The organism is Leclercia sp. UBA2479, assembly GCF_002341985.1.
GTDB classification, from domain to species: domain Bacteria; phylum Pseudomonadota; class Gammaproteobacteria; order Enterobacterales; family Enterobacteriaceae; genus Enterobacter; species Enterobacter pneumoniae.
The window spans coordinates 233,234-348,576 of the sequence record NZ_DDPB01000004.1; the positions used below are offsets into that span (position 1 = coordinate 233,234).

General features: G+C 54.9%; 100 protein-coding genes, 1 tRNA gene, 1 other RNA gene, 3 pseudogenes and 1 other annotated feature (1 of these 106 cut by a window edge). Of the genes and pseudogenes, 47 read left to right on the forward strand and 58 right to left on the reverse strand.

The genetic code is table 11. The features are described 5' to 3' along the window. The first annotated feature begins 163 nt into the window (after positions 1 to 163). From B3B59_RS04285 to B3B59_RS04315, 7 genes are all read left to right on the forward strand, one after another. Positions 164 to 240, forward strand: a tRNA-Arg gene (locus tag B3B59_RS04285). A 305-nt stretch (positions 241 to 545) separates the two neighbouring features. Beyond that, positions 546 to 1,112, forward strand: a complete 567-nt coding sequence (gene yqaB / locus B3B59_RS04290) for a fructose-1-phosphate/6-phosphogluconate phosphatase (protein ID WP_046886123.1) — start codon at positions 546 to 548, stop codon at positions 1,110 to 1,112. Then, positions 1,109 to 1,537: a YqaA family protein gene (locus B3B59_RS04295; protein ID WP_046886122.1), complete on the forward strand. Its 429-nt coding sequence runs from the start codon at positions 1,109 to 1,111 to the stop codon at positions 1,535 to 1,537. The genes yqaB and B3B59_RS04295 overlap by 4 nt, the downstream gene beginning before the upstream one ends. Before the next feature lie 71 nt (positions 1,538 to 1,608). Next, complete coding sequence (gshA, locus tag B3B59_RS04300; protein WP_207292282.1) at positions 1,609 to 3,153, forward strand: glutamate--cysteine ligase; 1,545 nt, start codon at positions 1,609 to 1,611, stop codon at positions 3,151 to 3,153. 151 nt (positions 3,154 to 3,304) lie between these two features. Then, positions 3,305 to 3,820, forward strand: a complete 516-nt coding sequence (gene luxS / locus B3B59_RS04305; RefSeq protein WP_040074294.1) for an S-ribosylhomocysteine lyase — start codon at positions 3,305 to 3,307, stop codon at positions 3,818 to 3,820. A 235-nt stretch (positions 3,821 to 4,055) separates the two neighbouring features. Next, entirely contained in the window at positions 4,056 to 4,421 is a 366-nt protein-coding gene (locus B3B59_RS04310) for a hypothetical protein (protein ID WP_040074296.1), read from the forward strand. Between the two features lie 221 nt (positions 4,422 to 4,642). Continuing rightward, complete coding sequence (locus B3B59_RS04315) at positions 4,643 to 7,945, forward strand: FKBP-type peptidyl-prolyl cis-trans isomerase N-terminal domain-containing protein (protein ID WP_286808165.1); 3,303 nt, start codon at positions 4,643 to 4,645, stop codon at positions 7,943 to 7,945. 51 nt (positions 7,946 to 7,996) lie between these two features. Here B3B59_RS04315 and emrB read toward each other — a convergent pair whose 3' ends face one another. The 12 genes from emrB to B3B59_RS04375 form a co-directional block, all read right to left on the reverse strand. Beyond that, positions 7,997 to 9,544, reverse strand: coding sequence for a multidrug efflux MFS transporter permease subunit EmrB (gene emrB, locus B3B59_RS04320; RefSeq protein WP_040074298.1), 1,548 nt, complete (start codon positions 9,542 to 9,544; stop codon positions 7,997 to 7,999). 16 nt (positions 9,545 to 9,560) lie between these two features. Then, a complete protein-coding gene (emrA, locus tag B3B59_RS04325) occupies positions 9,561 to 10,733 on the reverse strand; it encodes a multidrug efflux MFS transporter periplasmic adaptor subunit EmrA (protein ID WP_207292279.1) in 1,173 nt (390 codons plus the stop codon). 126 nt (positions 10,734 to 10,859) lie between these two features. Continuing rightward, positions 10,860 to 11,390, reverse strand: a complete 531-nt coding sequence (gene mprA, locus B3B59_RS04330; RefSeq protein WP_040074301.1) for a transcriptional repressor MprA — start codon at positions 11,388 to 11,390, stop codon at positions 10,860 to 10,862. A gap of 344 nt (positions 11,391 to 11,734) precedes the next feature. Then, positions 11,735 to 12,919, reverse strand: coding sequence for an MFS transporter (locus tag B3B59_RS04335; protein ID WP_040074303.1), 1,185 nt, complete (start codon positions 12,917 to 12,919; stop codon positions 11,735 to 11,737). A gap of 172 nt (positions 12,920 to 13,091) precedes the next feature. After that, positions 13,092 to 14,087: a glycine betaine/L-proline ABC transporter substrate-binding protein ProX gene (gene proX / locus B3B59_RS04340; RefSeq protein WP_046886117.1), complete on the reverse strand. Its 996-nt coding sequence runs from the start codon at positions 14,085 to 14,087 to the stop codon at positions 13,092 to 13,094. A 68-nt stretch (positions 14,088 to 14,155) separates the two neighbouring features. After that, positions 14,156 to 15,217, reverse strand: coding sequence for a glycine betaine/L-proline ABC transporter permease ProW (gene proW, locus B3B59_RS04345; protein ID WP_040074305.1), 1,062 nt, complete (start codon positions 15,215 to 15,217; stop codon positions 14,156 to 14,158). Then, positions 15,210 to 16,412: a glycine betaine/L-proline ABC transporter ATP-binding protein ProV gene (gene proV, locus B3B59_RS04350; RefSeq protein ID WP_046886116.1), complete on the reverse strand. Its 1,203-nt coding sequence runs from the start codon at positions 16,410 to 16,412 to the stop codon at positions 15,210 to 15,212. Before proV ends, proW begins: the two co-directional genes overlap by 8 nt. 332 nt (positions 16,413 to 16,744) lie before the next feature. Further along, positions 16,745 to 17,704 (reverse strand): class 1b ribonucleoside-diphosphate reductase subunit beta, encoded by a 960-nt coding sequence (nrdF, locus tag B3B59_RS04355; protein WP_046886115.1) that lies wholly within the window; start codon positions 17,702 to 17,704, stop codon positions 16,745 to 16,747. 9 nt (positions 17,705 to 17,713) lie between these two features. After that, positions 17,714 to 19,858 carry a class 1b ribonucleoside-diphosphate reductase subunit alpha gene (gene nrdE, locus B3B59_RS04360; protein WP_286808167.1) on the reverse strand — a complete coding sequence of 715 codons (2,145 nt, stop codon included), beginning with the start codon at positions 19,856 to 19,858 and terminating at the stop codon, positions 17,714 to 17,716. Continuing rightward, entirely contained in the window at positions 19,831 to 20,241 is a 411-nt protein-coding gene (gene nrdI / locus B3B59_RS04365) for a class Ib ribonucleoside-diphosphate reductase assembly flavoprotein NrdI (RefSeq protein ID WP_040074309.1), read from the reverse strand. The genes nrdE and nrdI overlap by 28 nt, the downstream gene beginning before the upstream one ends. Further along, complete coding sequence (gene nrdH, locus B3B59_RS04370) at positions 20,238 to 20,492, reverse strand: glutaredoxin-like protein NrdH (RefSeq protein WP_072039482.1); 255 nt, start codon at positions 20,490 to 20,492, stop codon at positions 20,238 to 20,240. The genes nrdI and nrdH overlap by 4 nt, the downstream gene beginning before the upstream one ends. 235 nt (positions 20,493 to 20,727) lie before the next feature. Then, positions 20,728 to 21,054 carry a DUF883 domain-containing protein gene (locus tag B3B59_RS04375; RefSeq protein ID WP_040074311.1) on the reverse strand — a complete coding sequence of 109 codons (327 nt, stop codon included), beginning with the start codon at positions 21,052 to 21,054 and terminating at the stop codon, positions 20,728 to 20,730. A gap of 161 nt (positions 21,055 to 21,215) precedes the next feature. Here B3B59_RS04375 and B3B59_RS04380 point away from each other — a divergent pair, with 161 nt between their 5' ends. Continuing rightward, positions 21,216 to 21,560, forward strand: a complete 345-nt coding sequence (locus tag B3B59_RS04380) for a DUF2002 family protein (protein WP_040074312.1) — start codon at positions 21,216 to 21,218, stop codon at positions 21,558 to 21,560. A 14-nt stretch (positions 21,561 to 21,574) separates the two neighbouring features. Here B3B59_RS04380 and alaE read toward each other — a convergent pair whose 3' ends face one another. Beyond that, positions 21,575 to 22,042 (reverse strand): L-alanine exporter AlaE, encoded by a 468-nt coding sequence (gene alaE, locus B3B59_RS04385; RefSeq protein ID WP_046886110.1) that lies wholly within the window; start codon positions 22,040 to 22,042, stop codon positions 21,575 to 21,577. Positions 22,043 to 22,672: 630 nt separating this feature from the next. Between alaE and stpA the strand changes: the two genes are divergently transcribed. Then, on the forward strand, positions 22,673 to 23,077 hold the full coding sequence (gene stpA, locus B3B59_RS04390; protein WP_046886109.1) for a DNA-binding protein StpA: 405 nt from the start codon (positions 22,673 to 22,675) through the stop codon (positions 23,075 to 23,077). Between the two features lie 42 nt (positions 23,078 to 23,119). Here stpA and B3B59_RS04395 read toward each other — a convergent pair whose 3' ends face one another. Continuing rightward, positions 23,120 to 23,299 carry a hypothetical protein gene (locus B3B59_RS04395; protein WP_040074315.1) on the reverse strand — a complete coding sequence of 60 codons (180 nt, stop codon included), beginning with the start codon at positions 23,297 to 23,299 and terminating at the stop codon, positions 23,120 to 23,122. A 221-nt stretch (positions 23,300 to 23,520) separates the two neighbouring features. On the opposite strand from B3B59_RS04395, the gene B3B59_RS04400 reads away from it, so the two are divergent. Then, complete coding sequence (locus B3B59_RS04400; RefSeq protein WP_040074316.1) at positions 23,521 to 23,679, forward strand: YqaE/Pmp3 family membrane protein; 159 nt, start codon at positions 23,521 to 23,523, stop codon at positions 23,677 to 23,679. Here the strand turns inward: B3B59_RS04400 and B3B59_RS04405 are convergent. Beyond that, entirely contained in the window at positions 23,676 to 24,605 is a 930-nt protein-coding gene (locus B3B59_RS04405) for a LysR substrate-binding domain-containing protein (RefSeq protein WP_207292272.1), read from the reverse strand. The genes B3B59_RS04400 and B3B59_RS04405 overlap by 4 nt on opposite strands. A gap of 359 nt (positions 24,606 to 24,964) precedes the next feature. Here B3B59_RS04405 and B3B59_RS04410 point away from each other — a divergent pair, with 359 nt between their 5' ends. The 6 genes and pseudogenes from B3B59_RS04410 (at position 24,965) to B3B59_RS04435 (ending at position 32,660) form a co-directional block, all read left to right on the forward strand. Next, positions 24,965 to 25,570 (forward strand): ankyrin repeat domain-containing protein, encoded by a 606-nt coding sequence (locus B3B59_RS04410; RefSeq protein WP_286808170.1) that lies wholly within the window; start codon positions 24,965 to 24,967, stop codon positions 25,568 to 25,570. A gap of 108 nt (positions 25,571 to 25,678) precedes the next feature. Next, complete coding sequence (fdrA, locus tag B3B59_RS04415; RefSeq protein WP_286808172.1) at positions 25,679 to 27,220, forward strand: acyl-CoA synthetase FdrA; 1,542 nt, start codon at positions 25,679 to 25,681, stop codon at positions 27,218 to 27,220. Next, positions 27,220 to 28,635, forward strand: coding sequence for a DUF1116 domain-containing protein (locus tag B3B59_RS04420; protein ID WP_286808173.1), 1,416 nt, complete (start codon positions 27,220 to 27,222; stop codon positions 28,633 to 28,635). Before fdrA ends, B3B59_RS04420 begins: the two co-directional genes overlap by 1 nt. Positions 28,636 to 28,646: 11 nt before the next feature. Beyond that, on the forward strand, positions 28,647 to 30,191 hold the full coding sequence (locus tag B3B59_RS04425; RefSeq protein ID WP_046886104.1) for a hypothetical protein: 1,545 nt from the start codon (positions 28,647 to 28,649) through the stop codon (positions 30,189 to 30,191). A 121-nt stretch (positions 30,192 to 30,312) separates the two neighbouring features. Beyond that, on the forward strand, positions 30,313 to 31,263 hold the full coding sequence (locus B3B59_RS04430; RefSeq protein ID WP_286808174.1) for a carbamate kinase family protein: 951 nt from the start codon (positions 30,313 to 30,315) through the stop codon (positions 31,261 to 31,263). Between the two features lie 17 nt (positions 31,264 to 31,280). Then, a pseudogene (locus tag B3B59_RS04435) lies at positions 31,281 to 32,660 on the forward strand (amidohydrolase family protein). A gap of 428 nt (positions 32,661 to 33,088) precedes the next feature. Here the strand turns inward: B3B59_RS04435 and B3B59_RS04440 are convergent. Next, on the reverse strand, positions 33,089 to 33,691 hold the full coding sequence (locus B3B59_RS04440) for a short chain dehydrogenase (RefSeq protein WP_286808175.1): 603 nt from the start codon (positions 33,689 to 33,691) through the stop codon (positions 33,089 to 33,091). Positions 33,692 to 33,788: 97 nt separating this feature from the next. Here B3B59_RS04440 and B3B59_RS04445 point away from each other — a divergent pair, with 97 nt between their 5' ends. Further along, positions 33,789 to 34,679, forward strand: coding sequence for a LysR family transcriptional regulator (locus tag B3B59_RS04445; RefSeq protein ID WP_286808176.1), 891 nt, complete (start codon positions 33,789 to 33,791; stop codon positions 34,677 to 34,679). Here the strand turns inward: B3B59_RS04445 and B3B59_RS04450 are convergent. The 13 genes from B3B59_RS04450 to B3B59_RS04505 form a co-directional block, all read right to left on the reverse strand. Further along, a complete protein-coding gene (locus B3B59_RS04450) occupies positions 34,676 to 35,236 on the reverse strand; it encodes an Ail/Lom family outer membrane beta-barrel protein (protein WP_040074328.1) in 561 nt (186 codons plus the stop codon). The genes B3B59_RS04445 and B3B59_RS04450 overlap by 4 nt on opposite strands. Before the next feature lie 401 nt (positions 35,237 to 35,637). After that, on the reverse strand, positions 35,638 to 36,033 hold the full coding sequence (locus B3B59_RS04455) for a hypothetical protein (RefSeq protein ID WP_286808178.1): 396 nt from the start codon (positions 36,031 to 36,033) through the stop codon (positions 35,638 to 35,640). Positions 36,034 to 36,080: 47 nt separating this feature from the next. Next, positions 36,081 to 36,545 (reverse strand): hypothetical protein, encoded by a 465-nt coding sequence (locus B3B59_RS04460; RefSeq protein WP_286808180.1) that lies wholly within the window; start codon positions 36,543 to 36,545, stop codon positions 36,081 to 36,083. Between the two features lie 110 nt (positions 36,546 to 36,655). Continuing rightward, on the reverse strand, positions 36,656 to 36,787 hold the full coding sequence (locus B3B59_RS20465) for a DUF6966 domain-containing protein (RefSeq protein ID WP_414671902.1): 132 nt from the start codon (positions 36,785 to 36,787) through the stop codon (positions 36,656 to 36,658). A gap of 105 nt (positions 36,788 to 36,892) precedes the next feature. Continuing rightward, the gene (locus B3B59_RS04465) at positions 36,893 to 37,312 is read right to left on the reverse strand and encodes an SMI1/KNR4 family protein (protein ID WP_286808182.1); all 420 of its coding nucleotides are present in this window, start codon (positions 37,310 to 37,312) and stop codon (positions 36,893 to 36,895) included. Positions 37,313 to 37,320: 8 nt separating this feature from the next. Then, positions 37,321 to 37,545 (reverse strand): HNH/ENDO VII family nuclease, encoded by a 225-nt coding sequence (locus B3B59_RS20415; RefSeq protein ID WP_349676939.1) that lies wholly within the window; start codon positions 37,543 to 37,545, stop codon positions 37,321 to 37,323. 20 nt (positions 37,546 to 37,565) lie between these two features. Then, positions 37,566 to 37,988 (reverse strand): Imm63 family immunity protein, encoded by a 423-nt coding sequence (locus B3B59_RS04475; RefSeq protein WP_212476327.1) that lies wholly within the window; start codon positions 37,986 to 37,988, stop codon positions 37,566 to 37,568. 312 nt (positions 37,989 to 38,300) lie between these two features. After that, positions 38,301 to 38,576, reverse strand: a complete 276-nt coding sequence (locus B3B59_RS04480) for a DUF6966 domain-containing protein (RefSeq protein WP_286808183.1) — start codon at positions 38,574 to 38,576, stop codon at positions 38,301 to 38,303. Positions 38,577 to 38,584: 8 nt separating this feature from the next. Beyond that, complete coding sequence (locus B3B59_RS04485) at positions 38,585 to 39,001, reverse strand: Imm63 family immunity protein (RefSeq protein WP_212476323.1); 417 nt, start codon at positions 38,999 to 39,001, stop codon at positions 38,585 to 38,587. Between the two features lies 1 nt (position 39,002). Next, positions 39,003 to 47,654, reverse strand: coding sequence for a hemagglutinin repeat-containing protein (locus B3B59_RS04490; RefSeq protein WP_286808184.1), 8,652 nt, complete (start codon positions 47,652 to 47,654; stop codon positions 39,003 to 39,005). Next, positions 47,647 to 48,195: a toxin-activating lysine-acyltransferase gene (locus B3B59_RS04495; RefSeq protein WP_046886095.1), complete on the reverse strand. Its 549-nt coding sequence runs from the start codon at positions 48,193 to 48,195 to the stop codon at positions 47,647 to 47,649. Before B3B59_RS04495 ends, B3B59_RS04490 begins: the two co-directional genes overlap by 8 nt. Beyond that, positions 48,195 to 49,817 (reverse strand): ShlB/FhaC/HecB family hemolysin secretion/activation protein, encoded by a 1,623-nt coding sequence (locus B3B59_RS04500; protein WP_154298875.1) that lies wholly within the window; start codon positions 49,815 to 49,817, stop codon positions 48,195 to 48,197. Before B3B59_RS04500 ends, B3B59_RS04495 begins: the two co-directional genes overlap by 1 nt. Before the next feature lie 276 nt (positions 49,818 to 50,093). Next, on the reverse strand, positions 50,094 to 50,486 hold the full coding sequence (locus B3B59_RS04505) for a YdeI family stress tolerance OB fold protein (protein WP_046886094.1): 393 nt from the start codon (positions 50,484 to 50,486) through the stop codon (positions 50,094 to 50,096). Positions 50,487 to 50,629: 143 nt separating this feature from the next. On the opposite strand from B3B59_RS04505, the gene B3B59_RS04510 reads away from it, so the two are divergent. From B3B59_RS04510 to B3B59_RS04525, 4 genes are read left to right on the forward strand one after another with little or no spacing between them, the layout of a single operon-like run. Beyond that, positions 50,630 to 51,142, forward strand: a complete 513-nt coding sequence (locus B3B59_RS04510; RefSeq protein ID WP_046886093.1) for a hypothetical protein — start codon at positions 50,630 to 50,632, stop codon at positions 51,140 to 51,142. Positions 51,143 to 51,151: 9 nt separating this feature from the next. Next, on the forward strand, positions 51,152 to 51,604 hold the full coding sequence (locus tag B3B59_RS04515) for a DUF421 domain-containing protein (protein WP_040074339.1): 453 nt from the start codon (positions 51,152 to 51,154) through the stop codon (positions 51,602 to 51,604). After that, positions 51,601 to 52,125 carry a 2-oxo-tetronate isomerase gene (locus tag B3B59_RS04520; protein ID WP_046886092.1) on the forward strand — a complete coding sequence of 175 codons (525 nt, stop codon included), beginning with the start codon at positions 51,601 to 51,603 and terminating at the stop codon, positions 52,123 to 52,125. Before B3B59_RS04515 ends, B3B59_RS04520 begins: the two co-directional genes overlap by 4 nt. A 10-nt stretch (positions 52,126 to 52,135) precedes the next feature. Further along, positions 52,136 to 53,125 carry an SDR family oxidoreductase gene (locus B3B59_RS04525; protein ID WP_207292258.1) on the forward strand — a complete coding sequence of 330 codons (990 nt, stop codon included), beginning with the start codon at positions 52,136 to 52,138 and terminating at the stop codon, positions 53,123 to 53,125. Positions 53,126 to 53,214: 89 nt separating this feature from the next. On the opposite strand, the gene cydB is transcribed toward B3B59_RS04525, so the two are convergent. The 6 genes from cydB to B3B59_RS04555 all read right to left on the reverse strand — a co-directional run bounded on the left by cydB (position 53,215) and on the right by B3B59_RS04555 (position 57,896). Further along, a complete protein-coding gene (cydB, locus tag B3B59_RS04530) occupies positions 53,215 to 54,225 on the reverse strand; it encodes a cytochrome d ubiquinol oxidase subunit II (RefSeq protein WP_212476314.1) in 1,011 nt (336 codons plus the stop codon). After that, complete coding sequence (locus B3B59_RS04535; RefSeq protein ID WP_212476312.1) at positions 54,225 to 55,628, reverse strand: cytochrome ubiquinol oxidase subunit I; 1,404 nt, start codon at positions 55,626 to 55,628, stop codon at positions 54,225 to 54,227. The genes cydB and B3B59_RS04535 overlap by 1 nt, the downstream gene beginning before the upstream one ends. Positions 55,629 to 55,696: 68 nt before the next feature. Next, positions 55,697 to 56,569: a manganese catalase family protein gene (locus tag B3B59_RS04540; RefSeq protein WP_207292256.1), complete on the reverse strand. Its 873-nt coding sequence runs from the start codon at positions 56,567 to 56,569 to the stop codon at positions 55,697 to 55,699. Positions 56,570 to 56,584: 15 nt separating this feature from the next. Beyond that, positions 56,585 to 57,091, reverse strand: a complete 507-nt coding sequence (locus B3B59_RS04545) for a ferritin-like domain-containing protein (RefSeq protein ID WP_040074345.1) — start codon at positions 57,089 to 57,091, stop codon at positions 56,585 to 56,587. Between the two features lie 30 nt (positions 57,092 to 57,121). Then, entirely contained in the window at positions 57,122 to 57,616 is a 495-nt protein-coding gene (locus B3B59_RS04550) for a ferritin-like domain-containing protein (protein WP_040074346.1), read from the reverse strand. Positions 57,617 to 57,710: 94 nt separating this feature from the next. Further along, the gene (locus B3B59_RS04555; RefSeq protein ID WP_040074347.1) at positions 57,711 to 57,896 is read right to left on the reverse strand and encodes a general stress protein; all 186 of its coding nucleotides are present in this window, start codon (positions 57,894 to 57,896) and stop codon (positions 57,711 to 57,713) included. 807 nt (positions 57,897 to 58,703) lie between these two features. Here B3B59_RS04555 and B3B59_RS04560 point away from each other — a divergent pair. Beyond that, positions 58,704 to 58,982 carry a type II toxin-antitoxin system HicA family toxin gene (locus B3B59_RS04560; RefSeq protein WP_046886088.1) on the forward strand — a complete coding sequence of 93 codons (279 nt, stop codon included), beginning with the start codon at positions 58,704 to 58,706 and terminating at the stop codon, positions 58,980 to 58,982. Beyond that, the gene (locus tag B3B59_RS04565; RefSeq protein WP_040074349.1) at positions 58,975 to 59,319 is read left to right on the forward strand and encodes a type II toxin-antitoxin system HicB family antitoxin; all 345 of its coding nucleotides are present in this window, start codon (positions 58,975 to 58,977) and stop codon (positions 59,317 to 59,319) included. The genes B3B59_RS04560 and B3B59_RS04565 overlap by 8 nt, the downstream gene beginning before the upstream one ends. A 37-nt stretch (positions 59,320 to 59,356) precedes the next feature. On the opposite strand, the gene B3B59_RS04570 is transcribed toward B3B59_RS04565, so the two are convergent. From B3B59_RS04570 to B3B59_RS04585, 4 genes are all read right to left on the reverse strand, one after another. Beyond that, complete coding sequence (locus B3B59_RS04570) at positions 59,357 to 60,526, reverse strand: HlyD family efflux transporter periplasmic adaptor subunit (RefSeq protein WP_154298883.1); 1,170 nt, start codon at positions 60,524 to 60,526, stop codon at positions 59,357 to 59,359. 10 nt (positions 60,527 to 60,536) lie between these two features. Further along, positions 60,537 to 62,723 carry a type I secretion system permease/ATPase gene (locus B3B59_RS04575; RefSeq protein ID WP_040074351.1) on the reverse strand — a complete coding sequence of 729 codons (2,187 nt, stop codon included), beginning with the start codon at positions 62,721 to 62,723 and terminating at the stop codon, positions 60,537 to 60,539. Further along, the gene (locus B3B59_RS04580; RefSeq protein ID WP_040074352.1) at positions 62,720 to 64,120 is read right to left on the reverse strand and encodes a TolC family outer membrane protein; all 1,401 of its coding nucleotides are present in this window, start codon (positions 64,118 to 64,120) and stop codon (positions 62,720 to 62,722) included. The genes B3B59_RS04575 and B3B59_RS04580 overlap by 4 nt, the downstream gene beginning before the upstream one ends. Positions 64,121 to 64,326: 206 nt before the next feature. Beyond that, a complete protein-coding gene (locus tag B3B59_RS04585) occupies positions 64,327 to 76,002 on the reverse strand; it encodes a BapA/Bap/LapF family large adhesin (RefSeq protein ID WP_286808187.1) in 11,676 nt (3,891 codons plus the stop codon). Between the two features lie 935 nt (positions 76,003 to 76,937). Here B3B59_RS04585 and B3B59_RS04590 point away from each other — a divergent pair. After that, entirely contained in the window at positions 76,938 to 77,891 is a 954-nt protein-coding gene (locus B3B59_RS04590; protein WP_286808188.1) for a GlxA family transcriptional regulator, read from the forward strand. 23 nt (positions 77,892 to 77,914) lie between these two features. On the opposite strand, the gene B3B59_RS04595 is transcribed toward B3B59_RS04590, so the two are convergent. Further along, a complete protein-coding gene (locus tag B3B59_RS04595) occupies positions 77,915 to 79,297 on the reverse strand; it encodes an MFS transporter (RefSeq protein ID WP_286808189.1) in 1,383 nt (460 codons plus the stop codon). Positions 79,298 to 79,632: 335 nt separating this feature from the next. After that, positions 79,633 to 80,544: an aromatic amino acid DMT transporter YddG gene (gene yddG / locus B3B59_RS04600; protein ID WP_286808191.1), complete on the reverse strand. Its 912-nt coding sequence runs from the start codon at positions 80,542 to 80,544 to the stop codon at positions 79,633 to 79,635. 392 nt (positions 80,545 to 80,936) lie between these two features. Between yddG and B3B59_RS04605 the strand changes: the two genes are divergently transcribed. The 5 genes from B3B59_RS04605 to B3B59_RS04625 all read left to right on the forward strand — a co-directional run bounded on the left by B3B59_RS04605 (position 80,937) and on the right by B3B59_RS04625 (position 86,141). After that, the gene (locus tag B3B59_RS04605) at positions 80,937 to 81,839 is read left to right on the forward strand and encodes a dihydrodipicolinate synthase family protein (RefSeq protein ID WP_286808193.1); all 903 of its coding nucleotides are present in this window, start codon (positions 80,937 to 80,939) and stop codon (positions 81,837 to 81,839) included. A gap of 9 nt (positions 81,840 to 81,848) precedes the next feature. Further along, positions 81,849 to 83,351 (forward strand): aldehyde dehydrogenase, encoded by a 1,503-nt coding sequence (locus B3B59_RS04610; RefSeq protein ID WP_286808195.1) that lies wholly within the window; start codon positions 81,849 to 81,851, stop codon positions 83,349 to 83,351. 71 nt (positions 83,352 to 83,422) lie between these two features. Then, a complete protein-coding gene (locus B3B59_RS04615) occupies positions 83,423 to 83,728 on the forward strand; it encodes a hypothetical protein (protein ID WP_286808197.1) in 306 nt (101 codons plus the stop codon). 122 nt (positions 83,729 to 83,850) lie between these two features. Beyond that, entirely contained in the window at positions 83,851 to 84,549 is a 699-nt protein-coding gene (locus B3B59_RS04620) for a GntR family transcriptional regulator (protein WP_046886082.1), read from the forward strand. 272 nt (positions 84,550 to 84,821) lie between these two features. Further along, positions 84,822 to 86,141: an NAD(P)/FAD-dependent oxidoreductase gene (locus B3B59_RS04625; protein WP_286808200.1), complete on the forward strand. Its 1,320-nt coding sequence runs from the start codon at positions 84,822 to 84,824 to the stop codon at positions 86,139 to 86,141. Positions 86,142 to 86,225: 84 nt separating this feature from the next. Here B3B59_RS04625 and B3B59_RS04630 read toward each other — a convergent pair whose 3' ends face one another. Beyond that, positions 86,226 to 86,498, reverse strand: a complete 273-nt coding sequence (locus B3B59_RS04630; RefSeq protein WP_286808228.1) for a hypothetical protein — start codon at positions 86,496 to 86,498, stop codon at positions 86,226 to 86,228. Here B3B59_RS04630 and B3B59_RS04635 point away from each other — a divergent pair. Next, positions 86,487 to 86,843: pseudogene (locus B3B59_RS04635) on the forward strand (phage polarity suppression protein); the annotation flags it as partial. The gene B3B59_RS04630 and the pseudogene B3B59_RS04635 overlap by 12 nt on opposite strands. A 516-nt stretch (positions 86,844 to 87,359) precedes the next feature. After that, the gene (locus tag B3B59_RS04640) at positions 87,360 to 88,769 is read left to right on the forward strand and encodes a hypothetical protein (protein ID WP_286808202.1); all 1,410 of its coding nucleotides are present in this window, start codon (positions 87,360 to 87,362) and stop codon (positions 88,767 to 88,769) included. A 36-nt stretch (positions 88,770 to 88,805) separates the two neighbouring features. Here B3B59_RS04640 and B3B59_RS04645 read toward each other — a convergent pair. From B3B59_RS04645 to smpB, 3 genes and pseudogenes are all read right to left on the reverse strand, one after another. Then, positions 88,806 to 90,002 (reverse strand): annotated as a pseudogene (locus tag B3B59_RS04645) (integrase domain-containing protein). A 184-nt stretch (positions 90,003 to 90,186) separates the two neighbouring features. After that, positions 90,187 to 90,549: a transfer-messenger RNA gene (ssrA, locus tag B3B59_RS04650) on the reverse strand. Positions 90,550 to 90,638: 89 nt separating this feature from the next. Next, positions 90,639 to 91,121, reverse strand: coding sequence for an SsrA-binding protein SmpB (gene smpB / locus B3B59_RS04655; protein ID WP_040074375.1), 483 nt, complete (start codon positions 91,119 to 91,121; stop codon positions 90,639 to 90,641). A 155-nt stretch (positions 91,122 to 91,276) separates the two neighbouring features. Here smpB and B3B59_RS04660 point away from each other — a divergent pair, with 155 nt between their 5' ends. Both B3B59_RS04660 and B3B59_RS04665 read left to right on the forward strand, forming a co-directional pair. Further along, on the forward strand, positions 91,277 to 91,714 hold the full coding sequence (locus B3B59_RS04660) for a type II toxin-antitoxin system RatA family toxin (protein WP_040074376.1): 438 nt from the start codon (positions 91,277 to 91,279) through the stop codon (positions 91,712 to 91,714). After that, a complete protein-coding gene (locus B3B59_RS04665; RefSeq protein WP_046886248.1) occupies positions 91,704 to 91,991 on the forward strand; it encodes an RnfH family protein in 288 nt (95 codons plus the stop codon). The genes B3B59_RS04660 and B3B59_RS04665 overlap by 11 nt, the downstream gene beginning before the upstream one ends. A 59-nt stretch (positions 91,992 to 92,050) precedes the next feature. On the opposite strand, the gene bamE is transcribed toward B3B59_RS04665, so the two are convergent. From bamE to nadK, 3 genes are all read right to left on the reverse strand, one after another. Then, the gene (gene bamE / locus B3B59_RS04670; RefSeq protein ID WP_040074379.1) at positions 92,051 to 92,392 is read right to left on the reverse strand and encodes an outer membrane protein assembly factor BamE; all 342 of its coding nucleotides are present in this window, start codon (positions 92,390 to 92,392) and stop codon (positions 92,051 to 92,053) included. A gap of 151 nt (positions 92,393 to 92,543) precedes the next feature. Next, positions 92,544 to 94,205 (reverse strand): DNA repair protein RecN, encoded by a 1,662-nt coding sequence (recN, locus tag B3B59_RS04675; RefSeq protein WP_286808203.1) that lies wholly within the window; start codon positions 94,203 to 94,205, stop codon positions 92,544 to 92,546. An 85-nt stretch (positions 94,206 to 94,290) separates the two neighbouring features. Next, the gene (nadK, locus tag B3B59_RS04680) at positions 94,291 to 95,169 is read right to left on the reverse strand and encodes an NAD(+) kinase (RefSeq protein WP_040078426.1); all 879 of its coding nucleotides are present in this window, start codon (positions 95,167 to 95,169) and stop codon (positions 94,291 to 94,293) included. Between the two features lie 121 nt (positions 95,170 to 95,290). On the opposite strand from nadK, the gene grpE reads away from it, so the two are divergent. Next, positions 95,291 to 95,884 carry a nucleotide exchange factor GrpE gene (gene grpE, locus B3B59_RS04685; protein ID WP_040074383.1) on the forward strand — a complete coding sequence of 198 codons (594 nt, stop codon included), beginning with the start codon at positions 95,291 to 95,293 and terminating at the stop codon, positions 95,882 to 95,884. 48 nt (positions 95,885 to 95,932) lie between these two features. Here grpE and B3B59_RS04690 read toward each other — a convergent pair whose 3' ends face one another. Both B3B59_RS04690 and B3B59_RS04695 read right to left on the reverse strand, forming a co-directional pair. Then, positions 95,933 to 97,222 carry an HlyC/CorC family transporter gene (locus B3B59_RS04690; RefSeq protein WP_207293863.1) on the reverse strand — a complete coding sequence of 430 codons (1,290 nt, stop codon included), beginning with the start codon at positions 97,220 to 97,222 and terminating at the stop codon, positions 95,933 to 95,935. A 17-nt stretch (positions 97,223 to 97,239) separates the two neighbouring features. Next, positions 97,240 to 98,031, reverse strand: a complete 792-nt coding sequence (locus tag B3B59_RS04695; protein ID WP_046886254.1) for a cytochrome C assembly family protein — start codon at positions 98,029 to 98,031, stop codon at positions 97,240 to 97,242. A 166-nt stretch (positions 98,032 to 98,197) separates the two neighbouring features. Between B3B59_RS04695 and ffh the strand changes: the two genes are divergently transcribed. The 7 genes from ffh to B3B59_RS04730 all read left to right on the forward strand — a co-directional run bounded on the left by ffh (position 98,198) and on the right by B3B59_RS04730 (position 103,772). Continuing rightward, complete coding sequence (gene ffh, locus B3B59_RS04700; RefSeq protein ID WP_212476284.1) at positions 98,198 to 99,559, forward strand: signal recognition particle protein; 1,362 nt, start codon at positions 98,198 to 98,200, stop codon at positions 99,557 to 99,559. 254 nt (positions 99,560 to 99,813) lie between these two features. Next, entirely contained in the window at positions 99,814 to 100,062 is a 249-nt protein-coding gene (rpsP, locus tag B3B59_RS04705) for a 30S ribosomal protein S16 (protein ID WP_003863133.1), read from the forward strand. A gap of 15 nt (positions 100,063 to 100,077) precedes the next feature. Continuing rightward, a complete protein-coding gene (gene rimM, locus B3B59_RS04710) occupies positions 100,078 to 100,617 on the forward strand; it encodes a ribosome maturation factor RimM (protein ID WP_040074387.1) in 540 nt (179 codons plus the stop codon). Positions 100,618 to 100,647: 30 nt separating this feature from the next. Beyond that, positions 100,648 to 101,415 carry a tRNA (guanosine(37)-N1)-methyltransferase TrmD gene (gene trmD, locus B3B59_RS04715; RefSeq protein WP_040074388.1) on the forward strand — a complete coding sequence of 256 codons (768 nt, stop codon included), beginning with the start codon at positions 100,648 to 100,650 and terminating at the stop codon, positions 101,413 to 101,415. Positions 101,416 to 101,458: 43 nt separating this feature from the next. Then, a complete protein-coding gene (gene rplS, locus B3B59_RS04720) occupies positions 101,459 to 101,806 on the forward strand; it encodes a 50S ribosomal protein L19 (RefSeq protein WP_002914145.1) in 348 nt (115 codons plus the stop codon). Positions 101,807 to 101,937: 131 nt separating this feature from the next. Then, positions 101,938 to 102,366 (forward strand): DUF2946 domain-containing protein, encoded by a 429-nt coding sequence (locus tag B3B59_RS04725; RefSeq protein WP_286808205.1) that lies wholly within the window; start codon positions 101,938 to 101,940, stop codon positions 102,364 to 102,366. A gap of 38 nt (positions 102,367 to 102,404) precedes the next feature. Then, the gene (locus tag B3B59_RS04730) at positions 102,405 to 103,772 is read left to right on the forward strand and encodes a PepSY-associated TM helix domain-containing protein (protein WP_212476280.1); all 1,368 of its coding nucleotides are present in this window, start codon (positions 102,405 to 102,407) and stop codon (positions 103,770 to 103,772) included. A 4-nt stretch (positions 103,773 to 103,776) separates the two neighbouring features. On the opposite strand, the gene B3B59_RS04735 is transcribed toward B3B59_RS04730, so the two are convergent. The 4 genes from B3B59_RS04735 to B3B59_RS04750 form a co-directional block, all read right to left on the reverse strand. Beyond that, on the reverse strand, positions 103,777 to 104,259 hold the full coding sequence (locus B3B59_RS04735) for an OmpA family protein (RefSeq protein WP_286808209.1): 483 nt from the start codon (positions 104,257 to 104,259) through the stop codon (positions 103,777 to 103,779). A gap of 13 nt (positions 104,260 to 104,272) precedes the next feature. Next, positions 104,273 to 105,493, reverse strand: a complete 1,221-nt coding sequence (gene dgcN / locus B3B59_RS04740; protein ID WP_286808211.1) for a diguanylate cyclase DgcN — start codon at positions 105,491 to 105,493, stop codon at positions 104,273 to 104,275. Further along, the gene (locus tag B3B59_RS04745) at positions 105,486 to 106,019 is read right to left on the reverse strand and encodes a YfiR family protein (RefSeq protein ID WP_046886237.1); all 534 of its coding nucleotides are present in this window, start codon (positions 106,017 to 106,019) and stop codon (positions 105,486 to 105,488) included. Before B3B59_RS04745 ends, dgcN begins: the two co-directional genes overlap by 8 nt. 146 nt (positions 106,020 to 106,165) lie before the next feature. Beyond that, the gene (locus tag B3B59_RS04750) at positions 106,166 to 106,540 is read right to left on the reverse strand and encodes a DUF2799 domain-containing protein (RefSeq protein WP_212476272.1); all 375 of its coding nucleotides are present in this window, start codon (positions 106,538 to 106,540) and stop codon (positions 106,166 to 106,168) included. A 214-nt stretch (positions 106,541 to 106,754) separates the two neighbouring features. Here B3B59_RS04750 and aroF point away from each other — a divergent pair, with 214 nt between their 5' ends. The 3 genes from aroF to B3B59_RS04765 are packed head-to-tail and all read left to right on the forward strand — an operon-like array spanning position 106,755 to position 109,890. After that, entirely contained in the window at positions 106,755 to 107,825 is a 1,071-nt protein-coding gene (gene aroF, locus B3B59_RS04755; protein WP_207292238.1) for a 3-deoxy-7-phosphoheptulonate synthase, read from the forward strand. Between the two features lie 10 nt (positions 107,826 to 107,835). After that, entirely contained in the window at positions 107,836 to 108,957 is a 1,122-nt protein-coding gene (gene tyrA / locus B3B59_RS04760) for a bifunctional chorismate mutase/prephenate dehydrogenase (RefSeq protein ID WP_046886235.1), read from the forward strand. Between the two features lie 60 nt (positions 108,958 to 109,017). After that, positions 109,018 to 109,890, forward strand: a complete 873-nt coding sequence (locus tag B3B59_RS04765; RefSeq protein ID WP_286808213.1) for an SMP-30/gluconolactonase/LRE family protein — start codon at positions 109,018 to 109,020, stop codon at positions 109,888 to 109,890. Here B3B59_RS04765 and pheA read toward each other — a convergent pair. The 4 genes from pheA to bamD form a co-directional block, all read right to left on the reverse strand. After that, positions 109,887 to 111,047, reverse strand: coding sequence for a bifunctional chorismate mutase/prephenate dehydratase (gene pheA / locus B3B59_RS04770; RefSeq protein ID WP_286808215.1), 1,161 nt, complete (start codon positions 111,045 to 111,047; stop codon positions 109,887 to 109,889). The two genes, B3B59_RS04765 and pheA, sit on opposite strands and share 4 nt — an antisense overlap. Before the next feature lie 30 nt (positions 111,048 to 111,077). After that, positions 111,078 to 111,203 (reverse strand) — a sequence feature (Phe leader region). Then, a complete protein-coding gene (locus B3B59_RS20470) occupies positions 111,155 to 111,202 on the reverse strand; it encodes a hypothetical protein (RefSeq protein WP_411815397.1) in 48 nt (15 codons plus the stop codon). It overlaps the preceding feature by 48 nt. Positions 111,204 to 111,306: 103 nt before the next feature. Then, positions 111,307 to 111,648, reverse strand: a complete 342-nt coding sequence (gene raiA / locus B3B59_RS04775) for a ribosome-associated translation inhibitor RaiA (protein WP_032613238.1) — start codon at positions 111,646 to 111,648, stop codon at positions 111,307 to 111,309. A gap of 270 nt (positions 111,649 to 111,918) precedes the next feature. Further along, the gene (gene bamD, locus B3B59_RS04780; protein ID WP_212476267.1) at positions 111,919 to 112,656 is read right to left on the reverse strand and encodes an outer membrane protein assembly factor BamD; all 738 of its coding nucleotides are present in this window, start codon (positions 112,654 to 112,656) and stop codon (positions 111,919 to 111,921) included. A 130-nt stretch (positions 112,657 to 112,786) separates the two neighbouring features. On the opposite strand from bamD, the gene rluD reads away from it, so the two are divergent. The 3 genes from rluD to clpB form a co-directional block, all read left to right on the forward strand. Continuing rightward, a complete protein-coding gene (gene rluD, locus B3B59_RS04785) occupies positions 112,787 to 113,767 on the forward strand; it encodes a 23S rRNA pseudouridine(1911/1915/1917) synthase RluD (RefSeq protein WP_046886231.1) in 981 nt (326 codons plus the stop codon). After that, a complete protein-coding gene (gene yfiH, locus B3B59_RS04790) occupies positions 113,764 to 114,495 on the forward strand; it encodes a purine nucleoside phosphorylase YfiH (RefSeq protein ID WP_286808216.1) in 732 nt (243 codons plus the stop codon). The genes rluD and yfiH overlap by 4 nt, the downstream gene beginning before the upstream one ends. A 129-nt stretch (positions 114,496 to 114,624) precedes the next feature. Then, positions 114,625 to 115,343, forward strand: partial view of an ATP-dependent chaperone ClpB gene (gene clpB, locus B3B59_RS04795; protein ID WP_040074444.1) — the 5' end (the start) only. Its footprint extends 1,855 nt past the window's final position; only the first 719 of its 2,574 coding nucleotides appear in the window; its start codon is at positions 114,625 to 114,627; its stop codon lies beyond the right edge, outside the window.

Sequence of the window (115,343 nt, forward strand, 5' to 3'; positions counted from 1 at the left end):
TGGTCTGCGAAAACATCGCAAGCACCAGGGAGGATAACGTTGCTTCAGCAACGGCCCGAAGGGCGAGGCGCAGCCGAGTAATCCTCCCGGATGCACCATCTATTACTTCATGTCGTTTTCAAAGCGGTATGTAGTATCAAGCAGTACAGCAGTCAATCCCGATGCATCCGTAGCTCAGCTGGATAGAGTACTCGGCTACGAACCGAGCGGTCGGAGGTTCGAATCCTCCCGGATGCACCATCTTCTCTGAGATAGCAGCAATACTGTTGTTTCATGGTCTGCGAAAACATCGCAGGCACCAGGGAGGATAACGTTGCTTCAGCAACGGCCCGAAGGGCGAGGCGCAGCCGAGTAATCCTCCCGGATGCACCATCTTCTCTGCGATAGCAGTAACACTGTTGTTTCCTAATTCTAAGTTTCCCCAGAACATCCCCCTTCATTCGTTTATTCCTTCACCATTTCGTCAGCGAACGCTTTGACTATCAGCGACAAAAACAGCTGTTTACGTTAAAGTAATGTTTTGTTAATCGTTTGGCGGAAGCTCGATGTACGCACAGTATGACGGTCTGATCTTCGATATGGATGGCACCATCCTGGATACCGAACCCACTCACCGTAAAGCCTGGGATGATGTTCTTGGCCGCTACGGGATGCGTTTCGATCTACAGGCGATGGTGGCGCTTAACGGTTCGCCAACCTGGCGTATTGCACAGGCGGTTATCGAATTAAATCAGGCGGATCTCGATCCGTATCTACTGGCCCGCGAAAAGAGTGACGCGGTAAAAGCGATGCTGCTGGATACCGTGCGTCCCCTTCCGTTAATTGACGTGGTTAAAGAGTGGTATGGCCGTCGCCCGATGTCTGTTGGCACCGGGAGCGAAAGCGCGATGGCAGAAGCCTTACTAGCACATCTTGACCTGCGTCGCTATTTCACGGCGGTTGTTGCTGCCGATCATGTCCAGAATCACAAACCCGCTCCGGATACCTTCCTGCTTTGCGCAGAACGGATGGGTGTATCACCTGAAAAATGCGTTGTCTTCGAAGATGCTGATTTTGGTCTTCAGGCGGCGCACGCGGCTGGCATGGCGGCAGTGGACGTTCGCAGACTGTGAGTGAACTGCTGTCACTCGCTTCGTTATTCGCCAGCAGTTTTTTAAGCGCTACCCTTCTGCCCGGTAATTCCGAAGTTGTGCTGATCGCGATGTTGTTGTCAGGCGTGAGTCAGCCCTGGTTGCTGGTCTTAATAGCAACAATGGGTAATAGCCTTGGAGGGCTGACTAACGTTATTCTTGGGCGTTTCTTTCCTCTTCGCAAAACGTCGCGCTGGCAGGAAAAGGCAGTTAACTGGCTAAAACGCTATGGCGCTGCCACGCTGTTATTAAGCTGGATGCCTGTAATAGGCGATTTGCTGTGCCTGCTGGCGGGATGGATGCGCATCTCCTGGGGGCCGGTGCTCTTTTTTTTAACGCTTGGTAAAGCGTTACGCTATGTCCTTGTGGCGGTAGCAACCTTACAGGGCATGTCGTGGTGGCACTAATTGGACTGTTTGTGACCCTAAACCATTACAATTATGCTAAATAAAATGATTTTGACAGGCGGGAGGTCGAATTGATCCCGGACGTATCACAGGCGTTGGCCTGGCTGGAAAACCACCCTCAGGCTCTGAAGGGTATTCAGCGTGGTCTTGAACGCGAAACGCTGCGCGTAAACGAAGATGGTTCACTTGCAACAACGGGCCATCCTGAAGTGCTGGGCTCTGCGCTGACCCATAAATGGATCACCACGGATTTCGCCGAAGCGCTGCTTGAGTTCATAACGCCAGTAGATGGCGATATTGACCATATGCTAACGATTATGCGCGACATTCATCGCTACACCGCCCGTCAACTGGGTGATGAGCGGATGTGGCCTCTTAGTATGCCTTGCTACATTGAGCAGGGGCAGGATATTGAACTGGCGCAATATGGCACCTCCAATATCGGCCGCCTGAAGACGCTCTATCGTGAAGGGCTGAAAAATCGCTATGGCGCATTGATGCAGACCATTTCTGGGGTCCATTACAACTTCTCATTGCCGATGGCATTCTGGCAGGCGAAGTGTGGTGAAACAGATAAAGAGGCGATCTCCGCGGGCTATTTACGTCTTATCCGTAACTACTATCGCTTTGGCTGGGTCATCCCCTACCTGTTCGGCGCGTCGCCGGCGATCTGCTCGTCATTCCTGCAAGGTAAACCGACCACGCTGCCGTTCGAAAAAACCGATTGTGGTATGTATTACCTGCCTTATGCTACCTCGTTGCGTCTCAGCGACCTGGGTTATACCAATAAATCGCAAAGCAATCTCGGAATTACGTTTAACGATCTGACCGAGTATGTGGCAGGATTGAAGCGGGCGATTAAAACCCCGTCTGAAGAGTATGAAGCCATTGGGCTGGAACGCGACGGTAAGCGTCTACAGATTAATAGCAATGTTCTTCAGATTGAGAACGAACTCTACGCGCCAATTCGTCCTAAACGCGTAACGCGCAGTGGTGAAACACCTTCTGACGCGCTGCAGCGTGGCGGTATTGAATATATTGAAGTTCGTTCGCTGGATATTAATCCCTTCTCGCCAATTGGCGTAGATGAGCAGCAAGTCCGTTTCCTCGATCTCTTCATGGTCTGGTGCGTGCTGGCGGATGCGCCAGAGATGAGCGCTGATGAACTGCTCTGCACCCGCACTAACTGGAACCGCGTGATTCTGGAAGGGCGTAAACCGGGCCTGACGCTAGGCATGGGCTGTGAAACGGCGCAGTTCCCGTTACAAAAAGTCGGGAAAGATCTGTTCCGCGATCTGAAACGCGTCGCGCAGACGCTGGACAGCGTCTACGGCGGAGAAGCCTATCAACAGGTTTGCGATGAGCTTGTAGAGAGCTTCGACAATCCTGAACTGACGTTTTCAGCCCGTATTTTGCGTTCTATGATTGATGAAGGCATTGGTGGCACAGGCCGATCGCTATCTGCGCAGTATCGTGAGATGTTGAAAAGCGAACCGCTGGAAGTGATAAGCGAAGCCGACTTTATCGCGGAGCGTGAAGCATCGCAACTGCGTCAGAAAGAGATTGAAGCGGCAGATACTGAGCCATTTGCAGCGTTTCTGGCGAAGAACAGCTGACAGAAAAGAAAAAGGCCACATCGCTGTGGCCAAACTTACATCTCTGAAGAACAGGGATGATGATAACAAATGCGCGTCTTTCATATACTCAGACTCGCGTTGAAACGAAGAGTTCAATTAATTTTAAAAAAATCACTTTCGGAGGTGACGTATGCCGTTATTAGATAGCTTTACTGTCGACCATACCCGTATGGAAGCGCCTGCTGTACGTGTTGCGAAGACCATGAATACCCCGCACGGCGACACAATCACCGTATTTGACCTGCGTTTCTGCGTGCCAAACAAAGAAGTGATGCCGGAGCGCGGTATTCATACCCTTGAGCACCTGTTTGCAGGTTTTATGCGCGATCACCTGAACGGCAACGGCGTTGAGATTATCGATATCTCCCCGATGGGTTGCCGTACCGGTTTCTATATGAGCTTGATCGGTCAACCGGAAGAGAGCCGCGTAGCGGACGCCTGGAAAGCGGCAATGGCCGACGTGTTGAAAGTAAAAGAGCAGAACCAGATTCCGGAACTGAATGTTTACCAGTGCGGGACATATCAGATGCACTCACTGGAAGAGGCGCAAGAGATTGCACGCCACATCATCGAACGTGACGTACGCGTAAACAGCAACGATGAACTTGCCCTGCCGAAAGAAAAACTGCAAGAACTGCATATCTAGCGATCACACCGGCACTTTTTCATGAGGTGCCGGTTATTATTACATCCTGTCATTATTCCCTTTATTAAATCCTAAAAAATTCTTCAGTAATGTGAATTGTGCCCGTAGTGTTTTACTATTGAGGTCGGTTTGCGGCTGACCAATAAAATTCAAACATTAAGTTGTCTTAAACTATCTGTTGTATTAATAATATCGGACCCGATTGTCGCAAATTAATGTTTATTTAGAGGAATTTATGAAAAGTTATGTTTCAGGCTCAGCAGTGCTAATTTCCGCATTTATTTTATCTGCATGCAGCACCGTAAATACCACCCCTATTGCGAAAGAGCCTGAAGCGCGTAAGCAGGAGGTGCAGTGCTACCAGGAGTTCTCCGCGCTCCAGAAGCTGGATCCTGCGGCTTATGAAGGCTACCGTAAACAGTTCGAAAACATTAACAAGAACTACAGAATTTATGAAACAAACAAATCTCTGGTTGATGCCAATGCCTCAGAAGTTATGCTGACGGAAATTAATAAGAAGATCTCGTTAGTTTGCGTCAGAATAAAAAACAGCGTTTATTCCAATATGATGAAACGCGCGAACGAAATGAATAATCTATGAAAAAATACGTGACTGCTACTCTTTATTGTGGATTGCTTTTATCCAGTGGGAGTAGTTATTCAGCTAATACCGACCTGCTCGAACAGTTAAGTAACGAAAAAATTATCGGCAATGATACCACGAGCCCTTTTAGTTCTACTGAGGGCTCGGCTGCAGTCTCTGAATCCCCGCCGATAAAAACTGCCCCTCGTCCAGCGAAGCCACAGGCAAAGCCGTTGCCTGTGGCTTCGCAAGACAGTTCAACCTGGCGTAAAAAAGTGGCCGGGCTGACCGAAGAACTCCGTAAAGCGAACGCCACCATCACAGGATTAGGCCACTCCCTCCAGGAGATTGAGCGTGAAAAATTGACTCTGGAACAGGCGCTGGCTAATGAAAAAAAACGTGTACAGACGCATGAGCAGTCACTTACAAAGCTGAAGCAGCAGCCGGCGGGTAATGCACAACAGTTAGCCCTGGACAGTCTTGCAGCCACGCTTCCAAATAGCGCTTCACGAGATAAACAAAAGAACCAGCAACTTACTGAACAGCTTAACCAGGCAAACGCAAAAAGCGATGCGCTGAATAAAGAGCTAATCGCCCTTCGTGAGCAGAAACAGGCGCTGGAAGCAAAACTCTCTGGTCTGGAGACGCGCAGCGGCGAAACAGCGCAAAAGAACACCCAGCAATCAGAACAGCTGGCAGCTGCTATGGCCCAGAGCGTTGCGTTAAACAAAGCACTCGCCGAACTGAAAAGCCAGAACAAGACTCTGGAAGAGCAGTACGCCTCTCTTAAAGCCGCCAGTGGCAACACGCAGCAGAAGAGCGCAGAGCTGGCAGAACAGCTTGCCGCTGAGAAAGCGCGCGTGACTCGCACGTCTGAAGAGTCAGCCGCGCTGAAGGCAAAATTGCAGCGTCAGGAACAGCAGCTTTCAGAACTGAAAGTACAGAAGCAAGCTACGGATACCGAGCTGGCGACCAAAAGCACAGCCCTGATTAAAGAACTCAGTGACCTTAAGCTTCAGAAAGAAGCGCTGGACGGTCAGCTTGCGGCCCTGAAAACTGACAGCAGTGGCGCACAGAAAAAAAGCGCAGCGTTGGTAGAGCAGTTAGCCGCTGAGAAAGCGCGTTCCACCCAAATGGCCGAAGCGTCTGACGCCCTGAAGTCAAAAGTACAGCTTCTGGAAAAACAGCTCGCCGAACTGAAAAAAGGCAAACAGGCTGCGGATAGCGAACTGGCGACCAAAAGCACGGCCCTTGTCAAAGAGCTTGCCGAACTCAAACTTCAGAAAGAGGCGCTGGATGCACGCCTTATCGCTCTGAATACGGCCAGTACTGGTTCGCAGAAAAAAAACACAGAGCTGGCAGAGCAGTTAGCCGCAGAAAAAACGCGTGCTGCAAAGACGACTGAAGAGTCCGCAGCCCTGAAATCAAAAGTGACGCTTCTGGAAAAGCAACTTTCTGAGCTCAAAATAGCGAAACAGGCCGCGGATAATGAGCTGGCGACCCGGACCACGAAGATGATCAAAGATCTTGCCGATCTCAAGCTCCAGAAAAAAAATGTAGACGATCAACTCGCCGCGCTGGTCAGCGCCAGTGGCAATAAGGACCAGAAAAGTGCGCAACTGGCAGAACAGTTTGCTGCAGGAAAAGCGCGCGTTGCGCGTACCATAGAGGAGTCTGCCACCCTGAAGTCAAAAGTGCAGATGCTGGAAAAGCAGCTGACCGAACTGAAAGCGCAGAAGCAGAGTGCAGAAACTGCGCTGACCACCAAAGACAGGGCTCAGACTAAAGAACTTGCTGAACTCAAGTCACAAATTACGACGCTTGAGGGACAGCTCAGTGACCTCAAAGCGCAGAAAAAATCGCTGGACGATCAGCTCACCGCCCTGAAAAACAGCAGCAGCGGTTCGCAGCAAAAAAATGTTCAGCTAGTGGAACAGCTAGCCAGCGCGACAGCGAAAACGACGCAGTTGGCTAAAGAGTCAGAAGGGCTGAAAGCCCGGTCTCAGCAGATGGAAAAGGAACTTTCTACGCTCAAAACCCAGAAGCAAAGTGCTGAAAGCGAGATGGCAGCCAGAAGTGCCTCCATGCTCAAAGAGCTCGCCGAGCTTAAGCTGCAGAAAAAAACGCTCGATGAGCAGCTTGCTGCACTGAAAAATACCACTGGCAGCAAAGAGCAGCAGAGCTTACAGCTTACACAGCAGTTAGCCAGTGCGACGGCGCGCGCCACGCAAATGGAAGAAGAGGCAAAAGCGTTAAAAGCAAAATCGCAGCTGCTGGAAAAGCAGCTTGCCGATCTGAAAGCGCAAAAGCAGACGACTGAAACGACCTTTACCACTCAGGGCGAAGCGCTTAATAAAACACTGAACGATCTTAAAGCGCAGAAAAAAACGCTGGAAGATGAGCTGGCCGCGCTTAAAGCCACCCGTCTCACTGCGGATCAAAAAAGCAGCGAGCTGGCTCAGAAGCTGGCGAGCGCGAATACGCTCTCAGCCCATCTTTCCAGACAGGTTGAAGAGCTAAAAGCGAAGCTACAGGCGGGTGAACAACAGCTTTCCGGCCTCACCACGCAGAAGCAGACTGTTGCCGCGAAGCTGGCGGAGCAGGAGACCGCATTAAAAAATATGCAGCTGAAATCAGACATCACGCTCAGCCAGCTGGAAGATGCGAAGCGGGTCATCGCATCTCAGGAGTCGCTGATATCCGTACAAAAAAATGTGGTCGGCAACGACAAGGCGGCTGCTGAACTGAGTAAGAAGCTGGAGTCTGTTAACAAAGAAAATGCCGCGCTGAATGAGAAACTGAAAGCGCAGGCCGCTTCTCTTACCGAACTGACGAACCTTAATGAGAAGCTGAAGACGGAACAGGCAGCCAGCGAAAAGGCAGCGAAAGAGACGAAGCCTGTTAGCGGACAGCCGCGCGTTAAAGTTGATACCAGTGCAGCAAAAGATACCCAAACCAGCTATGCCATTGGCAGTTGGTATGGTCAGGCCGCCGATCGTGAAAAAATAAAAATGACCGATCTGGGCAAGAAGTTCGATCTGAAAGCGTTCACCCAGGGGTTCAACGATAAGGTGAATAACCAGCTGCAACTCCCGGTGGCGAAGATCACGAAAGAACTGACCACGCTGGATAAACAGCAGCAGAAACAGCTGGCGTCTACGCTCTCTGAAAACGAAAAACAGAGTAAAGCGATCCTCAGCAAGGCGGCAAAAGAAAAAGGCGCTGTAAAAACGGCAGATGGTTCGATTTACCGTGTCATCAAGCAGGGTGAAGCACCACTGGTTAATGGGCAGAGCAATATTATTACCGAGCTTGATGAAGTACTGGGTACGGGTAAAGTGATGTCCAGTAAAGAGGTGCGCGCCAGCCGCGTGCAAGACCTGCCACCGCTGTTCCGGTTGGTGGTCACCAAACTTGGTCTCGGCGGTGAAGCCAAAATCATCATCCCCGCTAAGCAGGCTTACGGTGAACAGGGCGTGCCAGGGCTTGTACCGCCGGGCACGGTCTCCATCATTACGGTGAAGATCATCGGCATTAAATAGGCATAAAAAAACGGATCTGCATGCAGATCCGTTTTTGTTTTGATGACGCGCTTAGTGGGCGCCTCCGCCACCACCGCCTGCACCAAACGGCGGCTTCGCAAACCATACCAGCCCCAGCAAGACAATAAATACCCCCGCAGACATCCAGAAAATCTCGTTAGCCGAAATAATCAGTCCCTGGTTGGTAATTTGCTGGGCAATCCAGCCGGAGGCCTGCTGATCGGTCATCCCCATACCCTGCAGCTGACTATACATCTCTTGCGCGTTCGGGTTATACGGGTTCACCGATTCGGTAAGCTGCGCATGGTGCATCGATTCCCGGTTAGTCCACAGAGTGGTCGTAATCGACGTACCAATGGAGCCAGCCAGCGTACGGGTGAAGTTCGACAGGCTTGATGCCGCAGCCAGGCGCTCGGGCGGCAAGCCGGAGAGCGTAATGGTAGTCAGTGGCATGAAGAAGCACGCAACCGCGAAGCCCTGAATAAACTGTGGCCACGCAGAGGCACCAAAGTCCATTCCTGGTTCGAAGGTATACGCACGCCAGTAGAAACAGACCGCGTACATAATAAAGCTGAACGTCACAAGCCGACGCATATCCAGCTTATGGGCAAAGCGACCAATAATTGGCGATAACAGCACCGGAATGACCCCAACGGGCGCCGAGGCCAGGCCTGCCCAGGTGGCCGTGTAGCCGTACACTTCCTGTAGTAGCTGCGGCAACAGAACGATCGCGCCGAAGTAGAGCATATAGGCCAGGCTGATACATAAGCAGCCAATGGTAAAGTTTCGCGATTTGAATAGCGACAAGTCGACTATCGGGTTTTCATCGGTCAACTCCCAGACAATCAGGAAGCTTAACGCCACCACCGCCACCACGGTCAGGACGATGATCTCCTGAGAGGCAAACCAGTCCAGCTCTTTACCGCGGTCGAGCATGATTTGCAGACTACCAATACCCAGAACCAGTAACGCCAGCCCCACGCCATCAATACGCCGCTGTTCAGTACGGGTTTCCCGACCGCGCAGTGACTGTAACGTTAACAGCACCACAATGGCACCGATCGGGACGTTGATGAAGAAGATCCAGCCCCAGTGATAGTTATCACTGATAAAGCCGCCGAGGATAGGGCCGCAAATCGGCGCAACGATCACCGTCATTGACCACAGCGCCAGAGCAACAGATCGCTTCGCTGGCGGATAGTTACTCAGGAGCAAACTTTGCGACAGCGGAATCAACGGCCCGGCAACAATCCCTTGTAATACGCGGAAGAAGATCAGCATATTCAGGCTGCTTGAGACACCACAGGCCCAGGAGGCAATCACAAATGCGATGGTGGACCAGAGGAACAGCTTCACTTCACCGACGCGCTTTGCCAGCCAGCCAGTAATGGGGATCGAGATAGCGTTCGCTACCCCGAACGAGGTGATGACCCAGGTTCCCTGGCTCAGCGACGAGCCCAGGTTGCCGGCGATGGTGGGGATCGCCACGTTTGCAATGGTGGAGTCCAGCACCTGCATGAACGTCGCCAGCGACAGCGCAATGGTCATAATGACCAGTTGCGCCCCCTCCAGTGGTTTTTGCGGTTTTTGCTGCTGCATAACGCTCACCTTCGGATTAACCGGCGTTCGCCTTCACGATGTCATTAATCAGCTTGTTCACAGGCTCAAGGCTGATTTCACGGGCATTACTTTCATACGCCGGGTTAGTGCGTACCTGGTTTGCCAGCATATGTCCGTCACGATCGGTCGTATCAACGGTCACGAGGGTCGAAAGTCCAATACGCAGGGGATGATCCGCCAGCTGTTTCTCATCCAGCTCGATACGTACCGGCAGACGCTGAACCACTTTGATCCAGTTGCCCGTCGCATTCTGCGCAGGCAGCAAGGAGAACGCACTGCCGGTCCCCATATCCAGACCCACCACCTTACCGGTGTACTTCACCTCGTCGCCGTAGATATCGCTCACCACGGTCGCGGTCTGGCCAATACGCATATGCGCCAGCTGAGTCTCTTTAAAGTTGGCATCGACCCACAGGTGCGTCGCCGGAACCACGGCCATCAGCGGTGTTGTGGTGCTGATCTGCGCGCCGGGTTGAACGGAACGACGAGAAACGTAGCCGGTCATCGGGCTGACGATTTTGGTACGCTCCAGCGCCAGCCAGGCGTTACGCACTTCCGTGGCGGCCTGTTTAACCGCCGGCTGTTGATCCAGCGTGGTATTCAGTATCATCGCCTGATTGGCGTTGTACTGCTGAATAGAGACGTCAAGCTGCGCCTGGGCGCTGGCCACTGCATCACGGGCGTGCTGCAGTTCTTCACGGCCAATCAGGTTGGCGGTGCCAAGCGGAACACGACGCTTGAAGTCACTCTGCGCCTGCGCCAGGGCAGTTTTCTGCACCTCAATGCTGGCCAGAAGTTGCTTACTGTTAATCATCTGCTGGCGCGTTTGACGCACGCTTGAGGCAAGCTCGGTCTGCGCTTTTTCAAATGCCTGCTGTGCATCGGTCGGGTCGAGCGTGACCAGCACGTCGCCTTTCTGCACAAAGTCGGTGTTGTCAGCCCAGACTTTCGTCACGCTGCCTGACACCTGCGCCATAATTTGTACCTGGTTCCCTGCCACGTACGCATCATCCGTCTCCTCAAAATGACGCAGTACTAAAAACCAATAGATCCCATATGCCACGGCAATAATAATAAAGAGCAAGGTCAGCAGAAGAAGGGCACTTTTACGCTTGCCTTTCTTACTGGCTGGTTGCTGCGGGGGGGTATTCTCCGCATTTGCGCTCATTGTTGTTCTCCACGATCTTTTTATTTTCACATCGGCTGTGCCGACCTGTTATCAGAAAGGCCAGCAGTATGACGTGCTGGCCTGTCGGTTTTCTTATAAATCTGGATTGTCGAGCGAGTCGTCGCGTTAGCGCAGTGCCTCAAGAATGACACCGTCTTCATCCATCTGATCCAGACGGGTGAGTAGCTTGCGAGTGATGTGCTCAAGCTGGTCGCGCTCGGAGGTGCTAAGAGCAGACCAGAGTTGGTGCAGACAATTGTGCTGAGGCGGTAATACCTCACGCAGGAATGCGTGACCTTTGTCGGTCAATTGCAAATGCAGGCAACGACGATCGTTGTCGCTTTCACGGCGTTCGATCCAGCCGCGTTTTTCCAGCTCATCAGCGATACGGGTTGCATTGGTGCGGGATGAACCCAGTGCGCAACTCAGTTCGGAAGGCTGAATACTGTGATTTTCCTGAGACTCCAGCGTAATCAACGCCATAAATAACGTCTCGTTAATCCCTTGAGCTTTCAGCATCTTATTGCGGTTATCCAGCAATTTGCCCTGCATGTGCATGCAGAGACGGGTCAGCAGAATCTCCTGATACGGGAAATCCTCATGACGACTGGCGCGAAATTTAAGCATTTGTTCAATGGGCGTAAACGAACTATCCATTTGGGCATAACCTCATTAATTACAGCCGATATAGTAACGACAGTGACAAATAATGTAAATGAATTATTTGTGCGGTTAAAATCCGCAAAGCTTATGTCACTGCCATAAAGTGCCGGGTGAATCCGTGTCCCGGTGTTTAAAGAGACGGTCGGGCGGGTGCCCAGAGAAAAGAGGATTGGGTGATCTGAAACAGCGTGAAATGTCGAAGAAGGTGCGATGGGCTGGTTATTCATGCGGTTCGTAAATATATCACCCACATTAAAATTTCAGGGATAAATGTTTCCGCCACCTTAACAGACTGCGGGGCTTCTTGCACCCAGAGAAGCCCCAAAGCAATGTAAAGCTTAAGTAATTGCCTCCTGGCGATGATAGCCGCGCCACCAGACAAGCAGGTTCAGAAGTGCCATCACGCTACCCACCAGGCACACCCCAGCCCAGCCCGCATGTTGCCACGCCGAGGCAGAGATCAGCGACCCCGCCGCGCCGCCAATGAAGTAGCTGGTCATGTATCCGGCGGTCAGACGGTTACGGGCATCCGGCTTCACGCGATAGATGACCGTCTGGTTGGTGATATGCACGCCCTGCACGGTGAGATCCAGCACCAGAATGCCAACAATCAGCGACAGTACTGAGAGATGCCCATACCAGATGGCTGACCAGGAGAGCAGCAGCAGAACCAAACTGGCTGATGTGGTGAGGTGTGATTTGCCCTTGTCTGCCAGGCCACCTGCAGGTCGCGCGCCCAGCGCTCCCGCCGCGCCTGCCAGACCAAACAGGCCAATTACCCCTTCGGAATAGTTGAACGGGGGAGAGGCCAGCAGGAAGGCCATGGAGGTCCAGAGAATACTGAAATTTGCAAAGGTGAAGCAGCCCAGCAGGGCGCGGGTACGCAGCAATTTATCCTGCGTGAACAGACTGAATACGGAGCCGAGAAGCTGGAAGTAGTTAAGATGGTTTTCCTGCTTCACTTTTGGCAAGCCGCGCCAGAGGGCGATGGCCATGATCACCATTAATACGCTTGCCACCCAGTACACCGTGCGCCAGCCACCGAGACTGGCCAGTAATCCCGCCACGGTACGCGCCAGCAAAATGCCCAGCAGCAGGCCACTCATGATGGTACCCACCACTTTGCCGCGTTTTTCCGGGGCTGCGAGGGTAGCGGCCAGCGGGACGAGGATCTGCGCCACGACCGAGAATAACCCGGTCAGGGCGGTGCCGAGGATCATCATGCTCAGCGACTGGCTGCTGGCGGTGATCAGCATTCCGCCTGCGGCGAGCAGGGTCATGAAAACGATCAGGGAGCGGCGTTCAAACATATCCCCAAGTGGAACCAGCAGCAGCAGGCCGGCGGCATAGCCGAGCTGGGCGGCGGTCACGATAAAACCCGCAGAGCTCGCCGAAAGGTTAAAGGCGCGGGCGATGGTATCGAGCAGAGGTTGCGCGTAGTAGTTGCTGGCGACAGCCAGACCCGTTGCGACTGACATCAGTAAGATCAGTGCCGGGCTAAGTCCTTGAGAAGTTTTGGTCATTATGGTCTGAAATCATTAGTTAAGTGATTATCGATTCGGAAACCATAGTAACGGATGAATGTGAATGTTGGGGAATTGTTACGTGATGGATTGTGCGCTTTGAGTTTCCCTGACCAGGAGGGTGAGGGAATTCAAACACCCTCTCCCGGAGGAAGAGGGTGGGGGAGGGAAGTTACTTCTGCGCGGCCAGCGCCTCTTTCACCCAGCCGTCAAACTGCTGCTGGTGGGCTTTAATCCAGCCATCAACATGGCCCTGAACGTCGGCTTCTGAGGATTTTCCTGCGTGCATCATCGCATTCTGGGCGTTGATGTCTGCCAACGGCAACTTCATGACCGAGAACAGCTTCGCCGCAGCCGGGTTCTTTTCAGCCCAGGCCTTGTTAGCCACGATGTGCATGGTATTCACCGGGAAACCATAGTTCATACCGTTTGGCAGTTTAGTGTCGATATCTTTCTGCTCGCCGGGCAGGGAGGAGAACGGTACCTGCAGCCACACCACGTCTTTACCCGGTTTCATCACATCGCTGACCCAGTACGGGGTCCAGGTGTAATAGATGATAGGCTTGCCCTCTTTGAAGCGGGCGATGGTATCGGCCATCATCGCAGAGTAGTTACCGTGGCTTACCTCAACGGTTTTCTCCAGGTCGAAGGCTTTGTTCTGGTGGTTAATAACCGCTTCGCAGCCCCAGCCCGGTGAGCAGCCCATCATGTCCGCTTTGCCATCACCGTTGGTATCAAACAGTTTGGCGATCTTCGGATCTTTCAGTTGTTCAATATTGGTGATGTGGTACTTATCCGCCGTTTTTTTGTCGATCAGGTAACCTTGCGCTGCACCGGTGACAAACGTCCCTTCACGGTAGAATTTTTTCTCGCCGCCCGCAGCAGCATACATATCATCATGCAGCGGCTGCCAGTTTACAGCGGTAAAGGTTGCATCACCGGAGGCGATCGAGGTGTAGCCCACGTTGTAATCCACTTCGCTCGGCTTATTAACGGTGTAGCCGAGTTTTTCCAGCGCGCGGCTGACGATAAGGGTCTGGAAGCTCTCTTCCGAAATGGTGCTCTGAACCGGTTGAACGGTAATGCCTTTGCCTGGCAGGTCAGCGGCGTATGCGCTGGTAGAGACAAGGGTGGCAAACGCTGTGGCAAATAAAATGTTATGTCGCATCGTTGTTCCTTCGTTTTTGGAGGGGTGCTGCTGGCCCGGCAGAGAGATGCCGCCGGGCAACAACAGGATTACTTCGTGAATGGACGAGTCAGCAGACCCACCGGGCCGGTGGTGTACCAGCGACGGTTTCCGCGACTGCGTGAATCGCGGCCGACTGCCTGAGTCAGGCGATCAAGGATGATGGCGAGGATCACAATGCCCACGCCACCCACGGTAGCCAGTCCCATATCAAGACGGCCAATGCCGCGGAGTACCATCTGGCCCAGGCCGCCAACGGCAATCATCGAGGCGATAACCACCATCGACAACGCCAGCATCAGCGTCTGGTTAACCCCGGCCATAATGGTTGGCATGGCCAGCGGTAACTGTACCTTGAACAGCATCTGACGCGGGCTGGCGCCAAAGGAGCGTGAGGCCTCGATCAGGTCCGCTGGCACCTGGTTAATGCCCAGTATGGTCAGGCGGATAATTGGCGGCAGGGCGAAGATAATCGTTACCACTACACCCGGCACGTTGCCGATACCAAACAGCATGACGATGGGCACCAGGTAGACGAAAGCCGGCGTGGTCTGCATGGCATCCAGCAGCGGGCGAATGATTTTTGCCGCTCGCGGGCTTCGTGCCAGCCAAATCCCCATCGGCAAACCAATCACTACGCAGAAGAGCAGGGCGGTCAGCACCAGCGCCAGGGTGATCATCGCCTGCGACCAGGCGCCGATGGCACCAATGGCGATCAGGGATATCAGCGTGGCAATCCCCATTCCCGCGCTGCCAAACTGCCAGGCGATGAGCGAGAACAGCACGATAGCTACCGGCGCGGGCATACCCAGCAACATCTGCTGGAATCCATTCAGAATATAATCCACCGGGACGCGGATCCCCTGGAATACGGGGCGGAAGTGCGTCACTACCCAGTCGATCCCCTCGGTCACCCAGCTATCCAGTGGGATCAGGGTTTTATGGAAGGGATCCATAATATTAAAGTGTTCCGGTGCCGGCGCTGGCGCGCTATTCAGCCAGTCTGCCGCGCCGCCATCGGTAGGTGCGGGTGTGGAAGAACCCCACGCGTCCGCAGATTGTGCAGCGCTATCCGCCGCTTCAGTGGTGCCCCACGGGTTTTGTTCAGCCATTGTTTGCCCCCTCGCGATCTAAAGCCTGCAGCAACATGCGTTTTGAGATGATGCCGACGTACTGTTGTTCTTCACCGACGACCGGTACCGCGCAGGGTGCCTGGCCAACGTGAGAGAGCAACTCGCTGAGCGGCGTTTCGGCATCCACGGCGAGCGGAGAGTCGATTAACGCCGCATCGATTCCCTGATTGTCGCCCAGGGCGGTTTTCAAAGAGTCGATGGAGACAACGCCTACAAATTTATTACCACGTTCAATGACGTAACCGAATTCACGATCTTCGTCCTGCAGCAGTTTCAACGCAGAGCGAGGGCCAAAACCTGGCGTGCGGCGAATAATGCCGTTTGGCGTACGACGGGCAATATCTTTTGCGCTAAAGACCTGGCTAATGTCCACGCCACGGAAGAAGGTGCGCACATAATCATTGGCCGGATTATTCAGTATTTCATCCGGGGTGCCGACCTGTACCACTTCACCGTTCTGCATAATGGCAATACGATCGCCAATACGCATCGCTTCGTCCAGATCGTGGGAAATAAACACGATGGTGCGCTGATGTTTCGCCTGCAGTTTTACCAGTTCATCCTGCATCTCGGTACGAATTAAGGGATCGAGTGCTGAGAAGGCTTCGTCCATTAATAAAATATCGGGATTAATGGCTAATGCACGGGCTAATCCGACACGCTGTCGCATCCCGCCGGAAAGTTCATCCGGGTAAGCATGCGAATAATTTTCCAGCCCAACCTGACGCAACGCATCCAGCGCTTTTTCCTGGCGCTCTTGTGCGGGTACGCCCGCTAATTCCATGCCAAACGCGGTATTATCCAGCACCGTCATATGCGGCATGAGGGCGAATGACTGAAAGACCATTGCAATCTTTTTTCTGCGCACCTCGCGGAGCTCGGCATCAGATATTTTGGCAATATCTTCACCATCAATCAGCACCTGTCCGCGGGTGGGTTCAATCAGGCGATTGAGAAGGCGAACCATAGTGGATTTACCCGAACCGGATAACCCCATGATGACAAAAATCTCGCCTTCTTCAATGGCCAGACTGGCGTCTTTAACGCCAAGCGATAGCCCTGTTTTTTCCAGAATTTGCTCTTTCGAAAGTCCTTTTTCGATATATTTGAACGCACGCTGTGGATGCTCGCCAAATACTTTATAAAGATTCTTCACTTCTAATTTAATTGCCATGCAATAGAGAGTGTCCTGTTATTTGCTTATGTCGATATGATTACCATGGTAAATAGTTAACTGGCATTACCCTAACATACTCAGAATCTGAGACAACCCTGGGTTCGCTTGTGGTATGAATTTTGCGGTCAGCGAAACGGCGCTATTTCCCATGAATAAAGGGCTGAGCGTGAGTTGAATTTCTCTGATTTTTTTGCGGCTGCCAGCGGAATTTCACCTGAATCAGAGTGATTCAGGTGAATAGTGCATAGAAATTACAGTGTAGAAGGTGTGGAAATATTTGCGGGAAAAGAATGCGATTTATATTAAATTAATAAACGTTAACTCGCAGATTAAAAGTCCCAGTCTGTATCTTCCGTCTCCACCGCTTTACCCATAACGTAAGAAGAACCCGACCCGGAAAAGAAGTCATGGTTTTCATCCGCGTTGGGTGACAGCGCCGCCAGGATAGCCGGGTTCACTTCCGCCATTTCGGGGGGGAAGAGCGCCTCATAACCGAGGTTCATTAGCGCTTTATTGGCGTTGTAACAGAGGAACGCTTTCACCTCTTCTTCCCAGCCCGTTCCCGCGTATACGCTTTCAGTGTATTGCAGTTCGTTGTCATAAAGATCCATTAACAAATCCAGCGCAAAGCTTTGTAACTCTTCACGCCTGGCGTCGCTGACTTTCTCCAGCCCTTTCTGGAACTTATAGCCGATGTAATAGCCATGCACCGCTTCATCACGAATGATCAGGCGAATCAGATCGGCGGTGTTGGTCAACTTGCCGCGACTCGACCAGTACATCGGCAGCCAGAAGCCGGAATAGAAGAGGAAAGATTCCAGAAACACGCTGGCGATTTTCTTTTTCAACGGTTCATCGGCGCGGTAGTGGTGCAGTATCAGTTCGGCTTTCCGCTGCAACGCGGCGTTCTCTTCGCTCCAGGCATAGGCCGCATCCACATCTTTGGTCTGGCAAAGCGTCGAGAAAATCGAGCTGTAAGAGCGGGCATGTACCGCCTCCATAAAGCTGATATTCGACATCACCGCCTCTTCGTGCGGGGTGAGCGCATCTGCCATCAACGCCGGTGCGCCCAGGGTGTTCTGAATTGTATCCAGCAGGGTCAGCCCGGTAAAAACGCGAATGGTCAGCTGCTGCTCGGCCTGCGTCAGGGTTTGCCAGGCTGAAATATCATTGGAGAGCGGAACCTTTTCAGGCAACCAGAAGTTACTGGTGAGGCGATTCCAGACCTCCAGATCCTTATCGTCCTCGATTTTGTTCCAGTTAATGGCGCGAACCAGTGACAGTTTCATCCTCTCTCCTTACAGCGCGCAGGACACGCAACCTTCAATTTCGGTACCTTCCAGCGCAAGCTGGCGCAGGCGAATGTAGTACAGCGTCTTGATCCCTTTCTTCCAGGCATAGATTTGCGCTCTATTGATATCGCGCGTGGTGGCGCTATCCGGGAAAAAGAGCGTTAACGAGAGCCCCTGATCCACATGCCTGGTCGCCTCGGCGTAAGTATCGATGATCTTTTCCGGGCCGATTTCATACGCGTCCTGATACAGCGCCAGGTTGTCATTGGTCATAAAGGGGGCAGGGTAGTATACGCGGCCGGTTTTGCCCTCTTTGCGAATCTCCACCTTCGACACAATCGGATGGATGCTGGAGGTCGCGTGGTTGATATAGGAGATCGAGCCGGTAGGCGGCACGGCCTGCAGGTTCTGGTTATAGATCCCATACTCCATCACGTCATTACGCAGCTGCTGCCACATTGCGCGGGTCGGCAACACAATCCCGGCGCGAGCAAACAGATCGCGCACTTTGGCGGTCTTCGGCTGCCAGTCACCTTCCAGATACTGGCTGAAATATTCCCCGCTGGCGTAGCGTGACTGCTCAAACCCGGCAAAGCGTTGACCCCGTTCGCGCGCCAGCATCATTGAGGTGTTCAGCGCGTGCCAGGTGATGGTGTAGAAATAGAGGTTGGTAAAATCCAGCCCCTCCGGGCTGCCGTAGGCGATACCTTCGCGCGCCAGATAGCCGTGCAAATTCATCTGCCCAAGCCCAATGGCATGCGAGGCGGCATTGCCCGCCTCAATGGACGGCACGCTGCGGATATGGCTCATGTCCGATACCGCCGTCAGGCCGCGCACGGCAGTCTCAACCGTGCGGCCAAAATCGGGGGAGTCCATGGTATGGGCAATGTTCAGCGACCCGAGATTACAGGAGATATCCTTGCCGATATCGGCGTAATCAAGATTTTCATCGTAGGTCGAGGCGCTGTTAACCTGCAAAATCTCGGAGCACAGGTTGCTCATATTAATGCGGCCGGCGATGGGGCTGGCGCGGTTTACCGTGTCTTCATACATGATGTACGGATAACCGGACTCAAACTGAATCTCGGCCAGCGTCTGGAAGAAATCACGGGCATTAATGTATTTTTTGCGAATGCGATCGTCAGCAATTAGCTCGTCATACAGTTCGCTTATCGCCACGTCGCCAAAGGGTTTGCCGTACAAGCGCTCGATATCGTAAGGCGAAAAGAGGGCCATCTGCGCGTTCTCTTTCGCAAGTTTAAAGGTGATATCCGGGATCACCACACCCAGCGAGAGGGTTTTGATACGGATCTTTTCATCGGCATTTTCACGTTTGGTATCCAGGAAGCGCAAAATATCCGGATGGTGCGCATGCAGATAGACCGCCCCCGCTCCCTGGCGGGCGCCCAACTGGTTGGCATAAGAGAACGCATCCTCCAGCATTTTCATGACCGGAATAACGCCGGACGACTGATTCTCAATGCGCTTGATAGGTGCGCCCGATTCCCGCAGATTTGAGAGGAGAAACGCGACCCCGCCGCCGCGCTTAGAGAGCTGTAACGCGGAGTTCACGGCCCGGCCAATCGACTCCATATTGTCTTCAATACGCAGCAGGAAGCAGGAGACCAGCTCACCACGCTGCGCTTTTCCGCAGTTCAGGAACGTGGGCGTCGCCGGCTGAAAGCGGCCGGACAACATCTCTTCAGTGAGTTGTTGCGCCAGCGTCTCATTCCCCTGTGCAAGGGTTAACGCCACCATCACGACCCGATCTTCAAAGCGCTCAAGATAGCGTTTCCCATCGAAGGTCTTCAGGGTGTAACTGGTGTAAAACTTCCAGGCGCCAAGGAACGTCTTGAAACGAAAACCGCTGGCGTGAGCGTGCTCGAAAAGCGAAACCAGAAAGCGGGGATCGTAGCGGGCCAGCACGCGCTCTTCGTAATAGCCTTCACTCACCAGGTAGTCGAGTCGGGCCGTTACGCTGGCGAAGGTCATGCTATTAGGGATCACATGGTGCGTGAAAAAGGCGTCCACCGCCTGGTGGTCTTTCTCAAACTGAATACGCCCCTCACGATCGTAGAGGTTAAGCATCGCATTCAGGGCGTGGTAGTCGGTCGTTCCCTGGTTTACGCGTTCTGCGGTTGTCGTTGCCAAAATTCGTTTACTCCTTTACGCACATTCTCTACGTCCTGCTGTGTCCCCATCAGTTCAAAGCGATAGAGATACGGCACGCCGCATTTTTGAGAGATAACATCCCCGGCGCGACAGTAGGCCTCGCCAAAATTGCGATTGCCCGCCGCGATAACCCCGCGGATCAGCGCCCGGTTATGCGGATCGTTAAGAAAGCGGATCGCCTGACGGGGAACAGCCCCCGCGGTGCCGCCGCCGCCATAGCTCGGCACCACCAGAATGTAGGGTTCGTCTACCTGAATGCGCTCCCGCTCGTTGAGGGGGATACGGATTGCCGGCAGCCCGACACGCGTGATAAAGCGGTGCGTGTTTTCCGAGCTGCTGGAGAAGTAGACAAGCAGGCTCATGCGCTGGCGGCCTGCGCCTGAAGACGGTTAATCATGTCCGGGCGGAAGCCAGACCAGCTGGTCTCGCCGGCGATCACCACAGGTAGCTGGCGAAAACCGCGCGCGCGGAGTGTCTCGGCGGCGTCCGGAACCTGATCAACATTCACCATCTCGAAGGACACGCCGCGGTTTTCCATCGCACGCTTCGTTGCGAGGCACTGCACACAGTTGTTACGAGTGTAAATAGTAATGCTCATGATTCGTATTTCCATTTAGAATAGCAGGACGCCGCGAAAAATCGCGAGCAGTAGTGTCTGTGTTGCTTAAAGGAATACTAGATGTAGTTATCTAAAGTTTCAACCATACAAGATATGGGAAAATTAGATTGATGCGCCTCTGTTGATGAGCACAGCGGGGGACGGGGTGTTATAGCGGCTTTTCAGCCAAAAAAAGAAAACCCCCGCTAACGGAGGTTAGCAGGGGCAGAGTAATAGCCCGGATCCGTGACTATTTACGCAGGCTCAGCAGCGCACCGACGAAGATCCCGACAGCTGCCACGGTACCGACGGCACACAGCGGTTTTTCGCGGATAAAGGTGGTTGCACACCCCATCGCATCACACGCTGCTTGCTGGGTCCGGGAGCGACCCTGCATACGGGCGCGGGTTTCACGCAGTAACGCTTTCGCTTTGCGTCTGGCGACATCTGCGTCATCTTTCGCATCTGATCCCCAGGACTTCAGAACATCTTCCAGCGTGTCGGCTAATTTGCTGACATCGTTATGAATATCCTGAACGCCGTCATCCACATCATTTCGGTTTGATCTGTTAAACATACATTCCTCCCTTGAATTTGCGGTATTAAAGAGTTTAGTCCAGGTTTTTAATATCTGAAGTCTGTCACGGCATAATTGGCCGTTTATGGAATTTTCTGAAAGCACTGCTATTGCTGATTACGGTAAGGTTGCCGGGCAGGAAAAGATAACGAGGATTAAATATGTATTTACGACCTGATGAGGTTGCGCGCGTTCTTGAAAAAGCCGGATTTACTATGGATGCGGTAACGCAAAAAGCATACGGCTATCGCCGTGGTGAAAATTATGTCTATGTAAACCGGGAAGCGCGTATGGGACGCACGGCGCTGATCATCCATCCAACGCTTAAAGACAAAAGTTTGTCTTATGCGGAACCTGCCTCTGAGATAAAAACCTGCGATCAGTATCAGCAATTTCCCCTCTATTTAGGCGGGGAAAGGCATGAACATTATGGTATTCCGCACGGGTTCAGCTCCCGGATGGCGCTGGAACGTTTTCTGACAGGTCTGTTTGGCGAACCGCAATAAAATCGCGACTGGCATCAGCCAGTCGCTGCATCCTGCGCTTTTACCGGGCTATACGGGCTGACCCGGAACAGGCGGCGGCAATAATCGAGAAAATAACCGTAAGCCGCACCCATCAGCATTGAAACCACAATATTTGAACTGACGGCGGCAGCAATCTGGTGCCAGTCAGCGCCCACCGTGAGCAAAATAGCGACATACACCGGCGACTGAAAGGTCACATAGGCCAGCACATCTGCCAGATTTTTCATCCAGCCCGTTGGGCTTACGCGGCGCGCATAGCGCATAATGGCATCGCGGTAAAAACCGTAAGGCCATGCAATAAGTATATTGACCGGCACCGCCACCAGCCTGGAAGAAAGCGACTGTTCAAAGCTCATCCCGGAGAGAAAGATCTCGATCAGCATGTTCACAACCGAACAGTAGACAACCATCGCAAAGGTGTCTGCTACCGCATGGCGCAGGCGAGACTGTCGAGAGAACATATCAGAACTCCTTGGAAAGAGGGCTAAGAAGACGTCAAAGCAATGTTGCACGGTGCTTTAAGTTGCATTATTTTTCGCGTATAGATTATATCTCTGCCTGTTAACTCACAATTAGTGATTAATTTTTATTTGTTACGCTTTTGGCAACAAAATTCTCTAAAATTGGCGATTTTTGAACCTGGTCGTTATTTTGTCTCCTGCTGCTAGTTTTATTGTTTTAAAACAATAAGATAAGCTCTGGCTTGCTGCGGGCTGACAATTGGCGTAGGCCCCATTAAACGGGATACGCTTTTCTGGTATGCAGGAGGGGGGCGTCTGCGTGGATTGTTTCTGATAAGTGGAATAATAAGTAGGATATGCTGCCTGTAAGAAATGTATTTTATGCAGATAATCTGAATAGATATTCCCTGGCGTACGGTTTACTATATTTAACATTAATAAATAAGATATAAACCAGGTCGACTAATAAAGGACTAATGGTGGCGAAATACCCTGCCTATATTTTATTATCGGCAGGGTAGGCGGCATTAATTATAATTTCGTGCGCTATAATCTGGATGTTCAAAAGCAAATAGATTACTATCGGACGGTAAATGATATTTAAACGATTAGAAAAGGTCTTCATATTATATGACTTCGTTGTTACAGAATTTGAATAATATCCGTACGCTGCGCGCGATGGCTCGTGATTTCTCTCTCGAGGTACTGGAAGACATGCAGGAAAAGCTGCGTATTGTTATCGAAGAGAAGCGTGCTGAGCAGCTTGAAGCTGAGCAGCAGCGTGCTGAACAGCAGCAAAAAATAGCTGCTTTGCTGGAGCGTATGAAAGCAGACGGTATTTCCGCCGAAGATCTGCTGGGCTCTGAAGCCGCTATTGGCGCAGCACAGCCGAAAAAACGTAAAGTCCGTGCGCCTAAATACCGTTTTACTGATGCCGATGGTCAGGAAAAAACCTGGACCGGCCAGGGACGTACGCCTAAGCCTATTTCCGTCGCACTGGCGAACGGTAAATCGCTGGATGATTTTCTGATCTAATTCGTGCGCACCGGGCGGCACTCACCGCCCGGTAGCGTCTGCTTAGCAGACGCCGAAATCCCCTTCTTCCTGATACGGCGTCAGGTCTGCCGCTTTTACGGTAAAGCGCTCGCCCGCTTCGTTACTGGCTTGCACCACAACCACCTGATCTTCATTCACTTCTAAGACTTTCAGTTTTGGACCGCCCATACGCGGTTGCACAAGATCGCCGACAGAAAACATACTTACCTCCTCATTGTTATCGTGACCCTAACATTAGCCCAGCCGCCGTCAGGGGTACAGTCTAACCTTTGATCTGGCTTTAAATCGCCAGCCTCAGTCAGTGTAAAGAGGGTAAAGGAGGGTAAAAGCGGGCGTCAAAAATGGCGAGGCGCAGTAAACTCGCTACGCTTAGAGATAAATCTCTTTTTTTACAATGACCTGATTGCTTGCATGGAGAAATTATGGGTTTCTGGCGTATTGTTATCACCATTCTGTTACCGCCGCTGGGCGTGCTGCTTGGCAAAGGTTTCGGCTGGGCATTTATCATCAACATCGTGCTGACGCTGCTGGGTTACATCCCGGGCCTGATTCACGCCTTCTGGGTGCAGAGCCGCAGCTAGTCCCGCCACAGTAAATCGTTATAAATCCCGGTCAGTACCCCCTGGGGCTTAAACTGCTCTTTAATCCAGCGGGTCACCTGGCCGGTGGCCGCATGCTGCGTGGCCAGCAGCATGCGTGAGTCCTGGCGCGGATTATTAATCTTCCGCGTCACCAACAGGCCATCTCCTACCGCTTCGCGCGCCATGTATTCCGGTAAAAACCCAATCCCCTCACCCAAAATCTGACACTGGCACTTGGTATTGAAATCGGGAACCAGAATGGCTTCCTGCCCGTGGAGCAGCCAGCCGACTTTTTTGTTGATGGTATGGGCGGTGTCTTCCACCATGATGTTGGGATAGAGCCGTAGCTGACTTTCGGCAAGCGGCTCGGGGGCAAAGGCCAGCGGATGCGTGGGGGCGATGGCAAAGACCCAGCGAATCGCGCCGATTTCGGTGTAATCAATGCCACCGCCGTCGAGCAGGGTGTCCGGCGCGCCGATGGCGATATTGGCCTGATTATTAATAATCGAATCCCAGACGCCGTTGTAGACTTCAGTCGTGACCGTAATCTGCGTCGTGGGGAATTGCTTTTTCAAGACCTGGAGAAGGCGAGCCGTGTGCCGTGGGGTATATAGCAGCTGATTAATGCAGATCCGCACCCGGGCTTCAATGCCCTGCGAGATAGTGTCGATGCTGCGCTTGATGGCGTGAAAGTCATTTAGCAGATCGGTAGCTTTGCGGTAGAAATAGAAGCCCGACTCCGTCAGTTCAATACTGCGGGTGTTGCGCACAAACAGCACCACATCCAGCCCGGTCTCCATTCGCTTGATGGTATAGCTAATAGCAGATGTCGTCACCCCCAGCTCATCTGCCGCCTTACTGAAGCTGCTAAAACGGGCGGCAGTAGTAAATGCCAGTAAGTTCTCTTCGGTAAAAATAGAATTCATCGCTCACCTTTCGGGCTTTTTGCATCGGTTGAATCTATTTATAAACCGCGTCAGCGGCAACCAGTTTTGAACAATATTTAACACTGCGCTTACAACTCATTTGAAGCAAATCACACTTCTGCGAATTTGTTGCGAGCCCCGCAGTGCAAGGGCTGAAGAGATATAAGCAGAATGCTGTTTTAAGGCAGAAAAGGGCAGGAAACATAAGAAAAAGATTGCACAGACGCACATTATCACCGGATTGTTGAACGCTATTTAATAATCACTCTCCTTACGATGAATGCTTTTTAAGCGGATTCTTTTCCGGGATCGCTGTTGCTATTCTCAACGCATCAGAAAGGAAAACCAGGAGTGTGAATATGTCTGCGAATGAACTCGTCACGGAATTTCTCGTTGCCGCTGAACAAGGTGATACCGAGGGGCTTAAAGCCTGTCTGGCGAAAGGGGTAGATATCAATGCCACTAACCGTCAAAAACGCACCGCCATTATCATTGCCAGTCTGAATAAGCATTATCCCTGCGTTGAACTCTTAATTGCTGCCGGTGCGAATATCGACCAGCAGGATCACACCTGCTTCAACCCCTTTTTAATTAGCTGCCTGACTAACGATTTAACCCTGCTGCGAATCGTACTGCCCGCAAACCCGGATCTGGATCGCCTCACCCGCTTTGGCGGCGTGGGCATTACGCCGGCCAGCGAAAAAGGGCATGTAGAGATTGTGCGCGATCTGCTGGCGAAAACGGATATCAACGTTAACCATACTAATTTCGTGGGCTGGACGCCGTTGCTGGAAGCCATCGTGCTTAACGATGGCGGGGCGAAACAGCAAGAGATCGTCAAACTCCTGCTTGATCATGGCGCGAACCCTCACATGACCGATAAATACGGTAAGTCTCCGCTCGAACTGGCGCGCGAAAAAGGCTTTAACGAAATCGCCGAACTGCTGATCGCCGCAGGCGCGTAATTCAGCGCGGCCAGCTGTCCGGCTGGCCTGAAATAACAGAACCCTTTTTACCATCATGCCAAATGGCAGGATGGCGGCCACCCTTTTGCCCGAATTCGGGAGGAAATCATGCCAACCAAAATCGTTGTGAAAAAGAACAGTTATTTCGACTCTGTCTCGTTGATGTCGGTTTCAACAAAAGCCAATAAATTACCGGGCGTAGAGCAGGCCTTTGTCGCCATGGCGACTGAAATGAATAAAGGGGTATTACGCAATCTCGGCTTACTGACCCCGGAATTAGAGGCGGCCAAAAACGGCGATCTGATGATTGTCATTAAAGGCGATGCCGCCAACGACGACACCCTGGCCGCCATCGAAGCCCTCTTCGTCCGTAAAGAGAGCGCGGGCGCTCACGAAGCGCGCTATGCGACGCTAACCAGCGCCAAAAAACACCGTCCGGAAGCAAACCTTGCCGTGATCTCGGTAAATGGCACCTTTGCCGCCCGCGAAGCGCGCCAGGCCCTGGAAAACGACCTGAACGTAATGCTCTTTTCCGACAATGTGTCGCTCGACGACGAGCTGGCGCTGAAGCAGCTGGCGCACCAGAAAGGGCTGCTGATGATGGGGCCGGACTGCGGCACCGCCATCATCAACGGCGCGGGGCTCTGCTTCGCCAACGCGGTACGCCGTGGGCCAATCGGTATTGTGGGCGCCTCCGGCACCGGCAGCCAGGAGCTGAGCGTGCGCATCCACGAATTTGGCGGCGGCGTCTCGCAGCTGATTGGCACCGGCGGGCGCGATCTGAGCGAAAAAATTGGCGGCCTGATGATGCTCGATGCCATCGACATGCTGGAGGCGGATGAGGGTACCCAGACGATCGCGCTGATCTCCAAGCCGCCCGCCCCGGCGGTGGCGGAAAAAGTGCTGGCCCGCGCACGCGCCTGCCGCAAGCCGGTGGTGGTCTGTTTCCTCGGGCGCAACGATCCCCCGGCCGATGAAGATGGGCTGCAGTTTGCCCGCGGCACGAAAGAGGCGGCATTAAAAGCGGTACTGCTTACGGGTATTAAAAAAGAGTCTCTGGATCTGCATCCGCTCAACTGGCCGCTGATTGAAAAGGTACGCACCCGCCTGACGCCGCAGCAAAAATACATTCGCGGTCTGTTCTGCGGCGGCACCCTGTGTGATGAAGCGATGTTCGCCGCGCTGGAGAAATTTGACGACGTCTACAGCAACATTCAGCCGGATACGACAAAACGCCTGCGCGACATTAATGTCAGCCAGGCACACACCTTCCTCGACTTTGGTGACGACGACTTCACCAACGGCAAACCCCACCCGATGATCGATCCCACCAACCGTATCAGTCGCCTGCTGCAGGAAGCGCGCGATCCGGAGGTAGGGGTGATCGTGATGGACTTCGTCCTCGGCTTTGGGGCGCATGAGGATCCGGTCGGCGTGATGATCGACGCCATCAAAGAGGCGCAGGCGATCGCCAAAGCCGACCATCGCCCACTGGCGATCCTGGGCTATGTACTGGGCACCGATCAGGATCCGCAGTCCCTGGCGCAGCAGTGCCAGTTACTCACGGACGCGGGCGTGATCTGGGCCAGCAGCAGTACCAACACCGGATTACTGGCGCGTGAATTTGTCTGCAAAGGGGAGAACGCATAATGACCACCTTATTCAACCAGCCGCTGAACGTGATCAACGTTGGCATTGCGATGTTCAGCGACGATCTAAAAAAACAGCACATCCCCGTGACCCAGCTCGACTGGACGCCGCCGGGGCAGGGCAATATGCAGGTGGTGGAGGCGCTCGATCAGCTGGCGGATAAGCCGCTGGCCGAGAAGATCGCTGCCGCCAATAAAGTGGCCCTTGAGCGCATCATTCAATCTCATCCGGTGCTGGTGGGCTACGACCAGGCCATCAATGTGGTGCCGGGGATGACCCGCACCACCATTCTTCATGCGGGCCCGCCTGTGACCTGGGAAAACATGTGCGGTGCGATGAAGGGGGCGGTGACCGGGGCGCTGGTGTTCGAGGGGCTGGCGAAAGATATTGAGGACGCGGCGCGCGTCGCGGCTTCCGGCGACATCACCTTCTCTCCGTGCCATGAGCACGACTGTGTCGGCTCCATGGCGGGCGTCACCTCTGCCTCAATGTTTATGCACATTGTGGAAAACAAAACCTACGGCAACCGTGCCTTTACCAACCTCAGCGAGCAGATGGCGAAGATCCTGCGCATGGGGGCCAATGACCAGAGCGTGATCGACCGCCTGAACTGGATGCGCGACGTGCTCGGCCCGATGCTGCGCGATGCCATGAACATTATCGGTGAGATCGACCTGCGCTTAATGCTGGCGCAGGCGCTGCATATGGGCGACGAGTGCCACAACCGCAACAACGCAGGCACCACGCTGCTGATTCAGGCCCTGACGCCGGGGCTGATTCAGGCAGGTTATCCGGTTGAGCAGCAGCGGCAGGTGTTCGAGTTTGTCGCCAGCAGCGACTACTTCTCCGGCCCGACGTGGATGGCGATGTGTAAAGCCGCCATGGATGCCGCCCACGGTATTGAATACAGCACCGTGGTCACCACCATGGCGCGTAACGGCTACGAGTTCGGGCTGCGCATCTCCGGCCTGCCGGGGCAGTGGTTTACCGGCCCGGCACAGCAGGTGATTGGCCCCATGTTCGCCGGGTACAAGCCGGAAGATTCCGGACTGGATATTGGCGACAGCGCCATCACCGAAACCTACGGCATCGGCGGCTTCGCCATGGCCACGGCGCCGGCGATTGTGGCGCTGGTGGGCGGCACGGTGGAGGAGGCGATCGATTTCTCCCGCCAGATGCGCGAAATCACCCTTGGGGAAAACCCTAACGTCACTATTCCGCTGCTGTCGTTTATGGGGATTCCGACCGCCATCGACATTACCAAAGTGGCGGGGAGCGGCATTCTGCCGGTGATCAACACCGCCATTGCCCACAAAGACGCCGGTATCGGCATGATTGGGGCGGGCATCGTTCACCCGCCGTTTAGCTGTTTTGAAAAGGCGCTGTTGACCTTCCGCGATCGCTACATCCTATAAGGTAAGCATCCATGAAAAGCATGAAACTGGAGTGGAAAAGAGGTGACTGGGCGGCATATTTCGGGTTGATGACCAACAACCTGACCAATCTGCTGACCATGATGGGGCTGCTCATTTTTGTCGTCGGCATCCCGAAGGAGATTGTTTATGGACGCATCGCGCCAGCCTTCGGGCTGGCGGTACTGGTAGCGAGCGTCTGCTACACCTGGTTTGGCCTGCAGATGGCGCGGCAGACCGGACGTAACGACGTCACCGCGCTACCGTCTGGCCCGAGCGCACCGTCGATCTTCACCGTGACCTTTCTGGTGCTGATGCCGGTCTATCAGCAGACCGGCGACGCGGATTTCGCCATTCAGATTGGCCTGGTGTGGTGCTTCGTTGAGGCGCTGATCCTCGCGGGCGGTTCCTTCCTCGGGGAGACTATCCGCAGGATGATCCCGCGCACCGTGCTGCTATCGTGCTTGTCCGGTCTGGGTCTGCTGCTGCTGGCGATGAACCCGATGCTGCAGGCCTTCGAAGCGCCGACCGTGTCATTCATTGTGCTACTGCTGATCTTCATTAACTGGTTTGGCAAAAAGCCGATCTTTGCCCGTATTCCGACCGGCCTGCTGCTGTTGATCGCCGGGACGGTGCTGGCGTGGATCTCCGGCCTGCAAAGCCCGGAGGCGATCAGGGCCTCGATGTCGTCGTTCGGCTTTAACCCGCCGTCCGTCCATATCGACGGCTTTATGCAGGGCCTGCCGCACGCGCTGCCGTATCTGGCCTCCGCCGTGCCGCTGGGGCTGGCGAACTACATCTTTGACCTGGAGAACATCGAGAGCGCCCATGCGGCGGGAGATGAATACCCGACGCGTAAAGTGATGCTGGCCAACGGCCTGGCGTCGATGCTCGGCTGTCTGATGGGTAACCCTTTCCCGGTGACGGTCTACGTCGGCCACGCGGGCTGGAAGGCGATGGGGGCCAGCATCGGCTACACCCTGGCCTCCGGTGTGACCATGTTCATCGTGCCGCTGTTCGGGCTCGGAGCCTTTATGCTCGCCATCATTCCGATGACCGCAATCGTGCCGATTCTGGTCTTTATTGGCGTGGTCACCGCTAACCAGGTGGTGAGGGAGACGCCGAAAGTGGAGGTGCCCGTGATCTTCATCTGCCTGTTCCCGTGGATCGCCAACTGGGCGCTGACCATGATGAACAGCGTGATGGGGGCGGCGGGGACGAACGCAGCGAAAATTGGCACCGACGTGCTGCACAGCAAAGGGATCTATTACGAAGGTTTAGTCCATCTGGGCAGCGGCGCGCCGCTCGCCAGTATGCTCTGGGGCTGTATCGCTATCTTCGCCATCATCAACAAACCTTTGCGCGGCGCCGTTGCGGCGGCGGGTGGGGCGCTACTGGCACTATTCGGGGTGATCCACGCGCCGGTGGTCGGCTTCGCCGAAGGCAGTTCGCTGCTGTTCGTTACGGCCTACCTGATGATGGGCGGTATGTTCGTGGTGAAGCATGTGCTGGATAGCCGGGAAGCGGCAAGCGCGGCGGCACCGGTTTCTGAGTCCTGATAATGCCTGATGCCCTCACCCTAACCCTCTCCCACAGGGAGAGGGGACATGAACTCCCTCGCCCCCTTGGGGAGAGGGTAGGGGTGAGGGGAAAATATCGCACCGTTGCGAAGGAAAACAAATGAAAGAGCTCATGGTTGTCGCCATCGGCGGCAACAGCATTATCAAAGATAACGCCAGCCAGTCGGTGGAACATCAGGCCCAGGCGGTGAAAGCGGTGGCGGAGTCGGTGCTGGAGATGCTGGCCTCCGACTATGACATCGTCCTCACCCACGGTAACGGCCCGCAGGTGGGGCTGGATCTCCGGCGCGCTGAAATTGCTCACGAGCGGGAAGGGCTGCCCCTCACCCCGCTGGCCAACTGCGTGGCAGACACCCAGGGCGGTATCGGCTACCTCATCCAGCAGGCGCTGAACAACCGCCTGGCGGCGCGCGGCGAGCAAAAAGCGGTCACCGTCGTTACGCAGGTAGAAGTGGATAAAAACGATCCTGGCTTTACCCATCCCAGCAAACCGATTGGCGCGTTCTTCAGTGAATCCCAGCGTGATGAACTGCAGCAGACGCACCCCGACTGGCATTTTGTCGAGGATGCTGGCCGCGGCTATCGCCGGGTAGTGGCGTCACCCCTGCCGGTGCGCATTGTGGAGGCCGATGCCATTAAGGCGCTGACGCAAAAAGGCTTTGTTGTAATCGGCGCGGGCGGCGGCGGTATCCCGGTGATCCGCACCGAGGAGGGGGATTACCAGAGCGTGGATGCGGTGATCGACAAAGATCTCTCCACCGCGCTGCTGGCCCGTGAGATCCACGCCGACGTACTGGTGATTACCACCGGCGTCGAGAAAGTCTGCATACATTTCGGCAAGCCCAACCAGCAAGCGCTGGAGAGGGTTAACGTGGCGCAGATGATGCGCTATATGGAAGAGGGCCATTTCCCGGCCGGCAGTATGCTCCCCAAAATTGTCGCCAGCCTGGCGTTCCTGCAGCAGGGTGGCAAACGGGTGGTGATCACCTCACCGGATTCCCTGCCTGCGGCGCTGCGCGGCGAGACCGGTACCCACATCGTGAAAGCGTAAGTAAAAGGAAAAAGACAATGAATGAGAATAAAAGCCGCCGTGAGTTTATTAGCCAGAGCGGCAAAATGGTCACTGCCTGCGCCCTGTTCGGGGCTACCGGCTCCGTCGCGTATGCTGCCGATACCGCCGCACCCACCTGTGAGACGGGCAAACCCATGAACATCACCGCCAGCCACTATTATCTGGATAACGTCCTTCTGGAAGCGGGCTTCCAGTTTGACAATAACGTGGCTCTCAGCACCCGTACCGAGCTAAAAACGCTGGAGATCAAAGACGGCAACATAGCCGCACTGCGCGATAACAAAAGCCATGCGGATGCAGCCCTGCCGCACTACGATGCGGGCGGAAAATTGTTGCTGCCCGCGATGCGCGACATGCACATTCATCTGGACAAGACCTTCTATGGCGGCCCATAGCGTTCGCTGAATCGCCCGGCGGGGACCACCATCCAGGACATGATCCGACTGGAACAAAAAATGTTGCCAGAACTGCAGCCTTACACGCAAGAACGTGCGGAAAAGCTCATCGATCTGCTCCAGTCAAAAGGCTCCACCGTCGCCCGCAGCCATTGCAACATTGAACCGACCTCCGGCCTGAAGAATCTGGAAAACCTGCAGGCGGTCCTGGCGCGCCGACGTGCCGGGTTTGATTGCGAGATCGTGGCCTTCCCACAGCACGGTTTATTGTTTTCAAAATCGGAATCATTAATGCGAGAGGCGATGCAGGCCGGGGCGCACTACGTGGGCGGGCTGGATCCCACCAACGTGGACGGCGCTATGGAAAAATCTCTCGATCTGATGTTCCAGATAGCCCTCGATTACGACAAAGGGGTGGATATTCACCTGCATGAAACCAGCCCTGCGGGCATTGCAGCGGTGAACTACATGGTAGAAACCGTAGAGAAAACGCCGGAACTGAAGGGCAAACTGACCATCAGCCACGCCTTTGCGCTGGCGATGATGGATGAAAAACAGGTGGATGCTATTGCTACGCGCATGGCAGCGCAGCAGATAACCATTGCCTCTACCGTGCCCATCGGTACCCTGCATATGCCGCTGAAGCAGCTGCAGGATAAAGGCGTGTTTGTTATGACCGGTACCGACAGCGTGATTGACCACTGGTCGCCGTATGGCCTGGGGGACATGCTGGAAAAAGCCAACCTCTACGCGCAGCTCTATATCCGTCCCAACGAGCAGACGCTCTCCCGGGCACTGGCTATCGCCACTGGCAATGTGCTGCCGCTGAATGATAAAGGCGAGCGGGTATGGCCGAAAGCACAGGACGAGGCCAGCTTTGTGCTGGTGGATGCCTCCTGCTCCGCCGAAGCTGTGGCGCGCATTTCACCGCGTAGCGCCACCTTCCATAAGGGCAACCTCGTCTGGGGCACCGTGGGCTGAAGTGCATCTCTCCCTATGGGAGAGGGTTAGGGGGCAGCCTGTCCCCCTCTCCCTGTGGGAGAGGGCTGGGGTGAGGGCAACAGGCCGCACCGTCTGTCTCCCTCTCCCTGTTGGAGAGGGTTGGGGTGAGGGCAACAGGCCGCACCGTCTGTCTCCCTCTCCCACAGGGAGAGGGCTGGGGTGAGGGCAACATGCCGCATCGTCTGTCTCCCTCTCCCTGTGGGAGAGGGCCGGGGTGAGGGCAACAGGCCGCACCGTCTGTCCCCCTCTCCCTGTGGGAGAGGGCCGGGGTGAGGGCAACATGCCGCACCGCCCGTCCCCCTCTCCCTGTGGGAGAGGGTTGGGGTGAGGGCAACAGGCCGCACCGCCCGTCTCCCTCTCCCTGTGGGAGAGGGCTGGGGTGAGGGCAACAGGCCGCACTGACTTCATTAATACCCCACCTGATAGATCCGTCCGCTTTGCACCCCCTCTACGCTGCGGCGATAGGCTTGCGCCACCTTCGCGGCGGGCACGCTTTCAAACCCCGGGAAGAAGCCGTCATAGGCCTCTGCGGATTCAGTGAGCACCGTAGGGCTAATCAGGTTAATGCGAATACCGTGCGGCAGCTCGCAGGCGGCGGCGCGGACAAAGCCCTCCAGCGCCGCATTAACCGTGGTGGCATTCACCCCCTGCGCAATAGGCTCGTGGGCGATAATGCCGCTAATCAACGTAATGGAGCCCCCTTCATTCAGATAGTGCTGGCCGGTCAGCGCCAGGCGCACCTGACCGAGCAGCTTATCCTGTAAGCCTTGATTGAAATCGCTCGCTTTCATGGTGGTGAGCGGACCAAAGTGCACGCCACCGCTGGCGGAGACAATCGCATCCACCTTACCAATAGTGTCGAACAGCGCCTGGACGCTCTCCTGCGAAGTGATATCCACCTGATACTCCCCCTGCGTGCGCCCCACGCGAATCACCTCATGGCGATCGCTCAACGCCTCTGTTACCGCACGACCCACCGTACCGCTGGCACCAATAATCACGATTTTCATAGCCGACTCCTCTTGTTGTGTGTCTCCATTCTTTAATAAATAAAAAGTCGGATAAACTGGGTTAAAGTTAGATGATTACTAACCAGAGGTTTGCAATATGGATAAGCTTCGCGGTATGGAGACTTTCATCGCGGTGGTGGAGAGCGGCAGTTTTATTGGCGCTGCAACGCGGCTGGAGATGTCGGCGGTAATGGTGGGCAAATACATTGCCCAGCTAGAAGCGCGTCTCGGTACACGTCTGCTGGAGCGAAACACACGCCGCCAGAGTCTCACCGACGCCGGACGCGTTTATTACGACGAGGCGAAACGCGTCATTGAACAACTGGGCATCGCCGAGAGCGCCGTCGAGCGCCTGCGCACCGCGCCGGCGGGCACGCTGCGGGTCAGTGCGCCCACCTCGTTTGGTGGTTGCGTTATTGCCCCGCTGGCGGCCACTTTTCTGCAAAAGTGGCCAGAGGTACGGGTTGAGCTGGATCTGACCAACCGGCTGGTCGATCTGGTGGAGGAGGGGATTGACCTGGCGATCCGCATCGGCGAGATCCATCAGCAGGATCTGGTGGCGCGATACCTCTGCGCCTACCGGATGGTGATTTGCGCCGCGCCGGACTATCTGGCGCGTCATGGCACACCGCAAACCCCGGCCGATCTGGTGGATCATCTCTGCCTGTCGCACACGGTGTGGACTGCCCGCAACGAGTGGCGCTTACCGGGTGTGGAAGGGGAGGTGCGCTGGAAGCGTGACGCCATTTTGCGCTGTAACGACGGATATGGATTACGGATGGCCGCGTGTGCCGGAGCCGGGCTACTGCTACAGCCAGAGGTGCTGGTGGAAGAGGAACTTAATAACGGTAAGTTGATCAGGGTGCTGGAGTCGTTTACTCCGGCACCCAGGCCGGTTCACCTGCTGTGGCGGCAAGATTTACGCCCGCTGCCGAAGCTGACGCAATTTATTGCCCATCTCACCGCCCAGGCGGGGGAACCGAATTAGAAGCGGTAACCTACGGTCAGGTTCCAGCCGTTGATGCCGTAGTCGTCGCCCAGGTCTGCATTGGTGCCTTCGTAGCCCACGCCAATCGCCAACTCCGGCGTTGGGTTAAACTGCACGCCCGCGCCGTAAGCGAAGGAGGTCGATTTTTCAGAGATGCTATCGCGCTGGGTGTAATTATCGCCGCCGTTAACCCAGGTGGTATGACCGTCGGCTTTCACACGCGCCACGCCGCCCAGCGCATACAGAGATACGTAGTCGTTAATACGGTAAGCCGGGCCAACCAGCAGAGAGTAATATTTCGCTTCAATATGGTTTTTTACGGAGTCAGAGAACAGATAATAATGTTCATCTTCGTCGCCGCTCATATAGGTGAATGAGCCCATCAGGCTGACCGGAGAGTCCCACTCATAGCGATACTGAACGTTTACGCCGCGGATATTTTTAAAGTCTTCGACTTTACTCTGCGCATAACCGACAGAAACGGTTTGGTTATCTGCCAGAGCCGCGCCACTTGCCAGACCCGCCGCAACCAATACCGCCAGAGATAGCTTTTTCATTTTCCGTAATCCTTGTTGTCGTTTTTTATGTGTAATGCCGTATCTCCCCACCCGTCGGGCTGGAGATATTCCACTGCAAATTAAGGCGGTAGAATTGTTAGTTTTTTTACTGGGGGATAAAATAGGGAATAATCTTAAAGGCCGGAATAGTCCTGGAATTAGCCCCCCCTGTATTGGTAGGGGAGCACGTTTACTCATCATAACCATTGGTCATATTATTCTGGGTGTAATAATGCCGCAGATTAACTAAAAGGAGACGTAAAGGGTAACTGGCGAGCAAGGATTTTTTTCGCATCAGCAGGATCGGCATTAACCAATAATTGACCGATTCTGTTGTGCAGCTCGTCTAACTCGCTCAATTATTTATCCTGAGATTTCATGTAGTAGGTGAGTAGTGTCTGCTAATCAGAATATTTAAAATCAATAGTGATGTTGAGCTTTTTAACATCGGCCTTTATTTCACAGGCGTGCCAGAAAGAGGGCCGATGTGATGAGACGTTTTCCACAAAAAATCTCCTCAGCTCAACAAGGAGATCCAGCAAAGCTGCATTGGCTTGTGCGCCAGCAGTGAACCAGTTTGTCTCACCTGAGGAGCTGTCCACATAATCAAACTCACATTTGCAGTGGTCGCCTTCAGGCGACAGCTCAGCGCGCGCAATGATTTTTGCGGCACTATCGGGCGCTGCGGCTATTAAGACCGAGCCAATGTCATTATAAATATCCTGGGATTGACGCATCATTTTTCCTGACAGATAAATTAGTTCAAATGAGGCAATTTTTATGCCCGTAATCATCATATACCAGTCAGGCTAAAATTTGATAAAAAGCGTTGTAAATTATGCCATTATGATTTTTCCATCAACGTTGCGTGGCACAGGTGATTATGCTCCGTGTACTGAAGATGTATTGAGTGGTTCCCATATACGTATTTTGACCATCCATTGAGCCAGCCAAGGAGCATGTCGACTTTGCCTTCGCCAGACAAAGTGGGTTTTCCGAGCAATTTTGTAATGACTGTCCTGTCCATCCCGCCTTTAATTCCCGGGATAAAATTGCCTGTAAAAGGTGAATGCCCATCTTCATTGCCAAAGTAAAAATGAATATGACTTAAGCAGTCTTTCCGAAACCCCATATCGATACCAGAGTGGTAAAATTTATAGTACTTCGTTTTCCCATCAGGATCGTTATATTCGTCAGCATCAGCTGATATAACCGGGGATTCACCAATAGCCTGACACAGGTTAATAACTTCAACAGAATCTTCCCTTTTACCAAGGATATCTATAAAACTAGCCCATTCCACTGTCATTTTATAACTCCCCTCTGGCGTGTATTTCTTAACAATAATATCTTGTTTGTTAAAGCACAAATTCATAGCAAAAAAATTCCGCTAACCGAGTTCCAGGCAATTGTTAATTATCATAATAGGGTGCCCGCCTTATGGCCTGAAGAAACAACCAAACCCTTTCCGTTTCTATACAATACGAGATCGTGTAGACATCCCATTCCGCCATAGGCTTTTGTCAGGTAATGTCCAGGGTATGAGGCAATATACTAAGACCCTAGCGTTTTTGGAGCACCCTTTCTGCAGGCGCTCCAAAAATCATCTTTTATGGCTACAGGGTTTTCCTGGTAAAATATTTACCCTGGATTACCTTAGTTGCCATCGATCCAGACATCTTTCACCCAAGCGGCTAAATCAGGCCACTGCTCTTCACTATCACCATCGCCACTCCAGTATTGGACACGACCTTGTTGGTCTAAACAATAATAACTACCGTTATCTTCACATATGGGTAGCCACGATTCAGGTACGCCAACTTGTTTTGCATCATTTATAGCTGTTAACAACTCACCATAGAATTTTTTGTCTTCTGTAACAGACAATAGCTCGATTGTTCCATAATAGATATTGCCAACTTCCTTAAGAAGTTTCTTGTAGTCAGATGAAAAAGAAAAGCCTGTCTCTCTTTCATATTTAGAAATAAGATCATCATCCGGTAAAGGAATATTATTTCTCTCGTTCCCGGACACTAGCTTTAACTCTTCAATAACATCATTCAGGCTATTAGTCATATCGTTACCTATTTAAAGTCGTTAGCTCGTTGCTTCCAGTAATCAGGGCGCCATCTGTTGAATTGTGCACGATTTATACCAGAAGGTATGCTGTTATCGTTAATGTGAATATACATTTTAACCGCGCAGGCTTCGGCGCTCATCCCACCACAGTTTTCGCACTTATAGCGTTCATTTTCGGCCTTCACCTGCTCTTCGGCCACTTGCTTTGTAATTTTACCCTGCGTCAGCATCGCTGCGATGTTGCCCTCAATTATGTATAGAGGCTATCGTCGTAGGGTGCTTCAGCCAGAATTTTTTGAATGTCAACTCGCGCTTCCGACTCCCAGGCTGGGTTCATATTCGCCATTATTTCAATAAATTTTGGAAAAGCGATGCGCCATCCATCCCTGCCTTTAATCCGGTGCTCTAACTCATATTGGTAGGCAATCTGATAGGCGAATTCGGACATTATCCAATAAAGCAGCGTATTCAAAGAGTGAGTGACTTTTCGGGAAAACTCATACCCTCTTTCTGAGTAAATATAATTATATGAATCTTTTTCGAATGAAATATAGGGAGTGCCGTCGCCATAGGGAGCAGAACACAGATTCACTGAATGTTTTGGAAAGCCTGCTCGTAAAATCATCTCATCAGCTTGCCTTTGTATTTCAGCAAGATAATTGTTTCGTTTCATCTCCCGCCAGCAGGGAGGGGAGGTGATTCACATTGCAACCTGTCCAGGTCTTTTACCGGTGATAAAAAAACCAGATGATCAAACCTGCAGGCAGCCCCAGCCAGGTTAACTCAAGACATATCAACACATCTTTGAAAGAGAAGGGGAAATCCTCCTTCACATTCCATACTAATCCCGCACCGACTAAACGGCCAAGGAGCGTCAGGATAAACACGGCCAGACCTATCGCGCAGCACAGGTAAAAAAGGTTAACAAACGATCTACCGCTCTTTTTCATTCTTGAAATTCCCACCTGCGAAAGCAGATTTTTGTTCAGGAAAGAAGGTTAAACAGTTCGCGTCTGAGCTGATCGAATTCATTGTTTACACTCATCAAAACACTTCCGTTTCTGTACAGTACGAGATCATTCAGAGATCCCATGCCACCATAGAAATTTAGAAAAATGTATTTGGTATCATCAGGTGCACGCTCATATTGGTCAGCCAGTTTAAAAATACTGACTGACCATTCGGCATAACCACCTAATTTTAATAGAGTAGCCATACGTTCCATTTTCTCTACGATCAACGTTTTTTTATCGATAGCCATTTTAACGTTTAAGGGTAAAGGCTATCTTCAAAAGGGCTATTCATCAGTATTTCATCAAGATGACTCTGGGCTTTCACACCCCAACTCTCATCTATTTTGCCCATAAGTTCTACGATCTTAGGGAAATAGATACGTCGGCTGTCTTTGCCGGGAATTCGGTGTGCCAGTTCATAGTCTACTGCTATGGCGTGTACAAAATCATAGATTATCCAGTAAAGAAGCTCATCTGACGATGCTGTCACTTGTCGCGAAAACTCAAATCCTCTTTCTGAAAAGATATAATTATACTGCCCGTTTTCAAACGAAATGTATGGGGTTCCATCCCCGACAGGTGAAGTATGAAGGACGATCGCATGAGCCGGAAAACCGATTTTCGCTATCCGTGTTTCAACCTGTTTCTGTAGCTCGCTAATATTCATCAACATCTCAGTTCACCTTACGAATGTATTTATTGTCTAATAACCATTGCACATTTACGCGATCCTTCATATTAGGCAGGATCTGAATACCACCGCCAGGTTCCCCAAAAGCAGGTGCTATTTTGCCTTGTATAACGGGCAACGGTTTGATGACCTCATATTGATGATACTGTTCCGCTAACGTTCCCGGCGCTAAAGCACGCTGTTCCTGAGGGGTACCCAGCGGTGATAAGAATGCGCCATTTGTATTACCGTACCTGTCAAGCCTTGTTCCCACAGGAAGCGTTGCCTGAGCTGGCGCCTCGGCAAAACCTAACTTTTCAGGCCAGTTCCAGCCGCTATTTCCATTACGGTATTTATCATACTGAGACCATCCTGCTGCTTCCTCATCAGCAGCAATCCTGTTTGGTTCTGGTGTTCTTCCTGCTGTAGTTTCAGTTGGTTTTACACTGCCCGGCCCGGTTGGTTTTTCCGTCATGCCCTTCAGGCCAGTGAAGCCCGCCAGTGCTGAAGTCAGGGCATGAGCCTGCATGACTGTATCGTATTGTTTAGCTACATTTTCCCAGCTGTCATGCGATTCTTTTGCTATTGCTGTAATTGCCTGGTCGCGGGTAATGCTTCCTGCATCAAGTCCCTGAAGCACGCTTTCTACATTTTTAGCATCCTGCGGGTAGAGGTCTTTATACAACAACGAATAGGTGACGTTTTTGCCATATTTCTTCAGCGCTTCCTCTGCCGGACCAATCAAGGCTCTACAAGCTGCCCCGCCTTTGTTTCCATCGGTACATACTGACTTTATTGCCAGGTCTCGCGCTTTGTCTAACTGCCCGATGGCTGTTAATTCATTTTTTTCGTCCGGTGTGATATTTCCGGCTTGCTCTTTACGCTCCAGGACCCTTTTTCTTTCTGCTTCCTCCACGCTCAAATAGTTATTCTCCACCGTCGTCTTACCCGCCTGCGCTCCCGCCACGGCAGACGCAGAGCTGTCGCCCGCCAGCCCGCCGGACAAGCCTGCCGCCAGCGTCGCCAGCGCAGAGACCGTCTGCTTCTGGGTTTCATCCAGCTCATCGGCAGGTTTGCCATACATCTCGGTGGCGATCATCCCCACCAGCTCGCCCGTGGCGGCACCGGCGGCACCCGCCAGCGCGTTTTGCCCCTGGGCGGCGGCCAGCGCGGCGTTGACCACCGCGTGGGCCGCGACTTTGCCCGCGTCGTTCAGACCACTGTAGTGACCAATCACCTCCGCCACGTACGGCGCAGCACCGCCAGCAAGGGCCGCGCTGAGATCGCTCCTGGCCAGGCCCTGAACCGCCGCCGTCGCCGCCTGAATCGCCTGCTGATACTGACCGCCGGTGCCAAAGCCCGAGGCGCTGAGCGCGTCGTTGTAGGCCGTCTGGTAGATCTGGCCGTTAATATCTTCCAGCGTCGCGGTTTTGCCCGGGTTGGCTTTTTCCCACGCGGCTTTCGCCTCCTGCAGATCCTGTGCGTTGACGTGATTCAGCTTCTCTTTCGCGGCGTTAGTGGCCCGGATGCTGCCCTCGGTGCGGGCAATATCCGCCACCTGATTACCAATCTCGCCGATCAGCTGCGCCTGCTGGAGTCGCTCCTGCTCTTTCTCTTTGTCGAAGATAGGGGAGAGCGTCTGGTTGGCATGTTCCACGTCGCGGCTGAGCTGGTTGATATCCTGCGTCTGACGAGTCGGGTCGCGGACGATCAACGTACCTTCCGATACCGCCGCGTGCGTGGTGCTGCTGTCATGCCCGTCGCGGTTCGCGCCCACCAGCAGGCCGTTAGCCATGTTGCCAGCAAACTGGCTGCCGATGCTGCCCCCGGTGCTCATGCCCACGCTCTGGTGTTCCACTTCGAAATCGGCGCGGTTTTCAATATCGCTAAAGCCGATGGTGCCGGTATCGAGACGGTTTTTATCGGCGGTTGCCGTCGAGCCAATCACCGCCCCGTTGAGCTGGGTATGCTCGCCCACGGTCACGTCGTAGCCGCCTTTGCCCGCGAAGATCCCGGTCTGTTCCACCACCGAGTCGTAGTTGCTGTGCATCTTGTCGCGGCTGACGTTGACGCTGGCCGAGCCGGTCATGGAGCCGATGCTGAAGCTCCCCCCCGCGCTGGCGTTCTGCTGTTTCGAGTCGTAGCGATCGCTGTCCTGCTCGGAGGTGAGCGTCAGGTTGCGGCCAATATCCGCTTTCACGGTTTCGCCACTCACCTGCGCCCCGGTCAGGGTGGCGTCACGTCCGGTCAGGAGATTCACCTGGCGGCCCGCGTCCACGGTAGTCTCGCTGTGGGTGGTACCGTTGCCGCTCTCGTTGCCTTTGCCGCGGTTGACGCTGGCGGAGATGTTAAGGCCAAAGCCGCCGGAGCCCACGCCGATGCCAACCCCGACGCTGCCGCCCTTGCTCTCATTTTTGCCGTCCAGCAGCTGGGTGTTTTGCGCCGAGCGCAGGTACAGATCGCGGTTGGCGGCAAGGGTGATATCGTTGCCCGCCTTCAGCTGGCTGCCTTCCACGGTCAGATCTCCGTCCGCGCCGCGCGTGCCGCTGCCGGTAGCGATCACGCTGAGATCGCGCCCGGCGTTAAGGGTGCTGCCTTGAGCGGTGTTCTGCTCGCTGTACTGGGTCGATTTTGACGACTGGCTGCCGTAAGAGAGGCTAATACCCACCGTGTTGGTGTTAGAGGCATCCGCGCCCAGGGCCTGATCCAACCGCCCGGCCTGCGCGGCCTGCACGCCGGAGAGCGCCGCCTTCACGCCCTGCAATGCCTGCAGGCGGCTGCTGCCGGAGGATTTAGCCTGCTGGGAAGCCTCGACGGCGCTGTTCAGCGCGCTGCCGACGGTGCCGGAGAGCGCCAGCGTCAGCCCGGAGGTTTTTTGCTCCACCTCATGGGTCTGCTGGCTGCGGTTGTTCACCGCCGTGATATCGACGTTTTTACCGCTGAGGGCCATATCCTGACCGGCCACCAAATCGGAGCCGCTCACCGTCAGGCGATCCCCGGCGCGCAGGCTGAGGTCGCCATTGACGCTGCCCACCGTGCTGCCCGCCTGGGTGGCGTCCGCGCCGGTGTCGGTGGTTTTGATGCTCTGGGTGCCGACGCTAAAGCCGATCCCGCCCGAGCTTAACAGCCCCGATTTTTTCTCCTGCTTCTGGTGCAGCTCGTTATTACGTTCGGCCTGGGTCTCGACGGTCAGGTTGTTGCCTGCCAGCAAGGCGACATCGCCCGTACCCGCCACGTTGCTGCCGCGCACGGTGAGATCGTTTCCTGCGGTCAGGTTAACGGTGTCGCCGTTCAGCTCGCTGCTCTGCACCGTCTGGCGGTCAATCTGGTCGCGGGTGGTGGTGGTGGTTTTCGACAGGAAGCCGTTACCGCCGACTACTTTATGCCGTTCGTCCAGATCCTGCGTATTCTCGCCCGCCGTCAGGGTCAGGTTATTCCCGGCGCTGACGTTCAGCGCCTCGCCAGCGGAGAGGGCGGCGGCGCGGGCGTTGAGATCGTTCCCGACGGCCAGAGTGACGTCACTTTTACCCGTCACTTCGCTGCCGATGCTGTTGGTCTGCCCCTGTTTCAGGCTGTTATCGCCATCCCACACCAGATTATCGCGGCTGGCGGTTTCCACCGTATTCAGGGTCATATCCCGCCCGGCCACCAGCTGCGCTTTGCCGTTCTCGCCGCTGGCGATCACCTGCGCCCCGGTCAGGGTGATATCCCGCCCGGACTGCAACGCCAGCTTGCCGTCGTTGCCCTGCACGTAAATGCCGGAGACGCTGTTGATAGTGGTGCGGGCAAAGCTGTTGTCACCGTTCACGCTGGAGGCGCTGGTGGTGGTACTGGTGAGGGTGATGTCACGTCCGGCGCGGGCCAGCACGCTGCTGTCGCCCACGATGGCGCCACCAATATTGTTGATATCGGTGCGGGCGTTCAGGTTGACGTCTGCCCCCTGAATGGTGCCGGTCTGGTTGGTGATGTTGTCGGCATCAAGCTGCAACACATTGCGCCCGGCAATCGTCCCGCGGTTAAACAGGTCGCCGTTGAGCTTAATGGAGACGTTGTTCCCGGCAATCAGCGCCCCGGAGCCGTCGATATCTCCCGGTTTCACTTTGGCGTAGACCTGCGGGACCAGTACGTTTTCCATTGAGCCGTTCGGCATCTTCACCTGGGTGTTAACCAGCCAGACGATATCCCCGGTCAGGAGTGCCATCTGCTCCGGCGTCAGCGCCACGCCGAGCTTCAGGTCATACTGCTTACCGAAGGTAATGCCGCGATCCATCAGCGCTTTGTACTGCTCTTCGTCGTTGTTATAGCCGTCGAGATAGCGCTGGCCGGTAATGCCAATCACCTGCTCGCGGATCAGGCGCTGCTCGTAGTAGCCGTCCCCCAGCCGTTTCTGGGTGTTGTCGCCGTTAGCGGTAAAGGCGTCCTGCATGTAGTCGCTGCCGAGCCACTGGCGCTCGTTGGTAAAGCGCGGATCGGTCTCCACCAGATACGGCACCTCCGCCGACGGATTCACCTTGAACAGGCTGTTATCCGGCAGGGTGGTATTCGGGCCGATAATGCGGATCGCGCCGTCGGCCGGGGTCACTTCAAACTGCTGCCCGGCAGGCGGGGTCACCGGCTCGCCCGGCGAAACGGTCTGCTGCGGCGCGGGTTTCACGCCGGCAGCCTGCCCAATCGCCACGTCCGTTCCCTGCAACACCAGCGGAGTGATACTGAGATTGCTCCCCTCGACGCTGCCGTTGCTGACCAGTTGGCCCGGTTTCAGGGCGATATCCTGAATGGTGCTTGGCGGGGTGTAGGCCGAGCGATCCCGCCCCTGCTCGTCGTCGCCTTTGTGGCGAATACGGTAGTAGTGGGTGACAGTACCCTCATCGGTGGTAAAGCGCTGGCCGGGCACGTCCTCGTTCTTCACGCTGCCCATCTGGTCAATCCCCAGGGTGCCGCCCGCGATCACCTGGCTCTTGTCGTTAAACAGTTTGTCGCCGGTCAGGAGCAGGTTGCCCCCGGCGAGGATCTTCGCCGGGTCGCTCTCTTTGATCCGGGTTTCGTCGATCGTGCGGGTGTAGTTGTACTGGTTGAAATTATCGTTGCCGTGGCCGGATCGCTCTGGGGTGTTGAGGTTTTTCAGGCCATCGGAGGAGTTGTCATCCACCCACACGCCTTGCTCAGTCGAACTCCAGCGGTTGGTTGAACCCGTGTGCTGGTAGTCGGTCAGATCCTCCTGCGACACCCGCACCACCTCGGTGGAGAAGTGGTCGTTGATGTTGTTGATCTGCCCGGCGGCAATCGCCATATCCCCGGCGGACTCGATGGTCGAGCTGTGGTTGTTAATGGTTCCCGCGCGGGCGGTAACGGCGCCGTTGTCGTCCAGCGCGCCGCCGATAGTCATGCTGCCTGCGCTGTAGATCAGGCCGTGGTCGGCGTTATTCAGCGTCTGCACGCCGAGGTTCACACGCTCGCGCCCGGCCAGCGTCGCCGCGGTGCCGTTTTCGGCGAGGTTGTTGAAGGTATCCACATTTACGCCCACCGCGTCGCCGTAGATCCGTCCGGTGCCGATGTTGGTCAGGGTGTTCGCATTGATGCGGGTGGTGATCCCGTCGATCAGACCGGTATTGCGTACCGTGCCGGTGGCCGTCAGGGTGGTGCTCCCGGCGTTGATGTCGCCGCTGGCGAGGTTGGTCAGGTTGGCGCTCTGCACATTGAGGGCGCTGCCCGCCATCAGCTGGCCGCTGTTGGTGAGATCCCCGTCGGTGGTGAAGGTCAGGTTGCCGTTGGCGATGGTGGTGCCGGTATTGTTCACGCCGTTAGCGCTGTGGAGATCCATATCCCCCAGCGACAGCAGCTGGCCGCTGGCATCCAGCGACGCCGCGTCTACGTTCAGGGTTTTACCCGCTTTCAGGGTGCCGCCTGCGTTGACCAGATTCAGGCCGCTACCGCTAAGATCCAGGGTGTCACCGGAGGCCAGCGCCCCGGCGCTGTTGTTCAGCACGCCGCTGTTATCGATGTTCAGCGTGTTATTCGCCAGGATGCTGCCGCGCTGGTTATCCAGGGCACCGGTATTGAGCGTCAGGCTCTGGCCCTCCAGCCCCTGGTTTTCACCGAGGGTATCCTGGTTAACAAAGTTCAGGGCGTTGAGGGTCACGCTTTTGCCGCTGCGGATCAGCCCGGAAGCGTTATCCACCACGCCCCGGGCGCCGTCGAGGAGCAGTTCGCCCACCGACTGGATCTGCCCCCCGCCGTTTTGCAGATTCTGGCTGTGCAGGGCGGTATCGGCTTCGCCAATCACCCGCCCGCCGCTGCGGTTATCAAGATCCGTGGCTGCAATATCCGCCGCGTCGCTGGCGGCCAGCGTGCCCGCCTGGTTATTGAGGCGGTCTGCCGAGAGGTTCAGCGCCCCCAGGCTGTTAAGGGTACCTGCGCTATTATCGATGGCACTTGAGGTGACGTTCACGCCGTCGCCCTGCAGCACGCCTCTATTATTGATAATCTGCGTGGTACCCAACGACAGGCCCTTTGCCGCCGCCAGCTGTCCGGCGGTATTGTTCAGCGTGCCGCCGTTAAAGGCGAGGCTCTCCCCGGAGAAGGTGGTGCCCTGGCTGTTATCCAGCAGGCCGCCGTTGAGGGTCATGGCCCCGACCGATTTCAGCGCGCCGCCGCTGTTGCTAAGCCTGTCGAAACCGGCGGTCAAGGTGTTATTAGCGCCAATCTGGCCGTCGGTGTTGTCGACAGCGCCCGCGCTCAGGCTGAAGTCGCCGTCACTTGCCAGGAAGCCGCTCTGGTTGTTCAGCGCGCCGCTCTCAAGGCTGAGTGAACCCTGAGAGAGCAGGGAGCCGGCACGGTTATCAAACGCGCCGCCATTCAGGGCCAGGGTTGCCCCGTCGGCGATAATCACCCCCTGCTGGTTGTCGAGGCTTCCGGCGCTGATGCGCTGGGTTTTCGCCGCCTCGATACGGCCTCTGGCGTTGTTCACCGCCTGCTGGCTGGCAATTTCGCCGTCGCCTGCAGCGGCAGAGATCAGCCCTTGCTGGTTGTTTACCGTCCCGGCCTCCAGCCGGGTGTTACCCGTCACCGCCACGATCTGCCCGGCGGTGTTGTCGAGAGTGCCAGCCCTGAGCTGTACGCCGTTCGCCGCGCCAATCTGCCCCTGCTGGTTATCGAGGGTGCCCGGCAGATCCACTGCCAGGGTGCCGCTACCGCTGTGGGCGATTTTGCCTTTCTGGTTGCTGAGATCGTGGGCGCTGACAGTCATCGTCTCCGCGCTCAGCGTGCCCCCGGCGTTATTGAGTAATTTCCCGGTGCGCAGGGTCATTTCGCTGGCGTTGACCTTCGCGCTGGCGGTGTTGAGATCCCCCGCGCCGCCGTCGAGCAGGAGGCGTTTGCCCTGGGTCTGGCTGCCGCTGAGGTCCACCCCCTGGCCGCGGGCGCTGAGGTTGCCGCCTGCCAGATTTTGCCCGTGGGCGCTGAGCTGGCCGCGGGTGCTGAGTTCCAGATCTCCCGCGTCGGCGAGCTTGCCGTCGCTTTTCACCCCGGCGGCCAGCACGCTCTGCTGGCTCCCGGTGAGGCTTGCCGCGCTCACCCGGACGTCTCTGGCGGCGGTGATCGCGCCGCTGTTGTTGAGTTCGCTGGCGGTTTGCAGGCTGGCGTTGTCGCTGGCACGCAGGGTGCCGCTGTTTTCAATGCGTCCGTCGGCGGAAAGGGTCACGCTGCCCGCCTGGGCGCCGATGGCCCCGGCGTTACGCACCCCGACGCCGCTCTCGGTGCCGACCATGCGGATCTTACCGGCATACATGCCACCGAGGCTGGCCACGTCCACCGCCAGCTGCGGGCGGGTGGCAGGGTCGTCGCTGCCTTTTTCGATCACCTCGTGGGCAGCATCCACCCTGTTGCGCCCGGTGGTGACCTTCAGGTCTTTAGCCCACAGCCCGGCGTTAACCTTGACCGAGCGGGCGATAATGTCGGTGTAATCCGCGCCAGAGGTGTCCATCCCCGTGCCTTCGACTACCACCTCGCCGCGTTCGACGTTAAAGCCGGTCAGCGCGCCGTCTTTCATCTGCGCCTGACCGGTAGTCAGGGTAGCGCGGTTGGCGTTGATAAAGCCGCAGCCACTACAGGTGATGCCCGCCGGGTTGGCAATCACCACCTGCGCTTTTTGCCCGGCAACCTCAATCATGCCGTTCAGCTTGCTCGGATCGCGGGCGCTGACCTCGTTCAGGATCACTTTGGCTTCGCCGCGCGCCAGCCATGGGTTGCCCGCCACCATGCCGCCCAGATTGGTCTGCACGTTTTTGTGGGAGTTATTGAGGATGGCCCCTTTTTTATCCACATCAAACTGGGTGTAACTGTTGCGTGAAACGCCTGCTTTCGATGGCGTCTGGATATTGACCTGCGGCGTGCCGTTGGCGCTGTTAATCACCGTCGGCTGTTGATTTTTTGGCGCGCCGGTATTGGCCACGATGTTGGCCTGGGCAGGCTGAATCGCCCCCATCGCCAGCCAGAGCCCAAAGCTGATGGCACTGACTTTGCCAATCAGTCGGCTATGGGTATGACCTATACCGGAAGCGCGGGACGAACCGGCGCGGCCAGAGCGGGCGATATCCGCCACCACCATCAGCATGCCGCGCGCTTTGTTAAAGACAATTCGGTAGAGGTTCTTATTCATGGTTCGTTCCTTTAAACGCTTCCGGCAGGTTGACGGCGAGCGGGTGTTGCTGTTGCCAGACTCTTGCTTGTTCCCGGCTGACGCGATCGCCGTGGAACGTCATCACGCGCTTGCCGCGCTCGGCGCCCCGGTGATAAAGCGCGCGCAAGACGTGATCGGGGAAAATATCGCGGCGGATCAGGGCTGACATCGCGGAGGTGTGCCCAAAGGGGGCAATCCAGTCGCAAAACCAGATTCGGTCGCCGCTATCCCAGTCCTCCTCCGGCATCTCAATGGAAGCGCGCGTCAGATAACGCGCCTCTGACTCCTCGTTCAGCCAGGCCCAACTGAGGAAGAAAACCGGCCGATCCCCTTCGGCGATCAGCACGTACTGACGGCGCTTGATAATGGGTAACAGCAGCGTCGGCAGGGCGTGCAGCGGGGCATCCCGGTGCATCGGGGAGTGCATCCACAGCCAGACGGTGGCCCCCAGCACTTCGGCTTCACTCTCTTCCCCGCCGAGGATCAGCGGCGCTTTGATCTCCAGGTTTCCGATGCGCATCACCAGCTCCAGTTGAGGTTAAATCCGAGCGTGAGATCGCTGGTTTCAAAGCCGTCCGGCTTCGAGAACGGCGTACCGGCGAAGAAATCGTAACCGGTGTTAAACGCGCTCCCGCGCAGGCCGACCACGCCGCCCGCCAGATGGCGGCCAACCGGAATATCTGCGCTGTAACCGCCCACTTCGCCGTAGTCGGCGCCAAGATAGAGCTCCTGATTCGGCAGCGGCGTGCGCCAGGCCAGATCGTTACGCACGTACCAGCCGTGGCTGGCGCTCAGGGTGCGCTCACCGTCGAAGCCGCGCACGGTCCAGCGGTTACCGATGGAGAACTGATCCTGCGGCGTCAGCGGGGTGTTGCTCATCTGGCGCAAATACTGCACGTTGTAGCGGAAGTTTTGCGTTCCTATCTCAAAGGGCAGATCGAGCTGAGCGTTGAGCTGCGTGATTTTGCTGAGGGCGGTCGCCTCGCCCCAAAACTCTTCCGGCGCTGGCTGGGCACCAAACCAGCGGGTACCGCGTTGATAGCTGATGCCCGCATCCAGCGTCGCCTGGCCGATGTAATGGCGATGATCCAGCCCTACGCGCCATGCCGCCGTCTGGCGGCGCTGGACGCCGACTTCGGTATCGTCGATAAAGTTGCGCGTTTCACGGGTCATCACATCGTATGTGAAGGTGGTTTTTTGTGAGCCGCTGCGGTGCAGCACGCGGCTGAGCTGTACGTCGAGGTTTTTACTTTTGCCGCTGTAGCGGTAATCGCCATTCACCCCGGCCACGGTCTGGTGGAAGTCATAGTCGCTACCGGTTACGCCCAGCATCCAGTAGCCAAAAGGCACCGAGTAGTGGGCGGTGTAGTTTTTACTGCCTTTGCCGCTCTTGTCATTGAGATCGTGGCTGGCAGAAAAATAGAGCAGGTCGCTAAGGGAGAAAGGGTTGTCCAGCGACAGGGTCACGCCGCCCTGGTAGCGGCCGGTGGTTTCGGTACCGGCATCGTCCAGCGACAGGCCCAGACGCCACATTTTGCGCTGCTTACGGGTAATCACAATATCGCTCTCGCCGGGTTTCTCCCCGGGCAGCAACTCCATATTGGCTTCCACCGTCGGCAAGCGCTGTAAATTTTCCAGCCCCTGCTCAATGTCACGCAGATCCAGCAGATTGCCTTCGTGAGCCGGGAAGGCGCTGTAAAGCTGGATGTAGTCGTCGCTCTCGTCAGTGAGTTTCACGTGTCGCACATAGCCCGGCACGATCGTAAGTTTTAAGGTGCCGCTTTTCAGATCCTGCGAAGGGGCGAGCACGCGGGTCGTTATCCAGCCGTGGTCGACAATGCGGTTTTGCAGGGTACTCATCAGCAGGTTTATCCCTTTGCCGCCAATACAGCGACCTTGCGCCTGACTGGCGATGCGCTGCAGCGGTAACCAGTGCGGCAGAGCCTCCTGGCCGCTTAGCGCTACGCGTTTAATCTCAAAGCAGGGCGTTTCGATGGGAAAGTCGATGCGGCCAAAGCCCGACGACGGCTCAGACAGGCGAACATCCGGTACCGGCGGCGTTAATTGTTGTTCTAATGCTCTCTGACGTTGCTGCTGAATAATGAATTGGTTTTCGGGGTCTGCCGCATGGGCAGGGAGCATTAAAGACAGGCCAGTGGCTGTCGTTATTATCAACGCGAGACTGTGTCGGGCTATCATGGGAAATCCGTGCCGTGTAAGAAAAAAGGATGCAATGTGAATTTGTGTAAAATTGTTTAAGGAAAGGGAGTCGAATGAAAGGGGGATTAATCCTAAAGCCCGGAATATTCCGAGTTTTAATATCCTTAAATCTGGTAGGTAGAGGGCGGGAAGAATATATTCAACAGTAATTAGCGGGTATGGTGGAAATACCCGCGCAAGACTTAAGTGAAATTTGGCTTATTTCTGGATGTGGTCCACACGCACCACTGGCGGGTTCATTTTCTTATCCAGACTGCCGTTAATACTGATCATGTGATCGGGTTTTACCGTACGTCCATCAAATACGGCTTGTGGAATAATGGTATCAATGGTGCCCGTTTTATCGCGGAATTTAAATTTATCGCCGCCTGAGCCATCAATCAAATTCCCGCGCAGCGAGATAGTGGCACCATCGTGCATCTCTTTGGCCTGCGTGACGGTCATGATGCGGGCATCCTCTGTGCCGCGATAGCCTTCATCCAGCGAGTGGGGCGCCGGGGGAGCAGCATCTTTCTTCAGTCCACCATTATCATCGGCCCAGGCCGCCGGGATTAAAAAACAACATAATAAAGGTGCGACGGATAATTTCATACTGCCTCCTTGGTTTAACCTTGCTTGACTTATTAAGCCTGGTTGCTATTTTTTATTTTGCAAACAAGAACAGTCTTAATCCAAATTATCTATAAAAATCATCTGGCTGCATAATTTTAATAAACGAGACGGTGAGGTGATAAATGACGAAAGTAAAAGAAACTTCATCCCCCCTCCCCGGGGTTGATGAGGACCGCTTTGCGCTCCAGTTTGAGTCACTGTGTCACCGCTTCGGTTTAATTTTTTTGTTAATTATCGTTGTCGCCGCACTGGCCGGTTTTTTTTCCAACGGCTATTTTAGCGAAACGATACAAAAATCACCGAATAATATATTGCAGGTGCACTACGAACGTTTTGGTCGATTGCAAACCCCGGTACAGGTGAAAATTTCCCTGCATCTTCAAAATAGCCAGCGCCTGACCCTCCGGCTGGGGCAGGATTATATGACCCATTTTGAAACCGAAAATATCTGGCCGCAGCCTGACGAAATGCGTAGTGACGGGACAGATATCGTTCTGGTCTATAACGAAGTCACCCCCCAGCAGCCCTTTACCGTCTGGCTCTACACCACGCCAGACCAGCCAGGAAAAGCCGTTACCACCGTCAGCGTTAATAACGAGCCAGGCATTCGCTTCTGGCAGTTTATCTATCCGTAGGGGGCCGAAATGGAGATGATTCTGAGGGCGGTGGCGATCTATCTGATCTTGCTGGTGGTCTTTAAAATCGCCGGGCGGCGCGCCCTGCTACAAATGACCAGCTTCGATCTCATCTTGCTGTTAATTATCAGCGAAGCCACCCAGCAGGCGCTGCTGGGGAATGATTTCTCCGTCACGGGTGCAATGTTAACCATTGTTACGCTGGTGGTGATCGATATGCTTTTTGGTGTGCTGAAAAAATATATCCATGGCGCGGAATCGGTGCTGGATGGCTCACCGGTTATTTTGGTGTCGCACGGGGAATTGCAAAATGACAAATTAAAGAAAGTCGATGTCTCCTGCGATGATATTTTGGTCTCCGCCCGCCAAAACCACGGAATTACTGAACTGAAAGAGATTAAATATGCCATCCTTGAACGTAATGGTCATATTTCTATTATTCCTGAAGAGAGTGCGTCATGACAGAAAATATCTGGAACGAAGCGAAAACACTTAAGGAGCTCACCCGGCAGGTTGCGACTGTTTTACCTGACCTGGGCTGGTATCTCACCACGGCAGAGTCCTGTACGGGCGGCAATCTGGCGTCGGCGTTATGCGCCGAAGCGGATACCGCCTCCTTCTTCGACACTGGCGTGGTCACCTTTAGCGATGACGCCAAACATAAAGTGCTGGGGGTGAGTAAAGCGACGCTGGATAAGTACACCGCCGTAAGCGGACAGACGGTGAGTGAAATGGCACAGGGTGCGTTAAAGCTGGCGGCAGCAGATTTAAGCATCGCCATTAGCGGCTACGCCGGGCCCGACGGCGGCGATGACGGCACCCCCGCGGGCACCGTCTGGTTTGCCTGGGGGTTTCGCGGCGAGGTGAGTACGGCGGTGCAGCATTTTACCGGCGAGTGTGAAGACGTTATCGAAAAAGCGGTGCGTTATGCACTGTCGGAACTGTTGCGGCGCATTCCGCACTGGAAAAAGCAGCTGCACTAAGGAGAGCAAGATGGGTGTTGTGGTAATTACTGGCGCGACGGCGGGGTTAGGAAAGGCAACGGCGCTGCGTTTTGCCCGGGCGGGGTTCAATGTGGGGATCATTGCCCGCGATGACCACAGCCTTGCGGTTGCACGTGAAGAGGTGGCGCGTCATGGCGTGAAATGCCATACGGTGAATGCTGATGTCGCGGATGCGCAGGCCATTATGACGGCGGCGCAGGAGATGGAGCAGCATCTTGGCAGCATTGATGTGTGGGTCAACAACGCTATGTGTGGCGTCCTGGCGCCGTTTCGCGCCATGGAAGATGACGAGTTTCGTCGGGTCACCGACGTCACCTATCTGGGTTACGTCAATGGCACCCGGGCGGCGCTGGCGGTGATGACGCCCCGTGATTCAGGGATGATTATTCAGGTCGGCTCGGCGATGGCCTATCGCTCCATTCCCCTGCAATCAGCCTACTGCGGTGCCAAAGCGGCCATTCGCGGTTTTACCGACGCGGTGCGGACTGAGCTGATTCACGAGAGGATCAATATCCACCTGGCGATGGTCCAGCTGCCTGGACTCAATACGCCGCAGTTTGCGTGGGCGCGGAATAAATTTGCCTTTTCTATGCGCCCGCTGGGCCCGGTGTATGAACCGGAAGTGGCCGCCGAGGCCATCTACAACGTGGTACAACGCCCGGTGCGTGAGCTCTGGGTTGGGCGCAGTACATTGCAGTCGATTGTCGGCCAGTTTCTCTTTCCCGGTCTGCTTGACCGCATGATGGTGAAAAAGGCGTGGGAGGGGCAGATGACCAATGAGCTGAATGCGCCCGATCGGGAAGATTATCTCTCGGGGCCGGTCAGCGGTATGCATCAGGTTCATGGCCGCTTCTCTTCAGAAGCGAATACCCGGGCGACGGCCATCACCTCTGGCGTACCGGGTAAGGTGCTGGTCGGTACGGTGGCAGTGGCCGCCGGTCTGCTGGTCGCCCGGCTGTTTACCGGTCGTAAGCGTTAATTAACGCCGCGGGGGCTGGCGTAACCAGACCCCGCGTTAACCCTTTCAGCCCTGATGAGATAAGAGGGCCGCCCCCACCCTGGCGCAGCTTAGTGATAGCCTTCATTGCCGGAGATCTTGCCGCGAAACACGTAGTAGCTCCAGGCGGTATAGACGAGGATCACCGGGATAATCAACAGCGTTCCTACCAACATAAACAGCTGGCTTGATGGCGGTGCCGCGGCATCCCACAGGGTAATACTCGGTGGAATGAGATTGGGCCACAGGCTGATACCCAGCCCACTAAAGCCGAGGAAGATCAGCCCCAGCGTTAAGATGAAGGGCATCACATGGCTGTTGGGGTTCAGGCTGAGACGCCATATCCACAGGCTAAATACCCCAACCAGCAGGGGGACCGGCAAGAACCAGAAGAAATTGGGCAGCGAGAACCAGCGGTCGGAGACATACTGCCAGCCGAGAGGCGTCCAGATACTCACCACGGCAATGACCCCCACCAGCGCCAGCAGTACCCGGCGTGTAAGATGGCGCATATGTATTTGTAACGCCCCTTCGCTTTTCATGACCAGCCAGGTGGTGCCCAGCAGGGAATAGGCCACCATCAGACCCAGCCCGCAAAAGAGGTTAAAAGGCGTTAACCAGTCGAGGGAGGAGCCAACAAAACGACGTCCCTCCACCTCAAAGCCGTTGATCATCGCCCCAACCACAATGCCCTGGCTAAAGGTCGCCAGCAGCGAACCGCCTGCAAAAGAGTAGTCCCAGAATTTACGGTGTGACGGGGTGGCCTTGAAGCGAAACTCAAAAGCCACGCCGCGGAAAATAAGACCAATCAGCATGGCGGTGAGCGGTATGGTCAGCGCGTCAATAATCACCGCATAGGCCAGCGGAAATGCGCCAAACAATCCCGCGCCGCCTAACACCAGCCAGGTTTCATTGCCATCCCATACCGGTGCGACGCTGTTTACCATCACGTCTCGCGACTGGGGATCGCGCTCGAAATAAAAGAGCATCCCAATCCCCAGGTCGAAGCCGTCCATAATGATATACATCAGGGTGGCGAATACGATTATGGCCACCCAGATTACTGAAATATCGACGCCCATCAGGGGTTCTCCTCTTCCGGTACCGGTTCCGCCGCAGAGAGCGGACGTGCCGGCCTGCCATCGGTATGCAGCGTCAGCGCTTCGGTCGGCTGCGGCCCTTTTTTAATCAGGCGAATCAGGTAGAGCAAACCCACGCCAAAGACGGAACAGTAGACGAGGATGAAGGCCAGCAGGCTGATGCTCATCTGTAACGTACTGTGCAGTGACACGGCGTCGACGGTTCGTAGGTAGCCATAAACGACCCACGGCTGTCGGCCCACCTCGGTGGTGATCCAGCCCGCCAGTACCGCCAGCACACCGGCGGGCCCCATGCAGAGCGCAAACCAGTGGAAGGGGCGGGACTGGTACAGCCGCTTGCGGTAGCGCAGCCACAGGCTACCGAGGCCCAGGGCAATCATCAGCAGGCCAAGACCGACCATGGCCCGGAACGACCAGAAGACGATGGTGGAGTTGGGGCGATCCTCTTTCGGGAAATCCTTCAGTGCCGGAACTTGTTTATCCAGGCTGTGCGTCAGGATCAGGCTACCCAGCGCCGGGATCTCGAGGCCATATTTAGTCCGCTCTTCCTCCATATCGGGCAGGCCGAAGAGCAGCAGTGGCGTCGCTTCGCCGGGGGGATTTTCCCAGTGTCCTTCAATGGCGGCAATCTTCGCGGGCTGATGCTCAAGCGTATTCAGGCCGTGCATATCGCCAACCAGCGCCTGAACCGGGGCAACCAGCAACGCCATCCACAGCGCCATTGAGAACATTTTGCGTACCGCCGGGGTGTTGTTGCCCCGCAGCAGATGCCACGCCCCGGAGGCCCCCACAAACAGGGCGCTACTCAAAAAGGCGGCGATGGACATATGAATAAGACGATAGGGGAAGGACGGGTTAAAGATAATGGCAAACCAGTCTTGCGGAATGACCTGACCATTTTCAATGCTGAACCCCTGTGGCGTGTGCATCCAGCTGTTGGAAGCGAGGATCCAGAATGTGGACATCAGCGTGCCCAGCGCCACCATGCAGGTGGCAAAGAAGTGCAGCCCCGGCCCAACCTTGTTCCAGCCAAAGAGCATCACGCCCAGGAAGCCAGCTTCGAGGAAGAAGGCGGTGAGCACTTCATAAGTGAGTAGCGGCCCGGTGATGCTGCCGGCAAACTGGGAAAAACCGCTCCAGTTGGTGCCAAATTGATAGGCCATCACCAGCCCTGAGACCACCCCCATACCGAAGTTGACGGCGAAGATTTTGAGCCAGAAATGGTAGAGCGATCGCCAGACGTCATTTTTGGTGCGCAGCCACATTCCTTCCAGCACCACAAGATAGCTGGCGAGGCCGATGGTTAAGGCGGGAAAAATAATGTGAAACGAGACAGTAAAGGCAAACTGCAGCCTGGCAAGATGAAATGCGTCGAGTTCAAACATGTGTTCTCTTCCCCATCAACGAATGCCCCGTGGGGACGGGGCATTTGGGTATGGCATAGTAGAAGGGGTTAAGCTTTTTTCTTACCGGCACCCAGTTCTGCGCCGGTGAGAGGGTCGGCTTTCGGATCCGACTCGGTACGTTTAGCCATCGCTTTAAGCAGGGCGCTTTGCTCTTTTGACAGAGACACAGACGCGCTGCCATCTCCCCCATCAACAGCAGGCTGCGGATTAGCGACGTATTCAAAGTTATTGTCGCTGTTCCAGCTGCCCCGTACTTCACCACCTTCAGACATATTGTAGTAGGTGTTGGCGTATTGCTCGATGGGTGGCAATTTCCCCGGTGGGAAATTATTGCGAATGGACTGCAACGCCTTCTCAAACGAGAGCTGGTGTGCCGCTTCGCGCGTCATCAGAAAAGCCAGCGCATCTTTCACGCCCGGATCGTCGGTGACGTTAATCAGACGCTCATAAATGATTTTCGCGCGCGCTTCTGCCGCGATGTTGGAGCGCAGATCTGCCGTCGCCTCACCGATGGTGTCGATATAGGCCGCCGTCCAGGGGACGCCCGCGGAGTTGGTCAGCGGAGGACCACCCCCGTACAGGAGCGAGGTGATGTGGCTGTCGTTACCGTTAGCCGTTAGCGAACGATAGAGTTCAGCTTCACTTTCGGTCCCTTCTGCCAGCTCACCTTTGGCGCCTTTATTAAGCATGCCAACCAGTGTCCCGATAATCTCCAGGTGGCTGAGCTCTTCGGTGGCGATATCCATCAGCATATCTTTACGCCCTGGATCGTCATCCCCCAGCCCCTGGGTGAAGTAACGGCAGGCGGCAGCCAGTTCACCCTGAGGGCCGCCAAACTGTTCAAGCAGCAGGTTCGCCAGGCCCGGATTGGGCTCGGCGACGCGCACGGTATATTGCAGTTGTTTTACGTGTCGAAACATAGGCTCTCCTGTGATTTATTTTTTCGCTTCCACGCCATCGGCGTCGGAGCGCAGGAGGAACTGTTCCGTGGTATCCGGAATATGACGGATCAGCCAGTCGGCCATTTGCTGCTCTTCGGCAAGAATAGATTCAATCGCAGGTACTGATGCGGTATCGCCAGCCTTCTTCGCTGCCGCCAGCAGAGAGGTATAACAGGCTATTTCGAACTGCTCGAACACATAGCCGCTGATGGAGCCTTTAACAATCTCATCTGACGGGAACATACCGCCGATGGACTGACCCAGGGCTGCCATTTTACTCATGGAATCTTTTACCAGCGAGCGCGAGATATCATTGCGATCAAGGATCTCTTCCAGCACAGTAATTTGATGTTTGGTTTCGGTGATGTGCTGCTCAATACGCGCGCGTACATCGGGATAGTTGTCTATGCGGCTGGCCATCGATTCGAGCATGGATTCGGCTTGCTTTTCCATCGCGTGAGCATCGCGTAGCCAGTCATGGTAATGTTCTACGTGATTCATAGTCTGTTCCTCAGTGTGTTTGCAACGTTATTATTTACCGGCTTTCTGATTGATGTTGCCTACGGCCAAATCAGTCAGTTTGATATCTGTCGCTTTCTCTTCTTCCAGCGTTTCAGCCAACAGTTTTACCGCCTTGCGATAACCTAACTGTTCGGCGAGGGTCGCCAGGGTGCCGTAGCTGGCAATTTCGTAATGTTCGACTTTCTGCGCCGCAGCGATTAACGCCGCATCGCGGACTTCATTTTTCTCGGTGCTTTCGATGACTTCATTGGCTTCTTCAATTAAGCCTTCCATCGCAACACACTTCATTCGTTTGATTTTCAGGTTTGGTTCAGATTCAACAACCTGATCAATACGTTCGATCTGTCCTTGCGTCTCTTCAAGGTGCGCTTTAAAGGCGGCGCTCAATTTTTCACTTGAAGCCTCACGAGCAAGTTTCGCCAGCGCACGTGTCAGCTGCTTTTCTGCGCTGTAGGTGTCTGATAGCAGATGAATAAAAACATCTTCCATAGATTTCATATTCATAAGATCGCTCCGTTATTGATGACAGTAAAATACTGCGAGCCCGCAAGCCCGCAGCTTTCTCATTTTTCACTTCACTAGTAAGATGAAAAACTAATTAGGAGTTGTCAGATTTCCGTCCGCCACCATGGCTATTCTGACCTCCTTTTTTGCCAGCTTCAGAGGCGCGCTGCGGATCGTTTTTAAAGTTACCGCCGCTTTGCTGACCACCTTTTTTCCCTGCTTCAGACGCTTTTTCACGGTCTTGAGAGAAATTACCTGAACCACCACGTTGATCTGCCATATTTCAACCCTCACATGTTGCATTTATGTCAGTTAAGATACGATTTGTTCGTATCAATATGTCGTTCAGGATTAAATTTAGTTTTTATTCGGCGGGAGTCAAATCGATGTTTTTAGATATTTCATTGAGGGTTTTGTTTTTTTAACACATTATCGCTTCGGTTGTTTTTATAATAAACTGCGGCAAGGTGATGTATTGCATCGCTCTTCCGCTTAAGCGCAGCGCTAAATTACTTTTACGTTGCGGTTCAGCATTGAGTGCCAGACGTGGCGGGGTTCTTTACGTAAGTTTACATAACTGCTGTAAGGGCTTATAGCCTATAAAAAAATAAAATTGCTGAGACAATTCTTAATTATCTTGAAGGGTTTAAAATAAAATAAACTCACCATGTTGTGAGGAGGTGTTAAGGGCTTAAGTAATCATATCTCATAGATTATTGACCTCAGTCAATTTTCAAGAGGTATGTCTGAATTCTTATTGGCCAATATCTATCGAATATATTTTGTTTATAAAATGAGCTTGCCTGATGATAAATATATTTAAAACCGTTTCCTTTTTAAGAAATATCCAGAAATGTCATCAGGCTGTGGCAAGGAAATACAGGATACAGAGTGAACCTGGTTAAGGTATGCGGGCTGATGCAGTTCATAAAGACGCAAAAGGAGTGTCGATGCTCACCGGGCATTGCCCCTTTGCCTGCACTCTGTACCCATAAGCAAATGATCTACCAGAGTGACGTCACTTGTTGACGTCACTCCGTTGCGGTAGCTAGAATGGTTGCATGACAGGACGTCAACAGGATGCAGGATGATACAAGTCAGTGAACTCAATTCCAGACATCGTAAAACGTTTGATGACGTAATGACGGTGCCGCCTAAATCAGGCATCAAATGGGATGATGTCGTCAGTCTCATCCAATACCTCGGCGGTAAAGTCAAAAATGGCAATGGTTCAAGACGTCGTTTTGTCCTTTCAGGTTCACTCTGGCTGACGCATCAACCGCACCCGGGGAGTGTAATGGATAAAGGGGCGGTAAAAGGTTTACAGGCATGGTTCGAAGAGTCGGTAGGAGTTAATTATGATTAAAACCAGTAATATCATGATGATTATGGGGCAGCCTGCGGTAATAAATTTTGAGGCCGAAATTGGCGCTTTTCGGGGCAAATTTCTCAATGTTTCCGGCTATTGTGATTTTGTCGCTAATAGTATCGATGGCCTTCGCCAGCAGGGTGAAATCTCACTCACAGAATATCTTAAGGATTGCGCAGAGGAGGGCATTGAACCCTACTGTCAGGAGCATCTGGAGCGTCTGACATTGCGCGTATCAAGCCGTCTGGGATCGCGTTTAACAGCGATAGCTAAACAACATGCCGTTTCAAAGAATCAGCTCATTGTTGATGTTCTGGAGCGCGAATTTGCTTGACTAAAAGGGCCAGTCTCAGGCCCTTTTACATTTTTGCTTACCGCTCTCTCAGCGCCTCTTTTGCGCGGTTGAACGGCTTGATCATATAGTCGAGCACCGACTTTTCACCGGTCTTAATATCCACAGTCGCAATCATTCCGGGCACAATCGAAAAGTGCCTTCCTGCCTTGTTCACCAGATAATCCTGATTGGTGCGGATAAAGACCCGGTAGTAGAAGACTTCGGGTTTGGCTTCGTCCTGAATCGTATCCGGTGAGATGGTCTCGACCACGCCTTCCAGCCCACCGTAGATGGCGTAATCGTAGGCGGAGATCTTCACCAGCGCCTTCTGGTCAGGGTGGATAAAGGCGATATCACGCGGCGAAAGACGCGTTTCGATCAGCAGATGATCGTCCACCGGTACAATCTCCATCAGCTCACCGTTGGGCGGAATAACGCCACCGATGGTTGTCACTTTGATGTTTTTCACAATCCCCCGTACCGGGGATTTGACCGTCAGCCGCGTCACTGAGTCCTCACGCCCCTTCAGAACCGCCGATACCATATCCACCTCGGCATTGGCTTTCGAGAGCGCTTCGCGGGCCTGCACATAATATTGCGAACGCACATCGGTAAGCTTCAGCTCCAGGTCACTCTTCTGACGCTGTAAACGCAGCTCTTCCACATGGCTTGCAGCACCGGTTTTCACCAGCCGCTGGGTAATGGCGAGCTCTTTATTGGCCAGCGCCAGGGCCTGTCGCAACTCGCGCTGGGTATCTTCCAGCTGAGCGCGGCGGGAGTTATACAGCCGGGTTTCGCTGGCGGTGAGATCGGTCCACTTTGCCAGCGAAGGGGGGAACTTCAGCGGCAGGTCGTTCACCTCGGCATAGAGGCGGGCGCTGGAGGCCAGAGAGGCGCGATAACGCGCTGCGCTCTCCCCCACGTTGGATTCAGAGCGGGTAGGGTCCATCCGTGCCAGGACCTGGCCGGCCTGCACCTGATCCCCCTCATGCACCATCAGTTCAGCAAGGATCCCCCCGTCAAGCGACTGCAGCTTTTGCTCACGCGAGCTGGGGATCACTTTCCCGGTACCGGTGGAGACCTCGTCGAGGATCCCCCACCAGGCCCAGGCGCCCAGCACCACAAACAGCGCCAGCGTAAAGAGAATAATATTGCGCGCCCCGGTATAGCCGCTCTCGCTGCCGAGCGCGTTATCAAGGTCATCCATCGCCGCGGCGTCACGCTGACTGATTTTCATTTTTCCACTCCCGTCCGTTCGCCTGCTGCTGCATGCGGCTATTGCTTAATGCCTGTGCTTTCGGCGCGTCCATCACCAGCATCCCCTCTTTCAGGACCACCACCCTGTCTACCAGCTCCAGCACCGGCACCCGGTGGGTGGCGACAATCAGCGTGCGGTTGCCCAGCCAGGCCTGCAAATGTTGAATGAATTCGCGCTCGGTATGTTCATCCAGCGAGGCGGTCGGCTCGTCGAGCAGCACGATATTGGGGTCACGCAGGAACATACGTGCCAACAAAATCGACTGGCGCTGGCCGCCCGAGAGGCCCACGCCGTTCTCCATGATCGGGTGATCCAGCCCTTTCGGCAGTTTCTGGACAAAGGTCGCGGCACCGCACATGGTCAGCACCTGGAAGATCTCCTCGTCGGTGGCACGCGGCGTGCCGAGGGTAATGTTTTCACGCAGGGTGCCGTAAAAGAGGCGGGCATTCTGGGTCATTAGCCCCACGTTACGCCGGAGATCGGCCACGTCGAGATGCGGCAGGCTGATGTTATCTATCCGCGATTCGCCGTCGATCAGATCCATGCCGCCGATCATCGCCTGCAGCAGCGTCGATTTGCCCGCGCCGTTGCGCCCGAGGATCGCCACTTTTTCGCCAGGTTTGATCTCCAGGCGGTTGATGCGCAGCGCCACACGCTGCTCCTCGCCGCCATAGCGGAACTGGGCCTGCTCAAACAGGTAGTGGCCGCGCAACACATCCTGGCGGATAGGGGTCTCTTCACGCTGGTTCTCGGTGGGCAGCTGCATAATGCTGTCCAGCCCCTCTTTGGCGGCTTTCACCTGCTGCCAGCGGGCCAGCACGCCACACAGCGTGGCCATGGGCGCCACCATGCGAGAGGCAAGCATCGAGGCGGCCACCACGGCACCGGTGGTCATCTCCCCTTCGATCACCATCGGGGCACCCACCACAATCACGGCGGCGTACACCAGGCTCTGAATGGTCATTCCCCAGCTGATCAGGTTCTGCGTCAACTCGCGGGTGCGCAGACCGGACTCGGCGGTAATCTGGATGTAGCTGTTCCACTGCTGTAAAAACCGGTTCTCCGCCTGCATCAGCTTGATATCTTCCAGCCCCTGCACGCTCTCCACCAGTACCGCGTTACGCAGGGTTGACTCGTGGGCCGCCTGCTTCGCCAGCGCCGCCAGCTTTTTCTGTAACAGCAGCCCCGGCAGCACCATCAGCACCGCCGCCACCGGGGCAATCCACGCAAGCTGCGGGGCGATAATCGCCAGCACCACCACAAACAGCAGGAAGAAGGGGAGATCGACAATCGTCGAGATCGTGGAGGAGGTGACCATCTCACGGATCTGCTCCAGCTCGCGCAGCTGCGAGATAAAGCTGCCGGTAGAGCGGGGAATAGCACTATTGCGCAGGCGCAGGGCGTGCCCAAAGACGCGGTCAGAGACGCGTAAATCCGCGCGTTTACCCAGCAGATCCATGATGTGGCTGCGGGCCATTCGCAGTAAAAAACCAAACAGCGTGGCGATGAGCACCCCGATGGTCAGCACATACAGGGTGGGATAGGACTGCGCCGGAATGACCCGGTCGTAGACCTGCATCGAGAAGAGAATACCCGCCAGCGACAGGACGTTAACGAAAAGCGCCGCCAGCATCACGTAGGCATAGGGGCGCATGTCGCGCATGACCAGCCGATAGAGCCAGTCAGGACGATATTGCGAAATATAGGCATCCACGCGGCTGTCTTTCAGCGCCGACAGCGGACGTAAGGCTACCACGTGGCGGATTTTGGGCAGCAGGGCGCTCATCGAGAGGCGATTGACGTGCGTTTTATCGTCGAAGAAGCAGACGTCGAGGGTATCTTCTCCGTCAAAATGTTCGATTACGCCGATATTGCCATCGTCCAGCTCCGCCACCACCGGCAAGCGCCAGCTGTTAATAGACGCCTGTTCGTTGCTCAGGAGCTTAAAGCTTAATCCTGCGTCGCGCGCCAGCCCGGTCAACGCCGGGATTTTGGGCTTATCTTTTAGCCAGGGGGCGCTGGCGACCAGCGCGCCGGGGGAGCAGGTGACCCGGTAGCGCGTCGCCACGTAGCCAAACGCCTGCGCCCACAGCTCCAGCGACTGCTGGCTGAGGGGCGCCTGTTGATCTGAATCGTTTTGCGTCATGGCTGGATCTCCACGGACTGAATAGTGCGGTTATCAAGGCTGAACGCGTTGCGCAGGCGCCCGGTGTTGTAGAGACAATTCAGCTGAAGCTGGTGCAGTTGTCCGGCGGTTTGCTGTTGGGTAAAGCGTGCCTGATAAACTTCCTGCTCGGCGTTCAGCACATCCAGTAGCGGACGGGAGCCGAGGTCGAGGTACTGCTGTTGATAGAGTTCACGGGTGCGCTGGCTGAGCGTTTCCTGACGGGCCTGAATCTGCAGGGTGCTCATCAGGCTCAGCACCTGGCTGCGGGACTCCTGCAGATCTCTTCGCACTTCCAGACGCGTGCGCTGGATCGTTGACTGGGCCGCCTCCACCGCGTGGCCGGCGGCGTTACGGCGAGCGGTCAGGCCGCCCCCCTGATAGAGCGGCATCTGGACTTTCACCCAGGCCGAATACTGGGTGCGGTCGCGCACATCGTTGCCCGAGTAGCGATCGTTAAGGTAATGACGCACCTCCGGTTCCAGTGAAAGGGTCGGCGTCATCTGGGCATTAGCATAATCCAGGTTGGCCTGGGCGACGTTGGCCTGCGCCCAGGCGGCCAGCACGGCCGGAACCAGGCGGTCATCCGGCTCTGCCAGGTCGCAGCTCTTTCCCAGCTTTTGCGGGAAGTCATTGCTCACCGTATTGAGGTTATCCCAGCCGAGGTAGCTCATTAGCGTGGCGCGGGAGCTGTCCAGGCTTGCCTGATACTGCATCAGCTGGGCGCGGGCCGCCTCGATGCGGGCTTCGGTCTGCACCACATCCGACAGCGAGCTGGCCCCTTCGTCATTACGCTGGCGTGCCAGCGTGCCGATGGAGGAGAGGGCATCGAGCTGCTCTTTCGCGGTCTCGACCATCTGCTGCCAGGTTTGCACCTGCACCAGCGCCAGGGCGGTGTCGTGGGCGATAGTATCTATGCTGACCAGGACGTTGGCTTGCTGCTGGGCCACACCGGCGCTTTCTGCCCGTACCTGGCTTGCTACCTTGCCAAAATCGTACAGCATCTGCGAAAGCGAAAGCACCAGCGAGGGGGTAAAACCGTTGTCGTAGCCGTCATGGGTATAGCCGTTTTCCATCCCGGCATTGACCTGGGGATAGTATTTCGATTTCGCGACATCCACCTGCTCTGTCTGTTCATAGAGCTTGCCCACCGCCTCGCGAATAGTCGGATGCCAGGTGACGGCGCGGGTGACGGCGTCCTGTACCGTTAGCGTTCCGGATGGCGGTTTGGTGGCTGGCAGTGCGACGCGGCCATTTAAGGCGGGGAGTTCCTGTTGTTCGCTTAAAAGCGCAGGATTAATAACGGCAGGCGATATCTCCGCGAAAAGCGGGGTGGAAAAAAGGCAGCACGACAGCCACCAGCAAGACACTTTATCCATGCTTTTATCCCTAAAAAATCAATATATACCCGTCATCATTCAGGCTGGCTTTATTACCCGATTCATTCCGGGGCCTTGTCCTGCGGGGCCGCTGCAGGGGACCTCAAAACGCGTCAGGCGTTTTGTCATGCAGCTCGAATGATTAAGGGTATAGCTCTATTGTGTTCAGCCCGGGCGGCACGCGCCCGGGTCTGTTTTTAGCGTCATTAGGTAATGATGTGATTCTGGGACACCAGCTCCTCATAGGTGGTTTGCACATTATCCAGCGTGACAAGCGTCGATTTAGCGTAGGCGGTTCCTGTGCCATCGCGGTCAATGGAGATCACCGTATTGTTGCCGCTGGTGCTCACCTGAATGTAATTACCCAGCGTCGAGCTCTGTCCGTTCCAGCCCACCAGCAGATCGCCGATATCAATCTTGTCGCCCTGCGTGAGCGAGAAGTTGGTCCAGTGATCGCCGCTGCTGTTGCCCCCGGTGGCATTGCCCGCCGTGTTGTTCAACACCTGGTAAATCAGGGTGTCGCCATACACGGTGCCGGTAATCTGATCATTATGTTCGGAGCTGATAAATTTCGGCGCCATGTTAATGGTCAGAGAGGCAGTGTCTGTTTTTCCACCCTCAGTCAGAGTGTAGTTGAAGACTTCCTTGGTCGTGATACTGGAGAGCGCAACACCGCTTTTAAGGGTATAGGTGTAATCCCCATCGGCGGCGATCGACAGAGTGCCGTAGCGCCCCTGTACGGTCACCGTGGCGCTGCTGGACTCGTACGGATCGATCGTAGAGGTCACGCCGTTAAAGCCGGTAATGCTCAGACGCGTATCCACCGAGTGCAGCTGATCCATCGCCCCCTGAGAGTCCGTACCGTCAAAGATATTGCCGTTAACGGTATGGCCGCTGATGGAGTCGAACTGGGACAGCGAGAAGCTGGTGCCGGTTACGCTCGGGGTAATGGTGATATTCCCCACGCTCAGTGCACCTACTCGGCCGGTGTAGCTAAGTGTGTAGGTGCCCGCGTCCAGATCCAGGCCGGTCAGGTTAATAGAAGCGTTGCCTCCCAGCAGAATACCGCCGCCGAAGGAGCCGGTACGAATGGTGGTCCCGCCCTGAGAGAGGGTCCAGTTCACCGTCAGCCCGCCCAGGTTAAGCAGCGAGGCGACGTTGAAGTTCAGCACCACGTTGTGCAGCGCGGTATTGGCATCAACGACAAAGGTACCGCTGCCGCTGCCCTGGGTGGCGCCCAGCAGTGCCGATGTCCAGCTCGCAGAACCGACCGTGGTGTCTGAGTAAGCCGCGGTATGGTGGACCGAGGCTACGTCAACCGCCTGGCTCACATCATTCACCGCATCCAGCGGACGCGCCGTCGGGGTGATATTCAGTGAGGCGGTATCGGTCACGCCGGTCGGCGTACGCACGGTATAGACGAAGGTGTCAGGGGTATTAATCCCGTTGGATCCTACGCCGCTGCGCAGGGTATAGGTGTATTCCCCCTGAGCGTTAATACGTAAGGTACCGTACTCCCCTTCGATGGTGGTGACGCCAGTGGCGCTCACCGCCACGCCGTTCACCTGGCTGACCACCGTGCCGTTCGGCACGATGTCATCCGACAGCACATCACCCTGGGTGGTGGCCGACACGCTCTCTACGCTGTAGACATGATCCTGCAGCACGTTGAGGGTGTAACCGGTCAGGGCGGTGATCCCCGCCGCCGTGTTAAGCAGGAACAGATACTCCCCGGCCGGCAGTTGCAGGGTTAACTGCGGCGAGGTGCCGCCGAGCAGCGGGGCACGCAGCCAGTTAGCTACGGTGCGGTACTGCTCGAAGGTCTGCGTCGCTTCGTTGAACTTATAGACGTACAGATCAAAGGTGGAGGCCAGCGCCACGCCCCCTACCGAGGCCTGAATGGTCATGGTGCGGGTGGTGCCGTCTTCCACATTGTAGATGATCGGATTGCTCAGATCGTCCAGCAGGTTCAGCCCCAGCGTCGAGCCAAGATTGATACCCACCACGGTGAAGCCGCCCTGCGAAGACGGGCCGTTATCTACCGCGCTGACGGTGGTATCGAAGGTCAGGGAGGCGGTGTTGTCCGTCGCCACCACGCCGTTACTGACGGTGCCCTGGCCAAGCGAAATCACCAGCTTCGCGGAGTCGGTGGTGCCGCCACCGGTAAGGGTATAGGTGAAGCTCTCCGTGCGACCCAGAACTGATGGACCGGCATTGCTGTTCAGGGCGTAGGTATAAGTACCATCGCTGCGGATAGTTAAGGTGCCGTACTGCCCCTGAACAACGGTATCGCCGGTGCCGTTAACCGCGACGCTCTGGCCAAGTGCGTTAGTTATGCTGGTGACCAGCGTCCCGATCGGGGCGGTGTCGCTGCCCGTGGTCGGATCCACGTCATCAATCACGTTCCCGCTCTGGGCCGTTTCACCGGTCAAGGTGCCCGCGCTGGTTTCGGTGATATTCACGTTCAGGCTAGTATACGAGCCTGTCGCCAGCAGGTTGGTGTTATAGCTCAGTACCCGGTACTGCCCGCCCGTCAGATCATTGAGGTTAAGCGTTACCCCGCTCGCCCCCAGCGTCAGCAGGTTGGCAAACTGCGGCAGGCCGGTATCCACTACCGTAGTCCAGGTGTTGTTGACCGCATCCCAGCGCTGCACCACCAGCTCAAGGGTATTGAGCAGCGAGAGCACCACCCCAGAGGCGTTAGCGTCGATGGTCATGTTGGCGCTGCCGCCCGCTCCGACGGTGAAGTCCACCTGAGCGGTGTCGTTGCCAAGCAGCGTCAGCACGTTACCCACCGCGCCCACCAGCAGGAACCCATAATCGCTGTACTGGGTATTGGTCACCGTAGCGGTCGTTCCCAGCTCCAGCTCAATCGCGTTATCGCTGGCAGAGAGCGGCAGAACCGGCGCCGTCACGGGGAACGTAGTGGAGACATTGCCCGCAGCATCGGTCGCCGTAACGGTAATCTGCTCCCCGTCGACCTGTTTTTGCTGGAAGGTGTAGCTGAAGGTCCCGTTAGCATTGGCGACCGTCGTGAACGAACCATTCGGCGTGTTGATGGTGACCGTACTGCCGGCTTCGGCGGTGCCGCTCAATACGCTGCCATCGGCGTTAAAGGTACCCTGCGGTGCATTCGGCGCCAGGGTGTCCACGATCACCGAGGTAGAGGTCGACGCCGGGCCGGTGCCGGTGGCGTTACTCGCCGTGGCGGTGAAGGCGTGTGAGCCTTCCGTCAGTCCTGTCGTCGGCGTGAAGGTCCACGCGCCGCTGCCGTTAGCCTGTGCGGTGCCGATAGAGACGCCGTTATCATAGATGGTGACCGTAGAGTTCGGCTGCGCGGTACCGGCCAGCGTCGGGGTGGAGTCGTTGGTGGCCTGACCGTTGGTCAGGGTGCCCGTCACCGGTGACTCACCATCGGTAACGGTGGTAATGACCGGCGCATTCGGCAGCGTCGTGAACGGTGCCGTCACGGCGGAGGTCGTGCCCGCGTTACCCGCCCGGTCAGTGGCGAAGACCTGCAGTGCTTCGCCGTTGGTCTGTGCCGGGGAGATGGTTGCGGTAAAGGTGCCGTCACCGTTCGCCGTGGCGGTACCCAGAACGGTACCGTTGGCGCTGGTGATCGTCACGGTGCTGCCCGCCTCGGCAAGACCGGTGACGCGGGTGCCGTTATTAACCACCGCCAGGCTGGTTGGCTGCAGCGGCGCAACGGTATCCACCACAATGGAGGTGATGGGCGAGGCGGCGCTGCTGTTACCCGCTGCATCGGTGGCGGTAACGGTAAAGTTATGCTGGCCTTCGCTCAGGGCCACGTTGGTTTGTGGCAGGCTCCAGTTGCCGTTCGCATCCGCGACGGCCTGGCCCACAACGGTGGTGCCGTCATAGATGGTCACCGTCGCGCCCGCTTCCGCGGTGCCGTTGAGGGTTGGCCGGTTGTCGTTAGTCGGTGTCGCGCTGGTGACCGGGCCGGTAATTGACCCGACGTCATCCACGATGGTGGTGATCACTGGCACCGCAGGTGCGGTGGCATCCACCACGATGGTAAAGCCACCGGTTGCCGTGCTGCTGTTACCCGCCGCGTCGGTGGCGGTGACGGTCAGGTTATGGCTGCCATCCGCCAGCGGTGTCGTTGGCGTGAAGGTCCAGTTACCGTTTGTGGCCACAACGGTGCCCAACAGGGTCGTACCGTCGTAGATACTTACCGTTGAGCCCGCCTCGGCCGTCCCTGCCAGGGTTGGTCGGTTGTCGTTGGTGGTCTGGCCGGTGGTCAATGGCCCGGTACCTGCCGGAACGTCGTCGGTCACGCTGGTCAGCACCGGCGTGGCAGGTGGCTGGGTGTCAATGTTGAGGGTAAAGGATGGCGATGGCGGGCTCACGTTGCCTGCCGCGTCGACGGCTCTTGCGGTCAGCACGTGCTGGCCGTCGAGGAACGCCGTTTCGACAGGCAGCGACCAGCTGCCGTCCGCGTTAGCCTGAGTCTGGCCGATGAGCGTGTTGCCTTCAAAGACGCGCACCACGGCGTTCGGTTCGCTGGTGCCGTTAAGCACCGGTTGCGCATCGTTAGTTGGCTGACCGCTGCCGACCGGGCCGGTAATGCTGCCCTGGTCATCGATAGCCTGGCTGATGAGCGGTGCCTGCGGCGGCACGTTATCAACCACCACCACGAAGCCCTGCGTCGGTGTACTGACGTTACCCGCCGCATCGGTAGCCGTAATGGTCAGCGTATGGCTGCCGTTGCTCAGCGCGGAATCAGGGGAGAATGTCCAGCGACCATCTGACCCGGCCGTCGTCTCACCAATCTGCACGCCGTTGTCGAGGATACGCACGATCGCACCGGCCTCCGCCGTACCTGCCAGCGTTGGCTGCTGATCGTTGGTGGCCTGTCCGCTGGTCAGGGTTCCGGTGTTCGGGCCCTGATCGTCGGTAACGCTGAGAAGCGTTGGGGTATTCGGCGCGGCGGTGTCCACCGTCAGGTTATAGAGCGTGGAGGTGACGCTGGTGTTGCCTGCCGCGTCGACGGCGGAGAGGCTGAATACATGCGGCCCGTCGGTCAGTGCGGTCGTCGGCGTAAAGGTCCAGGTGCCGGCAGCGCTGACCACGGCGGTGCCGATCAGCGCATCGTTGTCAAAGATCTGGATGGTGGCGCCCACTTCGCCGGTACCGTTGAAGGTAGGCAGGTTGTCGTTGGTCGAGGCTCCGCTGGCGAGGGTGCCGGTCGCCGGACCGACATCATCCACCACGCTGGTAATGGCAGGCGCGGCCGGCGGAGTGATATCTACCGTAATAGTAAAGACCGGTGAATTCGCGCTCACGTTACCGGCCGGATCGATAGCGTTGACGCGCAGGCTATGCGGCCCGTTTGTCAGCGCCGGTTCTGGCGTGAAGGACCAGGTGCCTCCCTCACCGACCACCACACTGCCAATTACCGTGTTGCCATCGAGGATACGAACAGTGCTTCCCTCTTCACCCGTACCGGTGAGGGTAGGGGTGGCGTCGTTGGTGAGCTGTCCGTTGGTCAGATTGCCGGTGCCCCCCTCCACGTTGTCGCTCACGCTGGTGATAACGGGCAGGGTTGGCGCAGTGGTATCGACCACCACCGTCCATGGCGTTGAGGCGTCGCTGACGTTGCCCTGCGGATCGGTGGCGATGACGGTGAAGTTATGTGTCCCTTCCGCCAGGGTCGGGGTGAAGGTCCAGGTGCCACTTGCGTTGGCAATGGCGGTACCCAACACCGTGTTGCCATCGGAGATAGTGACCACACTGTTAGGTTCAGCGGTGCCGGTCAGGGTCGGCGTGTTGTCATTGGTCACCCCGTTGGTAGGGATGGTTCCCTGAACGGGATCGACGTTATCCGACACGTTGGTGATGGTCGGCGTGAGGGAGACGGTGTCCACCACCAGGGTAAAGGCTGCGGACGGATCGCTCTCGTTGCCCGCCGGATCGGTGGCGGTAATGGTCAGAGAGTGGTTGCCCTCGCCGAGCGCCTCGGTAGGGGTAAAGGTCCAGCTACCGGTGGCACCGACCAGTGCGGTGCCGATCGGGGTGTCATTGTCATAGACGGTGATGGTCTCACCCGGCGTGCCACGCCCGGAGAGGGTCGGTTGCGCGTCATTGGTCGTCTGGCCCGAGGTCAGCGGCCCGGTGCCCGGGGCGACATCGTCAGTCACCGCGCCAATTACCGGCGCGTTCGGCGCGGTCAGGTCGATCGTCACGCTTGCCGCAGGTGAAAGCCCACTGGTGACGCCGTCCTGTGTCGCGCTGACCGCAAAGCTATGAGCCCCTTCGGTGAGTGCCGGGGCGACCGGCCATGTCCAGGTGCCATCCGGGCCAGCTGTCACCGTCGCCACCGCCACAGGGTTGCCGTCCAGGAAGATGTTTACCGTGCTGTTTGCCGGTGCGGTGCCGTTCAGCGTCGGGGTAGAGTCGTCAGAGGTTTTCCCTTTCACATCCCCCGTTACCGCGCCCTCGCCATCAATAATGGTGGTAATGACCGGCACGTCCGGCAGATCGACGTCGGAGTCGGTCACCGTGTAGTCGGTGGAGGCGCCCGGGTTACCGGCCGCGTCGGTGGCGATCAGGGTCAGAGTGGTCGCGCTGGTTTGCGCCGGTGACAGGGCGATGCTGAAATTGCCCTGCGCATCGGCTACGCCGCGGCCCAGTTCAACATTGCCCGGGCCGGTAATCACCACCGTGGAGCCCGCCTCGGCGGTGCCGGTAAGCGGCGTGCCTTCAGGGGCCAGGGCGGTCACCGTTGGTGCCCCTGGCGGGGTGGTGTCAACCGTCAGAGAGATCGGCTCGCCGGAAGTTGTGTTGCCGGCGGGGTCGGTAGCAACAATCTCGATGGTATGGGCGGCGTCAGAGAGGGCAAGATTGCCTGGTAAGGTAATCGACCAGGTACCGTCTGGCTGCACGGTCGGTGAACTTTCGAGCGCTGTGCCATCGATAGTCACTGTAATCCTGCTGCCTGGCTCGCCGGTACCGGTGATGGTTGGTGTACTGTCGCGGCTATAGAGTATGTCACCCACCAGGGTGGCGCCTTCTACCGCATCAATCTGCGGCACGGACGGGGCCAGCGTATCGATGGTGACCGTCACGACCGGGCTGGTGGCGCTCAGGTTGCCCGCCGCATCCACCGCGGCGGCGGTAAGATTCAGCGGCCCATCTGGCAGCGCGGTCGTTGGGGTAAAGGTCCAGGCGCCGTCGATAATCGGCGCGCGGCCGATTTCGACCCCGTTGTTATAGATGATGACCTCGGTGGCATCGCCGTCTGCGTTCTCCAGGGTGCCGGCGATCGCAGGCGTAGTATCGTCCGTGGCACCGCCGTTACCGGCTCCGCCTACGGTCGTAATCACCGGAATTTCCGGCGCGCTGATATCCACAGTGACCGTGATGCCGCCAGATGCAATGGATTCGTTCCCCGCCGGATCGGTGGCGGTGGTGGTAAAGGTGTGGTCCCCTTCGGTGAGGTTGCCCTCCGGTCTCCAGCTCCAGTTGCCGTTAGCATCGACCGTAACGGTGCCAACCACCTTACCAGGATTGGCGGAGGCGCTGTCGTAAATGGTGATGACATCGTTCGCCACCCCGGTACCGCTCAGGACCGGACGCGGATCGTTGGTGCTGCCATTGTCCGCCACCGGGCCAGTACCCTGGGCCACGTTATCGGTTACCACCGGGACATCCGGCACCGCCGGTGGATCGGTATCAATAGTGATAGAGACCGCCTGCGACGGCGCACTGCTGTTGCCGGCGCCATCCTGGGCTGTCACCGTCAGGGTAAGATCGTAGGTGCCATCGTCCAGCGGCTCTGTCGGTGTCCAGGTCCAGACACCACCGGCCGGAATGGTCACGGTATCCAGGACTTCGTCACCGTTGTAGATGGTGATGATATCCCCTTCCGTACCGCTGCCGCTCAGGGTTGGGGTAGTGTCGCGCGTGGTACTGCCCGAGCTCAGATCCGTTGGCGTGGTCCCGTCCGGGTTGGCGGTGACCGCTGGCGCTGCCGGGGTCTCCGGCGCGGTGGTATCAATCACCAGGTTGACCGGGGTAGAGGTCGTGGCGGTGCCTGCCGGATTGGTCGCCACCACGGTGAGGGTATGTGGCCCTTCCGTCAGCGGAACCTGCGGGGTAAAGCTCCAGTCGCCATTCGGCTGAACCGTGGCGGTGCCGATCGGGTTGTCACCATCATAAATGGTCACGGTCGTGCCCGGATCGGTGGTGCCGGTGAGCGTTGGTGTGGTGTCGTCGGTGGCCGCGCCGTTGGCAATCGGCCCGGTGTTAGGACCCACATTGTCGGTAATGGTGCCGATTGTCGGTTGGCCCGGCTCCCGGGTATCGATGCTCAGGGTGAAATCAGGCGATGCCTCGCTGACGTTGCCCGCCGCGTCAGTGGCGACGGTGGTCAGCGTGTAATCCCCATCTGGGATCGGTGTCGTCGGGGTCCAGGTCCAGGTCCCGTTCGGCAGAACGGTCACGCTGGCGAACTCCTCGCCGTCCAGACGAATGCTGATGGTCGCACCAGGTTCGCCGGTACCGTTAATCGTAGGGGTGCCGTCGTTGGTGGGCTGACCGCTGGTGACGGTGCCGGCACCGCCCTCCACGTTATCGATAATGGTGCCGATCGTCGGGGCATCAGGCAGGGCGGTGTCAACGGTGATGCTCCAGCTGTTTGATATCCCGCTGACGTTGCCCGCCGCGTCCTTAGAGGTTGCCGTGAACAGGTGCCCGCCTTCGGTAAGGGCGGCAGGCGTATAGCTCCAGCTGCCATTCTCCAGCACGGTAACGGTCGCCAGGAAGACGCCATTATTCAGCAGGGTGATGGTCGAGCCCGGCTCGCCGGTACCGCTAATCAGCGGCGTATTGTCATTGGTGGTGGCCCCGTTATCCAGATTTCCGGTGTTGGCCTCCACGTTATCATTGACGCTCAGGATCACCGGCGCTTCCGGTGCCGTTGTGTCCGGCGCGTTCACCGATGCAGCCGGCCCAGGGTTGCCGGACGGGTCGGTGGCGCTGACGTCCAGGCTTTCACCGTTGCGTTGCGGAGGAGTAATCGTGACAGAGAAATTACCACTGTCATCTGCCTTGCCGGTGCCGATGGTGGTGTCGCCATCTTTCACGGTAACGGTGCTGCCCGGCTCGGTGGTGCCGGTGACGGTGGTCCCGTCAGGGCTTACCGCCAGGTCACCCGGTGCGGCTGGTGGGGTAGAATCCGGCGCGTCGACCTGCGCCGGCACGCTGGTATTGTCATTTCCGTCACTGGCCGTGACGTCCAGCAACTGGCCGTTAGTTTGCGGTGGATCCAGCGTCAGCTCGAATTTACCGTCGTTGTTGGCCTGGCCCTGGCCCACCACGTTGTCGTCCTGATCGCGAACGATGACGGTGCTGTTCGGTTCCGCATCACCGCTAATGCTGGCGCCATCGGGTGCCACCACCACATTTTGCGGGATCCCAGGTGCGGTGATATCTGGCGCGTTGGCATTGGTCACGGTGCTCGGGTTGCCCGCAACGTCTGTTGCCGTCACGGTGATGGCTTCGCCATTGACCTGAGCCGGTGAAATGGTGACGGTAAAGCGGCCATCCGGGCCCGCCGTCGCGGTGCCAATGGTATCGCCATCGGCATCTTTCACCGTCACGGTGCTGCCCGCTTCGGCCGTACCGGTCACCTGAGTACCGTTTCCGGAGACTTCAACGTCATCCGGAGCGGTCGGCGGGGCGGTATCAATGGTGAAATTCCAGGTCAGCGACGGTCCGCTGGTGCCGGCTGGGGTTGTCGCGGTGGCGGTAATCACGTAGTCGGCATCGGGCAGGGCAGGAGGCGAGAAGCTCCACTCACCGTTTCCATTTGCCGTGATCGGGCCGTATGCGGTCCCGTTGATCAGCAGGTTAATCGTGGCGTTGGCTGCCGCAGTACCGCTGATAAGCGGCGTCGTGTCATTGGTCGGCTGACCGTTACCAATGGCCACCGGATCCGCGCCGTTATTATTTTCCACACGAACAATCAGCGGGGAGTCCGGGAAGCCGGAGTCGGTGGCATCGAAGTTTACTGGGGTGCTACGGTTGCCCGCAGTATCTTGTACCACCACGTTCAGCTGTTGGCCGTCGGTTTGCGCTGAGTTCAGGCGCACGCTAAAGGTACCGTCTGCACCCGCCGTAGCCTGACCCAGTAAGGTCGTTCCGCTGTAGATAAATACGGTGCTGTTCGCCTCGGCCTTGCCGGTAACGAAAATGCCTTCTGGCGCCATCGGATCTAAGGTTGGCGCTTCCGGTGGCGTGGTATCAACGATGAAGGTAATGGGGGTGGAAGGCTGGCTGAGGTTGCCAGCAGCATCGCTCTCCCGCACGGTGATGGTGTGCGAACCTTCGTTCAGAGGGGCCGTCGGCTTGAAGCTCCAGGTCCCGTTTTGCAGTACCGTGACGTTGCCAACTACGACGTTATTATCGTAGATGGTGAGTTTGCTGCCCGGCACGCCGGTCCCGGTCAGGACGGGCTGATTCTCGTCGGTACTTTGTCCGTTTTGCACTACACCCACTACGCTGCCGCTCTGGTCATTGACGATGGCTGCGGTAGGCGCGGCAGGAGGGGTAATATCGACAATCACCGTAAAACCTGCGGAGGCCGGGCTGGTATTGCCCGCCGCGTCGGTCGCTTTCACGGTAATGTTATGGATCCCTTCACTCAGATTACTGCCTGGCGTAAAGCTCCAGCTACCGTCCGCGCTAACTTTAGTGGTGCCTATCTGCTTGCCATTATCGAAGAGGGTAATGGTAGCACCGGCTTCACCCTGCCCGCTGAAGGTAGGACGGGTATCATCCGTGCTCTGACCGCTGGTCAATGGCCCTTTGATGCTACCCACGTCGTCGTTTACCAGAACTATTGTTGGCGCGTCGGGTGCGACGGTGTCTGTCACCCCAAGCTGAGTCTCTTTACTGACGTTGCCCGCGCTGTCTGTGGCCGTGGCGGTAAGGGTCTCGCCAGCGTTAACGGGAGCGCCCAGGTCGATAGTGAATTTACCGTCGCTCCCCGCCTGGCCTTTGCCGATAATATTCCCGTTCGCATCGCGAATGGTTACCGTGCTGCCAGGCTCCGCAGAGCCGGTGATGGTGGTGCCGTCGGTGGAGAGCTGCAGGTTAGTAGGTGCCTCTGGCGCAACGGTGTCGGTTACCGCAAGCTGGGTCTCCTTACTGACGTTGCCCGCGCTGTCTGTGGCCGTGGCGGTAAGGGTGTCGCCCGCATTAACGGGGCCGTCCAGACCAATGGAGAATTTGCCGTCGCTTCCCGCCTGGCCTCTGCCGATGATATTCCCGTTGGCATCGCGAATGGTTACCGTGCTGCCCGGCTCGGCAGAGCCCGTAACTGTGGTGCCGTCTGTGGAGAGTTGCAGGTTGGTTGGTGCATTGGGGGCTGTTGTATCCGGATCGCCCGGATTCGGAGGGAGGGGATTGTTATTATCATCATCACCACCGCCGCCGCCACCACCACCGCTTGCGGCGATGGCAATCCCACCGGCAACCGCCAGACCACCCAGCACCCAGGGCCATACTGCACCTTCACCTGCCGAACCGGTGGCACCACCGGCCAGCAGCGCCTCGGTTGAGGCGATTGACTCGTACTGTTCAGCCGCCAGCGGATCTTCAATCCACCACAGCGCACCGTCTGTCTCCTCCAGTACCAGCTGGCTGCCGTTGCCCGCCGCGTAGAAATTTTTCAGCGTAATGGTTTCACCTGACGTCAGGCGAACAATGAGATCGTCGTTGCTGCGGCTGTAACCTGCAATATCGGCGCGGCCCACGTGGAGCGTGACGATAGAGGGGTCATTCAGAATGACCTGAGTCCCCTCCATAGTGGTTTCTGATTTCGTCAATGTGGAGAGGACAGTGATCTTGCTCATTCGAAATACTCCCGTCAGAGTGCGTAGAAATGGCGCGCAGGTTGGGGCCATTCCTTCCCATAGATAAAAGGTATCCGCAGCGGCAAAACTATTATTTAAAATAGTTCAGCACTGAAATTGGTTAATAAGGCAATCAATACGTCTCAGGAAAAATAAGAGGTATTGCAATGTTGCACATGAGGTGCGAGTCGATATTAGTGTGCGTTTTTGGGCGTTTTTATTCCCTATAAACTATGGTGATATCAAATTATTGCGTATGAATTTGATATAGCGCTTAAGCGAGGAAAGCGCAAATTAAGGAAGCGTAAATAAAAGGTAAGTGAAGCTAATTAAAAGTGCCGAATAACGCGTTTAATTCTATTTACCCTGCGTTCCACCGCTGTAGGCCTTGCCTGGCCTGCGATGGCGCGCACGGTGCGGACTGTAATACGTAGGCCTGAAAGTGCGAGAAATTCGATCGTAATCACAAAATTTCATTTAAGTAATTGTGGGTTACTATTTTAGTATTAGTTAAGTTAAGAGTGAATATATTATATTTAAGGGCGATTATTTTTATATATAAGTTTATTTGCCTGTATTACCAAAGACTGCTACAGACGCGGTGGTAAATAAAGTAAAGGATTTTGGCTTAATTTTCGCTGTTAATTAATGGCTGGCCAGAGATATAGTTCCCAATACGTTGATATTTATCCGAAGTGCAGGGCACTTTTACGAAGACATAGCGCACCGGCAAAAGTCATGTAGCGTAAAAAGTATTGTTAAGCTTTTTGCTAAGCGGGCTCGCACAAAGCAACAAAAACGCAGGGCGTAACAAGATGAAAAGGGTATAGTTTATGGGTGCACACGTTTTTGATGAGCCGGAAATTATGTCACCTTCAACACCTCCCATAAGCCAGACTGAGCCAAAACCTGACCTCACCATTGGTTTTTTGCTGATGAAGCAATTTACTCTGGCCTCCGTGGCCGGGTTGGTTGAATCTCTGCGTTTTGCCGCTGATGAATCCTTTTCCAGTCGGCAAATCTTTTGCCGCTGGGAGTGGATGACCTGCGATGATAAGCCCGTTACCGCCAGCTGCGGGTTGCCGGTCTCACCGACCGCCGCGTTAGATTTCAGCAAACCCTGGGATTACTTCGTGGTGGCGGGCGGTCTGCTGGAGGAGACGCGCCAGCCGCCCGGCTGGTTGTTAACGGCTCTGCGGGATCTGCATGCGCGCAACATCCCTATTATCACGCTCTGTAGCGGCGCGTTTGTGGCGGGTAACGCCGGGCTGCTCGACGGGCGTCACTGCGCCATCCACTTCACCACCCGGGATGAGTTCCGCCTGCGTTTTCCGAAAGCCATCCCGGTTATTGATAAAACCTACATCAAAGATGGTGGGATCATTACGTGTCCGGGCGGTACGGCCATCGACCTGGCGGCAGATCTGATTCGTCAGCATTGCGGACTGGTACGTTCGCAAAAGGTCCTGAAATATTTGCTGGTGGAAGAGGCTCCGACACGCCAGGCGAAACGCAAAGCCCCGCTCAGCGAACCGGATGGTTACGATAACGAGCTGGTCAATAAAGTCATTGAGTTTATGCAGCATCATCTGGACTCACCGGTGCCGCTGGCAGAGGTGGCAGACTTTGCTGGTGTCACATTCCGCCAGCTTAATCTTATCTTTACGAAGTGTACCGGCCACTCGGCGGCGGTGTACTGGCGACGCATGCGTCTGGAGCGGGCGCGTAAACTGATGGCCGACTCCAGCAACAGCATCGGCGCTATTGCTATAGCGACCGGTTTTGCCGATGCGACCCATCTCATCTCGTGGTTTCGTAAGCAGTATGGCGAAACGCCGGGCTCGTTCAGAAAACGGCGGCGGGAAGTGGAAAAGCTGGTAAAAGAGTAAGGGCTGCGATGCAGCCCTTTTTATTAGAGTGTGTTACGTCGGATGAGCGGCGCGTTGAGGGTCACCTTTTGCCGGGGGGCATCATCCAGCGACGCGGCATCCTCCAGGCTCCGGGCGTTGGTCTCTGGTGCCAGGAACCAGGAGACAATCAGCCCGAAGAAGGTGATGGCCGCCGCAATGTACATGGTGTTGCCAATCCCCAGGGTTTGCAGGGAAACCGGCACCAGCCAGGTGCCCACCGCCGCGCCAACGCGTGACAGCGAGGTTCCCACCCCAACCGCACCTGCACGAATTTCAGTCGGGAAAATCTCGTTTGGATAGACCAGCTGCAGTACCTGCGCACCCCCGATAAAGAGCGCGTACAGGCCAAACATCAGCAGAATGACAGGCGAGGGGCCATCACGCAGCAGGCCTAACAGCAGAAGCGCCAGGCCGGACCAGAGGAAGCTTTGCAGCAGCAATTTACGGCGGCCCAGAATATTCACCAGGCGGGTGGCAACGATACAGCCCACCACGAACAGCAAGGTAATGGCTACCGATCCCCAGGAGGCCCAGGCGCCGCTCAGGTGCAGGGCATCCAGTACTTTTGGCGCAAAGGCGTAGACGGCAAATACCGGGATCACCGAGCAGGTCCAGAAGATGGTCACAAACGCCATGCGTTTGCCGTAACCCGAGTGCAGCAGGCTGGCGAACGACAGGTTTTTGCTTTCGGCCTGCACTGGCAAGTTATCGAGGCTAAAGTCCGGCCCGTAAACCTGACGAATGATCGCTTCGGCTTCCGCGTGGCGTCCTTTACTCATCAGCCAGCGTGGTGATTCCGGCGTACCCAGACGCACAATGAACAGCAGGGCACCAATCACTGCGGTGCTGGCCAGCGCCAGACGCCAGGCCTCCGGGCCGCCCAGGTGCAGGATCGCTTCCCCGGCCAGGTAGGCGGTCGCCGCACCGGCAAACCAGAGAATAGTGAGGGTGGCGAGGCAGGGACCACGGTTTTTCTTCGGCAGAAACTCGACCAGGAAAGCGGTGGCAACCGGATACTCAATGCCGACCGCCACGCCGTTCAGAAAGCGCAGGGCGAAGAGCATCTCGCCGCTCTGCACCCAATACTGTGCCAGCGAGCAGACCACAAACAGGGTCGGCCCCACAAAATAGAGCACGCGTCTGCCCAGACGGTCGGTCAGGGCGCCGCCAATAAAGCCGCCAAAAAAGATGCCTATCAGCGCCGAAGCGGCAATAAGCCCTTCCCAGAAGGCGCTCAGGCCGAGAGCAGGGGAGACCTTCATCATGGCGATGCCGATAATACTCAGCACATAGCCATCGACAAAGGAGCCGCCGCCGGAACGAACGGTCAGTAACCGATGAAAACGATTAAGCGGTACGTCTTCAACTGAAAGGATATTTGACATGATAACTCCTGTCTTTTCCCGACGTCGTTGAATAATCAGTAATAAGAGGACGAAATAAATAGCAGAGGCGATGACTATTTATTTAGACCGAGCGAAGCTCATACCGTTAATCAAACGAATACGGAATAAATGTAGGTCAGGTAAGATCGATAAAGTGTTATCCAGAGCAGATATAGCGATCTTAATAAAACAATGAATGAATTTATCGGTTATTGAGGCTGATTCATGACAGGTACTCCTCCGGTGCAGGATGGTCGGATAAGATGTTATTTATATCTATTATGGTCTTACTTCACTTTACGTCTTGCGGGAGGTGTACCCCCCGCAGACGGATATCAAGAACGTTCGTCAGACAACTTTGCCACCGGGACGGTGCGCGTCGACCACCAGCAGATAAGCGAGCCGAGACTTACCATGGCGGTACCCTGCCAGAAGGCCATCGTCAGCTGTGAACTGAGGATAAACGCGGCCAGCACGGCAGAGATGATCGGAATAAAATAGGAGGCGGCGGCCAGTATCGTCACGTTGCCATGCAGGATGCCGACGTTCCAGGCGGCATAACCGAAGCCCATAGCGATGGCCGCGAGCAATAAACTTATCCACGCTTTCCACGATAAAATAAAGTCTGGCTGAGGCGAGGTGAGATATTTCACCCACAACGTCAGGGCCGTCAAAATAAAGAACAGGGTAATACCATTATTTCCTTTGGCGATTAATTTTGTGACCACGCAATATATTGCCCAAATCACCGCGCCGCTAAATGCCAGGCCATAACTTAAAGGATTGTCCATTACGTTGCGGGTCATTTCGTTTACGGAGAATCCCTCGTCCCCGCCCAGCACCCGGCCAATGCCAATAATGGCGATGATCACCCCGGGTATAATTAACGGGCTGGTTTTCTGGCGGGTAACGATCACCGTTAACAGAATGGTCAGACTCGGCCAGAGGTAATTGACCATACCCACTTCGATGGCCTGCCGTCCGTTATGGGTAAAGCCCAGCGATAACGACAGGCACAGCTCGTAGCAGACAAACAGAATGCTGCCGAGGATCAGATAGCTCGGTGGGAACTGACGAATTTTCGGCAACCCAACGGTAAAGATCAGCAGTATCGCGCTGCAGGTGTAGATCAGCGCCGCGCCTCCTACCGGGCCAAACCCCTCGCTCACGCTTTTAATCAAACCCACAATCGCACTCCACAACAGGATCGCTATCAACCCGATGAGTGTCGCTTTCTTCTGGGGCATACCCTACCTCTGTTTACAATTTGGTCACAACCAGGCGCTGTGCAGTCGCTTTCTGTTAAATCCTGGTTAAATTCAGTCTTAAAATTATGCCTCTCAACTCTCTCTGTAAATACGCCTTCATCCGCAATAATCCCGGAATGTGATCGTTATCGGAAATCATATAGAAAATTACTACGCTTGATATCACAATTTAAGTTGCTGTAATTAAAAGAGAATTATTTTTGCTCATGTAAAAATATACGGTAATTTCGTATTTATATTGTATTTTCTGTGTATACGAAAAATATTCATCCATTGACCTTTTTTACCCTCTTGTGCAAATTTTTAACAAACGCACGCCATCACGGTTGCGTAGCTGACTGTTACGGTCATGAATTTCCCTGGAGGTTATCGTGTTTACATTTGAAGGTATCTACACCCCGGCCATTACTCCTTACGCAGCCGATGGCAGCATTGATTTCGCGCGCTTTGCCGAGGTGCTGGAGTCACTGATCGAGGCGCGCGTCCACGGCATTATCATTGGCGGATCTACCGGCGAGTATTACGCCCAGAGTCCGGAGGAGCGTAAAGCGCTGGTGGAGCACGCGCGCAGCGTGATAGGTACCCGTCTGCCGCTGGTCGTGGGCACCGGCGCCATCCGCACTGAAGATGCGGTGGACTACGCAAAACATGCCCGCGAAGCGAAAGCCGATGCCATCCTTGTGACCTCTCCGCCCTATGCCCTGCCGACCGAGCGGGAAAATGCCCATCATGCGCTGACGGTCGACAAAGCCGCACAGCTGCCCATCATGCTCTATAACTATCCGGGCCGCATGGGTATCACCATGGGCGAGACCTATTTCACCGAAGTGAGCCGCTCGGCGAACGTGGTGGCGATTAAAGAGAGCTCAGGCGATTTCAATAACCTACATTTACTGGCCTGCAAATTCCCGAACATTGCGATCTCCTGCGGCTGGGACGATCAGGCGCTGGAATTTTTCGCCTGGGGCGCGCGCAGCTGGGTCTGTGCAGGTTCCAACTTTATCCCCCGCGAACACGTGGCGCTGTATGAAGCCTGCGTGGTGGAAAAAGATTTCGACAAGGGGCGCAAGATCATGGCTGCCATGATGCCGCTGATGAACTTCCTCGACGGCGGAAAGTTTGTGCAATCGATCCGCTACGGTTGCGAACTGAACGGCCTGACCTCGGGTACGGTACGTGCGCCACTGCAGGGGCTGGACGAAGAAGAGAAAGCCCAGTTGAAAGCCGTCATTGCCGATGTGAAACGCAACGTGGCTGCGGCGACAGCGGCATAAGGGGGCAGAATGAGTCAGTTGCAAACAGTGGACGACGTTACTGCCATCGCCCGGGCGTTGCCCCTGGCCAATAACGCCTTTATAAACGGCCGCTTCGTGGCGGCCAGCGCCGGGAAGAGACTGCCCACCCACAACCCGGCGACCGGCGAGCACATTACTGATATTGCCGCCTGCGACGTTGACGATGTCAACGCGGCGGTGAGCGCCGCGCGCGCTGCCTTCGAGGCCGGAAGCTGGAGCAAGCGGGCTCCGGGGGAGCGCAAAGCAGTGCTGCTGAAGCTGGCAGAGCTGATGGAGCAGGAGGTTACGCAGCTGGCGGTGCTGGAGAGCCTCGACAGCGGCAAGCCCGTGAGTGAATGCCTGACGGTGGACGTGCCGGAAACCATTCATGTCATCCGATGGCACGCCGAAGCCATCGATAAGCTATACGACCACACCGCCCCGGTGGGCGAAGGGGCGATGGCGTTGGTGGTGCGTGAAGCCATTGGCGTGGTGGGCTGCGTTCTGCCGTGGAACTTTCCGCTGCTGATGCTGGCCTGGAAGCTTGGCCCGGCGCTGGCGGCGGGCTGCTCAGTGATCGTCAAACCGGCGGAACAGACCTCTTTAACCGCGCTGCGGATTGCCGAACTGGCACATCAGGCGGGCGTTCCGGCGGGGGTACTGAATATCGTGACCGGTACCGGGAAAGCAGTGGGCGAGCCGATTGGCCTGCATCCGGATATCGATATGGTGAGCTTTACCGGCTCTACCGCCACCGGACGGCGTTTCCTGCACTACGCCGCAGAGTCAAATCTGAAGAAAGTGGTGCTGGAGTGTGGTGGCAAAAATCCAGCGCTGGTGTTTGCCGATGCCGAAGATCTGGCGAGCGTGGCCGGGCACGTGCTCAACGGTGCTTTCTGGAACATGGGCGAGAACTGCTCTGCCACCTCGCGCCTGCTGGTTCAGGACGAGATAAAGGAAGCGCTGCTGGCAGAGATGGCAAAACAGATGAGCGACTGGCCGATGGGCAATCCGCTCGATCCGCAGAACCGCCTCGGCAGCCTGGTTTCAGAGGAGCATTTCAGTAAGGTCAGCGGCTATCTGGAGACGGCGCGCCAGGAGGGGCTGCGCATTATTCACGGCGGGGACACGGAGCAGGGGGTTTATGTGCAGCCCACGGTTATCGACGGCGTAACGCCGGCGAGTGCGCTGTTCCGCGAGGAGATTTTCGGCCCGGTGCTCTGCGTGACCTCCTTTAAAACCGAAGCTGAAGCCGTCGCCCTGGCAAATGACACCCCCTATGGACTGGCCGCATCGGTCTATACCGGCAAGCTCAACCGGGCGATCCGCGTTTCGCGTGCCATCCGCGCAGGCACGGTCACCGTCAACTGCTTCGGTGAAGGGGATGCCACCACCCCGTTTGGCGGCTATAAACAGTCGGGCTTTGGCGGACGTGATAAGTCGGTCTTTGCGCTCGACCAGTACACTGAACTGAAGACCATCTGGATTGATGTTCCCACAGACGATGCCTGACACGCACAGGAGAGGGCTGCCCGCCGCCGTTATCGGCAGGCAGCCTGCGCGTTCAGCCTGAGCTGACGGAGATGAAAAACCATCTGTTTGCCGCCATGCCTGACGGCCTGGAAAAGCGAGTCCACTTCTACTTCTGTATTCTGGTCGCGATGGGTCTTTCCAGACGGCATGGGCGAATTCGGACGAACCGGCAGAAGAATGCCTTTCTGATGAAATGGTTAAAAAATGCGAGCGAGGGGATGAGCTTTCGCCAGTTCGCCACCAGCGAAATTGCCTGGCTGCGTAGTGAGATCTTGCGCCATCCCCCGGATCGGGATCCTGAACCGATGTTGCAGTTGATCTGGCAAACCGCTAATGAGCTGAAAAATCATCGTTAATCGTTGAAAAACTGGGGCTATTCGCGGAATGAGAAGAGGTGATTTATTTTTGCTGTATACCGCCTTTTTCTGTAGGTTAACCGCAGACACTGGCCACTCACCCGGTTTTTCAGGAGGCGACAATGAGGACGGGAAAAGCAGCGCTATATGAGGATCTGAAGCGTCTTATTTTAACCATGGAGCTGGATCCGGATGAACTGCTGGATGAAGCCAGCCTGACGGCGCAATACGGCTTGTCCCGCACGCCGGTCCGCGAAGTGTTTCAGCGCCTGGCGGGTGAAGGCTATCTCGAAATTGTTGAAAAACGGGGCGTACGCGTCATCCCCATGAGCCACTCGACGCTGCGTAACTTTTTCCTTGTCGCACCGATGATCTATGCAGCGACCGGGCGACTGGCGGTGCAACACTTTAAACCGGCGCAGCTTAAAGCGCTGAAAGAGACGCAAAAGCGGTTTCGCAAGGCAGCACAAACCCATGACGCTCAGGCGCTGGCGCTGGAGAACAATCGTTTTCATGAAATTATGGGCGAGATGGCGGCTAACCCCTATCTGCAGCCGAGCCTCGGAAGGCTGCTGATTGACCACTGTCGTATCGGACATACCTTTTTCCGCCCGCAAAACGACGATATGGCGCGGCGGTTGCAGCTGGCGGCAGACCATCATGACGCCTTTATTGCCGCCATCGAGGCGCGCGATGAGCAGGCGGTGGTTGACCTGGTGTTCGAGCACTGGGAGCTGTCGCGGGAGAACATGGAGATCTTTATCGCCCCCCAGGGGCTGAAGGCCGATCTAGTTTCGCCACCTGAAGGCGATAAGCGCTAACCCCACGCGTTGCGCCTGCCGGCCTCCGCTGGCAGGCCTGTCTCTCCGCATCCTCTCTATTTCACGGCTTTATTGCTGCGGCTTTCCCCTGGGCGTTGCACAACATTTTTTTAACTTGGTTACTATTTTTATACTTTATGTATACATGAGATATACATCACGTATTCATTTTAGCAACATGGCTAACATTATTTCAGCATCACCTGACCTGTGCGCCCCGCAGCGTGCGGCAGGTGAATTTGAAAAGAACCCAGCGTACCGGAGTAATAAACGTGCAAAAGATCACCTCGCTGCCGGCGGATGACGCCCTGCCGGGCTGGTATCACACCAGCCAGGCGCGTACCCCTCGTCCTGCCCATGTCGGACAAAAACATGCCCGCTGGGCGATTGTCGGCGCAGGCCTTACTGGCCTGGCCGCTGCCCGACAGCTGGCGCTCAACTTTCCTGACGATGAAGTGGTGCTGATTGAGGCCCAGGAGGTGGGCTATGGTCCGGCCGGGCGCAACGCCGGATTTGCCATCGACGTGCCGCACGATATCGGGGCGAAGGATTACATTGGTGATGTGAAAACCGCTAAGCTGATCCTGAAACTTAACACCCTGGGGCAGAACATCCTGCGCACGATCGTGAAAGAGCAGGGCATTGACTGCCAGATGTCCGATTCGGGTAAGTATCAGGCTGCGGTGGGGGAGCAGGGCGTTGCCATTCTGGAGGCGTATCGCCGTGGTCTGGAGAAGATTGGCCGTGACACCGAGATGATCGCCGGCAAGGATCTGCCGGACCACATTGGTACCTCCTATTATAAGCAGGCGCTGTTTATTCCTGGCACCATGCTGCTGCAGCCATCAGCGCTGGTGAAGGGGCTGGCAGATAGCCTGCCCGCGAACGTAACGCTGTATGAATACACCCCGATTACCGCCATCAACTATGGCGATAAGGTGACTCTGATACATGATAAGGGCTGCATCACTGCCGATAAGCTGATTCTGGCCAATAACGCTTTTGCCTCACACTTTGGCTTCCTGCGTGGCCGCCTGCTGCCTACGTTTCTCTATGGCAGCCTGACCCGTCCGCTGACGCCAGAGGAGCAGGCCGGGCTGGGCGGCAAACCGGTATGGGGCGTGATCCCGGCGCATCCGTTTGGCAGTACCGTGCGCCGGACAGTAGATAACCGCATCCTGGTGCGGAACAGTTTTAGCTTCCACCCGGATGGCCGTCCGCGTGAACAACATCTGAATAACTTTATCACCAATCACCGTAAGTCGTTCGAGCGCCGGTTCCCGACCCTTGATAAGGTGGATTTTGAGTATTCCTGGAGCGGGGCGATCTGCCTGTCGGAAAACCATGAAGGGTTCTTCGGCCAGCTGGCGCCGAATGTCTATGGCGCGCTGTGTTGCAACGGACTGGGGATTACGCGCGGCACCGCCACCGGCACGCTGCTGGCCGATATGATTGCCGGCGAGCGTAATGAGCTGATTGACTTCCTGGCGGCTTCGCCGGGGCCGAATAAAACCCCGCCGGAGCCTTTCCTGTCGATTGGGGTGAACTCGGTGCTGAAGTGGGGGCAGTTCAGAGCGGGGCTTGAGGTGTAGGGTAAGCGGCCGGTGCCTAAGCCCCGGCCTTTCTTATTTATGCTTGCGGCAAACTCTCGATGCGGGCGCCTGCCCGACGGGCGGTTACCGGCATAATATCCACCTTGCTGACGTAGCCGTCAGGATCAAGACTGCGGTTGTGCGTTTTGCCCAGTAGACGCGCTTGCGTTGGTCACCCTCAGCGGTCAGGATAAATTCGACATCATCCCCCACGGCACGATAGCGCCGCCAACTATTGGCTGGCACAGAAACCACGGAGCGCTCTGGCGCGATGATGATGACCTCTTCGCCCAGCAGGTTCCAGGTGATCTCGAGCGTGCCTTTGAACACCATGATGACCTGGATATCCGGGCACATGAGGATATGCAGCGCATCAGCATCCGTAACCGGCTGGATGATTTTATGATGTCGCACGGTGCTGAGCTGACCGCCGCGCTGGCACCTGAACTCATGGGTTATCACGTGCAGCACAGCACCGTAAAACAATGCGTCATGCAACATTCAACGCAGTATCTGCGTGAAACTCTCGTGGTCTGGCTGGCCAGAGGCGAAAAAATTAATTATTCTGCACAGAACAATGAATTATTAACGGCTATCGGATTCAGGCCTGACGCGGCTTCGCGGGCTGATAATCGTGAAAAATACACTCCTGCACAGAATCAGAATTACGTGAATAAACGCGCTGAACTCGCTGTCCGGTAGTTCACGAAAAAAAACCAAAATCCCGCCATTTTTCCAAAAATAGCCATGCACGCATCAGGTGCATGGTTTTGCATGCGTTTTTTATCTCTCAAAACGCTCTCTCACGCCAGCCGTACTGCGGCCTGAGCCCACTAATGCGCCTGCATTAAAAGCGCCCCGTTAAGCGGGCAGGCGTGGCGGGGAGAGCATTGCGCGCTGCATTTAAATTCGCTGACTTAGTGCATCCCCCAATGGTCTCGATTGAGTGCGATATTGGTTTGGAGGGATAAGTACAATGTAGTGCGTATCTGAAGAGCTCAGGAACAGTGAGTAGTGAACGTATTATTGATTATGAAAATAGTCGTTACAGTGTTCAAAAACCCTTTGTTTCAATATATGTAATTGAAATTAAAGAGTAACTTATTCTTTTTTTTGATTTTTAAAACAAGTTTAATCTGTCTAACTTGTGATCTTTTTCCTGATGTAATACAAATGAGAGTGTTCCCATTGTCATGTGCTTAAAGTAAGGAGTGCTGTATGAAGTTTTCTGAAGCTTTTAATATGGAATTTCAGCAATCAAATTTAGATTTTATTGATATCCCTTTGGATACTGATTTACAATTTTTTATAGATCCCACCTCTATTCGAGCATTAAAAACAAATTGGGGAGGTGGCCTTGAGAAATTAATTCAGGATTATTTCGCAGATGTTATGGCTAGTATAAAAAACGGAGACCTTAAAAGAGCTGGAGTATTATTATCTTCATTGAAGGAATCCAATTCATTTCATCTTGGGTATTCTTCTAAAAAATCCTCTGGCAAAGCCTTAGGAGTTAAAACGGCAGAGCTAATTTTAGAGTCATTGAAAAATAGCAAAGCAGCTCAAACAGGATTACTGCATGATCTTGAGGATACAGCATTAACTATTGACGGGATTGCTTCTGACAGGATTTCTGATTCTGTATGTAATATACTTAAGCTTCCGTTTATAGAATATACACAAAAGATTTGTGAATTTTATAATGTGGATATGTCAGATGTTTCTGGTATTCGTTTGTGGGATCCGAGTAGTGGGCGATGGGGAAAAAGAACATTTAAGCTCCCTATTTACAATGGTGAAGAAATTATACTTATTCCAAAGGTAATGGCTAGAGAAAAGATAGCTTATTCACATTCCAAATTTTATCGGAAATATATAATTCCAGAGATTAGAGCAGAACATCTTAAAGCAGGATCTGCGCTTGTAACTCTTTTAAGAGGGAAGCAAACAGTAACAGCTACAAAGATTATCGAAGAATTTGGGCAGTCTAAGGAGTTTATTGAGGAACAGATAGTAAAATATCCTGATGCAATAAAGCAATACAAAGAAGAACTATTACTTTCATCGCCACCGCCTCTTCCCCATAAAAGCTTCGATAATTCAACAGGGGCTGTAACTGGTCCACTATCATCAGATGTTGAGAATCTCAAGCTTGCAATAAAAGAAAATAATGAGCAATTGTATATTGAAAGCCTTAAAAAAATATTTCTGACTATATTTTATCCTTCTCTTTTTTATCCGTGCTTGATAAAGGGAAATATGCTTGGTTATAGCTTTACAATGTTAAATGAATCTCGTGCGGGATTCTTTTTTGATTTTTCGATTTTTGAAATTCCGGCTGATAAAGTTTTAGTTAATATTGTGATGTCAAGCTCTCATATTAGTGAGAGTTATCTGGAAAACCTAGTTCAAGAAATGGATGTTATTAAAACATCAGTTTGTTTATTGTCCTGCTGTGAAGCAACAAACGAACTGCAAAAAGACAAGATAAAGGCGTTGGCAAAAAGCAAAGGTAAGTATATTTTTATTATAAATAGTGCGGTTATTAATGGTGTTTTAGACGAGTATTATAAAATTGGTGAGCAGCATTTCAGTATGTTGCGTGATAAATTCAAAGAATTTAATTAAGTATATGGAAGGTGGTGATTTATCACCACCTTATTTTTACTTGCATGATATTCTAATTAATTCGCCCCACCAACTCATTAATTCAATTCTTTTTTGAAGATATGTTGAACGGTTGCATGCTCGCCGAAATTCATTTTTATCAATATGTGCCAATGCGGCCTCAATGACATCTGAATTAAATCCAGCTTCATTCATAGATGTACTGGCAATGGAGCATAATCCGTGAGCTACCAACTTTCCTCCATACCCAATTCGTTTTAATGCTGCATTGGCAGTCTGGCTATTCATTGGTTGTTTCGGGTCATTTCTGCTTGGGAAAATATGCTCACGATGCGCACTAATAGGTTTCATTACCGCTAGAATGTCTAATGCCTGAGTGGATAAAGGAACAATGTGCTCTCGCTTGGCCTTCATCCGTTCGGCTGGAATTGTCCAGAGCTTGGCATCGAGATCGATCTCTGACCACCGAGCGCCGGAGGCCTCAGAGGGGCGCACAAGGGTCAGAAGTTGTCACTCAATAAGACAACGCGTCGGAACAGACAGATTAGACATAACCAAAGAACGCATCAGCTTTGGCAATTCCTCTGGCCGCAGCGTCGGCATGTTTTGTTTTTTGGGCTTTTCAAAAGCCATTCCAACACCTGAAGCTGGATTCGCATCAATCAGACCCGTGTTTACGGCATAAATCATTATCTCGTTAATGCGCTGAACCAGTCGACGTACAGTCTCAAGCGCACCACGAGCTTTGATTGGCTCAAGGGCTTCAACCAAAGTTCGGGCTTTTATTTGCTGAACGGAGATCTCACCGATGGCTGGGAATACATCTTTCTCCAGTGAACGCCAAATGTCTTTTGCGTAATCAGGGGTAACGCTTTTGCTTTTGAGCTGGAACCAGTTAGCGGCGACCGTTGAAAAAATACTGTCCAGAGCGATTTGCTGCTGTTCCTCTGCAACTTCGGCCTGAATTTGCGGGTCAATTCCGTTGGCTAACAAGGCAAGGTAATCCGCTCTTAACCCTCTGGCGTCAACAAGTGAAAGGGCGGGGAAAGCACCTAGCCCCATCATTGTCCGCTGTTTTGTCGCCGGACGTTGATAACGGAAACGCCAGAGCTTTTTCCCGCTGGTTTTCACTATCAGGAAAAGCCCATCGCCATCATGCAGCGTTAGATCCTTCTCTAACGCTTTAGCGCGCAGAACTTCGGTGTTGGTCAGGGGGCGTGTTGTCCGTGCCACTGTGGCCGCTCCTTCATGAATTGGTATACGCTTTTAGGTATACATCCTACCGTATACCTAAACGTATACCAATAATCACCGGATTCAGCCGGATGTTCTCGGACAACGACAGACACAAAAAAGCCCGCAGGGCTTGTGCTATGCGGGCTTTCTGTACTTCACCGGACGTATCCGGATCATCATTTGGTGGAGCTGGCGGGAGTTGAACCCGCGTCCGAAATTTCTACATCCTCGGTACTACATGCTTAGTTTGTCTTTACATTCGCACGCCAGCTGCGGACAGACACGCCACTAACGAACTAGCCTGATTAGTTTTAGCACTTCAACCCCAGGCAGGGCATCCGCGCGATCTCTTTTGGGTTTGACCTCTCTTGATCCCCGTCTTAAGAGCGGAAGCTAGGGAGAGAGGGCTCAGAGCAGGTTATTAAGCTGCTAAAGCGTAGTTTTCGTCGTTTGCGACTATTTTTTTGCGGCTTTTTACGAGGCAAACCGCCCCTCGGCATGCACCTTGGGTTTCGCAAATCCCGTCGAATCCAGAATCAGCCCCAATAGTGTTGAACGCAGTATACCAGATTTGTCGTCCGGGATACCAGCCCATAACCTAACTTATTGAATTGACCAATAAGTGCGCAGGATTTATCGGCCTGCGTTTTTCATGATACGTGCTTTGTCGACCTGCCACTCGCGCTCTTTCACATCAGAGCGTTTGTCGTGCTGTTTCTTACCTTTTGCCACGCCAATTTTGACTTTGCACCAGGCGTTTTTCCAGTACAGCGACAGGGCAACCACGGTATAGCCTTCGCGATTGATGCGCCCGTAAAGGGACTCCAGTTCGCGCATGTTCAGCAGCAGCTTACGGGTGCGGGTCGGGTCGCAAACGTAATGCGTCGAGGCGACCGTCAGCGGTGTAAAGTTGGCGCCGAACAGAAACGCTTCGCCGTCTTTAAGAATGACATAGCTATCGCCGATGTTAGCTTTACCGGCGCGCAACGATTTTACTTCCCAGCCCTGCAGCGCAAGGCCGGCTTCGAATTCTTCTTCAATGAAGTATTCATGGCGGGCACGCTTATTGAGCGCAATGGTTGCCGAGCCGGGTTTATGTACTTTTTTCTTCGTCATAAGTGTCGTGAAGCCATAAGTAATCTGATGTCAAAAGTCACCTCATTGCGTCCTGTGAGGCCTAACGCGCTATCTTAGCACGAGATGAGGCTTAGCGTTTTTTTAACAAGCGATAAATGTTATTATTTAGTGGTTGTGTGATCATGGAAAACGCTATGCCTCAGATTAGTCGTACTGCGCTTGTTCCGTTTAGTGCGGAACAAATGTATCAGTTAGTGAACGATGTGGATGCTTATCCAGAGTTCCTTCCGGGATGTACCGGAAGCCGGGTGTTGGAATCTGGCCCGACGCAAATGACCGCCGCGGTTGATGTCTCGAAAGCGGGCATTAGCAAGACGTTCACGACCCGTAATACGTTGACCAACAATCAGAGTATTTTGATGCAGCTGGTGGATGGCCCCTTCAAGAAGTTGATGGGCGGCTGGAAATTTACTCCGCTTAGCGCTGATGCCTGTCGTATCGAGTTTCATCTCGACTTCGAATTCACCAATAAGCTGATTGAGCTGGCGTTTGGTCGCATCTTTAAAGAGCTGGCGGCGAACATGGTGCAGGCGTTTACCTCGCGCGCAAAAGAGGTTTACAGTGCCAGCTAAAATCGCTGTGGAGGTGGCCTACGCGCTGCCGGAAAAACAGTATCTCCAGCGCGTTTCCCTGGAAGAGGGGGCGACGGTGGAAGAGGCTATCCGCTGCTCCGGTATTCTGGAACTGCGCAGCGACATCGATTTAGCGAAGAACAAAGTCGGTATCTACAGCCGTCCGGTGAAACTGGGCGATACGCTACACGATGGCGACAGGGTAGAGATTTACCGCCCGCTGATTGCCGACCCGAAAGAGCTGCGACGCCAGCGCGCTGAAAAATCTGCTAAATAAGGTCGTCATGCCATAAAAAAAGGTGCTCACTGAGCACCTTTTTTGCATTCCAGACAGCCTTACTCTTTGGTGAGTGCAGGCTTGTTATCGATATTGGTCAGCACACCGCTGCTGTTAAAGGTCAACGTCAGAGTTTGCTGGGTCACGCTCTCGTGGCCAGGCTGCTGACGGAAGACGTAGAACCAGGTCTGGGTGCCGAACGGATCGGACATCATCGGCGTACCCAGGGCATAAGCAACCTGTTGCTGCGTCATACCAACACGAATTTTAGACACATCATTGGGTGCCAGGTAGTTCCCCTGGTTGATGTCAGGGCGATAAACCACACGTTCCAGGGTGGAGCAGCCAGCGGTCAACATCAGGAGAACCGCTGCGGCAGCGGTCAGCGTTTTACAGCGCATAGTGATTTGATTCCTTTTCGGGCCCGAGCAATACGCGACGGCTCATATGTAATATGCCGATGATAATAGACCTTTCACCACTTTAAAACCTTTGGTGCCAGGTCTGGCGGCGTTTTTATTGTTCTGTATGACTCTGAGATCCCGAAAAAGTTTAGGCAGCCAGCAGTTCTTTCGCGTTCGCGAGCGTATTACGTGTTACCTCGCTACCGCCCAGAAGGCGCGCCAGCTCTTGCAGGCGGGCACGTTTGTCCAGCGGCTGCATATGCGTTTCGGTCATTTCGCCATCGGTCTCTTTACTGACGTAGAAATGGTGATGTCCGCATCCTGCTACCTGAGGCAGGTGGGTCACGCACATGACCTGGGTGGATTCACCGAGCTGGCGAAGCAGCTTGCCGACCACGGCTGCCGTCGGGCCGCTGATGCCCACATCCACTTCATCAAAGATAAGCGCCGGGGTTTCCATCTTCTGCGCGGTAATGACTTGGATTGCCAGCGCAATACGCGACAGTTCACCCCCCGAAGCCACTTTAGAGATGGCCTGAAGCGGCTGCCCCGGGTTGGTAGTCACGCGGAACTCGATGCGGTCTGCCCCCTCTGCGGTGAGATGGTTGGCTTCAAACTTCACCTCGATGGTGAAGATACCGTGCGGCATGGAGAGGGCGTGCATACTCTCGGTAATATGCTGGCTCAGCTCCTGGGCATAGCGCTGGCGAACCTCATGCAGCTGCTGCGCCGTCTCCAGCGCCTGCTGGTGATGAACGCTTACCGCCAGGGAGAGCGTCTCCTGGGAATCGGCCTGATCGTCAAGGAGCTGCTGCTCATCAAGAAGTGACTGGTGGTAAACCGGTAACTCTTCCGGCGCCACGTGATGTTTACGGGCCAGAGATATCTGGCGCGAAATACGCTGCTCAAGTTCAAACAGACGATTCGGGTCGAGATCCAGCCGATCGCAATAATGGCGCAGTTCATCCCCCGCTTCGGAGAGCTGAATGGCTGCTTCTTCCAGCATATCCAGCACGCCAGAGAGTTTGCTGTCCATTCCCGTCAGCTCGGTTACCAACTGACGTACCGTATAGAGCTGGCTTTGCAGGTTAACATCTTCGCCATCGGCGAGCAGACTCAATGCCTGCTGGCTAACCGAGAGCAGCTGTCCGCTGTTGGCCAGACGTTTGTACTCTTCGTCGATTTGCTCGAATTCGCCCGCCTGCGGGTTAAATTCATTCAGCTCTTTCAGCTGATAGGCCAGCAGTTCAGCACGGGCTGCACGCTCCTGGCTCTGTTGTTGATGGTGGGCCAGCTCGCGGCAACTATGGTGCCACTGGCGATAGTGCTCAGCCATCAGCTGAGTGAGTGCATACTCACCAGCGTAACCATCAAGCAGCGATTTTTGATGTTCAGGCTTCACAAGCTGTTGATGCGCATGCTGACCGTGGATCTGAATCAGTAGCTGACCCAGCTCGCGCAGCTGCGACAGGGGAACGGCTGTGCCGTTGATAAAACCACGGGAACGTCCGTCGCTGCTGATGACGCGGCGGAGTAAGCACTCACGGCCATCTTCGAGCTGGTTCTCTTCAAGCCAGCGCTGGGCGGCAGGGGTATCTTTGAGCGCGAAGCGAGCGCAAAGGTCGGCACGGCTCGCGCCTGCGCGCACCATGTCGCCTTCAGCACGGCCGCCCAGGCACAAGCCGAGCGCATCAATGGCAATAGATTTACCGGCACCGGTTTCACCGGTGATGGCGGTCATGCCACTGTGAAAATCGATTTCGAGTTCACGAACGATGGCGAAGTTGCTGATGGTCAGTTGTGCCAGCATAAACGTTTTCCTGTATGAAAAACCATGACTGTTTTTTCATACAGTATAAACTGGTTTTTTATACAGTAAAGTGCTGGATGCAAAATCAGAACAATTTTTTCGACCAGCCGAGCTTGGAGCTTAATGTATTGAAATAGCTGTAATCTTTAGGGTGAATCAGATTGAGGTGGTAATCGCAGCGGCGGATCAACACATCTTCGCCTTCCTGAATCGGCAGCGCGATCTGGCTGTCACAACTGATCTCCAGGTCGCTGCGGCGGTGCGAGAAGCGCAGTCGTATAGTACTGCTGCTGTTGATCACCAGCGGGCGTGCCGAGAGGGTGTGCGGGAACATGGGGACCAGCGTAATGGCGTCCAGAGAGGGGGTCAGAATCGGGCCGCCTGCAGAGAGCGAATAGGCCGTTGACCCGGTCGGGGTTGAAATAATCAGGCCGTCGGAACGCTGCGAAAAGGCGAAGGTTTCATCGATATAGACTTCGAATTCAATCATGTGGGCAACTTTACCCGGGTGCAGTACCACTTCGTTAATGGCGGTACTGATACGTTTCTGGCAATCCTGTGCGCAGACCTGCGCCTCCAGTAAAAAACGCTTTTCGCTGATGTAATGGCCTTCCAGTACATCGGCCAGTTGCTGCTGAGCATTGTCGGGATCGAGGTCTGTTAAAAAGCCCAGGTTGCCGCGGTTAATACCAATCACTTTGATGTCGTAGCGCGCCAGCGTGCGCGCCGCCCCCAGCATATTACCATCACCCCCAACCACTACCGCGAGGTCGGCCTGCTGACCAATTTCTGCCAGCGTGCCCGTTTTCACCTTGGTCAGCTGTAGCTCCTGGGCGATTTGCTGCTCTACCATCACCTCATAGCCCTTGGCGCACAGCCAGCGATACAACATTTCATGTGTCGTCAGCGCGGTGGGGTGACGTGGATGACCAACAATCCCGATACACTTGAAATGATTATTCATTTTCTGGAGGTCCTTGTGCGAATGAATGATGACAATGTGGCTTGTTCCCTTGAATCCCGGAAACTGATCCCCATAATAAGCGAAGTTAGCGAGTTGAATGCAGAAAAACGCGGAGAAATTCATGAGTAGTAAAGAACAGAAAACGCCTGAGGGGCAAGCCCCGGAAGAAATTATCATGGAACAGCACGAGGAAGTTGAGGCGGTTGAGCCGGACGCTTCTGCTGAGCAGGTGGATCCGCGCGATGAAAAAATTGCGAATCTGGAAGCTCAGTTAGCTGAAGCCCAGGGCCGTGAGCGCGACAGCGTCCTGCGCGTGAAGGCGGAGATGGACAACCTGCGTCGTCGTACCGAGCTGGACGTCGAAAAGGCGCATAAATTCGCGCTGGAGAAGTTCGTCAACGAACTGCTGCCGGTGATTGATAGCCTGGATCGCGCGCTGGAAGTGGCTGATAAAGCCAATCCGGACAACGCGGCGATGATCGAAGGTATCGAACTGACGCTGAAATCTATGCTCGATGTGGTACGTAAGTTCGGCGTGGAAGTCGTGGCCGATACCAACGTGGCGCTGGATCCGAACGTCCATCAGGCAATCGCGATGGTGGAGTCGGAAGAGGTTGCCGCAGGTAACGTGCTGGCGGTCATGCAGAAGGGTTATACCCTGAACGGCCGTACCATTCGCGCTGCGATGGTGACCGTGGCGAAAGCGAAAGCGTAATGGGTACCTGCAGGCCGGGTAGCCACTTCGCTTACCCGGCCTGTAACATCATGACTCTGCCACGCTCTCCCGCAGCGGTTTCACCGGCAACACCTTCACCTGTTTGATCATATTGTCCTGCACATCCAGGATATCAATATCGTACTGCCCGATACGCACCCGCGTACCTGCCGCCGGGATCTCTTCCAGCGCTTCCAGAATCATGCCGTTGATCGTCCGCGCTTCATCCTCTGGCAGATGCCAGTTAAAGGCTTTATTCAGCTCGCGCACGCTGGCGCTGCCGTCTATCAGCACAGAGCCATCATTCTGCGGGGTCACCTCTTCAGCAAGAGAAGGCGACATGGAGGTAGTAAAATCGCCGACGATCTCTTCAAGAATATCCTCGACCGTGACCAGCCCCTGAATATCACCGTATTCATCGACCACCAGACCGACTTTTTTCTTATTGCGCTGGAATTTGACCAACTGGGTACTAAGCGGCGTGCCTTCCGGAATGTAGTAGATCTCGTCTGCGGCGCGCAGCATGACCTCTTTGGTAAACTCATTTTTCTCGGTCATCAGGCGATACGCTTCACGCACGCGCAGCATGCTGATGGTATCGTCCAGTGAATCGCGATAGAGCACGATACGACCGTGCGGGGAGTGGGTGAGCTGGCGAACGATGGCTTTCCAGTCGTCGTTGATATCGATGCCGACGATCTCGTTACGTGGCACCATGATGTCGTCGACGCTGATTTTTTCCAGGTCCAGCACCGACAGCAGCATATCCTGATTACGGCGCGAGATTTGCGAGCGGGATTCGTTAACGATAGTGCGCAACTCATCCTTGCTCAGCGCGCTGCTGATCGTGACATCGGCTTTAATACCCACCATCCGCATTAGCAGGCGCGTCACCATATTCAGTAACCACACCAGCGGCATCATCAGAATAAGCAGCGGCGCCAGCAGGAAGCTGCTGGGGTAGGCGACCTTCTCTGGATAGAGTGCAGCGACAGTTTTGGGCAGGACTTCGGCAAATACCAACACCACAAAGGTGAGCACCCCGGTGGCGATGGCGACGCCTGCATTACCATACAGCCGCATCCCGACAATGGTGCCAAGCGCAGAGGCAAGAATATTGACCAGGTTATTGCCGATCAGCACCAGGCTAATCAGGCGGTCAGGCTTACGCAATAGCTTTTCTACGCGGCGGGCGGCGCGGTTACCTTGTTTGGCGCGATGACGTAACCGGTAACGGTTCAGGGTCATCATGCCGGTTTCCGAGCCGGAGAAATAGGCGGAAATAACCACCATGATGATCAGCGTAACGATCAGCGCGGTGGTGGAGATGTGTTCCAGGGGGAACTCCTTGGTTGCTAACTAACAAATTGCTGTATAACGCGGCTACCGAAGTAGGCCAGCGTCAGGATGCCAGCGCCCGCTACGTTGAACCAGACCACGCGGCGGCCACGCCAGCCCTGATGATAATGGCCCCATAACAGGACAATATAGACAAACCACGCCACGATAGAGAGGACGGCTTTGTCGATATTCTCAGTGCTGAACAGATTGTTCATGTAAAACAGGCCGGTACAGAGCGTGAGTGTTAGCAGGACGACGCCAACCTGAGTGATGTGAAACATTTTACGCTCAATCACCATCAGCGGCGGCATTTCATGACTAAAGGCCAGCTTTTTGTTCTTGAGCTGATAATCGATCCATGCCAGCTGCATGGCATACAGCGCAGCAATAATCAGCGTGGCATAGGAGAAGAGCGACAGACCGATATGCACCATCATCCCGGGCGTCGTCTCCAGATGGGTGATGTATTCGTTAGGGACGAAGGTGGCAAAGGCGAGGTTGATCAGCGCAAACGCGTAAACAATAGGCAGCAACAGCCAGCCGCGGTTCTTGGAGGCGACGACAGTCATCACCGTACAGATCATCAAGCTAACCAGCGAACCGACGTTCAACACGCTCAGATTTTGCACGCTGCCGTCGCCAGGAATGATGCGCGACTCCAGCGCAAAGGCGTGACTCACCAGCGCTATCACCGCCGACAAAATAGCCATGCGCCGCCAGCCGCTGTTTTTTTGCAGCAGGCCAGGAATAATCAGCGCAAGGCTGATGGAGTAGGCAACAAGGGCGATCAGTGCGAAAACAGGCATATAGGTGTCGACAGTTGTCTTAATAAGAAAGAGAAGCAGTATAACGTTACGTGACGCCTGCTCCAACCGTTGCATAACAACAAAGCCGCCTTCATGTTATACTCCGGCAAAATTCTGTGTATGTGTCGCATGAGCGACCCAACGTTTCTACCCCAGGCGAGAGACAATGTTTGATAATTTAACCGATCGTTTGTCGCGCACGCTGCGCAACATCAGCGGCCGCGGACGCCTTACCGAAGAGAATATTAAAGAGACGCTGCGCGAAGTCCGCATGGCGCTGCTCGAAGCCGACGTGGCGCTGCCGGTCGTGCGTGAATTCATCAACCGTGTGAAAGAGAAAGCGGTTGGCCATGAAGTTAACAAGAGCCTGACCCCAGGGCAGGAGTTCGTCAAAATCGTTCGTAATGAACTGGTTTCGGCGATGGGCGAAGAGAACCAGGTGCTGAACCTGGCGGCTCAGCCACCTGCGGTCGTGCTGATGGCGGGCCTGCAGGGTGCAGGTAAAACCACCAGCGTTGGTAAGCTGGGTAAATTCTTGCGCGAGAAGCACAAGAAGAAAGTGCTGGTTGTTTCTGCGGACGTCTATCGCCCGGCGGCGATCAAGCAGCTCGAAACCCTGGCCGAGCAGGTTGGCGTGGATTTCTTCCCGTCCGACGTTGCCCAGAAGCCAGTCGACATCGTTAACGCGGCGCTGAGAGAAGCGAAGCTGAAATTCTACGACGTGCTGCTGGTGGATACCGCCGGTCGTCTGCACGTTGACGAAGCGATGATGGACGAGATCAAGCAGGTGCATGCCTCTATCAATCCGGTAGAGACCCTGTTTGTTGTTGACGCCATGACCGGTCAGGATGCGGCCAATACCGCCAAAGCGTTTAACGAAGCGCTGCCGTTAACCGGCGTGGTACTGACCAAAGTGGACGGTGACGCCCGCGGCGGTGCGGCGCTCTCTATTCGTCATATCACCGGTAAGCCGATTAAGTTCCTCGGCGTGGGTGAGAAAACCGAAGCGCTGGAGCCGTTCCATCCGGATCGTATCGCCTCGCGTATCCTCGGCATGGGCGATGTCCTGTCCCTGATCGAAGATATCGAAAGCAAAGTTGACCGCGCACAGGCTGAGAAGCTGGCGAATAAACTGAAGAAAGGCGATGGCTTCGACCTGACCGACTTCCTTGAGCAGCTGCGCCAGATGAAAAACATGGGCGGCATGGCAAGCCTGATGGGCAAACTGCCGGGCATGGGCCAGATCCCGGACAACGTTAAATCGCAGATGGACGATAAGGTGCTAGTGCGTATGGAGGCGATTATCAACTCGATGACGCTGAAAGAACGTGCGAAGCCAGAAATCATCAAAGGTTCGCGTAAACGTCGTATCGCAGCCGGCTGCGGTATGCAGGTGCAGGACGTAAACCGTCTTCTGAAACAGTTTGACGACATGCAGCGCATGATGAAGAAAATGAAGAAGGGCGGTATGGCGAAGATGATGCGCGGGATGAAGGGGATGATGCCCCCAGGATTCCCTGGCCGCTAATCAATTCTGGCCTGGCTTGTTTGCCATTTTGGCACCGGGGTGTGCTCGTCATCCTCACGTACTGCGTGTACGCTGCGGTGACTGCGCGCACGCCGGCACCAAACTGACTGCACCGCCGACGGCCTTTTACAGCAGAATATGAACTGCTGATTGCATTTTCCCCAGAAATCAGTAAAATTTTCGGGCTTTTAATATGACACCCGGGCTCCGTTCCTCGATGGGGCCCGGTTGTTTTATTCACACAAGAGGATGTTATGGTAACTATTCGTTTAGCACGTCACGGCGCTAAAAAGCGTCCGTTCTACCAGGTTGTTGTTACTGACAGCCGTAATGCACGCAACGGTCGCTTCATCGAGCGCGTTGGTTTCTTCAACCCACTGGCCGCTGGCGCAGAAGAAGAAACCCGTCTGGATCTGGATCGTATCGCTCACTGGGTTGGCCAGGGCGCTACTGTTTCCGATCGCGTTGCTACGCTGATCAAAGCAGCAAACAAAGCAGCTTAATCTGTCACGGTGGTCATGATGAGCAATAAAGCACCTGTTGAACCGATTGTATTGGGCAAAATGGGTTCTTGCTACGGTATCCGTGGTTGGCTCAGAGTGTTTTCCTCCACTGAAGACGCTGATAGCATTTTTAATTACCAGCCCTGGTTTATCCAGAAAGCCGGTAAGTGGGTCGAAGTCGAGCTGGAAAGCTGGCGTCACCACAATCAGGACATCATCATCAAGCTGAAAGGCGTAGATGATCGTGATGCCGCGAATGCACTGACTAATTGTGAAATTGTCGTGGATTCGTCGCAGTTGCCACAGCTGGAAGAGGGCGACTACTACTGGAAAGACCTTATGGGTTGCCAGGTGGTCACTACCGAAGGCTACAGCCTGGGGAAAGTCATCGATATGATGGAAACCGGGTCAAATGACGTTCTCGTTATTAAGGCAAACCTGAAAGATGCATTTGGCATCAAGGAGCGGTTGGTTCCGTTCCTCGATGGACAGGTTATCAAGAAAGTCGATCTCACTACTCAAACGATTGAAGTAGATTGGGATCCTGGTTTTTAAATTCTCCTGAAAACGGTAAAAGACGGCGCTATGTGGATTGGCATAATCAGCCTGTTTCCTGAAATGTTCCGCGCGATTACCGATTACGGGGTAACTGGCCGGGCAGTAAAAAATGGCCTGCTGAGCATCGAAAGCTGGAGTCCTCGTGATTTCACGCATGACCGGCACCGTACCGTGGACGATCGTCCTTACGGCGGCGGACCGGGGATGCTCATGATGGTTCAACCTTTACGGGATGCCATCGCAGCAGCTAAAGCCGCGGCAGGTGAAGGCGCGAAGGTGATTTATCTGTCACCTCAGGGACGCAAGCTTGATCAAGCGGGCGTGAGCGAACTGGCGACGAATCAAAAGCTGATTCTGGTCTGTGGGCGCTACGAAGGTGTAGATGAGCGCGTAATTCAAACCGAGATTGACGAAGAATGGTCTATCGGCGATTACGTTCTCAGCGGTGGTGAGTTACCGGCAATGACGCTGATTGACTCCGTGGCCCGGTTTGTTCCGGGTGTACTGGGACATGAAGCATCAGCAACGGAAGATTCCTTTGCTGACGGGTTGCTGGATTGCCCCCACTATACTCGTCCTGAAGTGTTAGAAGGGATGGAGGTTCCGGCAGTATTACTGTCTGGAAACCATGCCGAGATACGTCGCTGGCGCCTGAAGCAGTCGCTGGGCCGAACCTGGCTTAGAAGACCTGAACTTCTGGAAAACCTGGCTCTGACTGAAGAGCAAGCAAAGTTGCTGGCCGAGTTCAAAAGAGAACACGCGCACCAGCAGCATGAACATGATGGGAATGCGTAATACGCTCCCGAATATCAGTTTACCCAGGATAAGAGATTAAATTATGAGCAACATTATTAAGCAACTTGAACAAGAGCAGATGAAGCAGGACGTACCTTCCTTCCGTCCGGGTGATACCGTGGAAGTGAAAGTATGGGTTGTTGAAGGTTCCAAAAAACGTCTGCAGGCATTCGAGGGCGTGGTTATCGCTATTCGTAACCGCGGTCTGCACTCTGCATTCACTGTTCGCAAAATTTCCAACGGCGAAGGCGTTGAGCGTGTCTTCCAGACTCACTCTCCGGTAGTTGACAGCATTGCTGTTAAACGTCGTGGTGCTGTACGTAAAGCTAAACTGTACTACCTGCGTGAGCGTACTGGTAAGTCTGCTCGTATTAAAGAGCGTCTGAACTAAGATTCGCTTAAGCGACATCCTGTTAAAAAGGGCTGACCGAAAGGTTGGCCCTTTTTTTATCTTATCCTCTCTCTCGCGTTAACCCTTTCGACATAAATCGTTTACAATACCCCCGCTTTACTGGAGGGATAATGACGTTAAATCGGCAGCTAAAAAGATGGCAACGCGCAGCGGCATGGTCCGCGCTGTTTGCGATCCTGCTGATCGTTGTCGCGCCGTTAATTTCAGTATCGCTCAATAAAGATCCCATGAGCGCCATGCCCGGGATGCACCATGAAATGAGCATGGCAGAGCATCATGCGATGCCCCATGACATGCCTCACGACATGTCTCACAACACACCAGAAAGCTTGCCTATCGATCACGCTGAAGCCTGTGGCTACTGCGTGCTCCTGGCGCATGTTCCAGGGCTACTCCTGGCGCTGGTTGTGCTGCTTGCCGGAATGTTGTTAAGACAGCGGGTCACCCCAGCGCGGCCGGTTGTTAAACACTGGTACTTCTTCCCCTGGCTTTACCCTGATACGCGTGCACCGCCGCGCCAGTCTGCTTTTTCCCTTTAAAAATACAATCGATAACTTTTTGCCTTAAAAGGAAAAGTATGACTACCTGCACTCCGCGCGCGGCATGGGGCAACCTATTACGTCGCTTACACTTTTACGTTGGTCTGTTCGTCGGGCCCTTTATCTTTATTGCCGCGCTCTCCGGCACGCTGTATGTCGCCACGCCACAGCTGGAAGAGGCGCTTTATCATCAGGCCCTGCATACCGATTCACAGGGGCCTGCGCGGCCGCTGGCAGAGCAAATTGCTGCAGCAGACAAAGTGACGGGCGGCGAGTTGCGTCTGCATGCTGTACGTCCGGGTTTGGTTGCGGGTGAAACTACCCGGGTCATGTATGCCGACCCTGAACTGTCTGCCTCTGAAAACCGGGCGATTTTTATCGATCCCGTGAGCCTCGCCGTTCGGGGCGACATGACCGTTTACGGTACCAGTGGGATCCTGCCACTGCGCCAGAAAATTGATTACCTGCATCGCTCGCTGCTGCTGGGAGATGTTGGACGCCTGTATAGCGAGCTGGCCGCCTCATGGATGTGGATTGCTGCCCTTGGCGGAATCGCATTGTGGTTTATCACCCGGCCGAAACGTCGCATTAATAATCGTTTCCAGAATCGTCGTCGGCTACATGTCACTCTCGGCTGGACGTTGCTGGTCGGTATGCTGCTCTTTTCTGCTACCGGACTTACCTGGTCACAGTGGGCAGGCGGCAACGTAGATAAACTGCGCGCGCAGATGGGATGGATGACGCCACAGGTGAATACGCAATTGCAGGGGCCGGCGATGGCTGCCGATCCGCATGCTGAACATCATGGACATGGAATGAGCATGCCGATGCCTGCGGTTAAACCGGATTTGACGCTATTCGACGGTGTGCTGCATGCGGCTAAAGCGGCAGGTATTGATGCGTCTCGCCTTGAAATTCGACCGGCTAAAAGCGACACCCAGGCCTGGACGGTGACGGAAATCGATCGTGGCTGGCCTACTCAGGTGGATGCCGTGGCGGTGGATCCGCACACTCTGAGGGTACTCGACCATGCTCGTTTCGCCGATTATCCGCTAATGGCAAAGTTAACTCGCTGGGGTGTGGATCTGCATATGGGTGTGCTGTTTGGCTTGCCGAATCAGTTGCTCCTCATCGCCTTTGGCGTTGGCCTGTGCGTGATGATTGTCTGGGGTTATCGCATGTGGTGGATGCGCAGGCCGGCACATAATGTGATGAATCCGGCCCAGATGCTCTTTCAGAGCTGGAAAGATTTACCGATCTGGGGGCGAATGGTCACGCTGTTGATTAGCGTGCTGCTGGGTTTGATGATGCCAGTGATGGGATGCAGTCTGGTGCTGTTTGTCATGATTGACTGGCTGCGCTGGCGCAAAGCCAGCGCGCTTTCACTGGCAGAATCGATGAAATAACGCCTCAGGGCGTGCTGATAACGACCGCGACGCGGCGGTTTTCGGCACGTCCCTGGGCTGTTTTGTTATCTGCCACCGGGAATTTCTTGCCTAACCCGTTAGTGGTGAAATTGTTGCGAGAAACCTGGGCACCCTGTGCCCACGCATCCGCGACCACATTTGCCCGTTTCAACGAAAGACTTTCGTTGTAACTATCCTCACCGTAGTTATCCGTATGACCATCCATGCGCGCATGGGTCAGCCCGGTTGTGGCAAGACGCGATGCCATGGTTTTGATCTGCTGCTCGCTTTCGGGGCGTAGCTGATATTCGTTTTTGCCGAACAGGATCTTTGCCGATAGCCCAAGTGACCAGTCGCCATTCTCTTCACTAAAGCCGTATGACTTCATAGCGGAAATCTGCTCCGGCGTAAATTTCCCCTGCGGTGCCTGACATCCGGTAAGCATTGCTGAAGCTAATACTAACGGTGCGATATAACGCCTGAACATAGTGTCATCCTTTTTACGATATTGTTTTTGCGCGCCGGTGTTTTACCCGGTACATATTTCTGTCGGCCTGCTCCAGTAAATGTTCAACCGAACTGTGTTCCCACGTTAGAGCAGAGCCAATACTTAAAGACATTGTTGTTGTGTTGCCGTTATGCAGATCAAATGGAGGAGTAAACCGTTGCGCAATGTCGGCGCAGAGATCCTGAACTTCGTATTCCGAGTGGATGTCGTACAGGATCACCGCAAATTCATCTCCGCCCAGGCGGAAGGACTGATGGCGATTGCTGCTAAACTCGACCAGACGGCGGGCCACTTCTATCAATACACAATCCCCGGCCGCATGCCCCCAGGTATCGTTAATCCGTTTGAAATCGTCGCCATCCAGAAAGAGCAGGGCAGAGCGGGTGCTTGCGGCGGCGTCATTCATCAGCGAATGGATGCTGGTACGAAACGCTGCACGGTTGGCAAGCCCGGTAAGGGGATCGTGCATCGCTGTGCGAAGTAATTGCGCATTCTTAGCCTGCAACTTCAACTGCCACTCTTCCATCTCATCCAGCAGGCTATTGAAATCCTGACCGAAGCGATGAAATTCGTCGATGCGTTCCTGCTGCACGCGACGAGAGAAATTACGGTTCGAGCGCACATCATGCACCACATCGGTAATGTTCTGTAGCGCATCCACCACACCGTTATGCAGGCGGCGGGTGATGGTTAACGCGATAAACGAGGCGAAGAGAATACAGCCGGTGAGCACGGCAAAAGAGGTCCACAGGAAATGGCCGATCAGGCTATCGCGTGCGGTAAGACGTAATTCACCAATGGTCTGGCCGTTATGCTGAACGGGCTGAGAGACCGGCAGCGGGAAGAGCCAACGGCTGACCAGGGCGCCCAGTTTGTCCGTATTATCATTTGGTCCCATTGACCAGGCAGCAAAGCGCTTGTTGTGGTGGTCTACCACCACGGCGGCGGAAAATTGTCCCTGCTTACCCAGGGTCGCGAGCGTTTCGTTGGCGGCGGTGGCATCGTTGAATACCATCGCGGCCTCCAGGCTGCGGCTCATTGTGGCCCCGGTTAAAGCCAGATTTTTTTGTGCATACTGTTTCAGCGTGACCACAGAAGCAATGCTAAGGAGTAGCCAGACCAGGATCATGGTAATGACGACGCTAATTAGGCTGATACGGCGTAACGTACGTTTAAACGTTGGACGCGGAGTCGAATAATTTTCCTTATTCATGCTTTGGATTCCGTGCAAGCATTAATACATCCGGATTAACTCTGACGCCGCTGCGAGAAAGTGCATCCAGATTGACGGCGAACCGCACCCGGGCGCTGTCAAATATCAAACAGAACGCACTGCCAATTTGGCATTGTGAGTTTTGTTCGGAGATTAATAATAAGGGGCGGGAATGAAAGGCGTTGATTAATTCTTGCTGGGATTCCGGTGATTCGTTGCCAAAATAGAGGGCATTGCAGCCAGCTCCCAGTGCTTCCTGGTCGTTGTGGACAATAATCGGTATGTAAGAAAGAGGTACGTTATCACTCCCGCTCAGCACTTGCGTAAAACGGGAGGTGGAAAAGATACAGAGCGTGGGCTGGCTTTGCAGCCCAGGCCAGCGGGTATAACTGACGATGCCAGAGACAATCGCACGGACCGACGTATCGGTCTGAGTCCAGGTAGCACTGGCTGCAAATCCGAACGGAATAAACAGAAACAGTGCCGCTGCGACCCAGCGCCAGGAGATAGTTAATGAGTGTCTCACCAGATTCTGCTACCCCGCCCAGGGATTATATGTCCTGAAAATTCTCAGAAAGAATATCATCGTTTATCTGGGCAGTCATTACGGCCCTAAATCTCTTTAGGGACTTAAGTAAAATCTAAGCATTCTATTCTGGGCGAAAGTCATAATTAATTCAGACGACTTGATTGCGTCCCTTCATCCATACCTTGCTGCCAGGCTTGTCGAAGTTCCTTATTGTTTTCTACGGTATCACAGCTGGCCGGGAATATTTTTCCCGACATACCCCAGGCAAATAAAAGGTCTTCCCGACATATTTTCTCTTGCCCCGCCTTATAGCCCTTTAGATAGCGACTCCGATCGACTTCGGGATCGTGATAGGTATCGGCCAGCGTTTCGTTGGATTTGATCGCCGCACCGCTCAGCGCATCTTCTTTTCCGGCATCGAACCAGTCGGTGCCCGTCCAGTCAGGTTGATGGGTATAGGGATCGACCTGACAGGCAGCCAGCAGCAGGCAAAGCAGTGAAATCGCAATCGGGCGCATTGATGTTCTCCGTTTTATTTCAGCATAGCCTGGCGAATAGGAATATGGACTGTAATTTATTCTTTACGAATTTGTGGGCTTTTTTTTCATTAAAATAGCCTTTCGTAAACTTTTATGTACGTATTTTGGATTGAAATCTTTACTTGTTATGGTATGGTTAGGTCTCCTCACTGAGGAAAACAACTATCGCAAACGAGCTTCCAGGATCGCCATCATGCAAAAAGACGCGCTGAACAACGTACATATTTCCGATGAACATGTTTTGATCACCCCGGATCAACTGAAAGCGGAATTCCCGCTGAGCATCGAGCAGGAAGCGCAAATCGCGCACTCCCGCCAGACCATCTCTAACATCATTGCTGGCCGTGACCCGCGCCTGCTGGTGGTGTGCGGTCCATGCTCTATTCACGATCCTGAAACTGCCATTGAATATGCTCACCGATTTAAAGCCCTTGCCGCAGAGGTCAGCGATAGCCTCTATCTGGTGATGCGCGTCTATTTTGAAAAACCCCGTACCACCGTTGGCTGGAAGGGGCTGATTAACGATCCTCATATGGATGGCTCGTTTGATGTGGAAGCAGGCCTGAAGATTGCGCGTAATCTTCTGGTGGAGCTGGTCAGTATGGGGCTGCCACTGGCGACCGAAGCACTGGATCCGAACAGCCCGCAATACCTTGGGGACCTGTTCAGCTGGTCAGCCATTGGCGCGCGTACCACTGAATCACAAACTCACCGTGAAATGGCCTCTGGCCTTTCAATGCCGGTTGGATTTAAAAATGGTACCGACGGAAGCCTAGCTACGGCGATTAACGCCATGCGTGCCGCCGCGATGCCTCACCGTTTTGTGGGCATCAACCAGGCCGGGCAGGTGTGCCTGCTGCAGACCCAGGGTAACCCGGACGGGCATGTGATTTTGCGCGGTGGCAAAGCGCCTAATTACAGCCCGGCGGACGTCGCGCAGTGTGAAAAAGAGATGGAACAGGCGGGACTGCGCCCGGCGCTGATGGTAGATTGCAGTCATGGTAATTCAAACAAAGATTACCGCCGTCAGCCAGCGGTGGCCGAATCGGTGGTAGCGCAGATTAAAGATGGCAACCGCTCAATCATTGGTTTGATGATCGAGAGCAATATCCATGAAGGAAATCAGTCATCTGAACAGCCTCGCAGCGCCATGAAACACGGTGTTTCCGTGACCGATGCCTGCATTAGCTGGGAAACCACCGATGCGCTGCTGCGTGAGATCCACAAAGATTTAAATGGCCAGCTGGCGAAGCGTCTGGCTTAAGAGGGTAGTTATGGTTGCTGAATTGACCGCGTTACGCGATCAAATTGATGAGGTGGACAAGGCGCTGCTGGATTTGCTGGCGCGCCGGATGTCGCTGGTTGCCGAAGTGGGCGAGGTTAAAAGTCATTACGGCCTGCCGATTTATGTACCTGAACGTGAAGCCTCCATGCTGGCATCCCGTCGAAAAGAGGCTGAGGCGCTGGGCGTCTCACCGGACTTAATTGAAGATGTCTTACGCCGTGTAATGCGTGAATCTTACTCCAGCGAAAACGATAAGGGTTTTAAAACCCTGTGTCCTTCGCTGCGCCCGGTAGTCATTGTTGGCGGTGGCGGCCAGATGGGGCGTCTGTTTGAAAAGATGCTTACCCTTTCTGGCTACCAGGTGCGTATTCTGGAAAAAGAGGACTGGGCACAGGCCGAAGCAATGGTATCGGACGCCGGTATGGTTATTGTCAGCGTGCCAATTCACGTGACGGAAGAGATCATTGCTAAACTGCCTCCATTACCCAAAGACTGTATTCTGATCGATCTGGCGTCCGTGAAAAATGGTCCGCTGCAGGCGATGCTGGCTGCCCATCAGGGGCCGGTGCTAGGTCTGCACCCGATGTTCGGCCCGGACAGCGGCAGTCTGGCGAAGCAGGTGGTTGTCTATTGTGATGGCCGCCAGCCGGAGGCGTATCAGTGGTTCCTGGAGCAAATACAGGTCTGGGGCGCGCGTTTGCACCGCATCAGCGCAGTTGAGCATGACCAGAATATGGCATTCATTCAGGCGCTGCGCCACTTTGCCACCTTTGCCTATGGCCTTCACCTGGCGGAAGAGAACGTACAGCTTGAGCAACTGCTGTCGTTGTCTTCACCCATCTACCGTCTGGAACTGGCTATGGTCGGGCGTCTGTTCGCCCAGGATCCGCAGCTTTATGCCGACATTATTATGTCGTCAACGAACAACCTGGCGCTGATCAAACGTTATTACCAACGCTTTGGCGAGGCCATAACGCTGCTGGAGCAGGGTGATAAACAGGCCTTTATCGACAGTTTCCGCAAGGTTGAACACTGGTTTGGCGATTACGCTCAGCGCTTCCAGAGTGAGAGCCGGATACTGTTACGACAGGCAAATGACAGTCGTCAGTAATCCAGTGATGTATATACTAAAAGCCAGCAACGCTGGCTTTTTTCATTATGGGGAACGGTTATGGCTGAATTACAGCGCCTGTTTAACTACACCGGGCACTTACCGGAATGTCCAACCTGGAGCGAGGAAGAACAGGCTCTCTACTGGGCAGATATTCTTGAGGGCGAGATCCACCGTTATCATCCGGTCAACGGTGAACATTCTGTACTGGCTTTTCACGAAGAGGTGGGCTGTTTCGCGCTGCGTGAGCGGGGCGGATTTATTGTCGCCATGCGTAATGCCATCTGGCTAACGGATAAAAACGGCACCCTGCAGCGTAAAGTCTGTGATAACCCCTCTAACCCGCAGCTTGCCCGTTTCAACGATGGCGGAACTGACCCTCTCGGACGTTTCTACGCGGGTACGTTCTGGGCGCCGGGGGATTATAACGGGGCTATGCTGATGCGTATTGATAACGATCTTACGCCCAGGGTTATCCAGTGTGATATCCAGGGACATAATGGGGTGGCTTTCAGCCCGGATAGCAAGTGGATGTATACCTCAGATACGCCAAATGCGGTGATTTATCGCACTCCGCTCGATGAACAGGCCGAGCCCGGCCAACGTGAAGTGTTCTGTCAATTCGTAGAGGGCGAAGGCATTCCGGATGGCGCGGCCATGGATGTGGAAGGGTGTTACTGGAGCGCCATGTATGATGGCTGGCGTATCGCCCGGTTTTCACCCATGGGCGAGCAGCTCGAGGAGTATAAACTGCCGGTACGTTGCCCCACCATGGTCTGCTTTGGCGGTGCGGATATGAAAACGCTCTTTATTACCACCACGCGTGAAAACATGAGCGCGGAAGAAGTGAAGCAATACCCTTTATCCGGCGCAATCTTCACCCTGCCAGTGAATGTGGCAGGGGTGAAGAAAAGCCTCTTTATCGAGCGTTAAACAGGATCGACGGGCACGACATTTTCGCCAGGATAGCAGCCCAGCACTTTCATTGAGCGGGTGATATCACTTAGCTCACGCAGGGCACTCTGCATGGATGCAGATTCAAGGTTGGCCTGGATATCCAGGTAAAACATCTCTTCCCATGGGTTGCCATTAATGGGACGGGACTCCAGTTTGGTCATGATCAGGTTGTGGTTGCGTAATACCAGCAGCGCTTCAACCAGCGCGCCCGCCTGCTGCCCTGTCGCCATCAACAACGTGGTTTTGGCTGGAACCTGGTCAGAGACATTAATTGCTTTACGTGCCAGCACAATAAAACGGGTGATATTTTGCGTCTGGTTTGCCAGGTTACGTTCCAGCACCTGTAAATGATAGAGCGCACCACCGGCTTCGCTGCCCAGTGCCGCCACGGTAGGGGAGTTAGCCTGAGCAACTTTCTCCATCGCAGCGGAGGTGCTCTCGGTGTACTCAATTTTCCAGTCCGGATAGCGATTCAAAAACTGGCTGCATTGCTGGAAAGGCTGCGGGTGGCTGTAAACGGTCTTAATTTGGCTCAGGTCCGTCGAGCCGGAGACCAGCACGCAGTGGTCAATGGGGATGGTCAGTTCACCAACCAGCGACAGGCTGGTGTGTTGCAGCAGGTCATAAACGTCGTTGATTGCCCCGGAGCTGGTGTTCTCGATTGGCACCACAGCGTAATCGGCCTGGCCGGTCTCTACCTGGTTAAAGATATCGGCAAACTTCGCGCATCCGCTCTCAATAAACTCGTCGAAATGACGAGCAGCATACTGGCGTGCCGCCAGGTGCGAGTAAGATCCTTTCGGGCCAAGGAAAGCAATACGGGCAGAGTGGGGATTAGTTTTATTCAGATGTTGCTGGAGCAGAGCTTGTTGGGTAAGCACCGAGTCTTCGATGATCAGCTGGAACAGGCGGGTAATATAGTGCGCATCCAGATGATGAGCTTTACCCAGCTGAATTAACCGCTCCATCAGGTCGCGTTCGCGGTCAATGTCACGTACCGGACGATGAGTGGCGAGCTTGGCTTTACCCACTTCAACCGCCAGGGTACGGCGTTCAGCCAGCAGTGAAAGCAATCTCTCATCCAGTGCGCTGATCTTATCGCGCAGTTCCAGTAACGGGTTTTCCTGTGTCATCGCTTTGCCTTAATCATATTATCGTTATCAATAAAAAAGGCCCCCCGGTTTGGGAGGCCTTGTTGTTCGTCTTCGCATTCTTTATCACACGACGAAACGCCTCCCAATCAGGGGAAGGTAAAAAAGAATGCGAAGAAAAACGGTTTAAGCATCAGGGAAGATTCCTTGTAAAGACAGACTTAAAGTACCTGTACTGTTTTCACCCTGTCAATAAAAAACGCGCCCGAAGGCGCGTTGGCGATAAACTCAATGTAAAGGATTACTCATCTTCAACTTCTTCAGCGAAGCTGGCGTCTTTCACCGATGTTGTGGCGCGACGGGCTTCCCCTTTGTGTTGCACTTTATTGAGCTGCCGTTCCAGCTTGTTGATCAAATCGTTAATAGCGGTGTACATATCCTCGTGTTTTGCGCTGGCGACCAGATGGCCGTTAGGAGTATTGATAGTTGCATCAGCGATGAAGCCCTGCGGCTCCTTGGACAGAATGATATGTGGATTAATCAGGTGTGTTTGCCATTTATCCAGTTTGGCGAGACGGTCTGCGACGTGCTGGCGGATTGCCGGAGTAATTTCCATTTGTTTACTGGTAATGTTCATTGTCATAAATTTTACCTCTTGTCTTTCCGTCTTGGTGATTCCAGCATACCGTCTCTAATGTCAAAATGTGTGATGTAAATCACGTTATTTTGTCACTTTTTGTCAGTTCCTTCTTTTTGTGAGCCAGGACAGGAAGACGTAAGCTTAACCTTGTCGAAGAGCTGATTAGGGGTCATAGTTGACTGGATGGGTAGCGGCTAAACCGCTTCAGCGAAAGCTGTAAACGCATAAAAAAACGGCAGCCCGAAGGCTGCCGTTTCTCTTGAAAGCGATAAATCAGGTGTTGCTGCTGTTGGCAGCAATGATTTTTGCCACTTTCTCAGCCTGGGCATTCATCTGCAGCTGGCGATAGGCGTTTTCCATCAGCTTCAGGCCATTACGCGTAGCCTGCGTATCCGGATAATCACGCAACATTCCTTCAACGCGGTTCACCACGGCGACCCATGCGCCACGACGCGTATAGTATTCGGCAACGGAGTATTCGTATTTAGCCAGACGATCTTTCAGGAATACCAGACGTTTTCCGGCATCGGTCACGTACTGGCTGTTCGGATAACCACGAACCAGCTTGGAGAAATCGTTGAACGCATCGCGAGCGTGCTGCGGGTCGCGGTCAGAGCGATCCACGCCGAAGAAGCCTTGCAGCGCACTGTCATCCAGCGCCATGTTAGTCAGGCCGCGCATATACATCACGTAATCGATGTTAGGATGAGTCGGGTTCAGACGGATGAAACGATCGATAGTCGCCTGAGCCAGCGGGAGATCGGCGTTTTTATAGTAGGCGTAGATGAGATCCAGCTGCACTTGCTGCGAATACGGACCAAATGGATAGCGATTATCCAACGCTTCCAGTTGCGTTATCGCCTGTTTCCAGTTACCGTCCTGCAGCTTTTGCTGAGCAGTCGCATAGATTTCATTCGGCGGATTGTCAGGGACCTGTTCATTTGAACCGGAGCAGCCCACCAAAGCCAGGCTCAACGTGGCCGCTGCCACCAGATATTTCATGCGCGTCATGACGTTTTGACTTTCCTCAAATGTTTGTCCGGGAGAATCTCTTTCCTGCTCCCGATTAAGACCAGCTACAATAGCACACTATATTAAACGGCAAAGCCGTAAAACCCAACGTTAAACGAAGAAGCAGTCCATGGCACAACGAGTAGAACTCACCGCAACAGTCTCCGAAAATCAGCTCGGTCAACGCTTAGATCAAGCTTTGGCCGAAATGTTCCCTGATTATTCGCGTTCACGCATAAAAGAATGGATCCTTGACCAGCGCGTGCTGGTAAATGGCAAAGTCTGGGACAAGCCGAAAGAGAAAGTGTTAGGCGGGGAGGTTGTCGCCATTGATGTTGAGATCGAAGAAGAAGTTCGCTTTGAGCCTCAAGATATCCCGCTGAATATCGTCTACGAAGATGATGACATCCTCGTTATTAATAAGCCGCGCGACCTGGTTGTCCACCCAGGAGCAGGTAATCCTGACGGGACGGTGCTGAATGCACTCCTGCACTATTATCCGCCCATTGCTGATGTGCCGCGTGCGGGCATTGTTCACCGTCTGGATAAAGACACCACTGGCCTGATGGTGGTAGCGAAAACTATTCCGGCGCAGACGCGCCTGGTAGAGTCCCTGCAGCTGCGTGAAATCACCCGTGAATATGAAGCCGTTGCAATCGGGCATATGACCGCCGGGGGCACGGTGGAGCAGCCGATCAGCCGCCACCCGACCAAACGAACGCATATGTCAGTGCATCCGATGGGTAAACCTGCGGTGACGCACTATCGCATCATGGAGCACTTCCGTATCCACACGCGCTTGCGCCTGCGTCTGGAAACCGGGCGTACGCACCAGATCCGTGTGCATATGTCGCATATCACTCACCCGCTGGTGGGTGATCAGCTGTACGGTGGCCGTCCGCGTCCGCCGAAAGGTGCGTCGGAGGCGTTCATCGCCGAACTGCGTAAATTTGACCGCCAGGCGCTGCATGCGACCATGCTGCGTCTGTACCATCCGATCTCCGGTATTGAGATGGAGTGGCATGCGCCTATTCCGCAGGATATGGTGGACCTTATTGACGCCATGCGCGCCGATTTCGAAGAACATAAGGACGATGTGGACTGGTTATGACTAAAGTGATTATCCCGCAATGGCCACTGCCTGAAGGTGTGGCCGCCTGTAGTTCTACGCGTATTGGCGGCGTCAGCGAAGGGGATTGGCACTCACTCAACCTCGGGGCGCACTGCGGTGATAATCCAGAACATGTCGAAGAGAACCGCCGCCGTATGTTTACGGCTGGCCGGTTGCCGTCCAAACCGGTCTGGCTTGAACAGGTTCATGGCACGCAGGTGCTCAAACTCACCGGCGAACCTTACGTTTCAAAACGTGCTGACGCTTCCTGGAGCAATACGCCGGGTACCGTTTGTGCCGTGATGACCGCCGACTGTTTACCTGTGCTTTTCTGTAATCGCGCGGGTACGGAAGTGGGGGCTGCCCATGCAGGCTGGCGAGGCCTGTGTGCCGGCGTGCTGGAAGAGACCGTCGCCTGTTTTAACGATAAGCCAGAAAACATCCTCGCCTGGCTTGGGCCCGCAATCGGCCCTCAGGCCTTTGAAGTAGGCCCCGAAGTACGAGAGGCCTTTATGCACGCCGACCCGCAGGCGGCCAGCGCATTCACGCCAGTCGGTGAGAAGTATATGGCCGATATTTACCAGCTTGCGCGTCAGCGCTTAGCCGCGCTGGGTGTGACGCAAATTTACGGCGGCGATCGGTGCACCTTCACAGAACGGGACGAATTCTTCTCATATCGTCGCGACAAGACTACCGGTCGTATGGCAAGTTTCATTTGGCTGATATAACCTATAGAATCAAGACGATCCGGTACGTGTAGTTTTCTTTTCGCATAATTCAGGTCATTCACCTTGAATAATTGAGGGATGACCTCATTTAATCTCCAGTAGCAAATTTGACCTGTTATGGGAGGAGTTATGCGTCTGGATCGTCTTACTAATAAATTCCAGCTTGCTCTCGCTGATGCCCAGTCACTCGCACTGGGGCACGACAACCAATTTATTGAACCTCTTCATTTAATGAGCGCCTTACTGAATCAGGAAGGGGGATCAGTACGTCCTTTATTAACCTCTGCTGGCGTCAACGTCGGGCAGCTTCGTACGGCCATCGATCAGGCATTAAGCCGTCTACCGCAGGTAGAAGGTACCGGCGGCGATGTGCAGCCATCTCAGGATCTGGTGCGGGCGCTAAACCTGTGCGACAAACTGGCGCAGAAGCGTGGGGATAATTTTATTTCGTCGGAACTCTTTGTTCTGGCAGTGCTTGATTCACGTGGCACGCTGACCGACCTGCTGAAATCTGCCGGAGCGACAACTGCTAATGTGACTCAGGCGATCGATCAAATGCGTGGAGGTGAAGGCGTGAACGATCAGGGAGCCGAAGACCAACGTCAGGCGTTGAAAAAATTTACTGTCGATCTGACCGAGCGTGCCGAGCAGGGCAAACTTGACCCGGTGATTGGCCGTGACGAAGAGATACGTCGTACTATCCAGGTACTGCAACGCCGTACTAAAAATAACCCGGTACTCATCGGTGAACCCGGGGTCGGTAAAACGGCCATCGTTGAGGGGCTGGCTCAGCGTATCGTCAACGGCGAAGTACCGGAAGGGCTGAAAGGCCGCCGCGTACTGGCGCT

What these genes read in the sequence shown, in the direction of transcription:
- B3B59_RS04620 (WP_046886082.1), top strand. Translation starts at nt 83,851, where the DNA reads ATGAGGACGGGAAAAGCAGCGCTATATGAGGATCTGAAGCGTCTTATT.
- yddG (WP_286808191.1), bottom strand. Translation starts at nt 80,544, where the DNA reads ATGCCCCAGAAGAAAGCGACACTCATCGGGTTGATAGCGATCCTGTTG.
- B3B59_RS04480 (WP_286808183.1), bottom strand. Translation starts at nt 38,576, where the DNA reads ATGGCTATCGATAAAAAAACGTTGATCGTAGAGAAAATGGAACGTATG.
- B3B59_RS04490 (WP_286808184.1), bottom strand. Translation starts at nt 47,654, where the DNA reads ATGAATAAGAACCTCTACCGAATTGTCTTTAACAAAGCGCGCGGCATG.
- B3B59_RS04335 (WP_040074303.1), bottom strand. Translation starts at nt 12,919, where the DNA reads ATGACCAAAACTTCTCAAGGACTTAGCCCGGCACTGATCTTACTGATG.
- B3B59_RS04460 (WP_286808180.1), bottom strand. Translation starts at nt 36,545, where the DNA reads ATGACAGTGGAATGGGCTAGTTTTATAGATATCCTTGGTAAAAGGGAA.
- nrdH (WP_072039482.1), bottom strand. Translation starts at nt 20,492, where the DNA reads ATGGAAATACGAATCATGAGCATTACTATTTACACTCGTAACAACTGT.
- pheA (WP_286808215.1), bottom strand. Translation starts at nt 111,047, where the DNA reads ATGACACAGGAAAACCCGTTACTGGAACTGCGCGATAAGATCAGCGCA.
- B3B59_RS04725 (WP_286808205.1), top strand. Translation starts at nt 101,938, where the DNA reads ATGACGTTAAATCGGCAGCTAAAAAGATGGCAACGCGCAGCGGCATGG.
- B3B59_RS04505 (WP_046886094.1), bottom strand. Translation starts at nt 50,486, where the DNA reads ATGAAATTATCCGTCGCACCTTTATTATGTTGTTTTTTAATCCCGGCG.
- tyrA (WP_046886235.1), top strand. Translation starts at nt 107,836, where the DNA reads ATGGTTGCTGAATTGACCGCGTTACGCGATCAAATTGATGAGGTGGAC.
- B3B59_RS20415 (WP_349676939.1), bottom strand. Translation starts at nt 37,545, where the DNA reads ATGCTGACGCAGGGTAAAATTACAAAGCAAGTGGCCGAAGAGCAGGTG.
- rimM (WP_040074387.1), top strand. Translation starts at nt 100,078, where the DNA reads ATGATGAGCAATAAAGCACCTGTTGAACCGATTGTATTGGGCAAAATG.
- nadK (WP_040078426.1), bottom strand. Translation starts at nt 95,169, where the DNA reads ATGAATAATCATTTCAAGTGTATCGGGATTGTTGGTCATCCACGTCAC.
- B3B59_RS04765 (WP_286808213.1), top strand. Translation starts at nt 109,018, where the DNA reads ATGGCTGAATTACAGCGCCTGTTTAACTACACCGGGCACTTACCGGAA.
- B3B59_RS04560 (WP_046886088.1), top strand. Translation starts at nt 58,704, where the DNA reads ATGATACAAGTCAGTGAACTCAATTCCAGACATCGTAAAACGTTTGAT.
- B3B59_RS04520 (WP_046886092.1), top strand. Translation starts at nt 51,601, where the DNA reads ATGACAGAAAATATCTGGAACGAAGCGAAAACACTTAAGGAGCTCACC.
- B3B59_RS04425 (WP_046886104.1), top strand. Translation starts at nt 28,647, where the DNA reads ATGAAAAGCATGAAACTGGAGTGGAAAAGAGGTGACTGGGCGGCATAT.
- B3B59_RS04585 (WP_286808187.1), bottom strand. Translation starts at nt 76,002, where the DNA reads ATGAGCAAGATCACTGTCCTCTCCACATTGACGAAATCAGAAACCACT.
- ffh (WP_212476284.1), top strand. Translation starts at nt 98,198, where the DNA reads ATGTTTGATAATTTAACCGATCGTTTGTCGCGCACGCTGCGCAACATC.
- B3B59_RS04510 (WP_046886093.1), top strand. Translation starts at nt 50,630, where the DNA reads ATGACGAAAGTAAAAGAAACTTCATCCCCCCTCCCCGGGGTTGATGAG.
- proV (WP_046886116.1), bottom strand. Translation starts at nt 16,412, where the DNA reads ATGGCAATTAAATTAGAAGTGAAGAATCTTTATAAAGTATTTGGCGAG.
- B3B59_RS04485 (WP_212476323.1), bottom strand. Translation starts at nt 39,001, where the DNA reads ATGTTGATGAATATTAGCGAGCTACAGAAACAGGTTGAAACACGGATA.
- B3B59_RS04540 (WP_207292256.1), bottom strand. Translation starts at nt 56,569, where the DNA reads ATGTTTCGACACGTAAAACAACTGCAATATACCGTGCGCGTCGCCGAG.
- B3B59_RS04615 (WP_286808197.1), top strand. Translation starts at nt 83,423, where the DNA reads ATGAAAAACCATCTGTTTGCCGCCATGCCTGACGGCCTGGAAAAGCGA.
- dgcN (WP_286808211.1), bottom strand. Translation starts at nt 105,493, where the DNA reads ATGAATAAGGAAAATTATTCGACTCCGCGTCCAACGTTTAAACGTACG.
- proW (WP_040074305.1), bottom strand. Translation starts at nt 15,217, where the DNA reads ATGGCTGAACAAAACCCGTGGGGCACCACTGAAGCGGCGGATAGCGCT.
- proX (WP_046886117.1), bottom strand. Translation starts at nt 14,087, where the DNA reads ATGCGACATAACATTTTATTTGCCACAGCGTTTGCCACCCTTGTCTCT.
- emrA (WP_207292279.1), bottom strand. Translation starts at nt 10,733, where the DNA reads ATGAGCGCAAATGCGGAGAATACCCCCCCGCAGCAACCAGCCAGTAAG.
- B3B59_RS04545 (WP_040074345.1), bottom strand. Translation starts at nt 57,091, where the DNA reads ATGAATCACGTAGAACATTACCATGACTGGCTACGCGATGCTCACGCG.
- B3B59_RS04555 (WP_040074347.1), bottom strand. Translation starts at nt 57,896, where the DNA reads ATGGCAGATCAACGTGGTGGTTCAGGTAATTTCTCTCAAGACCGTGAA.
- B3B59_RS04410 (WP_286808170.1), top strand. Translation starts at nt 24,965, where the DNA reads ATGTCTGCGAATGAACTCGTCACGGAATTTCTCGTTGCCGCTGAACAA.
- B3B59_RS04495 (WP_046886095.1), bottom strand. Translation starts at nt 48,195, where the DNA reads ATGCGCATCGGAAACCTGGAGATCAAAGCGCCGCTGATCCTCGGCGGG.
- smpB (WP_040074375.1), bottom strand. Translation starts at nt 91,121, where the DNA reads ATGACGAAGAAAAAAGTACATAAACCCGGCTCGGCAACCATTGCGCTC.
- stpA (WP_046886109.1), top strand. Translation starts at nt 22,673, where the DNA reads ATGACTTCGTTGTTACAGAATTTGAATAATATCCGTACGCTGCGCGCG.
- B3B59_RS04395 (WP_040074315.1), bottom strand. Translation starts at nt 23,299, where the DNA reads ATGTTTTCTGTCGGCGATCTTGTGCAACCGCGTATGGGCGGTCCAAAA.
- B3B59_RS04695 (WP_046886254.1), bottom strand. Translation starts at nt 98,031, where the DNA reads ATGCCTGTTTTCGCACTGATCGCCCTTGTTGCCTACTCCATCAGCCTT.
- yfiH (WP_286808216.1), top strand. Translation starts at nt 113,764, where the DNA reads ATGACTAAAGTGATTATCCCGCAATGGCCACTGCCTGAAGGTGTGGCC.
- B3B59_RS04450 (WP_040074328.1), bottom strand. Translation starts at nt 35,236, where the DNA reads ATGAAAAAGCTATCTCTGGCGGTATTGGTTGCGGCGGGTCTGGCAAGT.
- B3B59_RS04580 (WP_040074352.1), bottom strand. Translation starts at nt 64,120, where the DNA reads ATGGATAAAGTGTCTTGCTGGTGGCTGTCGTGCTGCCTTTTTTCCACC.
- raiA (WP_032613238.1), bottom strand. Translation starts at nt 111,648, where the DNA reads ATGACAATGAACATTACCAGTAAACAAATGGAAATTACTCCGGCAATC.
- B3B59_RS04595 (WP_286808189.1), bottom strand. Translation starts at nt 79,297, where the DNA reads ATGTCAAATATCCTTTCAGTTGAAGACGTACCGCTTAATCGTTTTCAT.
- emrB (WP_040074298.1), bottom strand. Translation starts at nt 9,544, where the DNA reads ATGCAGCAGCAAAAACCGCAAAAACCACTGGAGGGGGCGCAACTGGTC.
- bamD (WP_212476267.1), bottom strand. Translation starts at nt 112,656, where the DNA reads ATGACGCGCATGAAATATCTGGTGGCAGCGGCCACGTTGAGCCTGGCT.
- B3B59_RS04550 (WP_040074346.1), bottom strand. Translation starts at nt 57,616, where the DNA reads ATGAATATGAAATCTATGGAAGATGTTTTTATTCATCTGCTATCAGAC.
- recN (WP_286808203.1), bottom strand. Translation starts at nt 94,205, where the DNA reads ATGCTGGCACAACTGACCATCAGCAACTTCGCCATCGTTCGTGAACTC.
- B3B59_RS04445 (WP_286808176.1), top strand. Translation starts at nt 33,789, where the DNA reads ATGGATAAGCTTCGCGGTATGGAGACTTTCATCGCGGTGGTGGAGAGC.
- luxS (WP_040074294.1), top strand. Translation starts at nt 3,305, where the DNA reads ATGCCGTTATTAGATAGCTTTACTGTCGACCATACCCGTATGGAAGCG.
- B3B59_RS04610 (WP_286808195.1), top strand. Translation starts at nt 81,849, where the DNA reads ATGAGTCAGTTGCAAACAGTGGACGACGTTACTGCCATCGCCCGGGCG.
- B3B59_RS04565 (WP_040074349.1), top strand. Translation starts at nt 58,975, where the DNA reads ATGATTAAAACCAGTAATATCATGATGATTATGGGGCAGCCTGCGGTA.
- bamE (WP_040074379.1), bottom strand. Translation starts at nt 92,392, where the DNA reads ATGCGCTGTAAAACGCTGACCGCTGCCGCAGCGGTTCTCCTGATGTTG.
- B3B59_RS04420 (WP_286808173.1), top strand. Translation starts at nt 27,220, where the DNA reads ATGACCACCTTATTCAACCAGCCGCTGAACGTGATCAACGTTGGCATT.
- B3B59_RS04465 (WP_286808182.1), bottom strand. Translation starts at nt 37,312, where the DNA reads ATGACTAATAGCCTGAATGATGTTATTGAAGAGTTAAAGCTAGTGTCC.
- B3B59_RS04575 (WP_040074351.1), bottom strand. Translation starts at nt 62,723, where the DNA reads ATGACGCAAAACGATTCAGATCAACAGGCGCCCCTCAGCCAGCAGTCG.
- B3B59_RS04380 (WP_040074312.1), top strand. Translation starts at nt 21,216, where the DNA reads ATGTATTTACGACCTGATGAGGTTGCGCGCGTTCTTGAAAAAGCCGGA.
- B3B59_RS04525 (WP_207292258.1), top strand. Translation starts at nt 52,136, where the DNA reads ATGGGTGTTGTGGTAATTACTGGCGCGACGGCGGGGTTAGGAAAGGCA.
- alaE (WP_046886110.1), bottom strand. Translation starts at nt 22,042, where the DNA reads ATGTTCTCTCGACAGTCTCGCCTGCGCCATGCGGTAGCAGACACCTTT.
- grpE (WP_040074383.1), top strand. Translation starts at nt 95,291, where the DNA reads ATGAGTAGTAAAGAACAGAAAACGCCTGAGGGGCAAGCCCCGGAAGAA.
- B3B59_RS04375 (WP_040074311.1), bottom strand. Translation starts at nt 21,054, where the DNA reads ATGTTTAACAGATCAAACCGAAATGATGTGGATGACGGCGTTCAGGAT.
- B3B59_RS04735 (WP_286808209.1), bottom strand. Translation starts at nt 104,259, where the DNA reads ATGTTCAGGCGTTATATCGCACCGTTAGTATTAGCTTCAGCAATGCTT.
- rplS (WP_002914145.1), top strand. Translation starts at nt 101,459, where the DNA reads ATGAGCAACATTATTAAGCAACTTGAACAAGAGCAGATGAAGCAGGAC.
- B3B59_RS04630 (WP_286808228.1), bottom strand. Translation starts at nt 86,498, where the DNA reads ATGTGCCCGGATATCCAGGTCATCATGGTGTTCAAAGGCACGCTCGAG.
- B3B59_RS04400 (WP_040074316.1), top strand. Translation starts at nt 23,521, where the DNA reads ATGGGTTTCTGGCGTATTGTTATCACCATTCTGTTACCGCCGCTGGGC.
- rpsP (WP_003863133.1), top strand. Translation starts at nt 99,814, where the DNA reads ATGGTAACTATTCGTTTAGCACGTCACGGCGCTAAAAAGCGTCCGTTC.
- B3B59_RS04500 (WP_154298875.1), bottom strand. Translation starts at nt 49,817, where the DNA reads ATGCTCCCTGCCCATGCGGCAGACCCCGAAAACCAATTCATTATTCAG.
- trmD (WP_040074388.1), top strand. Translation starts at nt 100,648, where the DNA reads ATGTGGATTGGCATAATCAGCCTGTTTCCTGAAATGTTCCGCGCGATT.
- B3B59_RS04590 (WP_286808188.1), top strand. Translation starts at nt 76,938, where the DNA reads ATGAAGCAATTTACTCTGGCCTCCGTGGCCGGGTTGGTTGAATCTCTG.
- mprA (WP_040074301.1), bottom strand. Translation starts at nt 11,390, where the DNA reads ATGGATAGTTCGTTTACGCCCATTGAACAAATGCTTAAATTTCGCGCC.
- B3B59_RS04535 (WP_212476312.1), bottom strand. Translation starts at nt 55,628, where the DNA reads ATGTTTGAACTCGACGCATTTCATCTTGCCAGGCTGCAGTTTGCCTTT.
- aroF (WP_207292238.1), top strand. Translation starts at nt 106,755, where the DNA reads ATGCAAAAAGACGCGCTGAACAACGTACATATTTCCGATGAACATGTT.
- yqaB (WP_046886123.1), top strand. Translation starts at nt 546, where the DNA reads ATGTACGCACAGTATGACGGTCTGATCTTCGATATGGATGGCACCATC.
- B3B59_RS04570 (WP_154298883.1), bottom strand. Translation starts at nt 60,526, where the DNA reads ATGGATGACCTTGATAACGCGCTCGGCAGCGAGAGCGGCTATACCGGG.
- rluD (WP_046886231.1), top strand. Translation starts at nt 112,787, where the DNA reads ATGGCACAACGAGTAGAACTCACCGCAACAGTCTCCGAAAATCAGCTC.
- B3B59_RS04455 (WP_286808178.1), bottom strand. Translation starts at nt 36,033, where the DNA reads ATGATGATTACGGGCATAAAAATTGCCTCATTTGAACTAATTTATCTG.
- B3B59_RS04660 (WP_040074376.1), top strand. Translation starts at nt 91,277, where the DNA reads ATGCCTCAGATTAGTCGTACTGCGCTTGTTCCGTTTAGTGCGGAACAA.
- B3B59_RS04640 (WP_286808202.1), top strand. Translation starts at nt 87,360, where the DNA reads ATGAAGTTTTCTGAAGCTTTTAATATGGAATTTCAGCAATCAAATTTA.
- B3B59_RS04310 (WP_040074296.1), top strand. Translation starts at nt 4,056, where the DNA reads ATGAAAAGTTATGTTTCAGGCTCAGCAGTGCTAATTTCCGCATTTATT.
- nrdI (WP_040074309.1), bottom strand. Translation starts at nt 20,241, where the DNA reads ATGAGCCTGCTTGTCTACTTCTCCAGCAGCTCGGAAAACACGCACCGC.
- B3B59_RS04405 (WP_207292272.1), bottom strand. Translation starts at nt 24,605, where the DNA reads ATGAATTCTATTTTTACCGAAGAGAACTTACTGGCATTTACTACTGCC.
- B3B59_RS04475 (WP_212476327.1), bottom strand. Translation starts at nt 37,988, where the DNA reads ATGAAACGAAACAATTATCTTGCTGAAATACAAAGGCAAGCTGATGAG.
- B3B59_RS04750 (WP_212476272.1), bottom strand. Translation starts at nt 106,540, where the DNA reads ATGCGCCCGATTGCGATTTCACTGCTTTGCCTGCTGCTGGCTGCCTGT.
- nrdF (WP_046886115.1), bottom strand. Translation starts at nt 17,704, where the DNA reads ATGAAACTGTCACTGGTTCGCGCCATTAACTGGAACAAAATCGAGGAC.
- B3B59_RS04515 (WP_040074339.1), top strand. Translation starts at nt 51,152, where the DNA reads ATGGAGATGATTCTGAGGGCGGTGGCGATCTATCTGATCTTGCTGGTG.
- fdrA (WP_286808172.1), top strand. Translation starts at nt 25,679, where the DNA reads ATGCCAACCAAAATCGTTGTGAAAAAGAACAGTTATTTCGACTCTGTC.
- B3B59_RS04440 (WP_286808175.1), bottom strand. Translation starts at nt 33,691, where the DNA reads ATGAAAATCGTGATTATTGGTGCCAGCGGTACGGTGGGTCGTGCGGTA.
- B3B59_RS04430 (WP_286808174.1), top strand. Translation starts at nt 30,313, where the DNA reads ATGAAAGAGCTCATGGTTGTCGCCATCGGCGGCAACAGCATTATCAAA.
- B3B59_RS04730 (WP_212476280.1), top strand. Translation starts at nt 102,405, where the DNA reads ATGACTACCTGCACTCCGCGCGCGGCATGGGGCAACCTATTACGTCGC.
- cydB (WP_212476314.1), bottom strand. Translation starts at nt 54,225, where the DNA reads ATGGGCGTCGATATTTCAGTAATCTGGGTGGCCATAATCGTATTCGCC.